This window comes from Amycolatopsis balhimycina FH 1894, assembly GCF_000384295.1.
Lineage (GTDB): Bacteria > Actinomycetota > Actinomycetes > Mycobacteriales > Pseudonocardiaceae > Amycolatopsis > Amycolatopsis balhimycina.
The window spans coordinates 2,352,470-2,467,812 of sequence record NZ_KB913037.1 but is presented as its reverse complement, the minus strand read 5'-3'; the positions used below and the strand labels follow the sequence as shown (position 1 = coordinate 2,467,812).

96 protein-coding genes and 1 pseudogene (2 of these 97 running past the window's edge) are annotated in these 115,343 nt (G+C 69.2%); 61 read left to right on the top strand and 36 right to left on the bottom strand.

All coding sequences use genetic code 11. The features are described 5' to 3' along the window. The 11 genes in view from A3CE_RS0110365 to A3CE_RS0110315 are tightly spaced (at most 51 nt apart) and all read left to right on the top strand, a layout consistent with a single transcriptional unit that may run on beyond the window. Nucleotides 1-155, top strand: the final stretch of a protein-coding gene (locus A3CE_RS0110365) for a type IV secretory system conjugative DNA transfer family protein (protein ID WP_020640017.1). Its footprint begins 1,660 nt before the window's first position; 155 of the gene's 1,815 nt are visible here — the last part of the coding sequence; its start codon lies off the left edge, out of view; its stop codon occupies nucleotides 153-155. A gap of 5 nt (nucleotides 156-160) precedes the next feature. Further along, nucleotides 161-1,021 (top strand): replication-relaxation family protein, encoded by an 861-nt coding sequence (locus tag A3CE_RS0110360; protein WP_020640016.1) that lies wholly within the window; start codon nucleotides 161-163, stop codon nucleotides 1,019-1,021. Next, nucleotides 1,018-2,130 (top strand): ParB/RepB/Spo0J family partition protein, encoded by a 1,113-nt coding sequence (locus A3CE_RS0110355; RefSeq protein ID WP_020640015.1) that lies wholly within the window; start codon nucleotides 1,018-1,020, stop codon nucleotides 2,128-2,130. Before A3CE_RS0110360 ends, A3CE_RS0110355 begins: the two co-directional genes overlap by 4 nt. Continuing rightward, on the top strand, nucleotides 2,127-3,218 hold the full coding sequence (locus A3CE_RS0110350; protein ID WP_026468344.1) for a DUF4417 domain-containing protein: 1,092 nt from the start codon (nucleotides 2,127-2,129) through the stop codon (nucleotides 3,216-3,218). The genes A3CE_RS0110355 and A3CE_RS0110350 overlap by 4 nt, the downstream gene beginning before the upstream one ends. Beyond that, a complete protein-coding gene (locus A3CE_RS0110345) occupies nucleotides 3,218-3,532 on the top strand; it encodes a hypothetical protein (protein WP_020640013.1) in 315 nt (104 codons plus the stop codon). Before A3CE_RS0110350 ends, A3CE_RS0110345 begins: the two co-directional genes overlap by 1 nt. Before the next feature lie 15 nt (nucleotides 3,533-3,547). Next, a complete protein-coding gene (locus A3CE_RS0110340; RefSeq protein ID WP_020640012.1) occupies nucleotides 3,548-5,932 on the top strand; it encodes a hypothetical protein in 2,385 nt (794 codons plus the stop codon). Then, the gene (locus tag A3CE_RS0110335; protein ID WP_020640011.1) at nucleotides 5,932-7,884 is read left to right on the top strand and encodes a hypothetical protein; all 1,953 of its coding nucleotides are present in this window, start codon (nucleotides 5,932-5,934) and stop codon (nucleotides 7,882-7,884) included. The genes A3CE_RS0110340 and A3CE_RS0110335 overlap by 1 nt, the downstream gene beginning before the upstream one ends. Then, nucleotides 7,881-8,336: a hypothetical protein gene (locus A3CE_RS0110330; protein ID WP_020640010.1), complete on the top strand. Its 456-nt coding sequence runs from the start codon at nucleotides 7,881-7,883 to the stop codon at nucleotides 8,334-8,336. The genes A3CE_RS0110335 and A3CE_RS0110330 overlap by 4 nt, the downstream gene beginning before the upstream one ends. 51 nt (nucleotides 8,337-8,387) lie before the next feature. Continuing rightward, nucleotides 8,388-8,738: a hypothetical protein gene (locus A3CE_RS0110325; protein WP_125591859.1), complete on the top strand. Its 351-nt coding sequence runs from the start codon at nucleotides 8,388-8,390 to the stop codon at nucleotides 8,736-8,738. Next, nucleotides 8,722-9,078, top strand: a complete 357-nt coding sequence (locus A3CE_RS0110320; RefSeq protein ID WP_245589480.1) for a hypothetical protein — start codon at nucleotides 8,722-8,724, stop codon at nucleotides 9,076-9,078. The genes A3CE_RS0110325 and A3CE_RS0110320 overlap by 17 nt, the downstream gene beginning before the upstream one ends. Then, nucleotides 9,078-9,524 (top strand): hypothetical protein, encoded by a 447-nt coding sequence (locus A3CE_RS0110315; protein WP_020640007.1) that lies wholly within the window; start codon nucleotides 9,078-9,080, stop codon nucleotides 9,522-9,524. The genes A3CE_RS0110320 and A3CE_RS0110315 overlap by 1 nt, the downstream gene beginning before the upstream one ends. Nucleotides 9,525-9,540: 16 nt before the next feature. Here A3CE_RS0110315 and A3CE_RS0110310 read toward each other — a convergent pair whose 3' ends face one another. After that, a complete protein-coding gene (locus A3CE_RS0110310) occupies nucleotides 9,541-10,596 on the bottom strand; it encodes a hypothetical protein (protein ID WP_020640006.1) in 1,056 nt (351 codons plus the stop codon). A gap of 99 nt (nucleotides 10,597-10,695) precedes the next feature. Between A3CE_RS0110310 and A3CE_RS0110305 the strand changes: the two genes are divergently transcribed. Next, a complete protein-coding gene (locus A3CE_RS0110305) occupies nucleotides 10,696-11,565 on the top strand; it encodes an N-6 DNA methylase (RefSeq protein WP_125591861.1) in 870 nt (289 codons plus the stop codon). A 61-nt stretch (nucleotides 11,566-11,626) separates the two neighbouring features. After that, nucleotides 11,627-11,911 (top strand): hypothetical protein, encoded by a 285-nt coding sequence (locus tag A3CE_RS0110300; RefSeq protein WP_020640004.1) that lies wholly within the window; start codon nucleotides 11,627-11,629, stop codon nucleotides 11,909-11,911. A gap of 318 nt (nucleotides 11,912-12,229) precedes the next feature. Here A3CE_RS0110300 and A3CE_RS50755 read toward each other — a convergent pair whose 3' ends face one another. The 4 genes from A3CE_RS50755 to A3CE_RS50745 are packed head-to-tail and all read right to left on the bottom strand — an operon-like array spanning nucleotide 12,230 to nucleotide 15,421. After that, nucleotides 12,230-12,712 (bottom strand): flavin reductase family protein, encoded by a 483-nt coding sequence (locus tag A3CE_RS50755; protein WP_020640003.1) that lies wholly within the window; start codon nucleotides 12,710-12,712, stop codon nucleotides 12,230-12,232. A gap of 38 nt (nucleotides 12,713-12,750) precedes the next feature. Further along, complete coding sequence (nbaC, locus tag A3CE_RS50750) at nucleotides 12,751-13,377, bottom strand: 3-hydroxyanthranilate 3,4-dioxygenase (RefSeq protein WP_211231842.1); 627 nt, start codon at nucleotides 13,375-13,377, stop codon at nucleotides 12,751-12,753. Next, entirely contained in the window at nucleotides 13,374-13,817 is a 444-nt protein-coding gene (locus A3CE_RS0110285; protein ID WP_020640001.1) for a RidA family protein, read from the bottom strand. The genes nbaC and A3CE_RS0110285 overlap by 4 nt, the downstream gene beginning before the upstream one ends. Then, complete coding sequence (locus A3CE_RS50745; RefSeq protein WP_169523975.1) at nucleotides 13,814-15,421, bottom strand: 4-hydroxyphenylacetate 3-hydroxylase family protein; 1,608 nt, start codon at nucleotides 15,419-15,421, stop codon at nucleotides 13,814-13,816. Before A3CE_RS50745 ends, A3CE_RS0110285 begins: the two co-directional genes overlap by 4 nt. 205 nt (nucleotides 15,422-15,626) lie before the next feature. On the opposite strand from A3CE_RS50745, the gene A3CE_RS50740 reads away from it, so the two are divergent. Together A3CE_RS50740 and A3CE_RS59265 are read left to right on the top strand one after the other, a co-directional pair. Further along, nucleotides 15,627-16,412 (top strand): IclR family transcriptional regulator, encoded by a 786-nt coding sequence (locus tag A3CE_RS50740; RefSeq protein WP_051183760.1) that lies wholly within the window; start codon nucleotides 15,627-15,629, stop codon nucleotides 16,410-16,412. A 566-nt stretch (nucleotides 16,413-16,978) separates the two neighbouring features. Beyond that, a complete protein-coding gene (locus A3CE_RS59265; protein ID WP_281170593.1) occupies nucleotides 16,979-17,104 on the top strand; it encodes a hypothetical protein in 126 nt (41 codons plus the stop codon). 101 nt (nucleotides 17,105-17,205) lie between these two features. Here the strand turns inward: A3CE_RS59265 and A3CE_RS0110260 are convergent, their stop codons facing one another. Then, on the bottom strand, nucleotides 17,206-18,840 hold the full coding sequence (locus tag A3CE_RS0110260) for an amidohydrolase (RefSeq protein WP_026468340.1): 1,635 nt from the start codon (nucleotides 18,838-18,840) through the stop codon (nucleotides 17,206-17,208). Between the two features lie 130 nt (nucleotides 18,841-18,970). Here A3CE_RS0110260 and A3CE_RS0110255 point away from each other — a divergent pair, with 130 nt between their 5' ends. The 3 genes from A3CE_RS0110255 to A3CE_RS53420 all read left to right on the top strand — a co-directional run bounded on the left by A3CE_RS0110255 (nucleotide 18,971) and on the right by A3CE_RS53420 (nucleotide 20,631). Next, nucleotides 18,971-19,939: an Lrp/AsnC family transcriptional regulator gene (locus A3CE_RS0110255; RefSeq protein WP_245589478.1), complete on the top strand. Its 969-nt coding sequence runs from the start codon at nucleotides 18,971-18,973 to the stop codon at nucleotides 19,937-19,939. Nucleotides 19,940-20,084: 145 nt separating this feature from the next. Then, nucleotides 20,085-20,273: a hypothetical protein gene (locus tag A3CE_RS54990; RefSeq protein WP_084641466.1), complete on the top strand. Its 189-nt coding sequence runs from the start codon at nucleotides 20,085-20,087 to the stop codon at nucleotides 20,271-20,273. Between the two features lie 151 nt (nucleotides 20,274-20,424). Then, nucleotides 20,425-20,631, top strand: a complete 207-nt coding sequence (locus A3CE_RS53420; protein ID WP_020639993.1) for a hypothetical protein — start codon at nucleotides 20,425-20,427, stop codon at nucleotides 20,629-20,631. Nucleotides 20,632-20,928: 297 nt separating this feature from the next. Here A3CE_RS53420 and A3CE_RS0110240 read toward each other — a convergent pair whose 3' ends face one another. Together A3CE_RS0110240 and A3CE_RS0110235 are read right to left on the bottom strand one after the other, a co-directional pair. Beyond that, nucleotides 20,929-22,533: a carboxylesterase/lipase family protein gene (locus tag A3CE_RS0110240; RefSeq protein WP_020639992.1), complete on the bottom strand. Its 1,605-nt coding sequence runs from the start codon at nucleotides 22,531-22,533 to the stop codon at nucleotides 20,929-20,931. 141 nt (nucleotides 22,534-22,674) lie between these two features. After that, nucleotides 22,675-23,295 (bottom strand): TetR/AcrR family transcriptional regulator, encoded by a 621-nt coding sequence (locus tag A3CE_RS0110235; protein ID WP_063714201.1) that lies wholly within the window; start codon nucleotides 23,293-23,295, stop codon nucleotides 22,675-22,677. A 452-nt stretch (nucleotides 23,296-23,747) separates the two neighbouring features. Between A3CE_RS0110235 and A3CE_RS0110230 the strand changes: the two genes are divergently transcribed. The 13 genes from A3CE_RS0110230 to A3CE_RS0110170 all read left to right on the top strand — a co-directional run bounded on the left by A3CE_RS0110230 (nucleotide 23,748) and on the right by A3CE_RS0110170 (nucleotide 41,938). Beyond that, on the top strand, nucleotides 23,748-24,431 hold the full coding sequence (locus A3CE_RS0110230; protein ID WP_020639990.1) for an SDR family NAD(P)-dependent oxidoreductase: 684 nt from the start codon (nucleotides 23,748-23,750) through the stop codon (nucleotides 24,429-24,431). A gap of 154 nt (nucleotides 24,432-24,585) precedes the next feature. Next, complete coding sequence (locus tag A3CE_RS0110225) at nucleotides 24,586-25,527, top strand: carbohydrate ABC transporter permease (RefSeq protein ID WP_020639989.1); 942 nt, start codon at nucleotides 24,586-24,588, stop codon at nucleotides 25,525-25,527. After that, on the top strand, nucleotides 25,524-26,348 hold the full coding sequence (locus A3CE_RS0110220) for a carbohydrate ABC transporter permease (RefSeq protein WP_051183759.1): 825 nt from the start codon (nucleotides 25,524-25,526) through the stop codon (nucleotides 26,346-26,348). The genes A3CE_RS0110225 and A3CE_RS0110220 overlap by 4 nt, the downstream gene beginning before the upstream one ends. Nucleotides 26,349-26,398: 50 nt before the next feature. Then, a complete protein-coding gene (locus tag A3CE_RS0110215; RefSeq protein WP_020639987.1) occupies nucleotides 26,399-27,667 on the top strand; it encodes an ABC transporter substrate-binding protein in 1,269 nt (422 codons plus the stop codon). 74 nt (nucleotides 27,668-27,741) lie between these two features. Then, complete coding sequence (locus tag A3CE_RS0110210; protein ID WP_020639986.1) at nucleotides 27,742-30,144, top strand: glycoside hydrolase family 3 N-terminal domain-containing protein; 2,403 nt, start codon at nucleotides 27,742-27,744, stop codon at nucleotides 30,142-30,144. Between the two features lie 12 nt (nucleotides 30,145-30,156). Continuing rightward, complete coding sequence (locus tag A3CE_RS0110205) at nucleotides 30,157-31,488, top strand: GH1 family beta-glucosidase (protein WP_020639985.1); 1,332 nt, start codon at nucleotides 30,157-30,159, stop codon at nucleotides 31,486-31,488. Then, nucleotides 31,485-32,999, top strand: coding sequence for a glycoside hydrolase family 43 protein (locus A3CE_RS0110200; RefSeq protein WP_020639984.1), 1,515 nt, complete (start codon nucleotides 31,485-31,487; stop codon nucleotides 32,997-32,999). The genes A3CE_RS0110205 and A3CE_RS0110200 overlap by 4 nt, the downstream gene beginning before the upstream one ends. Then, nucleotides 32,996-35,626 (top strand): family 78 glycoside hydrolase catalytic domain, encoded by a 2,631-nt coding sequence (locus A3CE_RS0110195; protein ID WP_026468338.1) that lies wholly within the window; start codon nucleotides 32,996-32,998, stop codon nucleotides 35,624-35,626. Before A3CE_RS0110200 ends, A3CE_RS0110195 begins: the two co-directional genes overlap by 4 nt. A 28-nt stretch (nucleotides 35,627-35,654) precedes the next feature. Continuing rightward, the gene (locus A3CE_RS0110190; RefSeq protein WP_020639982.1) at nucleotides 35,655-38,048 is read left to right on the top strand and encodes a glycoside hydrolase family 3 N-terminal domain-containing protein; all 2,394 of its coding nucleotides are present in this window, start codon (nucleotides 35,655-35,657) and stop codon (nucleotides 38,046-38,048) included. A gap of 33 nt (nucleotides 38,049-38,081) precedes the next feature. Beyond that, entirely contained in the window at nucleotides 38,082-39,119 is a 1,038-nt protein-coding gene (locus A3CE_RS0110185) for a family 43 glycosylhydrolase (RefSeq protein ID WP_020639981.1), read from the top strand. Between the two features lie 59 nt (nucleotides 39,120-39,178). After that, entirely contained in the window at nucleotides 39,179-39,997 is an 819-nt protein-coding gene (locus A3CE_RS0110180; RefSeq protein ID WP_211231841.1) for an IclR family transcriptional regulator, read from the top strand. A 49-nt stretch (nucleotides 39,998-40,046) separates the two neighbouring features. Then, nucleotides 40,047-40,907 carry a fumarylacetoacetate hydrolase family protein gene (locus A3CE_RS0110175; protein ID WP_020639979.1) on the top strand — a complete coding sequence of 287 codons (861 nt, stop codon included), beginning with the start codon at nucleotides 40,047-40,049 and terminating at the stop codon, nucleotides 40,905-40,907. An 11-nt stretch (nucleotides 40,908-40,918) separates the two neighbouring features. Then, entirely contained in the window at nucleotides 40,919-41,938 is a 1,020-nt protein-coding gene (locus A3CE_RS0110170; protein WP_043792109.1) for a zinc-dependent alcohol dehydrogenase, read from the top strand. Nucleotides 41,939-41,968: 30 nt separating this feature from the next. Here the strand turns inward: A3CE_RS0110170 and A3CE_RS0110165 are convergent, their stop codons facing one another. Genes A3CE_RS0110165 through A3CE_RS0110150 form a run of 4 tightly spaced genes read right to left on the bottom strand, consistent with a single transcriptional unit; the run spans nucleotide 41,969 to nucleotide 48,634 of the window. After that, complete coding sequence (locus A3CE_RS0110165) at nucleotides 41,969-45,004, bottom strand: glycoside hydrolase family 2 TIM barrel-domain containing protein (protein WP_020639977.1); 3,036 nt, start codon at nucleotides 45,002-45,004, stop codon at nucleotides 41,969-41,971. A gap of 1 nt (nucleotide 45,005) precedes the next feature. Next, nucleotides 45,006-46,187 carry a glycoside hydrolase family 1 protein gene (locus A3CE_RS0110160; protein ID WP_020639976.1) on the bottom strand — a complete coding sequence of 394 codons (1,182 nt, stop codon included), beginning with the start codon at nucleotides 46,185-46,187 and terminating at the stop codon, nucleotides 45,006-45,008. A gap of 4 nt (nucleotides 46,188-46,191) precedes the next feature. Then, nucleotides 46,192-47,535 carry an MFS transporter gene (locus A3CE_RS0110155; RefSeq protein WP_020639975.1) on the bottom strand — a complete coding sequence of 448 codons (1,344 nt, stop codon included), beginning with the start codon at nucleotides 47,533-47,535 and terminating at the stop codon, nucleotides 46,192-46,194. A 55-nt stretch (nucleotides 47,536-47,590) separates the two neighbouring features. Continuing rightward, complete coding sequence (locus A3CE_RS0110150; RefSeq protein ID WP_211231840.1) at nucleotides 47,591-48,634, bottom strand: Gfo/Idh/MocA family protein; 1,044 nt, start codon at nucleotides 48,632-48,634, stop codon at nucleotides 47,591-47,593. Nucleotides 48,635-48,751: 117 nt separating this feature from the next. Between A3CE_RS0110150 and uidA the strand changes: the two genes are divergently transcribed. The 3 genes from uidA (at nucleotide 48,752) to A3CE_RS0110135 (ending at nucleotide 53,704) form a co-directional block, all read left to right on the top strand. Beyond that, nucleotides 48,752-50,572 (top strand): beta-glucuronidase, encoded by a 1,821-nt coding sequence (gene uidA / locus A3CE_RS0110145; RefSeq protein WP_026468336.1) that lies wholly within the window; start codon nucleotides 48,752-48,754, stop codon nucleotides 50,570-50,572. A 52-nt stretch (nucleotides 50,573-50,624) separates the two neighbouring features. After that, nucleotides 50,625-51,560: an alpha/beta hydrolase gene (locus A3CE_RS50730; protein ID WP_043790782.1), complete on the top strand. Its 936-nt coding sequence runs from the start codon at nucleotides 50,625-50,627 to the stop codon at nucleotides 51,558-51,560. Nucleotides 51,561-51,880: 320 nt separating this feature from the next. Further along, entirely contained in the window at nucleotides 51,881-53,704 is a 1,824-nt protein-coding gene (locus tag A3CE_RS0110135; RefSeq protein ID WP_211231839.1) for a PKD domain-containing protein, read from the top strand. Nucleotides 53,705-53,771: 67 nt separating this feature from the next. Here A3CE_RS0110135 and A3CE_RS0110130 read toward each other — a convergent pair whose 3' ends face one another. Both A3CE_RS0110130 and A3CE_RS0110125 read right to left on the bottom strand, forming a co-directional pair. Further along, nucleotides 53,772-55,889, bottom strand: coding sequence for a beta-galactosidase (locus tag A3CE_RS0110130; RefSeq protein WP_211231838.1), 2,118 nt, complete (start codon nucleotides 55,887-55,889; stop codon nucleotides 53,772-53,774). Continuing rightward, nucleotides 55,886-56,827 carry an SMP-30/gluconolactonase/LRE family protein gene (locus A3CE_RS0110125; protein ID WP_020639969.1) on the bottom strand — a complete coding sequence of 314 codons (942 nt, stop codon included), beginning with the start codon at nucleotides 56,825-56,827 and terminating at the stop codon, nucleotides 55,886-55,888. Before A3CE_RS0110125 ends, A3CE_RS0110130 begins: the two co-directional genes overlap by 4 nt. A gap of 50 nt (nucleotides 56,828-56,877) precedes the next feature. Between A3CE_RS0110125 and A3CE_RS0110120 the strand changes: the two genes are divergently transcribed. Beyond that, nucleotides 56,878-58,590, top strand: coding sequence for an IlvD/Edd family dehydratase (locus A3CE_RS0110120; RefSeq protein WP_020639968.1), 1,713 nt, complete (start codon nucleotides 56,878-56,880; stop codon nucleotides 58,588-58,590). Between the two features lie 676 nt (nucleotides 58,591-59,266). On the opposite strand, the gene A3CE_RS0110110 is transcribed toward A3CE_RS0110120, so the two are convergent. Next, a complete protein-coding gene (locus A3CE_RS0110110; RefSeq protein ID WP_020639966.1) occupies nucleotides 59,267-60,283 on the bottom strand; it encodes a LacI family DNA-binding transcriptional regulator in 1,017 nt (338 codons plus the stop codon). Nucleotides 60,284-60,431: 148 nt separating this feature from the next. Here A3CE_RS0110110 and iolC point away from each other — a divergent pair, with 148 nt between their 5' ends. The 10 genes from iolC (at nucleotide 60,432) to A3CE_RS0110060 (ending at nucleotide 71,144) form a co-directional block, all read left to right on the top strand. Continuing rightward, nucleotides 60,432-61,385, top strand: coding sequence for a 5-dehydro-2-deoxygluconokinase (gene iolC / locus A3CE_RS0110105; protein ID WP_020639965.1), 954 nt, complete (start codon nucleotides 60,432-60,434; stop codon nucleotides 61,383-61,385). Continuing rightward, the gene (locus A3CE_RS0110100; RefSeq protein WP_020639964.1) at nucleotides 61,378-62,247 is read left to right on the top strand and encodes a Cgl0159 family (beta/alpha)8-fold protein; all 870 of its coding nucleotides are present in this window, start codon (nucleotides 61,378-61,380) and stop codon (nucleotides 62,245-62,247) included. Before iolC ends, A3CE_RS0110100 begins: the two co-directional genes overlap by 8 nt. Continuing rightward, a complete protein-coding gene (gene iolB / locus A3CE_RS0110095) occupies nucleotides 62,244-63,065 on the top strand; it encodes a 5-deoxy-glucuronate isomerase (protein WP_020639963.1) in 822 nt (273 codons plus the stop codon). Before A3CE_RS0110100 ends, iolB begins: the two co-directional genes overlap by 4 nt. Beyond that, nucleotides 63,062-64,921: a 3D-(3,5/4)-trihydroxycyclohexane-1,2-dione acylhydrolase (decyclizing) gene (gene iolD / locus A3CE_RS0110090; protein ID WP_020639962.1), complete on the top strand. Its 1,860-nt coding sequence runs from the start codon at nucleotides 63,062-63,064 to the stop codon at nucleotides 64,919-64,921. Before iolB ends, iolD begins: the two co-directional genes overlap by 4 nt. Nucleotides 64,922-64,931: 10 nt before the next feature. Beyond that, complete coding sequence (locus tag A3CE_RS0110085) at nucleotides 64,932-66,416, top strand: CoA-acylating methylmalonate-semialdehyde dehydrogenase (RefSeq protein WP_020639961.1); 1,485 nt, start codon at nucleotides 64,932-64,934, stop codon at nucleotides 66,414-66,416. A 15-nt stretch (nucleotides 66,417-66,431) separates the two neighbouring features. Next, nucleotides 66,432-67,373, top strand: a complete 942-nt coding sequence (locus A3CE_RS0110080; RefSeq protein WP_020639960.1) for a TIM barrel protein — start codon at nucleotides 66,432-66,434, stop codon at nucleotides 67,371-67,373. Nucleotides 67,374-67,461: 88 nt separating this feature from the next. After that, on the top strand, nucleotides 67,462-68,907 hold the full coding sequence (locus A3CE_RS0110075) for a sugar porter family MFS transporter (protein WP_020639959.1): 1,446 nt from the start codon (nucleotides 67,462-67,464) through the stop codon (nucleotides 68,905-68,907). Nucleotides 68,908-68,909: 2 nt separating this feature from the next. Next, the gene (locus tag A3CE_RS0110070; RefSeq protein WP_020639958.1) at nucleotides 68,910-69,251 is read left to right on the top strand and encodes a universal stress protein; all 342 of its coding nucleotides are present in this window, start codon (nucleotides 68,910-68,912) and stop codon (nucleotides 69,249-69,251) included. 16 nt (nucleotides 69,252-69,267) lie between these two features. Beyond that, on the top strand, nucleotides 69,268-70,284 hold the full coding sequence (locus A3CE_RS0110065) for a Gfo/Idh/MocA family oxidoreductase (RefSeq protein WP_026468335.1): 1,017 nt from the start codon (nucleotides 69,268-69,270) through the stop codon (nucleotides 70,282-70,284). Further along, entirely contained in the window at nucleotides 70,281-71,144 is an 864-nt protein-coding gene (locus A3CE_RS0110060) for a sugar phosphate isomerase/epimerase family protein (protein WP_020639956.1), read from the top strand. Before A3CE_RS0110065 ends, A3CE_RS0110060 begins: the two co-directional genes overlap by 4 nt. A 43-nt stretch (nucleotides 71,145-71,187) precedes the next feature. Here A3CE_RS0110060 and A3CE_RS0110055 read toward each other — a convergent pair whose 3' ends face one another. From A3CE_RS0110055 to A3CE_RS0110045, 3 genes are read right to left on the bottom strand one after another with little or no spacing between them, the layout of a single operon-like run. Next, nucleotides 71,188-72,810 (bottom strand): CocE/NonD family hydrolase, encoded by a 1,623-nt coding sequence (locus A3CE_RS0110055; RefSeq protein WP_020639955.1) that lies wholly within the window; start codon nucleotides 72,808-72,810, stop codon nucleotides 71,188-71,190. Continuing rightward, the gene (locus A3CE_RS50725; RefSeq protein WP_043790778.1) at nucleotides 72,807-73,412 is read right to left on the bottom strand and encodes a TetR/AcrR family transcriptional regulator; all 606 of its coding nucleotides are present in this window, start codon (nucleotides 73,410-73,412) and stop codon (nucleotides 72,807-72,809) included. Before A3CE_RS50725 ends, A3CE_RS0110055 begins: the two co-directional genes overlap by 4 nt. A 58-nt stretch (nucleotides 73,413-73,470) precedes the next feature. Beyond that, entirely contained in the window at nucleotides 73,471-73,899 is a 429-nt protein-coding gene (locus A3CE_RS0110045) for a MerR family transcriptional regulator (protein WP_020639953.1), read from the bottom strand. A gap of 78 nt (nucleotides 73,900-73,977) precedes the next feature. Between A3CE_RS0110045 and A3CE_RS0110040 the strand changes: the two genes are divergently transcribed. Further along, nucleotides 73,978-75,561 carry an FAD-dependent oxidoreductase gene (locus A3CE_RS0110040; RefSeq protein ID WP_020639952.1) on the top strand — a complete coding sequence of 528 codons (1,584 nt, stop codon included), beginning with the start codon at nucleotides 73,978-73,980 and terminating at the stop codon, nucleotides 75,559-75,561. Between the two features lie 7 nt (nucleotides 75,562-75,568). On the opposite strand, the gene A3CE_RS0110035 is transcribed toward A3CE_RS0110040, so the two are convergent. Then, complete coding sequence (locus A3CE_RS0110035; protein WP_020639951.1) at nucleotides 75,569-76,408, bottom strand: helix-turn-helix transcriptional regulator; 840 nt, start codon at nucleotides 76,406-76,408, stop codon at nucleotides 75,569-75,571. Nucleotides 76,409-76,509: 101 nt separating this feature from the next. On the opposite strand from A3CE_RS0110035, the pseudogene A3CE_RS59260 reads away from it, so the two are divergent. The 3 genes and pseudogenes from A3CE_RS59260 to A3CE_RS0110020 all read left to right on the top strand — a co-directional run. After that, nucleotides 76,510-76,866: pseudogene (locus A3CE_RS59260) on the top strand (SDR family NAD(P)-dependent oxidoreductase); the annotation flags it as partial. 148 nt (nucleotides 76,867-77,014) lie between these two features. Then, nucleotides 77,015-77,218 carry a Rossmann-fold NAD(P)-binding domain-containing protein gene (locus A3CE_RS59255; protein WP_020639949.1) on the top strand — a complete coding sequence of 68 codons (204 nt, stop codon included), beginning with the start codon at nucleotides 77,015-77,017 and terminating at the stop codon, nucleotides 77,216-77,218. Between the two features lie 24 nt (nucleotides 77,219-77,242). Next, a complete protein-coding gene (locus tag A3CE_RS0110020) occupies nucleotides 77,243-77,980 on the top strand; it encodes an alpha/beta fold hydrolase (protein ID WP_084641458.1) in 738 nt (245 codons plus the stop codon). Here A3CE_RS0110020 and A3CE_RS0110015 read toward each other — a convergent pair. From A3CE_RS0110015 to A3CE_RS0109935, 17 genes are all read right to left on the bottom strand, one after another. Beyond that, nucleotides 77,955-80,906 (bottom strand): glycosyl hydrolase 115 family protein, encoded by a 2,952-nt coding sequence (locus A3CE_RS0110015; RefSeq protein ID WP_020639947.1) that lies wholly within the window; start codon nucleotides 80,904-80,906, stop codon nucleotides 77,955-77,957. The two genes, A3CE_RS0110020 and A3CE_RS0110015, sit on opposite strands and share 26 nt — an antisense overlap. Before the next feature lie 631 nt (nucleotides 80,907-81,537). Beyond that, entirely contained in the window at nucleotides 81,538-82,986 is a 1,449-nt protein-coding gene (locus tag A3CE_RS0110010; protein ID WP_020639946.1) for a ricin-type beta-trefoil lectin domain protein, read from the bottom strand. A gap of 11 nt (nucleotides 82,987-82,997) precedes the next feature. After that, the gene (locus tag A3CE_RS0110005) at nucleotides 82,998-84,521 is read right to left on the bottom strand and encodes a cellulase family glycosylhydrolase (RefSeq protein WP_043790775.1); all 1,524 of its coding nucleotides are present in this window, start codon (nucleotides 84,519-84,521) and stop codon (nucleotides 82,998-83,000) included. Then, nucleotides 84,521-85,405 carry an alpha/beta hydrolase family protein gene (locus A3CE_RS0110000; protein WP_020639944.1) on the bottom strand — a complete coding sequence of 295 codons (885 nt, stop codon included), beginning with the start codon at nucleotides 85,403-85,405 and terminating at the stop codon, nucleotides 84,521-84,523. The genes A3CE_RS0110005 and A3CE_RS0110000 overlap by 1 nt, the downstream gene beginning before the upstream one ends. A gap of 34 nt (nucleotides 85,406-85,439) precedes the next feature. After that, complete coding sequence (locus A3CE_RS54985) at nucleotides 85,440-88,076, bottom strand: RICIN domain-containing protein (protein WP_084641455.1); 2,637 nt, start codon at nucleotides 88,074-88,076, stop codon at nucleotides 85,440-85,442. A gap of 29 nt (nucleotides 88,077-88,105) precedes the next feature. Further along, nucleotides 88,106-89,437, bottom strand: a complete 1,332-nt coding sequence (locus A3CE_RS0109990) for a glycosyl hydrolase (protein ID WP_020639942.1) — start codon at nucleotides 89,435-89,437, stop codon at nucleotides 88,106-88,108. Between the two features lie 360 nt (nucleotides 89,438-89,797). Further along, the gene (locus tag A3CE_RS50715) at nucleotides 89,798-90,853 is read right to left on the bottom strand and encodes a LacI family DNA-binding transcriptional regulator (protein ID WP_020639941.1); all 1,056 of its coding nucleotides are present in this window, start codon (nucleotides 90,851-90,853) and stop codon (nucleotides 89,798-89,800) included. A 66-nt stretch (nucleotides 90,854-90,919) separates the two neighbouring features. After that, the gene (locus A3CE_RS0109980; protein ID WP_020639940.1) at nucleotides 90,920-91,921 is read right to left on the bottom strand and encodes a rhamnogalacturonan acetylesterase; all 1,002 of its coding nucleotides are present in this window, start codon (nucleotides 91,919-91,921) and stop codon (nucleotides 90,920-90,922) included. Beyond that, a complete protein-coding gene (locus tag A3CE_RS0109975) occupies nucleotides 91,918-93,993 on the bottom strand; it encodes an alpha-L-rhamnosidase-related protein (protein ID WP_169523973.1) in 2,076 nt (691 codons plus the stop codon). The genes A3CE_RS0109980 and A3CE_RS0109975 overlap by 4 nt, the downstream gene beginning before the upstream one ends. 316 nt (nucleotides 93,994-94,309) lie before the next feature. Next, nucleotides 94,310-94,996 (bottom strand): polysaccharide deacetylase family protein, encoded by a 687-nt coding sequence (locus tag A3CE_RS0109970; protein ID WP_020639938.1) that lies wholly within the window; start codon nucleotides 94,994-94,996, stop codon nucleotides 94,310-94,312. 292 nt (nucleotides 94,997-95,288) lie between these two features. Continuing rightward, a complete protein-coding gene (locus tag A3CE_RS50710) occupies nucleotides 95,289-96,080 on the bottom strand; it encodes an SGNH/GDSL hydrolase family protein (RefSeq protein WP_026468332.1) in 792 nt (263 codons plus the stop codon). 78 nt (nucleotides 96,081-96,158) lie between these two features. Beyond that, nucleotides 96,159-97,283: a 2,5-dihydroxypyridine 5,6-dioxygenase NicX family protein gene (locus tag A3CE_RS0109960; RefSeq protein WP_020639935.1), complete on the bottom strand. Its 1,125-nt coding sequence runs from the start codon at nucleotides 97,281-97,283 to the stop codon at nucleotides 96,159-96,161. A gap of 5 nt (nucleotides 97,284-97,288) precedes the next feature. Further along, a complete protein-coding gene (locus tag A3CE_RS50705; RefSeq protein WP_211231836.1) occupies nucleotides 97,289-98,536 on the bottom strand; it encodes a CynX/NimT family MFS transporter in 1,248 nt (415 codons plus the stop codon). Beyond that, nucleotides 98,523-99,272 carry a FadR/GntR family transcriptional regulator gene (locus A3CE_RS50700; protein WP_043790773.1) on the bottom strand — a complete coding sequence of 250 codons (750 nt, stop codon included), beginning with the start codon at nucleotides 99,270-99,272 and terminating at the stop codon, nucleotides 98,523-98,525. Before A3CE_RS50700 ends, A3CE_RS50705 begins: the two co-directional genes overlap by 14 nt. 44 nt (nucleotides 99,273-99,316) lie before the next feature. After that, entirely contained in the window at nucleotides 99,317-100,780 is a 1,464-nt protein-coding gene (locus A3CE_RS0109945) for an amidase (RefSeq protein ID WP_020639932.1), read from the bottom strand. A gap of 25 nt (nucleotides 100,781-100,805) precedes the next feature. Then, nucleotides 100,806-101,774, bottom strand: a complete 969-nt coding sequence (locus A3CE_RS0109940) for an amidohydrolase family protein (protein WP_020639931.1) — start codon at nucleotides 101,772-101,774, stop codon at nucleotides 100,806-100,808. Between the two features lie 320 nt (nucleotides 101,775-102,094). Continuing rightward, nucleotides 102,095-102,670: a PadR family transcriptional regulator gene (locus tag A3CE_RS0109935; RefSeq protein ID WP_020639930.1), complete on the bottom strand. Its 576-nt coding sequence runs from the start codon at nucleotides 102,668-102,670 to the stop codon at nucleotides 102,095-102,097. Nucleotides 102,671-102,837: 167 nt separating this feature from the next. On the opposite strand from A3CE_RS0109935, the gene A3CE_RS0109930 reads away from it, so the two are divergent. From A3CE_RS0109930 to A3CE_RS0109875, 12 genes are all read left to right on the top strand, one after another. Beyond that, entirely contained in the window at nucleotides 102,838-103,194 is a 357-nt protein-coding gene (locus tag A3CE_RS0109930; RefSeq protein ID WP_020639929.1) for a nuclear transport factor 2 family protein, read from the top strand. Nucleotides 103,195-103,196: 2 nt separating this feature from the next. Further along, nucleotides 103,197-104,051, top strand: coding sequence for a hypothetical protein (locus tag A3CE_RS0109925; RefSeq protein WP_020639928.1), 855 nt, complete (start codon nucleotides 103,197-103,199; stop codon nucleotides 104,049-104,051). A gap of 99 nt (nucleotides 104,052-104,150) precedes the next feature. Beyond that, nucleotides 104,151-105,113, top strand: a complete 963-nt coding sequence (locus tag A3CE_RS0109920) for an arabinan endo-1,5-alpha-L-arabinosidase (RefSeq protein WP_026468330.1) — start codon at nucleotides 104,151-104,153, stop codon at nucleotides 105,111-105,113. A 493-nt stretch (nucleotides 105,114-105,606) separates the two neighbouring features. Beyond that, complete coding sequence (locus tag A3CE_RS0109915) at nucleotides 105,607-106,500, top strand: poly(ethylene terephthalate) hydrolase family protein (RefSeq protein WP_020639926.1); 894 nt, start codon at nucleotides 105,607-105,609, stop codon at nucleotides 106,498-106,500. A gap of 50 nt (nucleotides 106,501-106,550) precedes the next feature. After that, a complete protein-coding gene (locus tag A3CE_RS0109910; RefSeq protein WP_020639925.1) occupies nucleotides 106,551-107,468 on the top strand; it encodes an extracellular catalytic domain type 1 short-chain-length polyhydroxyalkanoate depolymerase in 918 nt (305 codons plus the stop codon). A gap of 33 nt (nucleotides 107,469-107,501) precedes the next feature. Then, nucleotides 107,502-108,554: a rhamnogalacturonan acetylesterase gene (locus tag A3CE_RS0109905; protein WP_020639924.1), complete on the top strand. Its 1,053-nt coding sequence runs from the start codon at nucleotides 107,502-107,504 to the stop codon at nucleotides 108,552-108,554. A gap of 19 nt (nucleotides 108,555-108,573) precedes the next feature. Further along, nucleotides 108,574-109,587 (top strand): SGNH/GDSL hydrolase family protein, encoded by a 1,014-nt coding sequence (locus A3CE_RS0109900; protein WP_020639923.1) that lies wholly within the window; start codon nucleotides 108,574-108,576, stop codon nucleotides 109,585-109,587. 53 nt (nucleotides 109,588-109,640) lie between these two features. Then, entirely contained in the window at nucleotides 109,641-110,918 is a 1,278-nt protein-coding gene (locus A3CE_RS0109895; protein ID WP_020639922.1) for a poly(ethylene terephthalate) hydrolase family protein, read from the top strand. 67 nt (nucleotides 110,919-110,985) lie between these two features. Further along, complete coding sequence (locus A3CE_RS0109890; RefSeq protein WP_020639921.1) at nucleotides 110,986-112,296, top strand: right-handed parallel beta-helix repeat-containing protein; 1,311 nt, start codon at nucleotides 110,986-110,988, stop codon at nucleotides 112,294-112,296. A 31-nt stretch (nucleotides 112,297-112,327) separates the two neighbouring features. Continuing rightward, entirely contained in the window at nucleotides 112,328-113,833 is a 1,506-nt protein-coding gene (locus A3CE_RS0109885) for a family 43 glycosylhydrolase (protein WP_020639920.1), read from the top strand. A gap of 31 nt (nucleotides 113,834-113,864) precedes the next feature. Then, nucleotides 113,865-114,884 carry a LacI family DNA-binding transcriptional regulator gene (locus A3CE_RS0109880; RefSeq protein WP_020639919.1) on the top strand — a complete coding sequence of 340 codons (1,020 nt, stop codon included), beginning with the start codon at nucleotides 113,865-113,867 and terminating at the stop codon, nucleotides 114,882-114,884. 125 nt (nucleotides 114,885-115,009) lie between these two features. Next, on the top strand, nucleotides 115,010-115,343 hold the 5' portion of the coding sequence (locus A3CE_RS0109875; RefSeq protein ID WP_026468329.1) for an AGE family epimerase/isomerase. 911 nt of this gene lie beyond the right edge of the window; only the first 334 of its 1,245 coding nucleotides appear in the window; its start codon is at nucleotides 115,010-115,012; the stop codon falls past the right edge of the window.

Genomic DNA, 115,343 nt, shown 5'->3' with positions numbered 1-115,343 from the left:
GCCCGATCGGCGAGGTGCTCGACGAGCTCGAGGACCTGGACGACCGCATCCTCGCCGCCCTGCGGGCCGAGCAGCGGGCGCCGCAGTCGCGACGCGGGCGTCCGCCGACGCGGGGCAGTGGCGCCGCGATCGACCTGACTTCGAGCGTGGAGTGACCGGCATGGACCTCGACGTCGTTCAGCGCGATGCTCTAACCGTCCTGTACTGGCACCGGCTGGTGTCGACTGAGCAAGTCCGGCGGCTGGTTGCCCCGATGTTGTCCGCGGTCAGCGTCCGCGCGAAGCTGGCCGGGCTGCGCCGTGCAGGGCTGGCCGACCGGATCACCCGGGAGCACCGGCCCCGCACGTGGCATGTCACCCCGGCCGGAGCTGAGGCCGTCGAGGCGGCCGGGACGGTCGATGCCCGTGCCTACCGGCTGCCGGGCACCGCGGTCGCGCACCTGCTGCAGGAGCACACCCTCGACGTCGTCGAGACCGGTCTCGCCTTCGTCGAGACAGCTCGAGAGCACGGTCACGAGTGCGGGCCGCTGTCCTGGACGCCGGAGGTCGCCCACCGGTTCCGTGACCGGATCGGAGACCGGCGCGGGGTCGTGATCGCCGACGCCGTCCTGCACTACGTGCTCGAGGAAGATGGCCGTCGCACTCAGCGGACGCTGTTCGTCGAGCTGGACCGCGCGACGATGCCGGTCGCTCGCCTGGCCCCCAAGGTGGTCGGCTACATCCGCTACCACGACCACGCACCAGCAGGGACTGGCCAGCGGTGGGCTTGGCGGGAGCGGTATCCCCGGTTCCCGCGGGTCGTGATCGTCCTGTCCGGCGCCGAGCCTCCGGTGCTCGAGCGCCGGCTCGCCGACCTGCGGGCCCACGCTCAGGCCATGCCTCTGGTGAGCACGGCCGCGGGGCGGGTCGACATGGTCGCGACGACCTTGCCCCGGCTCGTAGATGACGGCCCGTTGAAGCCGGTGGCGATGCCGTTGCTCGGCGATCCGCGGTGGGTGGGCGTGTTCGGCAGGCTGTCGTGACCGAGGCGCCGACCGAGGTCGTGGCGCAGTTCGGGCTGTCGCCGCGGCTGCGGCAACGCCGGTTCGCGCTGCTGCCGCTGCGAGGTGAGGGCACGCCGTTCACCGAGCTGCAGGGTCGGCTGCCGGGCGATGCGACCACGCCGGCGGACCTCGCGGACCTGATCTCCTCGATTGCCAGCGTCGGGGTTCTGCAGCCGGTGCTGGTCGAGGAGATCGACCCGGGCGACGGAACGCATCCGGCGATGAAGCTGGCCGCGGGGGAGCGGCGGCTGCGCGCATGCCGATGGGGTGCGGTCAACCGGCCGGACAACCTGCACTTCGCCGCGCTGCCCGCCGTGGTCTGCCCGGGGCCGCTGTCGGATGAGGAACGGCGGATCTGGCAGCTGGTCGAGAACCTCGCCCGGGAGAGCCTGCGGCCGGGCGAGCTCGCCGCCGCCTTGGTGCTCGACCGCTGTGCCGTCCTGCTGGGCAAGCTGCTGGCCGGCGGCCACGCCGTGCCGGCCGAGGTCTATGCGATCGACGACCCGATCGCGCGCTTCACCGCGATGGAACGCATCCGCGGCAACGACAAGCGCAGCGCCGCGCCATGGGCCGAAGTCCTGACCCGGCTCGGCCTGCAGCTGAGCCCACGCAAGGCCCGCGAGCTGGTGCGCGCGTTCGCCGAGATGCCCCGCGAGGTAGCCGAGGAGATGGACGAGGCCAAGGTGTCGCTGCACACCCGCATCCGGTTCGTTGAGCTGCGTCGCGGCCGGGAGCAAGCCGCCGCCGACATCTGGGCCGCGGTGAAGAACACGGGCCGCACCCGGCTGCTGCCCTCCGCCCTCGCCGCCGCCACTACCAACGAGGAGCTGAGCGCGGAGCAAGCTCTCATCGAGGCCGAGCGCGTCCAGGAGCAAGCCGACGCCGCTCGCGCCGACAAGCTCCGCACCAAGCCCGACGCGCAGGTCGTCAGGGTGGACGCCCGGCTCGTCGAGCGCGCTCTCGCCGCGCTGCGTCAGCTGCTTCTTCTCCTGGTGCAGGGCGCCGAGTTGGGCGAGCACGATCGCGGATCCCTCGCGCTGCTGCTGGATCAGCTCGGTGATGTCCTCCATAAGGGAGCAGCTGCATGAGCACCTTCCTTGGCATGCCCACCGCGCCGGCCGCGCGCTGCGACTGCCGCCGTTGCCCCTGGTACGTCGATGCCGAGCCTGCGGTCGCCATTGCGCCGCTGTGCTCTGGCTGCAACTCCGATTGCGCCTACTGCGGCTGCGCCCGCACCGACTGCCGGGCGTGCCCGATTCGCTGCGGTTCCCGCACCGACATCGACGCCTGGATGCGCGACGTCGGTGGCACCCTGGAATTCGACGACCTCACCGGCACCGCGCCGCTACCGGCCACGGTGCCGTCGTTCGTCCCGCAGGTCGACGGCTCGAGCGTCGCCGAGCTCGACGCGGGAGTGCGGTGGCCGGCGTACGCGGTCGGGTTGCGGCGGGTCTTTTCTCCTCGCACCCACACGCTCTACCCGCGTTGGACCGACGGCCGGACCGCGACCGAGATCCTGGAGGTGCCGGACACCACGCTGACCGTCCTCAGTGGATACGGCGAGGACCCGCTCGTCGAAGCGTTCTGGACCGCGCGGCACCGCGATGAACTCATCACCCGGATCGCGGCCATGCGGTTCGGGCTGGTGCTGGCGCCGAACTACTCGATCTACGGCAACTGGCCCCGCGCCGAGCATCTGATCAACATGCGTCGCTCGCTGATCATCGCCGCCGAGTTCGCCGCGGCGGGAATCCCGACTGTGCCGAACCTGTACTGGTATCGGCTCGAAGACCTGCGCCGCCTGACCGATTGGGTCGTCGAGACCGGGCCGGCGGCGGTCGCGGTCAACGTCCAGACCGTGCGGGAGAACGCGAACTGGCAAAGCTGGACGTTGCCGGGCCTGCATTGGCTGGCCGAGAACCTCCCGCCGACGCTGGTCGTGTTCTTGACCGGGTTGTCGCGGCGGGACCGGATCGAGACCGCGCTCGAGCTGTTCGGCGACCGTCTCGTCGTGATCAGCCAGAACCCCGCGCAGTACGCCCTGCACGGCGCCGTGATGACCGCCGACGGCCGTCAGGACGTCCATGCGCGCATCCCGGACGCTTTTGTCCGCTCGGTTCGCTACATGGCGTCGTTGTTTCCGCACGAGTTCGTCGCCACCGGGGGAGGCAGCTGATGCGCCTGTGGGTCCTGCTGGGCTGGTCACCGGAGTATGGCGCCGCGGTCATCGCGGTCGGAGTCCTCGGCTTCGAGACCGGCGGCGAGATCACCGAGAGCTTTGTCGAGTGGGTCCCGCGCGAGTATGAAGCCGGCCGGATTTGGCGGGAACGCCTCGTCGGCACGAGCCCGCAGGAGGTCGTCGAGCGGATGGCGTTCTGGGCCGAGTCGCTCGTTGCATCCGCTGCGGAGGTCGAGCCGATCGTGCCAGGCGCGACGCTCGAGGCTGCGGTGCGGGCGCAGGTCGACGACGTCCTCGGATCGGCACGCTAGCCGCCGGGCGCTGCGATGGGGACCAACGCGAAGACCGACCACGCCGCTTATGCCGTCGCTCCGGCCGGCCCGAAGGCTTACGCGCCGATCGCCGGCGATGACGCGCTTCTGCAGCACTTCGCGGCGATCTGCGCGCATACCGAGGAGCCCGCGGACACCGCGGAGGAGAACCTCAAGTTCGTCGCCGGCATCGTGCAGGGCGGCATCGACCCGGACGGACTCCCGGCCATCGACGTCCCCGACAACCCGGTCGAGGGTTACGGCTTGTTCTCTGCCGCGGTCGGCGCCGCGCTCGCTGCCGAAAGCCAGGTTTCCGACACTGCCGCCGGGCCCTACCACCAGCAGCTGCAGGTCCTCACGGCCGAGTACCTGGCCGGCCTGTCCCCTGAGGAGCTCGCTGAGATCGCCGCGGCGGCGGGGTTCGATCATCCAGAACTCGTCGGGATCGCCGGGCAGGCACCGCATCCGCTGGCAGTGTGGCTGGACCCGTCTACACCGGTTGGCAGTGAAGCCAAGAAGAAGATCCAAGCTCTCGCCCACGCCCGGCACGCCGCGCTGTGTGCGGGCGAGACGGTTAACGGCAAGACGCTGACCGAATGGAACATCCCGGCGACAGCCGCGGCGCTACCGCTCGGGTTTGAAGGCTGGCCGGCCACCGAGGCTGACCTCGCCGCGGTGCAGGCGGACTTCGACACCTTCGCCGCGGTTGTCGCCAAGCAATGTCAGTCAGTGACGCCGGACAAGATCGCGACGCTGCTGCACTGGGAAAACCAGATCGCCACCGCGCAGAATCCCGCCCTGGCCGGCGACTTCAGCGCCGCGACCGCGGCGGCTCGCCACCAGGTCGACCAGTTGTTGGGGTCCGTCACCGCAGCTCAGTTGAGCACCGCGGTGGCGACCGCGAAGCTCGGCGGGAAGATCGACGAGGACCAGCTGCAGACGCTGGGCGTCCATCAGGTGCTGCAGCTGCTGCGGGCGTCGACGCCTGTAGCAGAGCGGGACGAGATCAGCGGTGTCGTCGCCGAGCGGTCGGCGATGCTGGCCAACTCGAAGGCCTGCGCGGGAGAAGTCTCCGCTGTCCTCGCCGGACCTCTCGATCAGGGGACGGCCGGTGCTCTGGTCCTGCAGGTGCGTGCGATCGCCGAAGTCCATGCGGCCGCTACGACCTGGGACACCGTCGAACCCGCGCCGGTCCACCAGGCTGTGCTGCAAGCCGGGCAATCGAAGGTGCTCGCCTGGGCGGACGAGCAGAAGGTCGCCGATCTCCGGAAATTCGTCGTCGGCAGCGGCGTCGCGACCGCCGCGGAAGCCAGCGTCGCGACCAAGGCGACGCTCGGGAAGCTCCTGCAGGGGCACCTGAGCGCCTCGGCGTCCGACGTCACCACGATCAAGGGCACGCTGAAGGCGACGCCCACGCAGCCGAAACCGGTGGCCGCCTCGCCGGTGATGGGCAAGCCGCGGAGCCGGTTCGGGCTGCAGCACGCGCAGCTCGTCGCCGCCCTGCAGCACGCTCAAGCCGCACACACCGCCGTCCCCAAGCCACTCGATCCCGCGGCCGTGGCGGCCTGGGACTTCGGGACGGGGCAGCCCGCGAACCTCGGCGGCACCCATCCCAAGACACTCCACACCGGACCTGATGGCACGACCTGGATCGCCAAGCGCGAGAGCAAACCCCATGCCGGCGCCATCACCCAAGCCGAAGCCGCCGCCTCGCGGCTGGCGGCGCGGGCCGGTCTTCCGGCTGTGCCGGTCTACGCGACCAAGGTCGGTGGCAACCCGGTCAGCGTGCAGCCGCTGCTGCCCGGGGCGAAGCCGATGTCGGGGACGCCGGCGACTTGGTCGCAGGCCGATGTCGACGAGGTGGTCCGGCTGCACGTCACCAGTTGGGCGTTGGGCAATCACGACGCCCATCACGGCAACGTCCTGCGCACCCCCGCCGGCGGGTTGGTGCCGATCGATCAGGGCCAGGCGTTCAAGAACTTCGGCCGCGACAAGCTCGCCCTCGGCTACCGGCCGAGCACCACGGCGGTCTATCACGAGATCTACGACGCGCACCTGGCCGGCAAGTTGGGCAAGGGTGTGCAGGTCAACCCGGCCGTCGCGCACTCGGTCATCCGCCGGCTCGAGTCCGTTCCCGACGCGGAGTGGCGTGCCACCCTGCACACCACCGCCTACGCCGGCGCGAGCCAGGACGTGACGTGGGTGGCGCCGATGCGCACCCGGGCGGCGAAGACGCACGGCATCGCCGAATCCGCGGTCACCTCGAGCCAGATCGCCGAGTCCTTTCTGGACTACGCCGTCGAGCGCAAGAAGAACCTGCGCCGCGACTTCGTGAAGTTCTTCACCGAGGAGGTCAAGATTTCCTCGGCTGCGGCCCTGCAGCACCTCGGCAAGACGTGATGGGCACCAACGCCAAAACCACCCACACTCCCTACGCCATCGCGCCAGCTGAGCCCACGACCGAGACGCAGCCCGCCCCGGCCGACGACGCACCGGAACTCGTACCCGTCGCCGATGAACCACTCGAGGTCGAGCCGGGACAACTGCCGGTCACCCCGATCCCGCTCACCCCCGACGTCGGCCACGCCTACGGGGAGCCGGTCCTGGTCGGTGGTGCCGACCTGCTCGCCTCCACCGCCACGCTCGTCAGCTACGAGAGCACGGACGGTGCGCGGATCGTGCTGCACGCGCGAGTGGATGAGGACGCGGAGGCCAAGTTGCTGGACGCGCTCAACATCAGCCCCGAGATGGTTCCGACGCAGGTCGAGCAGCAGGTCACCGGCCGGCTGCCGGTCGACGAGCAGCACGCTCTCGCCGAGAAGATCATCGCCGCGGCCAAGAGCGTGAACCACCACATCACCAACGGCAGCCTCGACGCGCAGACGTCGCCGCCGGCGACGACCGCGAAGAAGATCGCCGCCGCCGAGTCCGCGATCGAAGGGCTCGCGGCAGACCTCGGCGACGCGGCGTCCCCGGTGGAGCACGCCATGTTGGACTACTACGTCGGCCGGTTGGAGGCCGTGCAGTGCGCCGCCGCGACCGGTACTCCGATCGACCATGTCGCGCCGTTCCTGCATGAGGGCACCGCGCTGGTCACGGTGATGGTGCCCGCCCTGCCGCCCGAAGCGTCCAGCGAGGCCGCGGTCGCGGTGCTGCGGGACGCCACCAGGATCAAGCCGACGCTGGACACCACCACCGGGCAGGCCAGCTGGGACGGTGCCCGCGCGACGAACGTCCTGGGCAAGGAGTACGCCATCGACCTCGGCGACGGGTTCCAGGCCGTCTACCGCCCCTACAGTGTCAATGACCCGGCGAAGTCGGAGTACTCGCTGCGCGGTCGGCTCGAGGTCATCGCACCCGCAGGCGAGGGCCACGGCCCCGAACTCGTCCGCCGCCTCGGACAACTCAACCTGGCCAACCGCCCCATGACCCGTGACGAAGGCGAGTACAGCTACCTCACCGCCAACGTCACTGCCCAGAGCCTGGGCACGTACGCCGAGGTGGCCGCTGCGCGGGTGACGGGGGAGCACCTGGAGGAGATGGTCCGGCAGGAGATCTTCTACGAACGCGCGCACGAAGCCGTCGGCATGACCGATACCCAGCTGGCCGGCTTCGCCAAGGGCATTCAGCTCGAAGCCCACACCCGTGCTCTGCCGGCGAAGGTGCAGGTTCTGCGGGACGCGGTCGCCAAGGCGACCGGCTTCGCTGACGGCGCGGCGTTGGCCGGCAGTCCCGGCTATGACCCGGCGCCGCAGCGGTCGGCCGGCTGGCTGACGTGGAGCCGCTTCGACGTCGGCAACTCACTCCCTAAGCTCAGCGGCGCCGTCGTGGGTCGGTCGCTGGTGCACAAGACGTCGGCTGCCGGGCTGAAGGCGATGTTGACCACGGGGGTGCTGGCCTCGACCGAGCGCCGCACGACGATGGGCACGCACCAGGGCGTCGGCATGAGCGAAGGGGCGGACAAGCTCAGCGGCGGGGCGAGTTCGGTGTTCCTGCGCGTCCGTAAGACCTCGTCGCTCGGCTCGGAGCCGAGTCTGGTGTGGGATCAGCCTGAGCGGCTGCTCGCTCGCGCGGACTACTACGGCGCCAACGCGGACACCTACGGCGCGGTCAACCCGGCCGGAAACCACTCGGTATCGAAGGCCACTCGCGACCCGTTCAAGATTGCGAAATTCACCAGCGCGAGCAACGAGGTCATGTTCGCCGATGGCATCGACCTGCTCGGTCCTCAAGGCCCCAGCCGGATCCTTTGCGGTAGCACGGCCCAACGGGACGAGATCCGCATGATGCTGCTGGCCAAGGGCGTCACCACGATCGCCGGCAAACCCATCGAGAAGGTCGTGACCGTATGACTTACAGCAGACCGCTCTCCCCGGCACAGCTCATCGCCTGCTTGGACGATCTGCTCACCGGACGCGGCGACGATGCCGGGGACGACCTGCCCGGCGCGGAGCTTGTCGTGTTCGACGAGGACCGGGAAGTGTTCCGCGCTGCTCTCGCCCGCCACGTACGCCTGGATGACGAGGACCCTGACGTGATCTGGATCCGCCCGATCGTCACCGCGGCCGGGGCGGGCTCGGGCCTGCCGGTGTTCGACCTGGCGATCGTCCGCCGTCGTGCCCTGCACGTCGCCACAGCTCGGCGCGTCGGGCGGCGCGTCGGTCTCCACCTCGTCACCGGGCAGCGAGCCTATGTCCAGCCCGCGCGCGGCCCTCGGCTGGCGGTGCTGCAGGACTTCGACACCTGGATGACCACCCTGACCGCGGCACAGCGCGCTGAGATCGACGCACTCGATCAAGACTGAATCCACAGCCCTGGAGCCATGTCTTCAGCGACGGCGAGGCGGGTGGTGGGGATGCAGAACGTCAGCGGGCCGGTCCCGCAGCTGGAAATGGTGGAGTGGGTCGTCGACCACCAGGAGGCACACGGCCACCTACTCATCCACGGCACGACGCTCGGCGAGATCGTCGGCCGGGCAAGGGCAGCGCTCACCCGGTGGGCCGCCGGCACGCCCGGCGGCGTCCGGCTGAAGATTCTTCATGCCGGTTGGTGGCAGGCCGAGCCGTGCCGGTGCCGCCGGTCGCTGGCCAGCTCGAACCATCCCGGCTGGCACTACCACCGTGCTACCGCGGGCGACGTTGGTGCGTGGCGAGGTGCCGAAGTCCGTCTCGTGCTCAACCCGTGTCGCCATGGCGGTGATCGATGAGCCTGCTGCTGCAGCTGATCGCAGCGGGCACGCCGGCCTCGCCGTGCATCAACGCCCCATGACCGAGGACATGTCTCCGGTAAAGCAGCCGGCGATCGGAGACGACATGGACGACTACGCCGAGAACGACCTCGACTATGCCGCGACCTCCGCGGCGCAGCGTTTCGACCTGGACCAGGCCCAGGCCCGCGAACTGGTCGACCTGGTCGCAGACGCCTTTACCGAAGGTGGCGACGCCGTCGAGGACGCCGCGTGGGACGTGCAGGACCGCGAGCCCGGCGTGGCCGGCGAGGATTTCGTCGACGACGTCGCCGAGAACCTCGGCTACGACCTGCCCTGATGACCGCCGCACCTGACGATGGCGCCGCGCGCTACCTCGTGCTGCAGCGCAAAGGCACGCTATTTCCCGCGATCGCCGCCGCGGCCTACCAGCTCGTTCACTCGCCCGTGTGGCGCGGGCGGCACCCGGTCGATCCTTCACCGCTGCTGGCGACGCTGGAGGCCGCTGCCGTGCAGGTCGCGTTCTTCAGCAACCAGGAGCTCAACGCCACGTTGGAACGACTCGTCACCGCGGGGCACCAGTTCGCGGCCGGGACTCAGGCGATCCAGGCCCGCAGCAGGCCGAGCTTCGGCGGCGCAGTCGAAGAACCGGCCCGAGCAGAAGACGACGCCGCACGCCGCGCACTCGACCGGGCGATCACTGCATTCGTCGAAACAGCACGGGCGGACTTGGGTATCGCGGAGCCGTGGCTGCCGATCCATCCGACATCAGACCTGCATTCCTGACCACGCCCCAGATCCATCATGAAGCCGGACGGCGATCGACGGGCGTGTCAACGAGGTTCACCGTCTTGGAGATTCGTACGGGGGCATCGGCTGGTCCGCGCCAGTGGCCTGCGATCGGCGTCAAGCGGCGAAACTGTCTTCCCGGGCCGTAGGCCTGGTTGCGGATAAACGGTGCGACCGGGAACCGGACGCTGACGGTGCGACCGCTCGGCTCTCCCGGCCTTGCGGAGCTGCGAACGCGTTTGCGGCTGACGGAGACGACGCGGACCGGCGTGGCGTTGTGACCGGCGCGCTCCGCGCGGATGCGTTGCGTGCGGGGAAGGTGTTCCTCGGACGTCTCGGTGAGTGTGTTGGGAGTACAGAAGATCCATGCTGCGTGGACGGTTTGCAGCCAGCCCAGAGTTGTCTTCGCGGCGGCGGTCCGCCGGGGGTCGACCGCGCGCACTCCGTCTCCGGGATCCGGCACTTCCGGACGCCCGGCACCCCACGGCATGTAGACCTCGTTGTCCCAGGTGAGTTCCGCGGCTTGCGACCGGGCCATGACGTCGGCCTCGCGCGGGTTCGCCCCGGCGGCGCGTGCGAGACGGCGGAGGGCGGTGAAGTCCGTGGCGCTCCAGAACGTGACCCACAGCCCGCCGGTCGAGCTGGAAAGCAAGTCGGTCTCGCCCCACGACACCGCCACGATGTCGATGCGCACGCCGTCTTCGCGGACGTACTCGGCCATCGGGTCTGCGAACAGCATGAACCCGGTCTGCGCCGGGATGTCGTGCGGCTGAATGCCCCACTCATCCTTGAGGCTGGGCGCTGCCTGCCGGATCAGTGTCGTGATGTCGGCGGTTACGTAGAAGAGCTGTGCGTGGCGCAGCCGTTGGTGCTCGTCCTCGAGCAGGAGAGCGGCGCCAAGTTCAGGGCTGGTGTCAGGGCGGATCGTTCCGCGGCCCGCCTTCAACGCCGCCATCGTGAACAGGTACGCCGGCTCGGACCGCAGGTGGCCAGCCAGGTGCTCGCGCAGCGTCGGCAGCTGGCGGGGAAGAGGTGGTTCCCAGACAGGTGAATCGGCTGGCTGACTCATCGGGCGACCTCCAGAAACCTTGTGTACTAAGTTCTCGTGGTTTACCGTAAGCAAACGTTGAGTACGAAGTCAACAAGGTTTGCTTTGAAGGAGGACGCCGTGAACGATCCGAAGCACCGAACAGGCAAGTCGGGCGCCAGCTCACCCATCGACGCGGAATGCCACGCCCTGAAAATCGCGGTGGACGTCGCCGAGGCCTGGCACAAAGGCAGCGGCCCGGCACGGCCCGCGGTGCCGTTGGGGGTCGTGGCCACCATCGCGGTGGCCGGGATGAACGCGCAGCATGGCCCGGGACTTGCGCAGATACTGCGCAAGCAGTCGCCCGAGGAGTTCATCACCATCGCCCGCTACACCTGGGCGGTGACGCTCCACCTGCGACCGGACCTGACAGCCTGGGCCTATCCACTCCTGGGCTGGCTGTTCGAGAACAACGACCAGCAACTGCGGGCCCGGATCAAGCGGACAGCGGACGCGGCCCTGGACGCCCGCCAGCTCGAACTGACCGCCACCGACCGCCGCTACGCCGCCGACCTGCTCGGCCCGGTCCTCGGCGCACTACGGGCACCGGCCAACGCGAAGGTCAACGCCCAGATGTACACCCCCGGCGACGTCGCTCGCGCCCTGACCGCGCTCACCCTCGACGACATCAAGCCCGGCCAGTCGTTCTGCGACGACACCGTCGGCACCGGAGGTCTCTTCCGGGTGGCCGTCGAGACGATCCGCAGCCGCGGCCTGAACCCTGCGGACATGGTCTGGGTGGGCGCCGACATCGACGAACTCGCCGTCGCCGCCACCGCGGTCAACAGCGTGATCTGGCAGCTCGGACCCCGGATCGTCCTCTACGTCGGCGACATCCTGACCCAGCCGGACTGGCCCGCCGAAGCCCAGCGGCGACGCGCCCAGTTCCTCGAACAGGCCGACGGGCTGTTCGCTGCCGTGAACGTACTGGACTTCCTCAAGCGGCTGTGACCTGACACGCCAGGAGCGTCGAAGATCGAGGGTGGCCGCCGCGACCTGCTAATTTCGCTCGGTGGATCCCGTCGAGCACACGGTCGAGGACGGCCCGCCCGCCGAGGCGGGCACGACCTACCGCTACGTCGACATGGTCGAGATCGGCGCCTGGTTCGGCATCGGCCACCGCGCCGTCGCCAACTGGCGCACCCGCTACGCCGACACCCACCCCTTCCCCGAACCGGACGTCATCATCGGCCGCACACCCGGCTGGTCCCGCGACCGCAAAGGCGAGATCGAGCTGTGGGCAGCCGGCAGGGCCGGCCCCGGAGCGGGCGGAGGACGCCCGCGTAAAGAACGATGAGCACGGTTCGTCACCGCCTTCGACGTCGAATTCCAAAGAGTGGGTCGACACAGTCGCGGTGGGGGGAGTCCACCGGCCCCTGGGTATGCTCACCAGGCTCCGCCGCCAGATCATCGCCGCCCGATTTCTTCCGTCATCCTGTCCGGACCAGTCACGTCTGAGGAAATCCTGGAGGTCCAGGTGGCCCAGGCACAAGCGGCCGCATGAGTGCGAAAGTCGAGCTGGTCGAAGACGAGGTGAACACGAACCTCGAAGGGTGTGCGGTGTGGTGCGGCCTCGGAGTCCGCTGTGGCGCGTTGCGGCCGACCTGGCCTTTGACTACCAGCCGAAGCGTTCGAGGAAAAAATCATCGGCGAACTCAGTGCCGCCGTCGTGCATCTCCTTGAAGCGGCCGGAGTGAAACACGAGCGGTGGCTTCGGGTGACCACGGAACTCCTCGACATGACCCAGTACCAGCTGATGGTCTCCGGCCTGCACCGTCTCCGCCACCGAGCAGTGCAGGTTGGCGACGGAGCCGGGCACCCAGAACCGGGCGCCGTCGCGGGTGACGAGGTCCTCGCGGAAGTCCGCGCCCGCTCGGGCAAATGCCACTGCGATGTCGCGTTGGTCGGCCGCCAGTACCGACACTGAGAACGTTCCGGATTCCGCGACGGCGATGCCGGTCCGAGTGCCGTCAGCGAAGGCAACCGCAATCAGTAGCGGCTCCAGCGACACCGAGGTGAAGCTGTTCAGCGTCATGCCGGCCGGATCGGACGCCCCCGCACTCGCCACCACGCACACGCCGGTCGGAAAACTGCCCACACAGCGCCGGAATTGTCTACTGGTGGAAGCAACGGTCCTCACCACGACCGTCCACGGATCGCGGTGAGCGGATCCTCGGAGTAGGGATTGTCCTCTTCGAGTAGTGCGACCTCGTCCGACCAGCCCTCGGGCTGCTCGGTTACGTGCCTGCAGGCGCTGCAGGTGCGGTTCTCCAGCGAGTTGTAGAATGCGCGCTGGACAAGCGGCAGCTGCTTGATGATGTCCTCGAGCACGAAGTACTGCTCGAACAGCTTCGCGTTGCAGGCGTTGCAGAAGTAGAGGAAACCGTCGCGCTCGGTCGGCACCCGATGCTTCTCGATCACAATGCCCATCGTGTTCGCCGGACGCCGCGGCTGATGCGGTTGACGGGCTGGGACGAGGAACATCTCGCCCTCTTTGACTTCCTGTATGGTGATCTTGCCGTCAATGTAGAGGCCGACCTCAATGTCGCCGCTAAGCTGGATAAACAGCTCCTCGCTCTCGTTGTAATGAAAGTCTTTGCGGTTGTTCGGGCCGCCGACGGCCATGACGATGAACGTATCGTTACCCTTATAGATTGTTTGGTTGGTGATCGGCAGGAGCATGTTGGTTCGGTTGAGGTCGAGCCACGCCTGGAGTGAGAACGACTCCAGGGGCCGCATGACATCTCGGGGTTCGGTTGTCATCTCTGCTCCTCTCCAGGTTTTGGTGCTACGGCAACTGCGCGAATCTCGATGAAGTTCCGGCCGGGCAGTCCGGCGACGCCGATCGTGGTGCGGACGGGCTGTACGTCCGGGAAGACCTCCGCGAACACCTCGTTCATCGCGGCGAAGTCGTTCATGTCGACGAGGTAGACGTTGACCTCGACGACATCGTCGAGCCCGGCCCCGGCGGAGGCGAGAACACTGGAGAGGTTACGGAAGCAGCCCCGGGCCTGCACGCGAATGTCGTAGCCGACTATCGTGCCATCCTCATCCAGGTCGAGGCCGGCCTCAACCCAGGTATCCGGGTCTTTGCTGCCCTGTCCGGCGCAGAAGATCAGACCGTTCGCGACGATCGCGTGCGAGTAGCGGCCGGATGGGGCCGGCGCGTTGGTGACCTTGGTGATGCGCGCAATCTGATTCACGAGCGCATCATCGGCGGACGCCGGTCGATCTTCGCGGAGACGGGCGTGGCGCCTGAGACGATTCCGGGACCCTCGGCTGCTCCCACTCGCAGGATGCGCTTCCCGAAGGGGAGCACCATAGCGGCGGTCTCGTCGAGCGCGTCGTCCAGCGAGTACGACTCGAGCGCGGCGTCCACCAGCGATTCGAAGACGCCGGGTTGACCCTCGTTGAGCAGTGTGGGCAGAAATGCGTATGGCGCACCCAGGTAGAAGCGCTCGTACTGCTCGTGCCGGGAGCCGAACTCCGAGCCCAACACGTCCCAGGCCAGCTTCATCAGCTGCACCCGGCGGCGAGAGCCCTCGCCCGGTGCGGTGATGTATCGCTCGATAAGCGCACCCTCCTCAGGATCGAGCAGGTCGCGGTAGGAGCTGGGGAGTTGGATCAGTGCACTCCCGCACAGCTCCTTGATCGCGCTGACGAACGACACGTACAACGAAGGACCCAGGGCGCGCCCGGACAGGGTGATCGATCGATTTGGCTGGACTACGCCGGTTAGCTCGTTGTGAACCTCGTAGTCGGCCTCGGCCGCCAAAACCATCGAGCGGAAGCCGTGCACCTGCGCTATCAGCTGGCCGAGGGCCATGCGCACCGTCGGTACGGCGAAGCTGCCGTTCAGCTTCGCGATCTTGAGCGCCAAGCCTGCCAGGAACTCAAGCTTCGTCCAGAGTCGGATTGCCGATTGGTTGCACATGTAGACGAAGCCCGGGGTGTCCCACCACTGCAGGTAGGCGGTCGGCACGTCCCGGTAGACGAACACCTTCTCCCACGGAATATGCACGTCCTGGAAGACGACGGTCGCGTCGTTCTCATCGAAGCAGGTCGAGAACGGCTGGTCGAACAAGCTCTCCGCGCTGCGCTCGTAGGACCGCCGGGCGATCATCCGTAGCCCGGACGCGTTCAGCGGGACGGTGAAGGCCAGAGCGTTGTCCCGGTCGTCGAAACTGAGCGGCTCGATGGTGCCGATCTGGATCTCGTCGCTGAGGATCGCGCCGGTGGCTACGGTCTTCGCGCCACTCACCACGATGCCCGAGTCCGTCTCCCGAACCACCCCCAGCACAATCGACGGGTCCACCTGATCCCGGACCGGCTTGCGCTTGTCCACCATCGGGTTGGCGATCGAGTGCGCCTGGAAGACGTCTCCGTCGCGCAGCCGCTCGTATTGGGCGATGACGTGCGCAGGGTAGTCACGGGTGCTGTCCGAGGTGAAAACGTGAGGAGCTGAGGCGAAGCCGGCCCACATCGACGCTTTGTAGTCAGGGGTGCGACCCATGTAGCCGAAGGTCGCCTCCGACCACAGCTTGATCGCCTTCCGACGGGCAACGAGGTCCTCGTACGATCGGGGGATCTGGAACGCCCGGTGAGCGGTTCGCCCCGTGTCGTCGACGGTGTAGGTGAGTACGTCACGGTAGGCGGGGTCGTGCTGCATGTCGTACAGTCGAGCGATGGAGCGGGCGCTGTGGCGAAACGCGGGGTGATCGGCGACCTGAGTGATGCGCTTACCGTCGAGCCACACCTCGCGGCCGTCTTCCAGCCCTTTTCGGTACTCCTCGCCGGTTCTGGCCACGATCGCCCTCCAAGTATTGCGCGGTGGCCGGGAACGTTCCGGCCGATCGATAGAGGACAGGCTGCCGGCCCGGTGGCGAATCGGACAGCGACTTCTCACGTCGCGAGAGACTGACCGCTTGCAGCGTGGCTCCACATGGGAAACTAGCTGGCCAGGACACAGGTTTGATGGCGGCTTGCAGTCGCCGCGGAGCGAGGTGGTCGGTGTGGCGGGCGGCATTCCGGGAGACTCGTTCCTTGCGCGCGTGGTACGCGTCCTCGAGGCGTTCAAAGCCGGAGAGGGGGCCTTGTCGGTCTCGACCATCGCTCGGCGGACAGGGCTGCACGTGGCCACAGCGTCCCGCATCATCGCGGCACTGGTGGACTGTGAATTGCTGATCCGTGATGCCGATAGCCAGGTGCGGGTCGGGTTGCGCATGTGGGAGATCGGGCTACGGGCGTCTCCGACCCTCGCCCTCCGGGAGGCGGCACTGCCCTACATGGAGGACTTGCACGCGACAGTGGGGCAGCACGTCCAGCTCAGCGTGCGGTACGGCGCGGAGGTGTTGTTCGTCGAGCGGTTGTCGGCGCCGCAGGCTGTGCCGAACCGAAGCCACCTCGCGGGTCGGCTGCCGTTGCACGTGTCGTCATCGGGGCAGGTACTGCTCGCGTTCGGTCCCGCCTCGCTGCAGACGGAAATCATGTCGCAGCCCCTCGCGCGGTACACGGAGCGCACAATCACTCGGCCCGAGGTGCTGCGACCCCGGTTGGCGGAGATCCGGGAGCGAGGATTCGCGTTGTGCGCCGGACATCTGCACCCCGAGGCGCAGAGCATCGCAGTGCCGATCCGGCGGAGTGCATCCTCGGTGGTCGCTGCGTCCCTATCCGTCGTTCTGCCGAACGGCCGCAGTCCCGTGGCCCTGGTGCCCGTTCTCGCCAGCACGGCACACCGTATTTCCCGAGCACTCAGCTCAACGTACGCTTCGTCACAGGACGCTGATATCGAGCTGTAGCGGCAGGGGCGAGCGAAACGTCTGGTCTATTCATACCTTCAGGCGTGATTTCGGACATATGGCCAGGTTCGATTTCAACTGTCCACACCCGTCGAGCCACACTGCGGTTTCTCAGTAGCGTCCGTGGTGTTCGTCGTGGGTGTGGCGAGGGCCTGCTTGGACGATGTGGCCGATGCGGTGGCAGGGGCTGATGTGGTGGAGGGCCCGCCAGCGAACTGGCGCCCGGCCAACGTCCCCCCCTGCGTCGCCCTGCTCGACGGTGTGCTTCCCCGTGTTGTCGTTGATGTCCGTTTTGATGACGCCGACTCGACGGAGTTGATTCGCATCTCAGGGAACGCCTTCGCGTACTGCACGGTGGGCATGTTGACCGCAGTCTTGGACGCCGGGTGGGCGACGTCCGGGTAGAACTGAGTGGGATGCGCGGGGTCGGAGCGGTTGTTCAGCGAGGCCAGGCCGCCGCCGACGTTTGACACGACCGGTGCTTCCGCGTGCTGCAGCAGGGCAGGAACGCGCGGGTGACGCGGACGGTGCCGAAGACGTTCGTCTCTAAGGTGTTAGTCGTCGGGTTGACCGGAAGAGGTGCGAAGGTCACCCCGGGACTGCCGCTGTGGCACCCGGAACCGGGGCTGAGCGACCTGGAGCCGGACGACATCTACGTCGGTGTCGGACGCAAGACCCAAGGCCGTCTTTGAGAAGTCTCCTGGAATACGCCTCGCACGGTCTTCTCCCCGCAGTAGTTCCCGGCGCCACTCTCGACCCGACACAGCCCGGTAGTTCACCCGGAAGCCCGGCGTCAGTCAGTCTGATGGGTGATGCGTCCTTCGATTGCGGTGAGCGCGGGTGCGAGTGCGGTGAGCTGGTCGACCGGGCAGGTGAGGGGGTCGACGGGGTAGGCCACGAGGTCGGCGGGTGCTCCGGGGGTGAGAGGAGTGCCGGAGTGGCGTCCGAGGAAGTGTGCTCCCGCGGTGGTGTACAACCGCAGGGCTTCGGCTCGGGTGATCGCGTGCTCCGCGCCGAGGGTCCCCATGGGAGTGTGGCGGGTCGTCATGTCGTGCACTCCCTGCAGGGGATCCAGGGACACGACGGGGTGGTCGGTGCCCGCGCTGATCCACGCGCCCGCGTCCAGAAGTTCGCGGAAGGGGAACATGGCGGCTGCGCGGTGCGGTCCCCAGGAGGCGATCACGGGGGCGGCGAGGCCGGTGAGCAAGGCCTGCTGGACGGTGATGTGCACCCCGAGGGCGACGGCCTCGGCGATCTGCTCGGGGGTGATGAGGCCGCCGTGCTCGATGACGAGCATTCCGGGCGGGAGGCGACCGTGGCGGTCGGTGACCACGCGGATCGCCTCCAGGAGCAGGGCGATGGCCCGGTCACCCAAGGCGTGCGTGCCCACGGGCCAGCCACGCTTGACGCAGGTGGCCAGTGCCTCGACCAGGTCAGCGCGTTCCCAGAGCAGCCGACCGGTGAAGCCCGGCCGGTCGGCGTAGGGCTCCGAGAGCGCTGCCGCTTCGACACCGCCGTCGAGCACGAACTTCAGGCCCCATACGCGGAGCCTGCCTTGCGCGGGTTTCGGGGTGATGCCTTGTGCTTCGAGGCCGTCGAGGTAGCCGGAGACCGAACCGGCGGCGTCGATGGCCTCGGGCATGGTCCAGATCATCGTGTGGCTGGCGACGGAGAGCCGCCCGGCGGCTTCGGCGCGGCGGTAGGCGTGCCATTCGTGGGGCGTGACGGCGGGGTCGCGAACCGTCCCGATGCCGTGGGCGGCGTAGTGGGCGGACGCTGCCGCGAGGCCATCGGCGAGGGCGGCTTCCGGCGGAGGCGGCACGATCCTCGCGACCGGCTCCAGTGCGGCGTCTTGGAGCCATCCGGTCGGGCGGCCTGCCGCGTCGCGACCGACGAAGCCGCCGGGGACGTCCGGCGTGTCGGGGCCGATCCCCGCCAGGCGCAGCGCGACCGAGTTCAGCACCGCGTTGTGGCCACCGCGCAGCACCAGCACCGGGTGGATGCTCGTTGCCCTGTCCAGTTCGGCGGCGGTGGGCAGCCGTTTCTCGGCGAGCTGGAGCTCGTGCCAGTCGGCGGCAGTGACGATCCATTCGCCCGCGGGGGTGTCGGCCGCGCGCCGGCGGATCAGCTCGACCATGCTCGTGAGGTCGTGTGCCGCGGAGACCGGCACGCCCAAAGTGTTGCGGGCGGCCAGCATCAGGTGGTTGTGGGTGTCCACAAAGGCGGGTAGCACCACCAGCCCCGGATCGTCGACGGTGATGGTTTCGGGGCCGGTCCACTCCCGCAGGAGGTCGCGCTCCTCGCTGGGGCCGGCGACGGCGACCACTGTGCCGCCCCTCGCCGCGAGGGCGGTGATCGGCCGTTCCGGTGTGCCGAGGGTGTGCACAGTGCCGGCGCGCACTACCAGATCCGCATTCCGTCCGTTCATCGCACTCCTTCCGTCGTCTTGACTTCCGGGCCGGCGCGCCGGCCCGGAACGAGTCTGCGGCTCGCTCGGGTGTTCTCGCCATCTTCAGGGTGTTTCGTGCAGACATCACGACACCAAGAAGCCGATAATGATGATCGTGCGCCAATTGCTCGACGAAACCGACCGCCGGATCGCGGCCGCCCTCCTGGCGGTGCCCCTTGCTTCCTGGAGGGAGGTCGCCACCGCGCTGAGCCTGTCCGAACGCACTGTGGTCCGGCGCGCGGGGCCGCTCCTGCACGCCGGCACGATCCGGGTCACCGCCGTCCGCAACCCCCGCTGCTTCCCCGGGCTGGTGCCCCTCGCGCTGCGCATCCGCTGCCGTCCCCGGCAGATCCTCACCGTGGCCGCCGCACTCGCCCGCCGCCCCGACACCGTGTGGGTCGATCTCCTTGGCGGAGGCGACGAGCTCAGCACCGTCCTCTTCCTCGACGGGCCCGAAGCGCGCAACACGTTGCTGCTGCGCGATCTGCCCGCCACCAAGGCCGTCGACTCGTGGACCGCCCACACGCTGTTGCAGGCCTCTCCGGTTCCGTTCGGATGGACGGGCGGCCTGCTGACCGCAGCGGAGGCCGATGCGCTCGGTCGGCGTCCACTCACGGCGATGCCCACCGCACTCGCTCCCGACAGTGTCGACAACGCCCTCATCCAGGCGCTGACCGCGAACGGGCGGGCCAGTTACATCGAGCTGGGCCGGCAGGCCGGCATCACTCCGCTGGTCGCGCGACGGCGGTCGGACAGACTGGTCGGCCACGCCGTCCGGCTGGTGGCCGAGGTCGATCTCGCACTGCTGGGCATCGGCTGCGAGGCGCTGCTGTGGATCCAGGTCGCCCCCGGGGCGCTGCGCCGGACGGCAAGCAAGCTCAGCAATCATCCCCGTGTCCGCTTCGCCGCGGTGACCACCGGGCCGGCCAATCTCCTCGTCGCCGTGGCTGCGGAGGACCTCGATGCGCTGTACGAGCTGCTGACCGACTCTCTCGACGCCGTGAAGTCCGTCTCCGCCATCGAGACCACTCCGATTCTGCGGACCTTCAAACGCGCTGGGCTGCTCCGCCCGGCCTGATCGGCCGGTTTGCCGAGATCTTGGCGCATGAGCTGCATCAGCGGACGTCTGTGCCGATTTGTCTACAACAGTGGCTTTGGTGGAACGGCGAGCCTGCGTAGGAGCAGACCGTGACTGACCACGGTGCCGGTCTGAGCCGTCGGAAATCGTCGGCGCACCCGATCACGCGCACCTCACACCCGGATTTCCGGTCGGCAAGCGTTTCTGCTCGCCCGAGGTGGTGCGCGTCGCCGAGGCCCACCTGGTGCACCTGGGACACCACGCCCGCGCCGACGGCCGCTGGCGCATCTATGCCTTCGCCGACGCCCCGGTCCCGCCGAGGCCACCGAGCTAGGTGGATGGGCCGCCTGAATGATCGACACGGCGTCGCCAGTGCATCGCTTCGGGCAGGAGGAAGGACGTCGGCCTCATCGTCGACAACGCCGGCTTCGGCCAGCACGGCGGCTTCCTCACCGCCGATGGCGCCGGGGAGATCTACTCTCCGGGTGCCCTGCGAGGCGGTCCTGGGCATCACCCGCGCCGCGCACCCGCCCATGCGCGGCCGCGGCGGTGTCGTCAACATCGCTTCGGTGGCCGCGTTCCAGCCGGCCATCGGTTCATTGCCCGCGAAAGAACTCTGGGACGTGCGGTGCAGGGTGCTGGGCATCTCCCGGGACTGCCCCGAGTTTCCGGTCACGCGTTTGCCGTCGTGAAGACGTAGCGTCCGCTTGGCACCGTGTACAGCCGGTAGGTGCCTTCCGATCCTGCTGGGACGGCTCCGGGCGGCGCGACCACTGTCCGGGCGCCGGTTGCTGGGGTTGACCCTGTGTGGTCTGACCGGCTGCGCGGTGGGCCCGTTCGCCTGGAGCCACCACTGGGTTCGCGCCACGAGATGTCACGATCGCGAATCCGGCGTTCGACGTCCACCTGCAGTGCAGCGGAATGCAGTCCGGCCGTACCATCCTGTCAGCGCTGCAGGACGTCGGCGTACTCGTACCCTCGACGTGTAGCTACGGCAACAGCGGCAACGGCGCCAAGTCGTCGCGCTCCCAGAGTTGCCGCGAGCTTTCCTCGGGGTACGCCGTGACCGTGGGTCGTGCGTCGAAGACTTGGGTCAGGCGGTCGTCGGTGTCGAACGCGGGCCAGCCCGGGTCGCCGGTGGTGGCGAAGGAGATCCAGGCCGCGCGCATGCGCGCCGACAGCTCCACCGTCTCAACCGAAGGCGTTGGGCCGCCGAACAACCTCCGAGCAAATTCACTTTCGAAATCGCCGAATACCAACGGCTGGTCCAGCGCGTGGCACGCACCGAGCAGGCCATCCGCGCCCGGCGCGGGCCAGGTCAGCTCGTAGAAGCGGGTTCGCCCACCGCCGCTCGCGTGGGCCTGCGCCAGCCGCAGAGTCGGCATGCGAAACAGCCAGTCGGACTGGACCCATTCCCAGAGTTGTTCGGCCGTGGCGTCCGGGAAGGCAGCGCGATAGGTCTTCTCAGCGTCCGTGCCGGGGCCGAAGACATCGAGCACCCGGGCTGCTTCCTGGTCGTCGATCGCGCCCAGTTTTCCGGACGCGAACAGGAACAGCCGGTACTCGTCGCGGTTGTGCCCGGCGATCAGTTCGACGTCGCGTCCCACGTCGGCGGCCAGGGCCTGGTACGGGGTGGCCGGGAGCACGTCGCCGTCCACGTTCGGGACGAAGAACGTGAGGTGCGCGGCCATCGGCCCCCATCGGTCGAGGTACCGGCCCTGGGTTGCGGCTGTCTCCTCACCGGCCAGCGCAAGGTCATGCGGGTCCAGTGTGGACAGATCGGCGACGGTGGGTCGCCTGCCACGTTGGCCCGCGATGGCGGTGGTGATGTCGGTGGCCAGTTCAGGTGAGAGGAAAGGGCCGCCGAAACTCTGCGCGATGACGCGGCGGAACAGCCCTGCGGCGGCGGGCATCGCCATGAGCGTGCCGACGGAGCTGCCGCCGGCCGACACTCCGAAGATGGTGACCTGGTCCGGGTCGCCGCCGAACGCGGCGATGGTGTCACGCACCCATTCCAGCGCGGCGATCTGGTCGAGCAGGCCGCGGTTGGGCGGGGCGCCCTCGATGGCGGCGAAGCCTTCGATGCCGAGCCGGTAGTTCAGGCTGACCAGCACCAGGTTGCCCTCCTGAGCGATCCGGGCGTTGGCCAGGAGGTCCGCGCCGGAGCCCGTTTTGTACGCCCCGCCGTGGATCCACACCATCACCGGGAGGCGCGCGGAGCGATCCGGGGCCGGTGTCCACACGTTGAGCGTGAGCCAGTCGTCGCCGGTCGATTGCGGGGGAGTGCCCTCGCCGAGACTGAGGTTCCGGAAGCCCGCGAAGTCCTGTGGCGCGGGCGGGCCGAAGGCAACCGCGTCGCGCACCCCGTCCCACGGGGACACGGGCTGAGGCGCGGCGAACCGCGCGGCACCGACCGGGGGTGCGGCGTACGGGATGCCCAGGAAGGCGGCGAGCCGGCCCTCCCAGCGTCCGCGCACCGTTCCGGCGGTGGTGCGGACCTCGGGCTCGGCATTCGACCGTTGCGTCGCATCAGCTGTCATCGTCTGCTCTCTCAGGGCCGTGAGGGTCTGCTGGCTGCCGGCGCGTGCGAGCACTACCGGCGGTGTTTCGGCGGCCCGCCCGAAGGCATGCTCGAACTCATTGGCGCCACAAACGTCAACGAGCTCCGGCCAGCGCTGGTGCCGGTCTCCGCCGGTGTTCCCGTCGACGTGCGCGCCCCTCGACCGCGCTCGAGGCTACCCGTCGAGTGCCGGGACGACGGACGTGAGGAACTTCCTCAGCGTGTGCTCGATGTGCACGGTGTCGCGGTTGAACAGCCACTGCGCCTGAAGACCGTTGATGAGCGAGATGACCATCGTCGCGAGCATGTCGGGCTCGAATGTCGACCGCAGCTCGCCGCGGTCGGCGAGTTCGGCGAAGGTCTCGGTGTAGAACTGCCGCAGATCTCGGTAGCGCTTCGCGTAATACTCGTGCGCGGGATGGTCCGGCGAGGTCGCCTCACCAGACAGCACGCAGTGAAGCTCCATCAGCCCGGGTTTGAGCTCGTCGTCGACGAGCCTGGCGAGCATGCCGCGCAGGGCGTCCAGTGGACCGACGCGCGGGTCCAGGACTTGCGCGGACATGAGGATCTCCTTGCTCCGCTCGTCCCGCAGTTCCAGCAGGGCGGCGAGGAGGTCTTCCTTGGTCGGGAAGTGGTGCCGCAGCCCGGTGTGGCTGATGCCGGCCCGCTGGGCGATGTCCTTGGTCGTCGCACCGTAGAAACCGGTCTGTCCGAACGCGTCGATGCACGCCTCGAGGATCTTGCGGCGCACTTCGGCGGACTTGGCGTAGGGACCTCGACTTGTCGTTGTGGACAACTGCTACTCCCGTCGCGGTGAGGCCGGCGTCGAATATAGCATTGGTGTGCTGGTTTCGTGTAGTGTCCGCTTGCCTTTTCGAGCCAAATCCATGTCGGTCCCGCGGGGCGACGGATCGATCGCGTGATCGCGGTGTCGCTGCACGGTGCGTGGTGGCCCGACTGCTCCCTCGTCGCGCTCCACGAGGTCGGCCGCCCGCTCCGGGAAGTGGATCCCCGTTTCAACGTATGGAAGTTGTTACCGGCTGATGTCTTCCGGGTTGCGGCCGAGGCATGTTAGCGTCCCCCGAGTTCCAACAGATAGATGCAAGGTCCAATTATTGGAATGCGCGATGAAGGGTGATCGCTCACCGCGGTGAGCCGGGCCGACCCGGTGTCCGCTCCAGGACACCCGGCTCCAGATATGACCGGCTGCCGCGCCGGTTTCCCGTGACTCCCACAGGAATGGACAGCATGTTCTCTTCGCGAACCGCGCTCATCACGGGCGGCGCCAGCGGCTTGGGCAAGGCGACCGCCGGCCGGCTGGAACGGGAGGGCGTCAAGGCGATCACCCTCGACATCGCCGAGGGGGCCGACATCTTCTGTGACGTCAGCGACCCGGCGGACGTCCAGGCCGCGGCCGAGCAGGTCGGGCCGGTCGACATCCTGGTCAACTCGGCGGGGATCGTCGGGCCCAACGGTCCTCTTTGGGAGATCCCCGAGGAGGGCTGGCGGCGCACCTTCGAAGTCAACGTGCACGGTGTCTTCCACGCGTGCCAGGCGTTCATCCCCGGGATGCGGGAGCGTGGCTGGGGACGCGTCGTGAACATCGCCAGCATGGCCGGCAAAGACGGCAACCCGAACATCTCCTCGTACTCCGCTGCAAAGGGCGCCGTCATCGCCTTGACCAAGTCACTGGGCAAGGAACTGGCCACCAGCGGGGTATTGGTGAACGCCGTGGCACCGGCCGTGATCGACACCCCCATGAACGCCGCGACCCAACCGGAGACGCTGGCCCACATCACGAGTCTCATCCCGATGGGCAGGGTCGGCCGGCCGGAGGAAGTCGCCGAGCTGATCGTCTGGCTGGCCTCGGAAAAGGTCAGCTTCTCCACCGGCGCGGTCTACGACATCAGCGGTGGCCGCGCCACCTACTGAGCCAGCCCATCTCTCTCTCCAGGAAGTCCCGCGAAAGGCGGTCCACCATGTGTCCGGCCCGGACTGATCGACATCGACGTCACGGACTCCGGCAGGCAGTTCCCGCTGTGCTCGCCGGATCCCACGCGTACTACGTGCCACGAGGAGTGGACCGATGACGACGGCCACCCTCAAACCCGTGACGCGTCGCCAGGCGACCGAGGTTCGTTCGCCGGGGCGGCGGCGCAGTCTCGGCCGGAACCTGTGGTGGTTCGTCGTCCCCGCGCTCGTGTGCTACCTCTACGTGGTCGTGATTCCCGCCGTGCAGGGCATCTACATGTCCTTCACGGACTGGAGCGCGTACTCCCGAACACGGCACCTGGTGGGCTGGGAGAACTACCGCGGCCTCTTCGACGGGCTGTCGGGAGATGCCCTGGTCCGGACGGTGGTCGTCGCGGCCGTGACCATGGCCGTCCAGAACGTGGTGGGTCTGCTGCTGGCGCTGGCGCTGAACGCGCGTGTGTTCGGGCGGAACGTGCTGCGGACGGTGATCTTCGCGCCCGTGATCGTGTCGCCCCTGGTGTGCGGATACCTCTTCAAGTACATCTTCGCTCCGCCGGGGATCGGCGCCGCGAACGACTTCCTCGAGGCGGTGGGACTGGAGCAGCTCCGGCAGGACTGGCTGGGTCAGCCGGGCACCGCGCTGGCGGTCGTGATCGTGGTGATCTGCTGGCAGTTCGTCGGCGTTTCGATGGTGGTCTACCTCGCGGGGCTTCAGTCGGTGCCGGCGGAACTGCTGGAAGCGGCGGCCCTCGACGGTGCGGGGGCGGGGCGCCGCTTCTGGTACGTGGTCCGCCCCTTGCTAGCCCCCGCCGTCACGATCAACCTGATGCTGAGCCTGATCGGCGGCTTGAAGATCTTCGACCAGATCTACGCCACGACACAGGGCGGCCCCGCCGGGCAAACCGAAACGATCTCCACGTTGATCTACAAGCAGTTCTCGCAGTTCGGCGCTTACGGCGAGTCGGCCGCGCTGGCCGTCGCGCTCGCCGTCGGGGTCGCGATCCTGTCCCTGATCCAGTTCATGGTCCTTCGCCGGCAGGAGCGCAAGTCATGAGGGCCGGCCGGGTGGGTGGTGCCGTCAACCACGTCTTCGCCTACGGCAGCGCGCTGCTGTTCGTGCTGCCGGTCTACATCCTGGTGAACCTCGCGGTCCGGCCCGCCGACGACCTGTCGTCGGCGCTCGTTCCGACGACCCGGCCGACCACCGGAAACTTCACCCAGGCGTGGACCGAGTCGCATCTCGGTGGCGCCCTCGTCAACAGCATGGTCGTCACGACGGTCTCCTGTGTCGCGATCGTCGCGATCTCCACCATGGCGGCCTACCCGCTGGCCCGGTCGGCGGCGAGGCTGTCGAACTTCACCTTCTCCCTGTTCCTCCTCGGAATGCTGCTGCCGTTCCAGGTCGCCTTGCTGCCGCTGTACCTGATGATGCGGGATGCCGGGCTGCTCGGCTCGCTCTGGTCCCTGATCATCTTCTACACCGGCCTGCAGATGCCGTTCTCGATTTTCCTGGTGACCACGTTCCTGCGATCCAGCGTCCCGCTGGAGTTCGAAGAAGCCGCTCGCATCGACGGCTGCGGCGATGTCCGCACGTTCCTCCATGTCGTCGTCCCGCTGCTGCGGCCGGTCCTCGGCACGGTGGTCATCCTGAACGCAGTGGGGATCTGGAACGACTTCTTCACCCCGCTGCTGTACCTGTTCGGCAGCCACCAGGTGACGACTCCGGTCGCGTTGTTCCAGTTCGTGGGCCTGTACACGACCAACTGGCCGCTGATCTTCGCCGGCCTGACCATGTCGATGCTGCCGGTACTGGCTCTCTACCTCATTTTCCAGCGTTACGTGATCCAAGGTTTCGCCGGCGGCCTCAAGGGCTGAGAACCATCGCCGGGTCAATGCTTCAAGAACCGCACACCACTGGAGAAACAATGAAGTTTCCAGCCAAAGCGACGGCCGGGTTGTTCCTCGCCGCCGGGCTTTCCCTCACCGCGTGCTCGACGAGTTCGAGCCCTGACGCAGCTTCCGCCTCGGACGGCCGGGTGGGCGGTACTTTGACCGTCATCTACGACGCGACGTTCAAGTCCGCCCTCCAACCGGTGATCACCGGGTTCGAGCAGAAGTATCCCGGGACGAAGGTCGACGTGAACTATGTCGGCGGTGACGTCGGAAACCTCATTTCCACCCAGATCCAGGCCGGCACGGCACCGGACGTGTTCCTCACGTTCCCGGGGGGTGGCAACGCGATGGGCGTTCAGACCCTCGCGTCTCAGGGCCGGCTGCTCGACCTCTCGGGCTCGCCGTGGGTGCCGCAGATCCCGAAACTCTGGCGGGATAACATGCAGTACCAGGGAAAGACCTACGCCTACCCGGGCACCCTGCAAGGGTTGGGCGGCATCTACAACACGTCCAAGCTGAAGGAACTGGGGCTCGCGATTCCCCGGACATGGTCCCAAGTACTGCAGCTGTGTGGAAGTGCCAAAGCAAAAGGCGTCTACGCCTACGCGCAGGCGCTCAACGACGCCAGCGGGCCGCAGATGCTCTACCTTGCGTTGACGGGCACCCTGGTCTATGGGCCGCACCCCGACTTCGCCAAGCAACTCGCGGGCAAGGAGACCACCATCCCGGCCTCGCCGTGGAAGGCGGCTCTCGAGAAGTACAAGCAGATGAACGACGCCGGATGCTTCGGTGAGGGTGCTCTCGGGCGGTCCGGCCCACAGGCCAACAACGAAGTCGCCGCGGGAAAGGCGCTCAGCGTCGTCAGCGTGGGCGCGGTGATCGCGCCTCTGAAGCAGGCCGCACCGAAGAGCGAGTTCACCATCGCCGCGCTGCCGGCCACCGACAACCCCGGCGACACCTACTTCGACGCGCTGCCCGGATACACGCTCTCCGCCAACGCCAACGCCAAGAACCCGGCCACCGCCAAGGCGTTCCTCGACCTGCTGGCGCAGCCGCAGTACATCAACCAGTACGCGGCGGGCTTCGCGAGTGTGCCCGTGATTCCCGACGCCGGCTTCAAGCCGCCCGCGGTGCTGGAGGAGTTCAACAAGGCGGTCGCCGATGGGAAGATCGCCCTGCTGGCCGACTGGCCGAATCCCCGCGTCAACGACGTGGCGCAGCAGGGCGTGCAGGGGATCGTGCTCGGCAAGGACACCGTCGACGGCGTGCTGAAGAAGATGCAAGAAGCCTACGAAGGCTAGCCGCCTGCTTGCCGACCGGTGATGCCGTCCCGACCCATGCCCTGTCCGTTCACCTTCGGAGGACGTACCGCACCATGCCGACCGAGAGCTACCGTGACATCCGCCTGCCCGCCGCCGAACGCGCCGAGCTGCTGCTGGCGGAGATGACGGTCGACGAGAAATGTGCCCAGATCACCGGGGTCTGGCCCTGGCAGCTGGTTCGCGCGGACGGTACCGACGCCGAGGAGACCGAGGAGGTGCTCCGGCGGGCGCCGGGACACGTCGCCGGGCTGTCCGGTGATGATCCGGCCCGGGTGGCCCGGGTCGCCGGCGCGATCCAGCGCCAGTACGTGACCCGCACCCGGCTGGGCATCCCGGCGCTGATCCACCAGGAAGCGCTCAACGGTTTCGTGACCGGCGGTCACATGGTGTTCCCGACCGCGATCGGGCTCGCCGCCACGTTCAGCCCCGACCTGGTCGAGCAGATGGCGGAGCTGACCCGGTGGCAGATGCGGCGCCTGGGTTACCGGCAGGCGCTCTCGCCGGTGATGGACGTCGCTCTCGACCCGCGCTGGGGCCGGGTGCACGAGTCCTACGGCGAGGATCCCTATCTCTGCGCGGCGTTCGGTGTCGCCTACACCCGGGGTCTTCAGGGCGACGACCTCGCCAAGGGGGTGATCGCCACCGCCAAGCACTTCCTGGGCTACAGCCATCCGGTGGGCGGCCTGAACCTGTCCGCGTACGAAGGCGGTGCACGGCAGATCCGGGATCTGTTCGCCTATCCCTTCGAGGCCGCGATCCGGCTCGCCGGCCTGAAGTCCGTGATGAACTCCTACGCGGACGTCGACGGCGTTCCCGCAGGTGTCTCGCGGGAGGTGCTCACCGGACTGCTGCGCGACACCCTGGGTTTCGACGGGTTCGTTTCCTCGGACTACACGACGCTGGAACACGTGGTCAGCCGCCAGCGGGCCGCCTCCACTCCGGGTGAGGCGGCCCGCCTCGGGATCGCGGCCGGTCTCGACGTCGAGCTGCCCGGCCCGTACGGCTACGGCAGCGCGCTCGTCGAGGAGGTGCGGCGCGGCACCGTGGCCGAGCGGGACGTGGACGTCTGCGTGCGACGCGTCCTGCGGGCGAAGTTCGAGCTGGGGTTGTTCGAGAACCCTTATCCGCACGAGCACATCGACGTCACCGAGGTCGCCGATGAAGGCGGAGAGCTTTCCCGCCGGCTGGCGCGGCGGTCGGTGGTGCTCGTCAAGAACGACGGCGTCCTGCCCGTCGCGCCGCGCGAGCGGACGATCGCGGTCCTCGGACCGCACGCCGATGCCGTCTCGCTCCAGTTTCCCACCTACACCTACCCGGCGTTGCGAGACATGGGCAACGCGATGACGCGCGGCGAGATGGTCAACATGGTCGGGGCCGCCCAGGCCCAGACTGACTGGCACGAAGCCATGGTGTCCACAGTGGACGCGGACACGTTCGCCCGGGAACTGTACGGAGCGCGTTCGCTGCACGAGGAGGTCGCGGAGTTCGCACCCGTGGTGCTGGTGGAGCAGGGGTGCACACTGACTCGCTCGCTGGGACCCGACGTACTTGAGCGCGCTGTGGACGCCGCCCGCCGCTCGGACGTGGTCGTGCTCGCGCTGGGCGGCGCGAGCCTGTGGTTCAACGGGGAACGTACCGAAGGTGAGGGGAGCGACTCGGCGGACATCGCGCTGCCTGCCGCGCAGACCGAGCTGGCCGAGGCGGTCGCGGCCACCGGCAAGCCCCTCGTCGTCGTGCTCGTCCAGGGGCGGGCCTACGCGCTGCCGAGGGTGGTTCGCGATGCGGCGGCGATCGTGGTGGCTTCGTACGGAGGACCGTCCGGCCCGCAGGCGATCGCGGAAGTGTTGTTCGGCGCCGTCAATCCCAGCGGGAAGCTGCCGTACAGCGTTCCCCGCCACGCCGGGCAGATTCCGGTCTACCACCACCAGAAGGCCGGCACCGGCCACCGCAATCCGCTGCCCCCCGGAAGCAGCCGGCTGTACCTGGACATGGCGGCGACGCCGCTGTACCCGTTCGGGCACGGCCTGAGCTACACCGGCTTCTCCCTCCGCGATCTGGACCACGACACACGCATCGGCACCGAGGGCGTCGCCGAGATCGGAGCGACGATCACCAACACGGGCCGGGCCGCCGGCGCGACCGTCGTCCAGCTGTACGTCCGGGTCAACACCTTCGACGGCGTCACGAGGCCCGCGCAGCAGCTGGCCGGGTTCGTCCGGGTCGAGCTGGCTCCCGGGGAGTTCCGGCGCGTCACCTTCCGGCTGGCCGCCGCGCAGCTGGGCTACACCAACGCCGCCCGGGACTTCGCCGTCGAGCCCGGGTGGGTCGGCTTCTTCCTCGGCCTCGACTCCGACGACCGTCGCCTCGAGGGCTCGTTCGAGGTGGTGGGCAAGCAACGCGTGCTCATGAGCGAGGAGCGGTCCTTCTTCTCCGAGACCACGATCACGCGAATCTGAGGGAGAAGAGAAATGACCTTCCCGCCGGACTTCGTCTTCGGCACTGCCACCAGCGCTTTCCAGATCGAGGGCGCGTGGAACACCGACGGTAAGGGCCCGTCGATCTGGGACACCTTCGGCCACACCCCCGGCAAGGTGCACCGGGACATCCCGGGCGACGTCGCGGCGGACCACTACCACCGCTACCGGGAGGACATCGCACTGCTGCGGCAGCTCGGTTGCGGTTCCTACCGGTTCTCGATGAGCTGGCCGCGGATCCTTCCCGAGGGCACGGGCCGGGTCAACCGGGCCGCGCTGGACTTCTACCGCCGGCTCGTCGACGAACTGCTCGATGCCGGCATCTCCCCGCTGGTCACCCTCTACCACTGGGACCTCCCGCAGGCGCTGGAGGACCGTGGCGGCTGGGGCAACCGCGACATCGCGCTCTGGTTCCGTGACTACGCGGCACTGGTGTTCGAGGAGTTCGCGGGGCTGGTGCCGCGCTGGGCCACGCTGAACGAGCCGATCTCGATGTGGGTGGGCTACGGCATGGGCACGTTCGCTCCCGGCCACGCCGACCCGCGCCTGGGCAAGCAGGCGATGCACAACGCGCTGCTGGCTCACGGCGAGGCGGTGCGCGCCTTCCGGGAACAGGGCGACCCCGGTGCGGAGATCGGGATCGTGGTGGACGTCTGGCAGCGGCATCCCGCGACCGGCGATCCGGCCGACCAGGCGCTCGCCGACCGCGACGAGGACGACTCCTTCCGCTTCTTCTTCAATCCTCTGCTGAACGGCACTTACGGCGAGCGGATTGTCGAGCGACTGACCCGCGAGGGCACGCTGCCGGACATCCGGGACGGCGATCTCGGCTTGATCGCTTCCCCGGTCGACTTCCTCGGCGTCAACGTCTACTCCCGCGTCGTCGTCAGCGCCGAGAACTACAACCCGATCTGGTGGGAGAGCGACGGCGGTGGACCGGGCGGGAACTTTCTGGACAACGGCCTGGAGTACTACCCGAAGGCGGCCTACGACGCGATCCGGCTGGTGCGGGACGACTACGGCTGGCAGGGCCCGATGTACATCACCGAGAACGGGACGCCCGACGCCGACGGGGCCGACCCCATCGAAGATCACGAACGCATCCGCTACGTGCGGGGTTTCCTCGAATGGATCGAGCGCGCTGTCGAGGAGGGGGCGGACGTCCGCGGCTACTACCTGTGGTCCCTGCTGGACAACTACGAATGGAACGCCGGGTTCAGCAAGCGCTACGGCATCGTCCACGTCGACCCGGACACTCTCGAACGCACCCCGAAGGCCTCGTTCGACTGGTACCGCGACGTGATCGCCCGGCGGGGTGTGGCATGACCCTGCCCAATCCGCTGATCCCGGGATTCAACCCCGACCCCAGCTGTGTCCTCGTCGACGGAACGTACTACCTGGTCACGTCGTCGTTCGAATACCTGCCCGGGCTGCCGGTCTACCGCAGTACCGACTTCGTCACCTGGGAACACGTCGGCAACGTGGCGGTCCGGGAGGAGCAGGTAGGCGTCGGGCAAGCGCCCGCGGGTGCCGGCGTGTGGGCTCCGACCCTGCGCCACCACGACGGCCTGTTCCACGTGATCGTCTCCGTGACGGCCGGCTCGCGCCGCTGCGTCGTGTTCACCGCCGAGGACCCCGCCGGCCCGTGGAGCGAGGGCACGTCGATCGACGGTGTCGTCGGCATCGACCCCGATCTCGCCTGGGACGAGACCGGCGCGGCCTATGTCACCTACAGCGCACTGGAGCTCGACGGGGTCACGCAGGTGGGGTTCCACGGCATCCGGCAGGCCCGGGTGGATCTCGACGCCGGCAAGGTCCTGGAGGAGCCGCGGTCGCTGTGGTCGGGCACCGGGCTGGTCGCGCCGGAGGCACCGCACCTGTACCGGCGCGATGGCTACTGGTACCTGTTCATTGCGGAAGGTGGGACCGGCAGCGGCCACGCCGTGAGCGTCGCACGCGGTCCCTCCATCGAGGGGCCGTTCGAGGGAGCTCCGAGCAATCCCGTGCTCAGCGCCTCGGGCCGGTACCGTCCGGTCCAGTGCACGGGACACGCCGACCTGGTCCGGGGGCCGGACGGCGACGACGTGCTCGTGCTGCTCGGCACGCGGGCCGCGGGCGCGGCCTCGCCGCTCGGCCGCGAAACGTACGTCACCACGGTCGAGTGGCTCGACGGCTGGCCGTGCCCGGCGCCGGTGGATCTCGCCCCACGCCCGGAACCACTGGACGAGCTCTTCGACTTCGCTGACTGCTCCGCGCCGGCGGACCCCGGCTGGCTCGCTGTCGGCCGGATGCCCGGCGATGTCGCCTCTCTCGGTGAGCGGCCCGGGCATCTGACGATTAGTGCCGGCTCCGGCGGCATCGGCGCGTTCCGGCCGGGCTTCGTGGGCCGCCGTCAGCGCCACCTGATCAGTGGCTTCGAAACGACGGTCGATCCAGCCGACGGCAGCGGCGGTCTCGGCCTGCGCTTCGACGAGGACTTCACCATCGCACTCGTCGCCGAACGAGTCCCGTCCCGCGGGATACGGGTCACGGCGCGGGCCAGCCTGCCGGCGCTCACGCGGGAATGGGTCACCGAACTGGTGGGCGAGCGGGTGGTGCTCCGGCTGGAAACGGACACTCCGCCGCCCGGCAGGGCACCGTGGTCGCCGCTGGGCGACCGGATCAGGCTGATCGCCGCCGACGAAGCCGGCACCGAGACACAGCTCGCCGAACTCGACGGCCGGTTCTGGTCGGTCGAGATGGCGGCCCCGTTCACCGGCCGGGTCGTCGGCATGTTCGCCGAACGCGGCGCCGTACATTTCGCCGGTTTCCGGTATCACGGGGAGGATCCCTCTTGACCGCGTCGAATGCCCCTACTCATCTACGTGTCGAACACCTCGACGACGCTCTGGGGATCGGCCTCGCCCGTCCCCGGCTGTCCTGGCGCCTGCCCTTGGGCGCCGCCGTCCAGACGGCTTACCGGATCCGGACCGACAGCGGCTGGGACAGCGGGCGGACCGAGTCCGCGGAAAGCCTGCTGATCCCGTACGCGGGGCCTGCGCTGCGCTCCGGTGAACGAGTCGGGTGGCAGGTCATGGTCTGGACCGACCGAGGCGAGAGTGACTGGTCGGCACCCGGGACGTTCGAGACGGGACTGCTCGACGCCGGTGACTGGCAGACCGAATGGGTCACTCCCGGGCAGGACCCCGGCGGTTCGCCGGGGGAGCGGCCCGCGTCCCTGCTCCGCTACGAGTTCGATGTGGACCGTCCGGTCGTCTCGGCCCGGTTGTACGCGACAGCGCACGGCGTCTACGAGGGTTTCCTCAACGGCGAGCGGATCGGCGACGCCGAACTCACGCCGGGATTCACCCAGTACCGCACCCGGCTGCAGGTGCAGACCTACGACGTCACTGCGGGCGTGACGCCGGGACGCAACGCACTCGGTGCCATCCTCGCCGACGGCTGGTACCGCGGCCTCATCGGGTACTTCCGCTTCGCCGATCAGTGGGGCGACCGGCCCGCGCTGCTGATGCAGCTGCGCCTGACCCACGACGACGGCACGGTCACCGTCCTGGGCACCGGCCGGGCGTGGCGCGGCACGCAGGGGCACGTCGTGGCCGCGGACCTGATCGCGGGCGAGCGCTGGGACCTGCGATGCCTTCCACGCGGCTGGTCACGGCCGGGGTTCGACGACGCCGGGTGGCTGCCGGTATCGACGGACTCGCGAGGCTTCGACACGCTGGTCGGCTCGCCCGCCCCGCCCGTGCGGCGGGTGCAGGAGCTGACGCCGGTGTCGGTGCGCCGCCTGGACGAGCGCCGGCAGATCGTCGATCTCGGCCAGAACATCAACGGCTGGGTGCGGCTGTCCAAGCTGGGCCCGGCGGGGACGCGCGTCCGGCTCGTGCACGGCGAATGGCTGGACGCTTCCGGGGACGTCATGACCGGCAACCTCGCCCCCGAGGTCCCGGAGCCGAAACCGGCCGGACAGGTCGACGAGGTGACCTCCGCGGGAGTTCCCGGCGACGTCTTCGAACCGAGGCGCACGACGCACGGGTTCTCCCACGTCCGGATCGAGGGCCACCCCGAAGACTTGACCTCCGCGGACGTCACCGGCGTCGTGGTGCACACGGACCTGCGGCGCACCGGCTGGTTCTCGTGCAGCGACGACCGGATCAACCGGCTGCACGAGGCGGCCGTGTGGAGCCTGCGGGGCAACGCGTGCGACATCCCGACCGACTGCCCGCACCGCGAGCGGGCCGGCTGGACCGGCGACTGGCAGCTGTTCGTCCCCACCGCGGCGTTCCTGTTCGACGTGGCGGGCTTCTCCGCGAAATGGCTGCGTGACGTCGCGGCCGACCAGCGCCCCGACGGAACGGTCGTCCACTTCAGCCCCTACGCGCCGGCCGAAGCGGGCAGCATCGTCAACGACCTCAACGGGTCGGCCGGCTGGGGAGACGCGGCCGTGATCGTGCCGTGGGAGGTGTACCGGGCGTACGGCGACACGGGGGTGCTGGCCGAATCCTGGCCGATGATCACCGCCTGGCTGAACCGCGTCGAACGCCTCGCCCGCACCGGGCGGCACCCGGAGCGCGCGGCCGCGCGGCCGACCCCCGCCGCGCACGAGCAGTACCTGTGGGACACCGGCGCCCACTGGGGCGAGTGGCTCGCGCCGGGCGAGGAGGTCCTGGATCTCTTCGCTCACGCCCGCCGGGACCACGGCGACATCGCCACGGCCTACTACGCCCGCAGCACGGACCTGGCCGCCCGGATCGCCGAAATCCTCGGGTACGCGGACGAGGCCGGGCGCTACCGCGCGCTGAACGGCAAGGTCCGCGCGGCATGGCAGGCCGAATACCTCGGGCGCGACGGGCGGCTGACCCCGGACACCCAGGCGAACCACGTGCGCGCACTCGCCTTCGAGCTCGTCCCCGGCGAGCTGCGGCCGGCGGTCGCAGCCCGGCTGGCGGAGCTGGTGCGGGAGGCGGGCACGCACCTCGGCACCGGGTTCCTCGCCACTCCGTCCCTGCTGCCCTCGCTCGCCGACACCGGCCACCTCGACGTCGCCTACGACCTGCTGCGGCAGGACACCGACCCTTCGTGGCTCGCCATGATCGACCGCGGCGCGACCACCGTGTGGGAGAACTGGAACGGCGTCACGGCCGACGGAACGGTCAACGCGTCCTTGAACCACTACTCCAAGGGCGCCGTCGTGTCGTTCCTGCACCGCCACGTGGCCGGCATCGAACTGCTCGACGAGGCACCCGCGTACCGGCGCTTCCGGGTGCGGCCACGCCCCGGCGGCGGACTGACCTGGGCCCAGGCCGCCCACGAGTCGCCCTACGGGCGGATCGAGACCGGCTGGCAGTTCGACGGGATCACCCTGCGCCTCCACCTCGTCGTGCCACCCGGGACGGAGGCGACCGTGGTCCTGCCCAGCGGACGGCACGAGAGCGCCGGACCCGGCACCCACACCTTCGTCGACTGACCTCTCATTCCCCAGCGAGGAACGCACCGTGCCGATTTCCACCGAGACCTACCGCGATACCCACCTGCCCACCGACCACCGAGCGGACCTCCTGCTCCGCGAGATGTCGCTCGAAGAGAAGTGCGGCCAGCTCACCTCCGTCATGCCCTGGTCGGTGATACGCGCCGACGGTTCGGACGCCGAAGGCGTCGACGAGGTCCTGGCCGCGCCGCCGGGCCACGTCGCCCAGCTGATCGCCGACGACCCCGCCGACCTGGCACGCCTGGCCGGCGAGATCCAGCACAGGTTCGTCACCCGCACCAGGCTCGGTATTCCCGTGCTGCTGCACGCCGAAGCCCTGAACGGGTTCCTCGCCGGCGGACACATGGTCTTCCCCACCGCCATCGGGCTCGCGGCCACCTTCAGCCCGGACCTGGTCGAGGAGATGGCCGGACTGATCCGGCGGCAGATGCGCCGCACCGGCTTCCGGCACGCACTGTCGCCGGTCATGGACGTCGCTTTGGACCCGCGCTGGGGCCGCGTGCACGAGACATACGGCGAGGATCCCTACGTGGCCGCGGCGTTCAGCGTCGCCTACACCCGCGGCCTGCAGGGCACGGACCTCGCCGAGGGCGTCATCGCCACGGGCAAGCACTTCCTCGGGTACGCCGTGACCGCGGGCGGGCGCAACCAGTCGGCGTTCGAGGCGGGCTCCCGGCTCACCCGGGACCTCTACGCCTACCCGTTCGAGGCCGCGATCCGGCTCGCCGGGCTGAAGTCGGTGATGAACTCCTACTCCGACGTCGACGGCATCCCGGCAGGCATCTCCCCGGAAGTGCTGACCGATCTGCTGCGCGGCACCCTCGGCTTCGACGGCTTCGTGTCCTCGGACTACGGAACCCTGGATCAAGTGGTCAACCGGCAGCGCGCCGCGTCCACCCCGAGCGAAGCCGGGCGGCTGGCGATCACGGCCGGTCTGGACGTGGAACTGCCGACACAGTTCGGCTACGGCAGCGTACTGGCCGCCGAAGTGGAACAGGGAAATCTCGACGTGCGCGAGGTGGACGCCTGTGTCCGGCGGGTGTTGCGAGCGAAGTTCGAGCTCGGGCTGTTCGAGAACCCCCACCCCCAGGAGCACATCGACGTCGCCGCCGTGGCTCGTGAGGGGGTGGCGCTGTCCCAAGAGCTGGCCCGCAGGTCGGTCGTCCTGGTCAAGAACGACGGTGTCCTCCCGCTGTCCCGTTCCCTCGACGTCGCGGTGATCGGGCCGCACGCCGGCACTGCGCTCCGGCAGTTCCCGGCCTACACCTACCCCGCGTGGCGGGAGACCCTGGCGAACTGGGACCACAGCACCATGGCGGGAGCGGAAGGGGCCGGGGCTTCCTGGCACGAACCGCTGTTCCCGCCCGTGGACGCGGAGACGCTCGTCCGGGAACGCCACGGGGCGCGTCCGCTCGCCGCCGAGGTCGCCGAATTCGCCGGCGCCGTCCGGACCGAACAGGGCTGCTCGTTCACCCAGGCCCCGACGCCGGATGCGGTGGAGCGGGCCGTGGACGCGGCCCGACGGTCCGACGTCGTGGTCCTGGCGCTCGGCGGCGCGAGCCTGTGGTTCACCGGGGAGCGCACCGAGGGGGAGGACAGCGATTCGGCGGACATCGCGCTGCCGGCCGCGCAGATCAAGTTGGCCGAGGCGGTGGCCGCCGTGGGAAGGCCGCTGGTCGTGGTGCTCGTCCAGGGGCGGGCCTACGCGCTGCCCGCGGTGGTGCGGGACGCCGCCGCGATCGTGGTGAGCACCTTCGGCGGGCCGTTCGGGGCCAAGGCGGTGGCCGAGGTGCTCTTCGGTGCCGTCAACCCCGGCGGGAACCTGCCGTACAGCATTCCCCGGCACAGCGGGCAGATCCCCGTCCACCACCACCAGAAGGCGGGGACCGGATACCGAAGCCCGCTGCCCGGCCAGCTCACCCAGCACTACCTCGACATGGACGCCACGCCGTTGTACGCGTTCGGGCACGGCCTGAGCTACACCGGCTTCGGCCTGGGTGACCTGGCGTGTGATCCGGAGGTCGACACCGCCGGCGTGGCACGCATCAGCGCCACGGTCACCAACACCGGGAAGGTCGAAGGCGCCGCGGTGGTCCAGCTCTACGTGCGGGTCAACGCCTCGCGCGTCACACGACCGGCGCAGCAGCTCGCCGGCTTCCTTCGCGTCGAACTCGCGCCGGGAAAGGCCGGCCGCGTGACCTTCCGGGTCGCGGCGGCCCAGCTGGGACACACCAACCTGGCCCGCAGCTTCGCCGTCGAGCCCGCACACGTCGAGTTCTTCCTCGGCTTCGGCTCCGACGACCGCGGGCTCGAGGGAACCTTCGAGCTGAGTGGCAGCCCCCGGAGCCTCAGTGGCGCCGAACGATCGTTCCTGTCCGAAGCGACGGTGGAGAACCTCTGACAAAGCTGCCATTCCCGCACCAGAAAGGCATCCATGTACGACTCGATCCGCCCAGGGCAGGTATGGCTGGACTCCGGCGGTAACCGCATCCACGCCCACGCCGGCTCCATCCTCTTCGAGGACGGCGTTTTCTACTGGTACGGCGAGAACAAGGAACACTCGAAGCCGGGCAGCGGCATCTGGACCTGGGGCATCCGCTGCTACTCGTCCACCGACCTCTACAACTGGGACGACCGCGGGCTGATCATTCCACCCGCCGTCGACGACCCCGGGTCGCCGCTGCACCCATCGCGGCTGATCGATCGCCCGCACATCGTCCGCGACCCGCGCACCGGCACCTACGTCTGCTGGCTCAAGCTCATGGGGGCCGACGCGCAGGAAGCCACGGTCCTCACGGCCGGCTCGCTACTGGGGCCCTACACGGTCGTGCGCACCGGGCTGCGGCCGCTCGGGATGTCCGGCGGCGACTTCGACCTCGTGGTGGATCCCGTGGACGGGAAGGGCTACTACTACTTCGAGCGCGTGCACAGCGAGCTGATCTGCGCGGATCTGACCGACGACTTCACCGACGTCTCCGGCTACTACTCCACGCACTTCCCGCGTCGCCACCCGCCCATGGTTCGCGAAGCCCCGGCGTACTTCCGCCGGAACGGCAAGCACTACCTGATCACCTCGGGAACGACGGGATACTTCCCCAACCGTTCGGAGTCGGCGATCGCCGACACCTACCACGGTCCGTTCACGGTCCTGGGCGACCCGCACCCGTCCGATGCGAGCGGCACCTCGTTCCGTTCGCAGATCAGCTCCGTCTTCCGGCATCCGGCGCGGCGGGACAGCTACATCGCACTTGCGGACCGCTGGGCCCCGCACCTGTCGGAGACGGAGTCGGACCAGACGGAAGCCTTCCACCGCTTCTTCGCTGCGGTGAATGCAGGGGAGAGCCCCACCCCGTTCAGCACCCCCGAGGTCGACACCTCCCTCGCCGACTACGTGTGGCTACCGATCCGGTTCGAAGGGGAGCGGCCGGTGATCGAGTGGCACGGCGAGTGGCGGATCGAGGAGCTCGGCTGATGGGTACACTATTTCACCAATCGGTACCACGATCTGACTTTCGGAATGGGATGAAACAGATGCGGGCGTTCGACGGGCCGACGGCCTCATCCGCCGGGGCCGGCACAGAAGACGCGGACGGCAGCCGTCTCGTGGGTTCCGACCGGGTCCTGGCGGTCCTCAAGGAACTTGCCCGGTACCCCGACGGAGTCAAGCTGGAAGAACTGACGCGCGTGATCGGCAGCCCCAAACCGACCGTGCACCGGGCACTCGGCGCGTTGCGCCGGGCCGGGTTCGCCGACCAGGACGCGCACGGCCGGTACGTCCTGGGCGACGAGTTCCTGCGGATGGCGTTCGCCCACCACGAGGCCCGGCCCGAGCACGTGCGCATCCGCCCGGTGCTCGAGGCCTTGGCCCACCGGTTCGGTGAGGCCGTCCACTACGCGGTCCTCGACGGCCGCGAGGTCGTCTACCGCGCCAAGGTCGATCCGCCCACCGGCGCCGTCCGGCTCACCTCGACGGTCGGCGGTCGCAACCCCGCCCACGCCACCGGTGTCGGGAAGCTGCTGCTGGCCCACCACCTGGACGGGCTCGAGGCCGTCGAGGCCTGGATCGGTGCCACCCCGCTCGTGCGGCGCACGCCGCGGACCCTGTGCACGGCCGAGGACCTCGACCGCGACCTGCAGGCGACCCGGGACCGCGGGTACGCCGTCGACGACCAGGAGAACGAGGACGGCGTCAACTGCGTCGCCCTGGCCGTCTACGCCACCTCACCAGGTGCCCCGTCCGGCGCGGTGAGCATCAGTGCACTCGCGTACCGGACGCCGCTGCGCGTGTTGGTCGAGGCCGTTGGTGAGATCCGGGATCTGCTCGGGCCGCTGGCCGGGCCGCATCGATGAGGGCGTCCTCCCGCAGGCCCCGCCACGCGACCACTGGAAGGTAAGCCCCGTGTACCTCATGCGCCTCGGTGCCGTCGGCGCCGAAAAGCCCGTCGCCCGCGTCGACGAGCAGACCTACGTCGATCTCTCGGATGTGGTCACCGACTTCGACGAGGTGTTCTTCGGGACGGGCGGCGTCGACCGGATCCGCCCGATCGTCGCCGAACGCACGACCGCCGGCCAGGTGTCCCGGTTCGCCGGAGAGCGGATCGGCCCGCCGATCGCGCGCCCGCACCAGATCCTGTGTATCGGGCTCAACTACCGCGACCACGCGGCGGAAACGGGCCAAGCCGTGCCGGACGAGCCGATCCTGTTCTCCAAGTCGCCCAACACGCTCGTCGGCCCGGACGACGACGTACGCATTCCGCGCGGGTCCACCAAGCCCGACTGGGAGGTGGAACTCGGCATCGTGATCGGACGCCGGACCAGCTACCTGAACTCGGTGGACGAGGCCCGCGACGCCATCGCCGGCTATGTCGTCGTCAACGACGTCAGCGAGCGCGCGTTCCAGCTGGAGCGAGGCGGGCAGTGGGTGAAGGGCAAGTCCGCGGAGACCTTCAACCCCGCCGGGCCCTGGCTGGTCACTCCCGACGAGATCGACGACGTTCTCGGCCTGGACATGTGGCTCGACGTCAACGGTGTCCGCCGTCAGGACGGCAACACCAGGACGATGATCTTCGACCCGTACTTCATCGTGCACCACCTCAGCCAGTTCCTCGTCCTGGAGCCGGGCGACCTGATCAACACCGGTACCCCGCCCGGTGTCGGCATGGGTTTCACGCCGCCGGTGTGGCTGCGGCCCGGTGACGTGCTGGAACTCGGCATCCGAGGACTCGGTACGCAACGCCAGCGCGTGGTGGGGCCGCGGTGAGCACCGCGAGCATGCGGGCGTTCGTCCTCACGGCTCCGGGCTGTTACGAGGTGCGGGAGGTTCAGGCGCCGGTACCCGCCGCCGGAGAGGTCGTGGTCGACGTCGAGCGGGCCGGGGTGTGCGGCACCGACATGGAGTTCTTCACCGGCGAGATGGCCTACCTCCACCAGGGCCATTCGTCTTTCCCGATGCGCCTCGGCCACGAATGGTCCGGCCGCGTGGCGGCGGTCGGCGCCGGGGTCGACCCGGCGTGGACCGGCCGCCGGGTCATGGGTGACACGATGCTCGGCTGCGGCACCTGCCGCCGGTGCCGCCGGGGCCACCGGCACGTGTGCCAGCGGCGGCAGGAGGTCGGCGTGCGCGACGGCCGTCCCGGTGCTCTCGCCGAGCAGCTGGCGGTGCCGGTCTCCTCGTTGCACGCCCTGCCTGACACCGTCGACGCCGTCCTCGGTGCGCTGGTGGAGCCCGGCGGCAACGCGCTGCGGGCCGCGCAGGCCGCCGACCCGGCGCCCGGAGACCGGGTGCTGGTCCTCGGGCCGGGAACCATCGGGGTGCTGGTCGCGATGTTCGCCCGCGCCGCCGGTGCCGAAGTCCACCTCATGGGCAACAACGAGGCGTCCCTCGCCTTCTCCGGCGCACTCGGCTTTGCCCACGTGTGGTGCGAGGACACCCTCCCGGAACTGCCGTTCGACGCGGTGATCGACGCTTCGAACGCTGCCCAGCTGCCGTCCCTGGCTCTCGACCTGGTCGAGCCGGGCGGCCGCGTCGTCTACATCGGCCTGGCCGGCGAGCCCAGCCGGATCGACACGCGCACGCTCGCCCTGAAGGACGTGACCGCGGTCGGCATCCTGTCCGCCTCACCCGGTCTGGACGCCACGATCCGCGCCTACGCCGACGGTTCCGTCGACCCCCGGCCCCTGGTCGCCGCGACCGTCGGCCTCGGCCAGGTGGGCGCCGTGCTGGCCGGCCGGCGCCCACCCGGTGCCGGCCCCGGGCCGAAGATCCACATCGACCCGCGCCTCGAGCGGTAGGCGCGGGCCGATGTCGCCCGGGTGCCGTGGCTACTCGGGTGGTGCGGCGCCGGTCAGCCGGAGACGCCACGTCCAGCTGTAGTCCCGCCCGGTCAGCCGGTACCCGGGCAGGGTGTCGGGGCCGAGCGCCCCGGTCCCGACACCGCGGTGGGCGACGTCGAGGTGGACGATCGTGGTGTCGCGATGGGGGAGTTCCCACCAGTGGTCCGCGGTTTCGAGTTCGTCGACACTGTTGCGGGCCACGGTGACGTGCAGCGGTGTGGCGTGTGTGGTGCGCACCGTGCCGGCGGGTCCGGTCAGCCGCAGGTCCGTCACCTCGCCGCGGCCGCCGTTCTCCTGCGGGCGCAGGTAGGGCACGGCGAGGTCGTCGATGGTGCTGTGCCACGCGCCGAGCAAGGCCGACGTCCGGCGGTCGGGATAGTTCTCCCAGGGGCCCAGCCCGGCCCAGCCCGCGTCGGCGATGCCCTCGGCGAGGGTGAACTCCACGCCGACGCGGAGGACGTCCTCGGTGCTCTCGGGCAGGGTGACGTGTTCGGCGAACACGTAGTCACCGTCGGCGAGCGCGGTGATCGTGCGCCGGTGCAGTACCTCCTCCCCGAATGCGGCGGTGTACACAGTGGACACCGTGACCCCGTCGCCGGAGCGGTCGACGTCGACGGTCTTGGTGGTGAGCCGGAAGAGCCCGCTGCGGACGAAGCGCTGGTCCATGGCGACGGACCGGTCGTTGTTGGTGAGCGCGCGCCACAGGCAGAGGCGGGGTGCCTCGCGGAGCAGCGGGTGCGAGATCGCCCCGGTGTCGTCGACCTCGACGATCGTTCCGGCGGCCTCCGGGAGAGGCGGCAGACGTCGGGGCAGGGCGACCTGAAGGACCGAGATCGTCGTGCCCTCCGGCGCCCAGATCGCTGGGTTTCGCGTACGCAAGCTGAGTGTCAGCGCGAGCGGGTCTGCCGTGACGAGCAGTTCACGCAGCGCGGACGGGATCTCGATGGTTTTCTCGCTGCCCGCGGGGACGTGACCGGCTTCGATCGTGATCGCGCCTTGCGGGCCGGTCGCGGTCTCGACGTGGACTTCGAAGGTGTAGGCGGACAGGTCGGCGAACGCCTGCCGGTTGCGGATGGTGAGCCGGCCAGCGAGGACGTCGTCGGCGGTCGAGACGATCCGGGCGGGGCTGAACAGGCCGCGAGCCTCGTACAGCGCGGGTTTCGGGGTGAGGTCGGCGAAGACGAGCCCGTACAGCAGGAAGGGCCCGTCGTTCGGTTCGTCGCCGAAGTCGCCGCCGTAGCGGTACCGGCCGTCGCCGTCGGGGTCGAGTCCGTGGTCCTTGAAACCCCAGATGAACCCGCCCTGCAGCGTCGGCAGCGACTCGAACAGCTCCCAGTAGCGGGCGAGCCCACCCGTCGAGTTGCCCAGCGTGAAGGCGTACTCGCACAGGATGACGGGACGGTCCGCGCGTGGGTCGGTGGCGAATGCTTCCAGGGCTTGGAAGGACGGGTACATCGGGCACACGACGTCGGTCGCGGTGTGCCCGGCGTGCCAGTCGGTGGAGATCGCGCCTTCGTAGTGGAGCGGACGGGTGGGGTCGAACCGGCGCAGCCAGCCGGCCGCGGCGTCGTGGTTGGCACCGTGGCCGGTCTCGTTGCCCAGCGACCACAGGATCACCGACGGGTGGTTGCGGTCCCGCAGCACCATGCGGGACACGCGGTCCAGGAAGGCGGTCAAGTACCGCGGGTCGTCGCACAGCGTGGGGGCGAAGGCGTGGCCTTCGATGTCGGCCTCGTCGACGACGTAGAACCCGATCTCGTCGCAGAGGTCGAGGAAGGCGGGGTCGTTGGGGTAGTGGGAGGTGCGGATCGCGTTGACGTTGAACCGCTTCAGCAGGGACAGTTCAGCGAGCATGGTCTCCCGGGACAGCACCCGGCCGGTCCGCGGCTCGACATCGTGCCGGTTGACGCCCTGGATCATGATGCGCTTGCCGTTGACCAGCAGGTCCCGGCCCTCGATGCGCACCCGCCGGAAGCCGATGCTGATGCGTGCCTCGTCGGCCACGGTGCCGTCGGGTGCGATGAGCTGAACGGCGAGGTCTTCCAGGTGCGGCCGCTCCGCAGACCACGGATCGACTTCGAGGTCGTCCAGCGTGATCCGGACCGTCCCGGCACACGGTGCCGGGGTCATGGCCTCTTCGAGCCGCGCGGCCTGGCCCGTCAGGTGAGCGGGTACGGGTGCGTCGGCGGCGTTGACGCTGATCAAGTCGAGGTAGTCGGCCGGCAGCCGGGGTTCCGGCCGCGCCGACCGGTCGTCGGGCAGCCGAGGCAGGGCGGGAGCGGGGCGGCGCGGCGTCACCGGCACCGTCAGCTCGCGGCCCAGGACTTCGGCGCGCAGCTGCCAGCCGAGGTCGAACAGGTGGTCCAGCCCGGCCGTGGTGATCACGGCCCGCAGGCTGCCCCGCCGCGTTTCCGGATCGAAGTCGGCCACCACGGACAGGTCGGCCAGCCGGACCTCCGGCACCGTGTAGAGGTGGACGGAGCGGCTGATGCCCGACTGCCACCAATGGTCCTGGTCCTCCAGATAGGACACTGACGACCACTTCGACACCACCAGCTCCACCGTGTTCTCGTCGGCGGTGCAGGCGTCGGTGATGTCGAACTCCGCGGCCAGGTGGGAGTCGGTGCTCACGCCGACCGGTGTGCCGTTGACGAACCCGCGCAGCAGCCCCTCCGCGGCACCGACGTGCAGGATCACCCGGCGGCCCGCGGCGGGGGAGAGGTCGAACGAGCGGCGGTAGACCCCGGTGGGGTTGCGCGCCGGGATCGTCGGCGGCACCTCGTCGAACGGCATCGGCACATTGGTGTAGTGCGGCCGGTCCTCGGTCTCGCGCATAGTCCACAGGCTCGGGACCGGGACGACTTTCCACTCCTCGCCGACCGGGTGGTGCGGGCCCGGGAGCAGCTGGAAGTCCCAGTCGCCGTCCAGCACGACCTCCGGCGCCCGCGGGATCGAGTGCATCGGCAGCCGCCCGACGGGGTGGAATCCGGAACCGTCGGCGGGCATCTCGGTGATGTCGGTCATCTCAGTCCTCAAGTGTCCCTTTCCGGGCGCGTTCCCCCAGCCAGGCCAGGCTCGGTTTCGGGGTGCGGGCGAAGGTCTCCCGGTCGACCGCGATCAGGCCGAAGGTGGGCTTCCAGTCACCCCATTCGTAGTTGTCCAACGCGGACCAATGCAGGTAGCCGCGCACGTCGACGCCGTCGTCGATCGCCGCGAACAGGTGCCGCAGTGCCTCCGAGGTGTAGGCGATGCGACGGCTGTCGTCGGCGGTCGCGATCCCGTTCTCGGTGACCAGGACCGGGACGCCGCCGGTGACCTGCCACGCGTGCCGCACCGCGATGCCGAGTGCGTCGGGACGGTACGCCCACCCGGTCAGCGTGTCGTCGGGGCTCGGCGAGTGCGGGACGATGCCACGGGCGTCGACCTCACGGCTCCGGTACGCCTGCACCCCGATGAAGTCGTCGTCGCGCGAGGCCTCGAGATACAGGTCCTCGTAGACGTACCGCACCTCGGCCAGCTTCGCCTCGTTCTCCGGTACGGCTGTGAACGCCTGGCAGGCGACCGCCCACCCGACAGCGGCTCGAGTGCGGTCCTTCAGGATCTCGCGCGCCGCGTGATGCGCTGCGACGAGGCGCCGCCCGATCTCGGGGTCCGGCGACGGCAGCACCCGCGGTCGTTCCCGGTCGACGGTGGGGCTGTGCGCGTACTGCGCGGCGAGCCCCACGATGACGGCGAGCATGTTCGGCTCGTTCACCGTGCACACCCAGTTCACGTCGTCCAAAATGGACGACACGGCCTCGACGTACCGGCGGAAGCGGTCGATCGCGTTCGGGCCCATCCACCCGCCGTCCTCGGCGAACCAGCGGGGATGGGTGAAATGGTGCAGCGTCACCACCGGCGTCAGTCCCAGCTCCAGCGCGGTGGTGATCATGCGCCGGTAGTGGGTCAGCTCCGCGCGTGAGATGTGGCCCTCCGCCGGCTCGATGCGTGCCCATTCGACGCTGAACCGGTAGGCGGTCAAGCCCACCTCGGCAAGCAGCCGCATGTCCTCGGCGTACCGGTGGTAGCTGTCGCAGGCGTCCCCGCTGCGGTCCAGCTGCGGGATCCGCTGCTCCCGCACCCACCAGTCGCTGTTGACGTTGTTGCCTTCGATCTGGTGCGCCGCCGTCGACGCGCCCCACAGGAATCCGGCCGGCAGTTCGGTCACGCTGTCACCGGCTTCCCTTGACCTTGACCATGACGATGAGTCCTCCGATCAGAGTGAGCGCCCCACCGGCGAGGTAGAGCACGCTGTAGTTCTTCTCGTCCCCGGCCGCGCCGATGCCGAGCAGCACGGAGGCGGCGAGTGGGGCGACGGCGTGCGGGATCTGCTGTGCGTAGTTGACGATGCCGATGAACCGGCCGGCCTCGGCGCGGCTGGGCAGCACGTCCAGGACCACGGCTTGGTCCACGGCGGAGAACATGCCCAGCGCCAGGCTCGTCAACGCCGAACCGGCGACGAGAACGGCGAAGCTGGGTGAGCTCACCATGAGGAGAGCGCCGACGCAGAAGAGGAGACCCGACAACAGGACGAACAGGCGCCGCCGCCGGAGCCGGTCCGACAGTATGCCGCCGGCGAGCGCGCCGAGCATCGTGGCCAGTACGCCCGCACCCGAGATGGCCGTGATGGTGCCACCGATGCGCTCCACGGAGACACCGAGTCGTTGCGCCAGGAAGAAGGCCAGATAGGTGGTGTTGAAGGTCATGCCGATGTAGAAGACGAACCGGCCGAGCCAGTTCCATGCGAAGTCGCGGTGCCGTCGCGGGTCGAACAGGTACTTGGCGAACAGCAGCCGGATGCCGATCTTGTCTTCGGGCAGCGTGATCGTCCGGCCGTCGGGGTCCTGGGGCCGGACCGCCAGCGGCAGGACCAGCAGCAGTCCGATCAGCCCCGGCACCAGCAGCAGAAGAAGATTGTTGCCCACCAGCGTGGTCGCGACGGCGACTCCCAGTGCCGATGCCACCATCTGCGCGAGCCCGGTGATTCCGGAGACCTTGCCGCGCTGGTGCTCGGGTAGTTTGTCGGCCTGGAGCGTGGTGATCGCGGCCATGACGGTCTGCCAGCCGATCACCGCCAGCACCCAGCCGGCGCCGAGCAGGGCCACGTTCGGGGCGACGGCCAGCACCAGCAGCGCCGCGAGGCCGGCAAGCGTGCCCGCGATGAGATAGGGACGCCGCCGTCCGAGCCTCGATCGAGTGCGGTCGGACAGCACGCCGACGAACGGATTGAGCACGAGCGATACCACACCGCCGATACCGGTGAGGTAGCCGAGGTACTCGGCATGCCCCGGCGCGATCTGGTGGAGCCTGATCGTGAGCGAGTAGGACATCGGGGCGACGTAGGCCATCCAAGTGCCGAGGCTCGCGAGCACCAGCAGGAAGACGTATCGCGGGCTGACCTTCGGCAGGTCCGCGTCGGCCGTGCCGGGTGAAGAGCCGAGCCAGGGCCGCTCCTTCGCCTCTGTGGGCGGCGGGAGGGCGGCGGGGATCGGGCTGGTGGGCTCCGGGTGCGGCATCGGTGATCCTCCTTGATCAGTCAGCGCCGGCGCGGGAACAGGCCGTCGTTCGTCCTCAGGTGGCCGAAGGATTCTCCGGATTCAGCGGTTCCCTGGGCTGCATGCCGGCCGCGCGGTAGATCGCGTCGATGACATGCATTCTTGCGGTGGCTTCGCGCGCGTCCGTGACGACGGGCGCGCCGTCACGGACGGCATCGCGGAACCTCTCCAGCTGGAAGCTGTAGGTGGTGCGCGGGTTGCCCGGCTCGGTGAGCACTTCTTCCTCGGTGGTAAGGGTGATCAGGCCGTGGAAGTGCGGGTGGTACGGCATCCGCACGTGCAGCACCCCCGCGGATCCGGTGACCCGGAGTTCCGCCCCGCGGGCGTCCTCGGCCCACATGCTCGCCTCGACGTGACCGGACACGGAGCCAGGGAAGGCGAGTTCTGCTTTCATCGACGCGTCGACACCATCGATGTCGCGTGCTCGTGCCGCGGTGACCCGCGGTTCGCCGAACAGGAAACGAAGCAGGTGCACGGGATAGCACCCGAGATCCAGCAACGCGCCGCCGCCCAGCTCCCGTTGCCACTGGATGGCCCCGGCATCGAGGTGTGTCACACAGAACCGGGCACTGGCCTCGTGGATCTCCCCGAGCGCACCGGAGCCGACGATCTCGGTCAGCCGGGTCCACATCGGATGGTGCCGGGAGTGGAACGCCTCCATGACGACGAGACCGGTGTCCTCGGCCAGCTCCGCGATCTCAGCCGACTCTCCGGCGTTGGCAGTGAACGGTTTTTCGCACAGGACGTGTTTGCCGGCGTCGAGCGCGCGGCGCATCCAGTACCCGTGCAGCGCGCTCGGGGCCGGCAGGTAGACGGCGTCGATGCCGGGATCGTCGAGCACGTGTTCATAGGAAGGCAGCACCCGGGCAATGCCGTGCTCTGCGGCGTAAGCCTCGGCGCGGCCGACGTTCCTGGCCGCGATCGCGTCGACCTCGACACCGTCGACAATGGCCGCGGGAGCCAGCAGTGCCTCCTTGACGATCTTCGCGGCGCCCAGGACGCCGATGGTGAAGCCCGGCGCTTGGTCGCCGGGACGCGGCATTCTCCGTGGTATCGCCATCCGGACCTCCCGTCGCGGCCAATCTAGCATCGTGTTGCTATTTTCGGCTAGGCTCGAAAAGTAGCACTTCGCGGAGAGGGCCGGCGCTGCTGCCGGGCCCGGGGTAAGGGAGAGATGATGCTGAAGGCCAAGGCCACCGCGACCCGTGAGCTGCTCTCGCTTGACGGGCTGTGGCGGTTCGCCCTCGATGGCGCCGCCGGCGACGAACCGTGGCGTGCCACGCTCGACAGCACGTTGGAGGCGGCCGTACCGGCCAGCTTCAATGATCTGTTCGTCGATCCGGCGGTGCGCGATCACGTCGGCTGGGTGTGGTATCAGCGGTCGGTGCGGGTGCCGCGAGGGTGGGCGGGCGACCGCATCTTCGTGCGCGTGGACGCCGCGACGCACGCCGGCCGGGTCTACGTCGGGGACGAGCTGGTGGCCGAGCACGCGGGTGGCTACACACCGTTCGAGGCCGACATCACCGAGGTGGTCACCGCCGGCGGCGAGTTCCGGCTGACGATCGCGGTGAGCAACGAACTGACCGGCACCACGATCCCGCCTGGCTCGATCACGGTGACCGAAGACGGCCGCCGGCAGCAGAAGTACCTGCACGACTTCTACAACTACGGCGGACTAGCGCGTTCGGTGTGGCTGTACAGTGCCCCCTCGGTACGGGTCACGGACGTCACCGTCGTGACCGACGTGGACGGTTCCACCGGAGTCGTCGGCTACACGGTGGCGACGAGCGCGCCCGCCGAGCTGCGCGTCCGGCTGCTCGACGCCGCCCTGGCCGAGGTGGCGAGCGCCTCGGGCACGCGAGGTGTGCTGCGCGTGCCCGACGTCCGGTTGTGGCAGCCGGGGGCGGCTTACCTGTACGAGCTGATCGTCGAGGTGGTCGATGGTGACACCGTGGCCGACACGTATCCGGTGGCGGTCGGCGTGCGTACCGTCGAGGTGCGGGGAAGCGAGTTCCTCATCAACGGCGCGCCGTTCTACTTCACCGGCTTCGGCAAGCACGAGGACACCGCGGTGCGGGGCAAGGGCCACGACAGTGCCTACCTCGTGCACGATTTCCAGTTGCTGGAGTGGATCGGCGCCAACTCGTTCCGCACCTCGCACTACCCGTACGCGGAGGAGGTGCTCGAGTTCGCCGACCGGCACGGCGTCGTCGTCATCGACGAGACGGCGGCGGTCGGGCTCAACCTCGCCGTCGAGGGGGGCTTGGCCAACGGACCGAAACGGCCCACGTTCTCGCCGGAGACGATGAACGACAAGACCCGCAACGCGCACGCGCAAGCGATCCGCGAGCTGATCGCCCGGGACAAGAACCACCCCAGTGTGGTGATGTGGTGCATAGCCAACGAGCCGTCGTCGCACGAGGACGGTGCGCGTGAGTACTTCGAACCGCTCGTGCGGCTGACCCGCGAACTCGACCCGACGCGGCCGGTGACCTATGCGAACGTCATGTTGGCGAGTTACCGCGACGATCGCATCGCCGACCTGTTCGACGTCGTCTGCCTCAACCGCTACCACGGCTGGTACGTCGCCAACGGCGACCTCGTGACCGCCGAGCGGTACCTCGAGGGCGATCTCACCGGCTGGGCGGGCAAGTTCGGCAAGCCGATCATCATGAGCGAATACGGCGCCGATACCCTGCCCGGCCTGCACTCGGTGTGGGACATCCCGTGGACGGAGGAATACCAGGTGGCGTTCTTCGAGATGCACCACCGGGTCTTCGACCGGGTCGAGGGTGTGGTCGGTGAGCACGTGTGGAACTTCGCCGACTTCCGCACCACGAACGGCATCCACCGGGTCGACGGAAACAAGAAGGGCGTCTTCACGCGAACGCGGGAGCCCAAGGCGGCCGCCCACGTCCTCCGAGCTCGTTGGACTCGCGTCGGGAGCCGTAAACCGGCGGCGCAGGATTCTACGGGGCAGATTGATTCCAATAATTGAAACTTTGATCCGAAGTATGGACTATATCCTGTTCGGTGTCTAGCATCGCTGCATGTCTCTCGATCCCTATGTGGCACACCGTCTCGCGACGGTGCCGGACGTGTCGATCGAGGAACTGCTCAAGGATCCGTTGCAGCGAAAGCGGATTCTCGAGGGGTCGCTGGACGATCGTGACTACGCGCCCCCGGCGGTCACCGTGACCGAGGAGGACGTGCACGGCCCTCACGGCCCGGTGCGCGTGCGCCTGTACCGGCCCCGCGTCGGAGTGCGGGGGCCGGGACTGGTCTGGGCGCACGGCGGCGGCTTCCTCGGTGGCAGCCTGGACATGAACGAGGGCGACCTGGTGTGCCGTGAGCTGTGCCATCGCGCCGGCGCCCTGGTGGTTTCGGTCGACTACCACCTCGCGGACGGGAACACGACGACGTACCCGATCCCGCATCAGGACGTCCTTGCTGCGTACGAGTGGGTTCGCGCGCGGAGCCGGCGGTGGGGCGCCGACCCGGCGCGGCTCGCCCTGGGCGGCGCTTCGGCGGGCGGGAGCCTGGCCGTGTCGGCTACGCTCGAGTTGATCGACCGCGGTGTCGCACCGCCGGCGCGGCTGCTGCTCGTCTATCCCGCGTTGCACGACCGTCTTCCCGAGTCGCCCGAGGTGCTGGCGAAGACCCGTACCCTGCCTCGTGGCGCCCGGATCCAGAGCAGCACCATGGGTTACTTCTTCGGCGTCTACCGCGGAAAGCGGACGGACACGCCGTACCTTTCGGTCGACCATCGCGATCTGGGCTCCCTGCCGCCGGGTCTGCTGGTCGTCAACGAGTACGACGACCTTCGTGCGTCGGGTGAAGCATTCGCGGCGCGGGCGCGCGCGTGCGGAGCCGAACTCGAGGTATATCTCGCGCGAGGAATGGTCCATGGCCACCTGGGCATGACCCCGCTCGTACCCGAGGTACACGCCACGTTGACCGAGTTGGCCCAGTACATAGCCGCCTGAGGCCGCGATCGGCGTCCACGACAGAAATTCACTTCGAGTATTTCAATTGTTGTCACAGGAAAATGAGGCGATCAATGGTGACTGCCACCCTTTTGGGACGATATGTACCACCACCAAGGACGAGTCGTCGTCGCGTCCGGCTCGGAACGGTAGTGGCGGGCGTGACCATCGTGCTCGGCGGGTCACTGAGTTCGGGCACCGCTGCGGCGGCGCAGCCGCCACCGGAGTGTGCACCATCACAGCCGGGTGGGCCGATACAGGTAACCGCCGACTGCGTCGATCAGCAGTACGGCAAGCCGGTCGTCGACAGCGAGCAAGACGTGACCAGCCCGGTTCCCCATCACAAGGTTTCCGGGCACTTCGACGGGACCGGTTCCCGGTTCACCTTCTACCTGCCGCCCAAGGCACGCTGGGACGGCCGGTTCTTCCAAGTGGTCTATCCGTTGCAGAACGAGAACGCGACCGACGACGACATCGCGTTTGCTGCGGACAGCGGCGCCTACCGGGTACAGACGAACGGCAGCACCGGGTACCGGGTCGACGCGGCCGCAGCCAAGTTCTCGAAGCAGGTCGCGGCGCGCTACTACGGGACGTCGCGGCGGATCTTCGGTTACCTCTACGGCGGCAGCGGCGGGTCGTACCAGGCGATCGGCGCGATCGAAAACACCACCGGGGTCTGGGACGGCGCGGTGCCGTTCATTCCCGGGACGCCCGAGGCCATTCCGAACAACTTCTTCGTGCGCGCCTTCGCCCGGCTGGTACTGGGCACGAAGGCGCCGCGGATCGCGGACGCGGTGAAGCCCGGTGGATCGGGGAACCCCGGTGCCGGTCTGTCCGGAGTGGAACGGGCGGTGCTCACCGAGGTGACGAAGATGGGAATCCCGCTTCGGGCTTGGGCGAACTACCGGTACGTTCTCGGCATGGACGACCCCCAGGGGCTGCTCGGATTCGCGAGCACCGTGCGTGCCCTGGATCCGGCGTACGCGGACGACTTCTGGGGCAAGGCGGGCTATCTCGGCACCGAGCGGTCGCCGCTGGGTGATCTGTTCCGCTCCGCGCGGATCGACTATCCGGCCACCGTCACCAAGGTCAACCGGGACCCGCAGAGCCGGCCGACAAGTCTGGTCCTCGACGGCGTCCCGGCGAACCCGGCCAACCTTCTCCTCGACTTCACCGTCTACCGGCCGGATGGTACGACGAAGGCCGGGACGCTCACCGGCACCCTGGACCCGGCGACGAAGGTGTTCACCATCGGCGGCGGCAATCCGCCCGACGTGCTCGACGCGCTGGCCGAAGGCGCCAAGCTGCGCATGGACAACCGGTGGTCCCTCGCGCTGCTGGCTTACCACCGCTACCAGGTTCCGACGCGGCCGGGTTTTCACGCCTGGGACCAGTTCCGCGATGCCGCGGGGCAGCCGATCTACCCGCAGCGTCCGGTCGAAGTGGGTCCGATGATCTCGCGCAACGTCAGCGGCGGCGGCACGTTCACCGGCAAGATCACCGCGAAGGTCATCGTGGTCGCCAACCTGCTGGACACCGATGCCTACCCGTGGGACGCCGACTGGTACGCGAGCCAGGCGAAGCAGGCCCTCGGCAACCGTTACGACAGCATGTTCCGCGTCTGGTTCAACGACCACGCCGACCACATCGGGGCGCACTTGCCCGGCCTGGTCGGCTACGGAGGCATCCTGGAGCAGGCGCTGCGTGATGTGAGCGCCTGGGCGGAACGGGGTGTGGTGCCGGCACGATCGACGCAGTACACCATGGCGGACAGCCAGATCCGGGTGCCGGCGACCGCCCAGGAGCGCCGGGGTATCCAGCCGGTGGTCGATCTCACGGCGGGCGGTGGCACCAGGATCGACGTCACCGCGGGCCGGCCCGTCGCGTTCAAGGCGCTGGCCCAGGTGCCGCCGGGGGCAGGCAAGGTGGTGTCGGCCGAATGGGACTTCACCGGTGACGGCGTGTTCGAGCGTCGGCCATCGGGCCCGCCGCGGGATTGTGTGGAGCTTTCAGCGACGCACACCTACACCGCACCCGGCACCTACATCGTGGCGCTGCGGGTGACCGCGAACCGTGCCGGAAACCCGGCCGCGCCGTTCGCCGATGTTCAGAACCTGGGACAGGTCCGCGTGGTGGTCCATTAGCCACAGCCGACGACGAGGCCTCCGGGCGGCCAGGACGGCGACCCGGAGCCTCGTTGCCGGGGTGTTGTCACGTCTCGACGGCGACGACGACGTCCCAAGCGCCCAGTTCGATGGTGCTGCCGGAGCTGACCTTTGAGCCCGCAAGCACGTTCTCGAGGTCGATGGGCGCTTCGACGGTTTGTGCTTCCCAGGACCAGTTGTGGATGATGTGCACCCGCCGGCCGTCCCGGCTGGTCGCGCTGGTGACGGTCACCGTGGCCGGTAGCCGAGTCCAGGCTGATGTCCGGGGGCGTGCCCACTCGAACAGCGCTCGCGCGAATGCGGAGCCGGGGACGGTGCCCACGCAGGTGATGCGGCCGTTGCCGTGCGGGCGGGTGGTCGCGGCAGCCCACCGCCCGAAGTGCGGGTGGTCGTAGGTGGCGAGGACGCTGGCATCGGTGGCCACCAGGAGGTCGGCCCAGGCTGTCGCTTCGGCGTCGGGGCCCAGCCGCAGTTCGCTGTCCGGAGTGCTCACCAGCGGGACGTTCGTGGTGAGGTTGCTGTATTCGCCGTAGGACACTCCGGCGTATTCGGTCAGCTTCGCGGGGGCGATTTCGGCGCGGGCACGGCCTTCGGTGTCGGCGTAGCCGGTGCGCGGGCCGAGGATGAGGTGTCCACCTGCATCGGCGTACGCGGCGAGCCAGCCGAGCAGGCGCTCGTCGGCCAGGTAGCAGCCCGCGACGACGAGCAGCGGCTGCCGCGTGGCGAACTCGGCCGCGTCCACTGGCTGTCCGTCGGGCGTGCCGTCGATCACCTGCGGGACGTGGACGATCCGGGTGGACAGGCGGGCGTCGAAGGCGCCCTTGTAGAACGCGTCGAAGATCCGGTGGTAGGCGCCGGGGTGCGGGCCGCCGTCCGCGGTGGCCAGTGGTGGATGCTTTTCCATCAGCCACTTGCTGGGTGTCGAGTACAGCATCGCCACGTCGGTGCCGGGCGTGAGGTCGGCGACGAGGTCGCCCGCGGACGCGAACTCGGCACCGAGCTTTGCGATCTCGTGGTACACGCGGCCGGGCACGTTGCTGTGCGGCAGGACGCCACCCCAGTACGTCTCGGTGCCGAACTGGAGGGTGTGCCAGTGCCAGTACTCGACCATCCTGGCGCCGCGTGCGACCAGCGCCCAGGCCGCTTGCCGCCACTGCCCGTCGTAGCCGGGTTTGTTGTGCCAGGTGGCGCCGATGGAGGAGGCGTTGGTCTCGGTCACCAGGAACGGTGCTTGACGCGACGCGTACATGCGGTCGGCGATGAGATAAAGCGCCCACACGCCTGACGGAGGCCACGTCTGTGCAGTCTGCTCTTCTTGTGGCAGCAGCAGTCCGTCCTGCATGTCGTAGTAGGCGTTGCCCGAAGTGATGTCCAGTCCCCGGGACACCTGTTCGTCGTCCATCGCCGGCCGGCCGTAGTCGATGCAGGTGGTGACGAACTGGCCCGGATGGGCGTAGCCGCGCGCGATTCCGGCCTGCCAGTCGATGAACTCGGTCGTCAGCTCGCCTTGGAAGCGGCGCCAGGCGAGGTCGTACTGCGGCTGGATGCTGCCGTCAGGTACCCACAGGTCGGACCAGTCGGACAGCCGATGGGACCAGTAGACGAGGCCCCAGGCCTCGTTGAGCGTCGCCACGTCGCCGTAGTGCTGGCGTAGGTGCTCGACGAAACGTTGGAACACTCCGTGGTTGTGGAGCAGGTGCAGGCCGGGTTCGTTGTCGACCTGGAAGCCGATCACCGCGGGGTGATCGGCGTAGCGGCCGAGGATGGCGCGGACGACCCGCTCGGCGTGGAACCGGAAGGCGGCGTGGGTGAAGTCGACCTCCTGCCGTCCACCCCAGCCGATCCGTTGCCCGGTCGCGGTTTCACCGGCGATCTCGGGGTACCGGCGCGCGAGCCACGGTGGGACCGCGTAGGTCGGGGTGCCGAGGATGACGGAGATGCCGTGTTCGTGGGCGAGGTCGAGGATCGGCTGCAGCCAGTCGAGTTCGAACCGGCCGTCTTCGGGCTCCCAGGTCGACCACACCGACTCGCCGACGCGGATGACGGTGAACCCGGCCGCGGCCATCAGTGCGAAATCGTCGGCCAGACGGTCACCGCGCTGGTACTCGGCGTAGTACGCGGCCCCGAACAAGACACGGCGGGGTAAGCGCGAAGGGATCGTCACGGAAACTCCTGATCTGGGCGGAGGGTGGCGAAGCGCGCAGCTCGCCCTGGAGTGGTGGGTGGTACCCAGGCGGGAACGGGCAGACCGGGGGTGTCGACGCGCATGGTGAACAGCCGCCCGGAGTCCGGATGGGCTCGGCGCTGCCGGTCGCTCAGTCCGTTGGTGGCGGTGGTGATGACGAGGGTGCGCAGGTCATCGCCGGCGAAGGCGACGCAGGAGGTGTGCGGCGCGGGAACGGCGAGGCGTTCTGCCACGGTGCCGTCGGGGGAGTACCGGCGGACTTCGCCGGCTCCCCACACCGCCACCCACAAGTGGTCGGCGGCATCGAGGGCGATCCCGTCGGGGGAGCCGTCGTCGAGCCGCAGGTGTACCTGCCGCCGGCCGACCGCGCCGGTCCGCGGGTCGTAGCCGCGGACGAACACGGTGCCGCGCAGCGTGTCGACGCTGTACATCCGGGTGCCGTCAGCTGACCAGGCGAGGCCGTTGGACAGGGTCAGGTCGGCGTCGAGCTCGGTGAGGCGGCCGTCGTGCTCCCAGCGGACCAGCACCTCGCTTTCGGACGCCCCGGCCAAGGCCAGGGTGCCGACGAGGAAGCGCCCGGCGGGGTCGGTGCCGCCGTCGTTGAGCCGGCGCGACTCGCCCGCGGGAACGATGCGTGGCCCGGATTCGCGGGTCCGGTCGGGGTGGATGAGGACGAAGTTTTCCTGCGCGGCCACGAGGAGCGTGCCGTCTTCGGCCACGGCCACCGCGCCGACCATCTCGTCGAAGGCGTGCCGGGTGGTGACCTCGATGCGGCCGTCGTCGAGGGTGCCTTCGAGCACGGCGCCGCCGAGGATGTCCACCCACAGCAGCCGGTGTCGGATCGGGTCCCAGACGGGGCCTTCGGCGAGCTGGTAGGCCGAGCCTGTCGCCGCGGCGAGGGTGCGCCTATTCTTCATGATGTTCCGGATGTTAGACCAATGATTCGATTATCGGAAGGCGGTCGCTCATGGGGCTTCGCAGCGCGCAGTGGTACGAAGGGCAAGGCCGCAACGCCTACATCCACCGGGCGTGGATGCGCCGCGGCGTGCCCGGTGACGCGTTCACCGGTCGTCCGCAGATCGCCATCGCCAACACCGCTTCGGACCTGACCCCGTGCAACGCGCACCTGAACGAGATCGCGCAGTCGGTGAAGAACGGCGTCTACGAGGCGGGGGGCATCCCGCTGGAGCTGCCGGTGGTGTCGCTGGGCGAGACGCAGGTGCGGCCGACCGCGATGCTGTGGCGCAACATGGCCGCGATGGCGACCGAGGAGATGCTGCGGGCCAACCCCGTCGACGGAGTGGTGCTGCTGGGCGGCTGTGACAAGACGATTCCGTCGCTGCTCATGGCCGCTGCCTCGGTCGACCTGCCCGCGGTGGTCGTTCCGGGCGGCCCGATGCTCACCGGCACTTTCCGCGGCAAGCCGCTGGGCTGTGGTACCGATGTGTGGCGGTTGTCGGAGGAGGTGCGGGCCGGCGTTCTCTCGGCGGCCGACTTCACCCGCTCCGAGTCGGCGATGATCCGCAGCCGCGGCCACTGCAACACCATGGGCACCGCCTCCACCATGGCGCTCGTCGCCGAAGCCCTCGGCACCGTGGTGCCCGGCGTCGCCGGCACGCCCGCCCCGGACAGCCGTCTGCTGGAGGCGGCCCACGGCACCGGACGCCTGGCCGTCGAGATGGTCGCCGCCGACCGCCGGCCGAGCACGTTCTTGACGAGCGGCTCGTTCCGAAACGCCATCGTCGCGCTGGCCGCCATCGGCGGGTCCACCAACGCCGTGGTCCACCTGCTGGCGATCGCCGGGCGCCTCGGCATCGAGCTGACGCTGGCGGATTTCGACCGCATCGGCTCACGGGTGCCCGTGCTGGCCGACCTGCTGCCCGCCGGCCGGTTCCTCATGGACGACTTCCACCGCGCCGGCGGCCTGCGCGCCGTGCTGCGCGAGGTCGCCGACCTGCTCGACCCCGAGGCGCTGACCGTCACCGGCAAGCCGCTGGTCTCCTTCCTCGACGACGCCCCGATCTGGGACACCGAAGTCATCCGCACCCGTGCGAAGCCACTCGTCGAGCACGGCGGCATCGCCGTGCTGCGCGGCAACCTCGCCCCGGACGGCGCCCTGATCAAGCCGGCCGCCGCGTCACCGCACCTGCTGCAGCACCGCGGCCCGGCCGTGGTCTTCGACTCCATCGAGGACTTCCACGCCCGCATCGACGACCCCGGCCTGGACGTGGACGCCGACTCGGTGCTGGTGCTGCGTGGCTGCGGCCCCAAGGGCTACCCCGGCATGCCCGAAGTCGCCAACCTGCCACTGCCCAAGAAACTGCTGGAACAGGGTGTCCGGGACATGGTCCGGGTTTGCGACGGCCGCATGAGCGGCACCGCCTACGGCACCGTGGTCCTGCATGTCGCCCCCGAAGCCGCCGCGGGTGGCCCACTCGCGCTGATCCGGACCGGCGACATCATCAGCCTCGACGTCAAGGCCAGGCGAATCGACGTCGACCTTCCGGACAGTGAGCTGGCCGCCCGCACCCCAGCCGAGGCCGCGGTGGCCGGTTTCGCTACTCCACAGCGCGGCTGGGAAAGGCTCTACGTCGAGCACGTGCTGCAGGCTGACACGGGAGCGGATCTGGACTTCCTGCTCGGCTCCAGTGGCTCGCAGGTGAGCCGCGAATCCCACTGATCCGCGCTGCGGTGCTGAAGCACCAACGCATAACGGCGATACCCAAGTTATGGTCAGCAGTTGAAGCGCGGCGGCAGGACTCGGTCGCGACCTGCAAATTGGTCGATTTGCGGCGAGGGGCGACCGTTGAGGCGCGTGGTGGTCGCCGTCGCCGTGGTGCTCGGTGGATCAGACCGCAGCGGTGGCCGTGCTCAGCTGTCGTTCTCACCTTCGAGTGTCCAACCACGGAGGCTGCCGCAGTACGCCGCCACGAGGCGGTGGCTGATCTGCGCCTCCGTGAGGCCGATGGTGTCTTTGAGGTCGAAGATCTCAAGGGGGTCGAACAGGATGTTCCAGAGGAAGTGGCCTTCGTCAGCAGCGGCACCGGCGGGACGTCGGCGGCGCCGCGGAGTTTGATCGGCTCACCGTTGATCCACAGTCCCCGGAGGGGGCGACAGTGAGGCTGCGGATGCCGAACGGTGTCGAGGTCGCGGCCGACCTCGGTCGATACGACGACGGTGGCGAGCTCGTGGTCGACATCGGGTGGTCACCCGCAGGCCGGTTGGCGTGACATGGAAGGTCACCTCGCGTGAGGCGTGCGAACGAACGGCCGGCGGGACCCTCTGCGACCGCACTTTCGACATTGCTGTCACTCGCCGTACGGAGTTCGACCTCGGCGAAGCGATGACCACCGCGCTCAGCGGGCCGGTGGGCCGGTTGTTCCGCGGACGACGAGTTTCGGGTCCAGGACGATCTCCGCGGGGGCTCGGGATTCGTTTTCGAGCCGGTCGGTGACGGCGTGGACCGCGGCTTGGGCGAGGCCGGCGGCGTCCTGGTGGACGGTGGTGAGGTCGATGTGCGACAGGTGCGACAGGTGGTTGTCGTCGAACCCGACGATCGAGATGTCGCGGGGGAACTCCAGCCCCGCTCGGCCGAGGGTGTGCATGAGCCCGATCGCACAGCGGTCGTTACCGGCGAGGACTGCGGTCGGCAGGGTGTCTTCGGTGAGCAGTAGCCGGGCCGCGGCCATGCCCGCTTCTTCGTCATGCGCGCCGGGCAGAACGCGGTCGGGCAGCCCGTGCCGCCGCACGGCCGCGCGGTAGGCCCGGCGGCGGTCGGCGGAACCCGGTTCCTTGCCGCCGTCGACGTGCACGATGTGGCGGTGCCCGAGCTCCACCAGGTGGTCGACAGCCTGCCGGATCCCCTTGGTGTCGGCGGTGTGCACGCTGTCCACCAGCGCGCCCGGTAGCCGGCGCCCCACCACGGCGGTGACGGCGCGCCGGCCCAGTGCGTCGAGGGCCGCGCGGTCGGCGTTCGGGCCGAGCAGGATCAGGGCTTCGCACCGGTGGCTCAGCAGTGCTTCGACGGCTTTGGCCTCGTCGCGGCTCGGCGCGGTCGCCGACAGCAGCACGTCGTAGCCGAGCCGCTCGGCCTCGGGGTAGATGCCTTCGACCAGGTCGGCCTGAAACGACTGGTGCACGGTGACCATCACGCCCAGTGTCCGGCTGCGCCCGCGGGCAAGCAGCCGGGCGGCGTTGTCGGGGCGGTATCCGAGCTCTTCGGCGGCGGCGAACACGCGGTCCCGGGTTTCCTGGCTGGCGCCGGGCTGGCCGCGGAACACCAGCGAGACGAGCGCTCGGGAGACACCGACTTTCGCGGCGACGTCGGCCATCGTCGGCTTCGCCGACCTGCTCGTGGGTTCGCCGTCGTGCACGTCCGCTCCGCCTCTGCTCCGTTGGCCGGATCTGCCGGGCCGATTCTTCCAGGCCCTTGACATCCGGCGGCCGAGGACAGCATAGTTCCTGCCACTAGAGCGCGCTAGTAGAGCGCGACAGTGACCGCGGTGCGGCGGAGGTGCGCAGGTGGAACGGCAGTTCGAGGTGCTGACCATGGGCCGGGTGGGGGTGGACGTCTACCCGCGGCAGATCGGTGTCGGGCTGGAGGACGTCACGTTGTTCGGCAAGTTCCTGGGCGGCAGCGCGACCAACGTGGCGGTCGCCGCGGCGCGCCACGGCCGCCGGTCGGCCGTGATCACCAAGGTCGGCGCCGACCCCTTCGGCCGGTTCGTCCGCAAGGCCCTGACCGGCTACGGCGTTTCGGACCGCTTCCTCGGTGAGTCGGCGGACCTGCCCACCCCGGTGACGTTCTGCGAGATCTTCCCGCCGGACGACTTCCCGCTCTATTTCTACCGCGCCCCCAAGGCGCCGGACCTCGACCTGACGCCGGGCGAGTTGGACTTCGACGCCATCCGGGCCGCGGACGTCTTCTGGGTGACCGTCACCGGGCTGAGCCAGGAACCCAGCCGCACCGCGACCCTCGCCGCGCTGGAGGCCCGCGGCCGCCGCGGCGTCACCGTGCTCGACCTCGACTACCGGCCGATGTTCTGGATCTCGCGCGATGAGGCCCGGTACTGGGTCGGCGAAGCGCTCGGCCAGGTCACCGTCACGGCCGGGAACCTCGACGAGTGTGAGACCGCGGTCGGTCTGCGCGACCCCCGCGAGGCCGCGAAAGCCTTGCGCGGCAAGGGAGTCTCGCTCGCGGTGGTGAAGCAGGGCCCGCGCGGCGTCCTGGCCGTCGACGACGACGGCGCCGTCGAGGTCCCGCCCGTGCCGGTCGAGGTGGTCAACGGTCTCGGCGCCGGGGACGCCTTCGGTGGCGCGCTCTGCCACGGCCTGCTCTCCGGTTGGGACACCCGCCGCGCGATCGAGTTCGCCAACGCCGCCGGCGCGCACGTCGCCGGTGAGCTGTCCTGCGCCGATGCCATGCCCACCGAAGCCCAGGTGCTCGCCAAGCTCGCGGAGGCCACCCGTGTCTGAGCGTGTCCGCCGGATCGTCACCGCTCGCGTCCAGGACCCGGGCGCGATCACCGAGGCCGCGGCCAAGCGGGTCAGGGCGAAGTCCGTGCTCGGCGACCACGGCCGGGCCATGATCATCGCCGCCGACCACCCGGCCCGCGGCGTGAACGCCGTCGGCGGCGACCCGGCCGCGATGGCCGACCGCGGTGAGCTGCTCGACCGTCTGTGCCTCGCGCTCGAACGGCCCGGCGTCACCGGGGTGCTCGGCACCGCCGACATCCTCGAGGACCTGCTGCTGCGCGGCGTCCTCGACGGCAAGAGCGTGTTCGGCTCGATGAACCGGGGCGGCCTGGCCGGCTCGGCGTTCGAGATCGACGACCGTTTCACCGGTTACGACGCCGAGACGATCGCCTCGCTCGGTTTCGACGGCGGCAAGATGCTCACCCGCATCGCGCTGGAGGACCCGGCGACCGCGGCGGCGCTGGAGAACTCGGCCCACGCGATCGACGGGCTGAACGACCGCGCCCTGATCGCGATGGTCGAGCCGTTCCTGTCCCGCTGGGACAACGGCCGGGTCCGCAACGACCTCACCCCGGATGCGGTGATCAAGTCGATCACCATCGCTTCCGGTCTCGGCAGGCGCACCGCCTATACCTGGCTCAAACTGCCGGTGGTGGATGACATGCCGCGAGTGCTGGCCTCCTCGACGCTGCCGGTGCTGCTGCTCGGTGGCGAGGTCGCCGACGCCGAAGCCGCCTTCACCGCCTGGCGGGAAGCGCTGGCCCAGCCGACCGTGCAGGGGCTGGTCGTCGGCCGTTCGCTGCTCTACCCGGCCTCCGGCGACGTCGCCGGCGCGGTCGACCGGGCGGTGAGCCTGCTGTGAACAAGCACCACCTGCCCGCGCTGTCCACGAGCGACGGTCCTTTCCCGACCGTCGTCACGCCGGAGTCCGCCGGCTGGGGCTTCTCCGGCTTGCGGATCCTCGATCTGCCTTCCGGCGGGTCGGCGACGATCGCGACCGGCGACGCCGAACACCTCGTGCTCCCGCTGTCCGGCAGCGCCCGGGTGAGCTGCGACGGCGAGACGTTCGAGCTGACCGGCCGCACCGGCGTCTTCGACGGCGTCACCGACTTCGCCTACCTCCCGCGGGACGCCCGCGCGACGATCACCAGCGACGAAGGCGGCCGCTTCGCGCTGCCATCCGCGCGGTGCGAGAAGCGGCTTCCCGCGCGGTACGGCCCGGCAACGAACGTCCCCCGCGAAGCCCGGGGCGTCGGAACCTGCGCCCGTGAGGTGCACAACTACTGCCTGCCGGCCACGTTCGACGCCGACCGGCTCCTGGTCTGCGAAGTGCTCACCCCCGGTGGCCACTGGTCGTCCTACCCACCGCACAAGCACGACGAACACGGCGACCACGAACGCGAGCTAGAGGAGATCTACTACTTCGAGGTCGACGGCGGCGGCATGGGCTACCAGCGCGTGTACGGCACCGACGACCGGCCCATCGACGTGCTCGCCGAGGTCCGCTCCGGCGACGTGGTGCTCGTGCCGCACGGCTGGCACGGCCCGTCGATGGCCGCGCCGGGTTACGACCTCTACTACCTCAACGTCATGGCCGGCCCCGGACCGGACCGGGCGTGGCTGATCACCGACGACCCGGCGCACGCTTGGGTCCGCGAGAGCTGGGGGAGCGCCCGATGAGGCTGACCACTGCCCAGGCACTCGTCCGGTTCCTGGCCGTCCAGTACAGCGAGCGCGACGGCGTCGAACACCGCCTGATCCCCGGCTGCTTCGGCATCTTCGGCCACGGCAACGTCGCCGGGATCGGCCAGGCACTGCTGCAAGCCGCCGAAACCGGCGAAGCCGACCTGCCATACTACCTGGCGCGCAACGAGCAGGGCATGGTCCACGCTGCCGCCGCGTACACCAAGACGCGCGACCGGCTGGCGACCTTCGCCTGCACCGCGTCCACCGGCCCCGGCTCCACCAACATGATCACCGGCGCCGCGCTGGCCACCACCAACCGCCTGCCGGTGCTGCTGCTGCCCAGCGACATGTTCGCCCGCCGCGGCCCAGATCCGGTGCTCCAGCAGCTGGAGGACCCGCGCGCCGGAGACGTCACCGTCAACGACGCGTTCCGCCCGGTGTCGAAGTACTTCGACCGGATCACCCGGCCCGAGCAGCTCATCCCCGCCGCGCTCGCGGCGATGCGGGTGCTCACCGACCCGGCCGAGACCGGCGCCGTAACGCTCTGCCTGCCTCAGGACGTCCAGGCCGAGGCTTTCGACTGGCCGGAGGAGTTCTTCCGCCGCCGCGTCTGGCACATCGGGCGTCCGCTTCCCGAGCCGGACGTGCTCGCCCGCGCCGCCGAGGCACTGCGGAACGCCCGGAAACCGCTGATCGTCGCCGGGGGAGGGGTCGTCTACTCGCAGGCCACCGAGCAGCTGCGCGCGTTCGCCGCGGCCACCGGCATCCCGGTTGCCGACACCCATGCGGGCAAGGGCGCGGTGCCGTGGGATCACCCGTGCGCGGTCGGCGGGATCGGCTCGACCGGCACCGCGTCCGCGAACGCCCTTGCCGCCGAAGCCGACGTCGTGCTCGGCATCGGCACCCGCTATAGCGACTTCACCACCGCGAGCCACACCGCGTTCGGCGACCCGGTGTTCGTCAACCTCAACGTCACGCGCCTCGACGCGGTCAAGCATTCGGCGATCCCCGTGCAGGCCGACGCCCGCCTCGGCATCGAAGGCCTGCACGCCGCCCTCGACGGCTGGCAGGTCGACAACGGCTACCGCACCCGGGTCCGACTGCTGGCGGACGACTGGCGCCGCACCACCGACGCTTGTTTCTCTCTCGGCCACCAGCCCCTGCCCGCGCAGACGGAGATCCTCGGCGCGCTCCACGACGTCCTGGACGACCTCGACGTCGTGATCAATGCGGCCGGTTCACTCCCCGGCGACCTCCAGATGCTCTGGCGCGCCCGCGACCCCAAAGCGTATAACGTCGAATACGCCTACTCCTGTATGGGCTACGAGGTCGCGGCCGGGCTCGGGGTCAAGCTGGCGGCACCGGACCGCGAGGTCGTCGTCCTCGTCGGAGACGGCTCCTACCTCATGATGGCCCAGGAGCTGGTCACCATGGTGTCCGAGGGGCTCAAGGTGATCGTCGTGGTCGTCCAGAACCACGGGTTCGCCTCGATCGGCGCGCTATCGGAGTCCCTGGGGTCACAACGGTTCGGCACGCAGTACCGCTACCGCGGCGACACCGGCCGGCTCGACGGCGGTGTGCTCCCCGTCGACCTGGCGGCCAACGCCGCCAGCCTCGGCGCGAACGTGCTGAGCGCGTCCACAGTGGATGAATTCCGGACCGCAATGACCCGGGCCAAGGCGGGCCGCGAGACCACCGTCGTGCACGTGGAAACCGACCTCTACGGCCCGAATCCGCCGGGATCCGGCTGGTGGGACGTCCCGGTGAGCGAGGTGTCCGAACTGGACACCACCCGCAAGGCCCGCGAAGACTACGCCGCCGCCAAGCGCGGCCAGCGGCACTACCTCTAGGAGAATCAGCGTGAAGACCATCGAACACCGGATCAACGGAACCGCCGCCGGTTCCGGCCGGGCGGCGCCGGTGTACGACCCGGCGACCGGACTCCAGCAGGCCGAGGTCCTGCTGGCCGGACGGTCCGAAGTGGACAGCGCTGTCGCCGCGGCGGGCAAGGCGTTCGAGTCGTGGGCTACTTCGTCACTTTCCCAGCGCACCCGGATCCTGTTCACCTTCCGTGAGCTGCTGGTGAAGCACGAGACCGACCTGGCGAAGATCATCTCGGCCGAGCACGGCAAGGTGATCGACGACGCCCGTGGCGAGATCGTCCGCGGCCGCGAAGTCGTCGAATACGCGTGCGGCATTGCCGACGCGCTCAAGGGCGGCTTCTCCGACCAGGTCTCCCGCGACGTCGACGTGCTCAGCTTCCGCCAGCCCCTGGGCGTGTGCGCCGGGATCACGCCGTTCAACTTCCCGGTGATGGTGCCGTTCTGGATGCACCCGATGGCCATCGCCACCGGCAACACCTTCGTGCTCAAGCCGAGCGAGCGCGTCCCGTCGGCGTCGAACCTTGTCGCCGAGCTCTACGCCGAAGCCGGCCTGCCCGACGGCGTCTTCAACGTCGTGCACGGCGACAAGGCCGCCGTCGACGCGATCCTTGGCCACCCGGACATCGCGGCGGTCTCCTTCGTCGGCTCGACGCCGATCGCGAAGTACGTCCACGAGCGAGCCACCGCCACCGGCAAGCGCGTCCAGGCACTGGGCGGTGCGAAGAACCACGCGGTCGTGCTACCCGACGCCGACCTCGAATTCGCCGCCGGCCACCTCATCGCCGCCGCGTTCGGCTCGGCCGGGCAGCGGTGCATGGCGATCTCGGTCGCCGTCGCGGTCGGCGAGGCGGCGGACGCGCTGGTCGCGACGTTGGCCCGCAAGGCCCGCGAGATCAAGGTCGGCCCCGGTGACGACCCGGCCAGCGAGATGGGCCCGGTCATCACGGCCGCGGCCAAGGACCGCGTCGAGAACGCCATCGCCACCGCCGCCGCACAGGGCGCCATCGTGGTCGTCGACGGCCGCGACCTGCCCGTCGAGGGGGACGGCTTCTTCACCGGGCCGTCGCTAATCGACCACGTCCGCCCGTCGATGGACGTCTACCGCGACGAGGTCTTCGGCCCGGTGCTCGCGGTCGTGCGCGCCGAGTCCCTCGACGACGCGATCGCCCTGATCAACGCCAACCCGTACGGCAACGGGACCGCGCTGTTCACCTCCAGCGGTGAGGCCGCGCGCCGGTTCCAGCGCGAGGTGCGCGTCGGGATGATCGGCGTCAACGTGCCGATCCCGGTCCCGATGTCCTACTACTCCTTCGGCGGCTGGAAGGACTCCCTCATCGGCGACAGCCCGATCCACGGCCCCGAAGGCGTCCGCTTCTACACCCGCCCCAAGGTCGTCACGACCCGGTGGCCGCGCGTCACCCAGTCCGTCGAAGCCGCCTTCCACTTCCCGACCTCGTCCTAGAAGGGACCCCTCCCCGTGACAACGACGTCCGCACGCACCGTCGCCGGCAACCTCTGCCTCGGCTCCGCGCCCGACTCCTGGGGCGTCTGGTTCCCCGAAGACGACCACCAGGTGCCCTACACCCGCTTCCTCGACGAGCTCGTCACCGCCGGTTACACCTGGCTGGAGCTCGGCCCCTACGGCTACCTGCCGACCGAGCCCCGCGAACTGGCCGATGCGCTGTCCGTCCGCGGCCTGCAGGTCTCCGGAGGCACCACCTTCGGCGCGTTGCACCGCCCGGAAGCGTGGGAGACGATGCTCGCCGAGACCCGCCGCGTCGCCGAGCTGACCGCCGCGGCCGGCGCGCACCACCTGGTGTTCATCCCGCCGATGTACCGCGATGAGAAGACCGGCGAATACACCGAAGGCCCGCAGCTGTCCGCCGAGCAGTGGAACTCCCTGGGCGGCCGGGCGAACGAGCTGGGCCGGATCCTGCTGGAGGAGTACGACGTCCGGCTGTGCCTGCACCCGCACGCCGACAGTCACATCCAGACCCAGCCGGAGATCGAGCGGTTCCTCAACGAGACCGACTCCCGCTACGCGAACCTGTGCCTCGACACCGGGCACGTCGCCTACGGCGGAGGCGACAACCTCGACCTGATCCGCCGCTTCGGCAAGCGCGTCGGGTACGTCCACATCAAGCAGATGGACCCGGCGGTCCTCGACCAGGTCGCCGCCGAGAACCTGTCGTTCGGGGAAGCGGTGAAGCGCGGCGTCTGCGTCGAGCCACCCGCCGGCGTGCCCGATCCCGCGTCGATCGTCGACGCACTGTCCACACTGGACGCGGAACTGTTCGTCATCGTCGAGCAGGACCTCTACCCCTGTGCCGCCGAGGTGCCGCTGCCGATCGCCGTGCGCACCCGCGAGTACCTGGCCGGGTGCGGCCTCTCCGGCCGCAAACGGCCCGCCGCCCGCTGAAGCACCCGACGCACCAGGGATCCACAGGGACACACACAGATACGCGCCGGTGGGGACCGGCGCACCCCTCCTGCACCAGGAGAAAACCATGGCACACGTCCACGCAACGACGCCGGTGACGGTTCCACTCGACACGAAAGGCCCGCACGGGCGCCGGCTCCGGCTGGTCACGATCATCGCCACCTTCGGTGGCCTGCTCTTCGGCTACGACACCGGCGTGATCAACGGCGCCCTGCCCTACATGGCCACCGACCTCGGGCTCACCCCGTTCACCGAGGGCCTGGTCACCAGTTCGCTGCTGCTCGGCGCCGCGCTCGGCGCGGTCGTCGGCGGGCGGCTGTCCGACCGGCGCGGCCGGCGCAAGAACATCCTCATGCTGGCCGTGATCTTCCTGCTCGGCACGCTGGCCTGTACCCTCGCCCCGACGACCGCGGTGATGGTGCTGGGCCGGTTCGTCCTCGGCCTGGCCGTCGGCGGCGCGTCGGTCACCGTGCCGACCTACCTCGCCGAGATCTCACCCACCGAACGGCGGGGACGGCTGGTCACCCAGAACGAGCTGATGATCGTCACCGGTCAGCTGCTCGCCTTCACGTTCAACGCGATCATCGGCAACGCCTTCGGCGAGTCCGGCGGCGTCTGGCGCTGGATGCTCGTCATCGCGACCCTGCCGGCGGTCGTGCTGTGGTTCGGCATGCTGGCGATGCCGGAGAGCCCGCGCTGGCTCGCGTCGAAAGACCGCTTCGCCGACGCGCTGGCGGTGCTGCAGCAGGTCCGCTCGGCGCAGCGGGCGCAGGCCGAGCTGGCGGAGGTCGAGCAGCTAGCGCTGGAGGACAAGAAGTCCCAGACCGGCGGCCTGCGCGATCTGGCGACCCCGTGGATCCGGCGGCTGGTGTTCGTCGGCATCGGGATCGCGATCGTCCAGCAGATCACCGGCGTCAACTCGATCATGTACTACGGCACGCAGATCCTGAAGGACGCCGGCTTCTCCGCCAATGGCGCACTGACGGCCAACATCGCCAACGGCGTCATCTCGGTGCTGGCCACGTTCGTCGGGATCTACCTGCTGGGCAAGGTCAACCGGCGGCCGATGCTGATCGTCGGGCAGATCGGCACGACCACGGCGTTGCTGCTGATCGGCGTGTTCTCCCTGCTGCTGCCCGCAGGTGAGGGCCGCGCGTTCGTCGTGCTGGCGCTGACCGTGACGTTCCTGGCGTTCCAGCAAGGCGCCATTTCGCCGGTCACCTGGCTGATGCTGTCGGAGATCTTCCCGCTCAAGCTGCGCGGGTTCGGGTTCGGCATCTGCGGGCTGGTTCTCTGGCTGACCAACTTCGCGATCGGCCTGACGTTCCCGGTGCTGGTCGACGCGCTGCACATCTCGAACACGTTCTTCATCTTCGTCGTCCTCGGTGTCGGCGCGATCACCTTCGTCGCGAAGGTCGTCCCGGAAACCCGGGGCCGATCGCTGGAAAACCTGGAAACCGAGCTGCACACGCGGTTCACCCGAGAGCCTGCCATCGCTGGAAAGGGAGCCTGACCGTGGCGATCCTCGTGGCTGTCACCGATTCCGAAGAAGGCGACCTCGCCCTGACCCGCGCGGTCGAGGAAGCCGAGTTGCGCCGCACCCCGTTGCTGGTCGCGAACCTGCGGCTGAGCCCGCTCGAAGCACCCGCCGACGCGAAGGTGCTCGAACGGCCGCCGAACACCGACGTCGCCGACTACGTCCTGGCCCTGCTCGACCAGCACGCCGGGGAGGTGGACCTGCTGGTCATCGGTATGAAACGCCGCTCACCGGTGGGCAAAGCCCTCCTCGGCAGCGTCGCCCAGCACCTGCTGCTGTCGGCGAACGTGCCCGTCCTGGCCGTCAAGACGGCCGACTGAGAAGGGAGAAACGCTCGTGACCGTACGAGTGGGTGTGATCGGGGCCGGTATGATCGGCCGGGACCACGTCCGGCGCCTGACCGACGTCGTCACCGGCGCCGAGGTCGTCGCCGTGACCGACCTCGACGCCGCCCGCGCCGGCGAGGTCGCGGCCACGGCGGGGGCCCGCGTCGTGCCGACCGCGGCCGACCTCATCGGACAGTCCGATGTGGACGCAGTGCTGGTCGCTTCGTGGGGCCCGACGCACGCCGAACACGTCCTGGCCGCCGTCGCCGCCGGGAAACCCGTGTTCTGCGAGAAGCCCCTGGCGACCGATGCCGAGGACTGCTTGCGGATCGTCGAAGCCGAGATCGCGGCCGGGCGCCGGCTCGTGCAAGTCGGGTTCATGCGCCGCTACGACAGCGGCTATCGCGAACTCAAGAAGATTCTTGATGCCGGGGAGATCGGCGCGCCGCTGATGGTGCACTGCGCGCACCGCAACGCCTCGGTGCCCGAGTCCTACCATTCCGGCATGGCGGCGCAGGACACCGCCGTGCACGAGATCGACGTCCTGCGCTGGCTGCTCGACGACGAGATCGTCGGCGTCCAGGTGCTGACCCCGCGACGCACGCGCCATGCGCACGCGGCGCTGCGCGATCCGCAGATCATGCTGTTCGAGACCGCATCGGGGATCCGGATCGACCTCGAAGTGTTCGTCAACTGCCGGTACGGCTACGACATCCAGTGCGAAGCGGTCGGCGAGAAGGGGCTGGCGCGGCTACCCGAGCCGGCCCGCGCCGCGGTCCGGACCGCGGGCGTGACGCGCACCGGCGTCCCGCAGGACTGGCGGGAACGGTTCGTCACCGCCTTCGACGTCGAATTCCAGGAGTGGGTCGACGCGGTCGCGGTGGGGGAGCCCCCCGGCCCGTCCGCCTGGGACGGGTACGCCGCCACCGTGATCACCGACGCCACGGTGGAGGCCTTGGAGTCGGGCCGGATCGTGAGCGTGGGCATGAAGGACCGGCCGGCCTTCTACGCCGGAGGTGCCCGGTGAAGATCGCCCTTGACCCGTACATGCTGAGGCACCTGCCGATGGCCGAGATGGTCCGGACCGTCGCCGACATCGGCTACGAGTACATCGAGCTGTCGCCCCGCGAGGAGTTCATGCCGTTCTTCCTGCACCCGCGCGCCGACGACGAGACGGTCGCGGAGCTGAAGAAGGTACTTCGCGAAACCGGCGTGTCGCTGTCCAGTGTGCTGCCGCTGTACAAGTGGTCCAGCCCGGACGAGGCCGAGCGGCAGGCGGCGGTCCGGTACTGGACGCGGATGATCGAGGTGACTGCCGAGCTCGGCTGTGACCTGATGAACTCCGAGTTCAACGGGCGCCCCGAGCTGGCGGCGGAAAGCGAAGCCGCGTTCTGGCGGTCGCTGGAGGAGCTGCTGCCGATCTTCGAACGCGAGGGTATTGCCCTGAACCTCGAAGCCCACCCGGACGACTTCTGCGAGGTCAACGACCCGGCCGTCGACCTCGTCCGGGCGATCAACAAGCCGTGGGTGAACTACTTGTACTGCGCGCCGCACACGTTCCACCTCTCGGGAGCCGACCCGGGCGCTGACGTCGGCCGGATGCTGCGCTACGCCGGTCCGAAGCTGGCACACCTGCATATCGCGGACTCGTTCAACCACAAGGGATCCTCAGGACTGCGCTACATCCTGAACCCGCCCGGCACGCCGGCGCGGATCCACCAGCACCTCGACATCGGCCAGGGCGAAGTCGACTGGGACGCCTTCTTCGGCACCCTGCGCGACCTGGAGTTCGACGGGGTCGCCACGGTGTGTGTCTTCGCCTGGGAGGAGCGGGCGGTCGAGTCGTCGAAGTTCATGCTCGACCGGGTCACGAAGGAGCTGGGATAGACGTTGTGAACACCGGCTGATCACCCGCGGCCGGCGAGCCGCTTCACCTGACCTGCAGGACGGGCAGGACGATCGCGGAGGGGTGCTGCGGGGTGTGGAACACCTGCTGGTCGGCTGTGCGGAGGGTGTGCGCGGTCGCGCGCGGTTCTCCTGTCCCGGGATTGCGGTTGTATCGGGGGAACGCGCCGCTGGAGACCTGGACCCGGATCCGGTGACCGCGCTTGAACCGGTGCGCGGTGGGCCACAGTTCGACGGTTGCGCAGTGGGTTCGATCGGCGTCGGCGAGTGCGGTGAGGCCATCGCAGACGTTGAAGGATCGTCCGCGTTCGTCCACATCGCACAACCGGACGAACACGTCCGCCGACGGCAGGCTGGACCGGAACCAGATCTCGGCACTGATTTCGCCGATCACCTCGACATCCTGTTCGAGGACGGCGGTGGTGTAGGTCAGTACGTCCGGTCGCGCCTCCAGTGCCGTGTTGTCGACGCGGCCGGCCCGCTGCGTCACCGTGATGCGCGCGCCACCGGCCGCCGGGGTGGGGTCGGCCGGGTCGTACCGGTAGCGGTCCGGAGTGGACTCGCCGGGTGCCTCGGCCGAGAGCAAGCCGTCGGTGTGGAGGTGGAACCGCTGTGGCGCGTAGCCGGGGGGCGGCCAGGAGCCGAAGTCCCGCCAGGTGTTTTCGCCCATGACGTACAGCCGCACCGCCGCCCGCTCCGGCGGGTGCTCGTCGCGGGCGTGGGCGAGCCCGAATTCCAGGGCTTCGCGCACCATCAGCCCACCCAGGGCGAGGGAGAAGTGCGGCCAGGGGCCGATGGTGAGCCGGGCGGGGCGCCCGGCTTCCTGCAGGGTCCGGAAGTCGCGGAGCTGACCGGGGAGGAAGAAGTCGTACCAGCCGCCGATCAGGCTGGCCGGCACGGTGATGTCGGCGACCCGCTCGCGGTGGTCCAGGGGCGCCCAGAACGGGTCGTCGGCGTCGTGGGTGAGGACGTTCTGGATGTAGTCGACGTGCGTTCCCAGCACCGCGGTGTCGGCTTGGTTCAGCGGAAGGGTGCGCATCGCCTGGAGTTTCTTCCGCTCGCCCAGCAGGTTGCGCAGCGTCGCGTGCGTGCGTTCCTGCTCGGCGACCTGGGTGCCCCAGAGGAACGGGATTTCCAGGGTGAAGCCGGATGGGGGGAGCCAGTCCAGGGTGAGCCCCGATTCGGACACCGCCGGGACGATGGCCTTGACCTGAGGTGGTAGCCGGTCGGCGACCGACCAGACGGTGTAGCCGAGGTAGCTGCCGCCGACCAGGATCATGGATTCGCCGAACCAGTCCTGCTTCACCACCCAGTCGAGGGTGTCCAGCCCGTCCTCGCGCTCGCACCGGAACGGGTCGAACACCCCGCCCGAGCCGAAGGTCCCGCGCGAACTGACGATCACCACCTGGAAACCCCGCTCCGCCAGCGGCCTGGCCAGCTGATCCGCGTTTGCGCCGGTCCGGCCGTAGGCGCTGCGCACCAAGGCCGTCGGCAACCCGGCACCGCCCGTTCGGGGGAACCAGCGATCGGCGAGCAGGGTGACGCCGTCGCGAACGGGTACCGGCAGATCGTGCTCGACGATCAGGGCGCGGGTCGTGGGCGCGGGGAGGTGCTGCAGGTGCTGGGTGAGCCGGCTGGTGAGGTTCATGGGCGGTGTTCTCCTGGTGGTTCGGGGGATGGGGGCATGAGGACCGAGGCGACGCGCAGGAGCCGGTCGGCCAGGTCTTCCGGCCGGAGCGGGTCCGCGTCGTCGACGAGCCATTCGCTGAGCAGCCGGCTCGCCCCTCCGATGAAGAAAGCGGCGAGGTCGCGCACGGTCGGCTCGTCCAGGCCCGCGTACTGCTCCCGTACGAAGATCCGGTTGAGGGAGCCGAACAGGTCGTCGAGCGTCCTGCTCATCGCGAAGGCGCACGAGCCGGTGAGCATGGCGCGGTAGAACACGCGGTGTCCGGCGAAGTGGTGAGCGAGGACCAGTACCTGCGCCCGCAGGTCATCGACCGGCTCGTCGACCTGCGGGAGAAGTTCCCGCTCCACCAAGTCGGCCGCGGCTGCCACGAGCAGTCCGTCCCGGTCCGCGAAGTGCAGATACAGGACCTTGCGGCTGACGTCGGCCGCGTCGGTGAGGTCGGTGACCGCGATGTCCGTGGTCTCCCGCTCCACCACCAGCCGCACGGCGGCGGCCAGCAAGGCGGAACGCGAACGCTGAACCCGGCGGTCCTGCACGGGCTGGGGCGATCCGTGACGCTGCATGCAGCACTATTACACACGTGTCACCAAAGGTACAAGTGTGTAATAGGGTGGCCCGCCGCTACGACCAGTCTTCCGGTTGGTCGATCGCGGCGTCGACGGTGTGCTCCAGTTGTGCCCGCAGGACAGGGCAGTCTCGAATGGGGTCGTTGCGGGGGCAGGTGAGCAGGTGCTCGAGTACTTGTTCCGCTTCACGGAGTTGCTGTACCTGCCGTTGCACGACGCGGATGGACTCGGCGATGACCAGCCTGGCGGCGGTCTGGTCGCCGGGCGGGTTTCCGGAGATGGCGGCGGCTGTGTCCGCCAGGCTCATCATGCCGTCGTGGTGGAGCAATCGGATGAGTGCGAGCCGGAGTAGCTCGTCACGGCCGTACGTGCGGACGGTCCCGCGTCGACCGGCCGGCCGGAGCAGGCCGATCTGGTCGTAGTAGCGCAGCGCGGACACGGCGGTGCCGAAGTATCGCGCCACCTCGCTGATCAAGTAACGCACGTCACCATGATCGCAGGGTGCGCTCAAGTCGACTTGAGCGGGCACGGTGGAGGCAGGTGATCAACGAAGGAGGACACCGTGGAGCGGTACGAGGTGATTGTGGTCGGCGCCGGACCGGTGGGGCTGTCGACCGCGTTGTTCCTGGCGGATCGGGGAGTCCGGGTACTGGTGGTGGACAAGCGCGACCCGCTCGACGGCCCGCCGCGCGCCAGCGCGAACGTGCGGACGTTGGAGCTGTTCCGGGCGATCGGGCTGGGGCCGGCACTGGATCGCGTTGGCTGGGACGGCCCGGCCGCGCTGCGCTCGGTGGTCAAAGACAGTGCGGTGGGTGCCGTGCGACATCGAGCGGGCCTGCCGGCCCGCCACGCGGATCGGTTGACCACGTGCAGCCCGATCGATGCCCGCCGCACGATGACGCAGTACGAGGTGCAGCGGATCGCGTTGGAGCAGTTGCGACGCCGTGGCGGACAGGTCCGGTTCGGTGTCGAGGTCGTCGGCTTCACCGTCGATGCCGAAACGGTGCACACCCAGCTGATCGATGCCGTCAGCGACCGCGAGCACCAGGTGGTCAGCAGCTACCTGATCGGGGCAGACGGCGCCCACAGCCGGGTGCGGAACCTGGCCGGAATCGACGTGCCCGACCGGCAGGTCGCCGGCCGGCTCAACACTGCGTTCTTCCGCGCCGACCTGCGTCGCCTGCTGCCGGAGTCCGCCACGCACTCGTGTTTCATTCGCAACGAACAGGTCCACTGCACCTTGTTCGCGAAAGGTGCGGCAGGGGACCGCTGGTCCTCGCACATCATGGATTACTCCGGCAAACCCGCCGAGCTCGCCCAGTTGTCACCGGAGCAGACCCTGCGGCTGCTGCACGCCGCGATCGGCGACGACACGGTGCCGATCGACCTGATCGAGTGCAATGCGTGGGAGGCGGCTTTCGGCATCGCCTCGGCGCTGCGTCACGGCCGGGTCTTCCTGGCCGGTGACGCCGCCCATGTGCAAAGCTCTGCCGGCGGGCTGGGCATGAACACCGGCATCCAGGACGGGCACAACCTCGCCTGGAAACTCGCCGCGGTACTGCGCGGGCAAGCCGGCGAGACTCTTCTCGACAGCTACGAGCCCGAACGCCGCGCCGCCGCAGAGGCGTCGCTGGCCGTGTCCCACGGTTTGCACGACGGACGCCAGGCCCAGGACACCGACCAGCTGTACGCGCAACTGGCCGACGACTACCTGCGCGGGATGATGTTCTACAGCTACGACTCCGGGGCCGTGCTCACCGATACCGCCGCAGAGATCGACGTCCTTGACGACCAAGCCGTACCCGGCCGCCGCCTGCCGCATCGATGGCTCACCGACGATGGCCACCGATTGTCCACACTCGACATCGTCGGTACACAGTGGACTTTACTGACCGGGCCGGCCGGTTCCGGCTGGCTCACCGCAGCCACCGACGGCCTCGACCTGCAAGTACGGCAGATCACCGCGGCCATGGTCGACGATGATCCCGCCGTGTTCGCCGAGATGGCCGGCACCGAGGCGGACGGCGCGCTACTGGTTCGTCCCGACGGGTTCGTGGCATGGCGGTCGGACAGCCTGCCCGCCGATCCGCACGACGCAGTCCGCTCCGCCGTGCACAAGGCACTCGGACACGAGGCAACCCGATAGCGGCCGGCTACTCGGCCAGGTTCTGGGTGCCGATCACCGAGAGCAGCTCCAGCTTCTCGGCGGCCTCGGTGCCCGGCCCGGCTGAGCAAAGGAGGATGTACAGGCCGCTCTCCGCCACCCGGAGCAGGTCGCAGTCCAGCGTCAGCAGGCCCACCTGCGGATGCTCGATCGTCTTGGGCCAGGCATCGAACCGTCCCACGACACCCGCGTCCCACAGCTCGGCGAACCGCTCACTGTGGGTACGCAATTCCGCGATCAGGCTCCGCAGCCGGCGGTCCGCCGGATACCGGTAGGCGGTCGTCCGCAGTTCGGAGACCATGCCGGCCTCGCAGGAACGCCGTTCCTCGGGCGTATACCGTGCGCGGGTCGGCACGCCCATGAAGGTGCGCCACACGTCGTTGCGTTCCCAGCCGCGCAAGCCGGACGGGTCGCCCATCAGCGCCGCGTACATCGAGTTGGCCAGCAGCAGCGTCATGGCCGCGTCGGAGACGACGACGGGTACGTCGACGAGCCGGTCCAGCAGCCGCTGGACGCTGGGCGTGAGGTACCCGGGCACCACGTCGGGACCGGGCGGAACCAGTCCCGCCAGCCCGAACAGGTATGTCCGCTCCTCCGCCGACAGCCGCAGCGCACGGGCCAGCGCCTCGACGACCTGTCCGGACGGGTTGGCCGCCCGGCCCTGTTCGAGGCGCGTGACGTAGTCGACCGAGATCCCGGCCAGCAGCGCCAGCTCCTCCCGCCGCAGACCGGCCGCGCGCCGGTGTCCACCGGAGGGCAGCCCCGCCGCGTGCGGGGGAACCCGGTCGCGCCAGCGCCGCAGCGCCAGTCCGAGTTCAGTCACGGTCATGCGCCCAGTGAACACCGCAGGCCGCGTACGCGCCTGGTACTCGCAGTCCCAGGAAGAAGGGTCTTCTGGCTGATCGCGCTGCCGCGCCGGAGTCTGGACGCATGACGACGACCCTGATCACCGGAGCCAACAAGGGCATCGGCTACGAGACCGCCCGACAGCTCATTGCCGCAGGCCACACGGTTTACGTCGGTGCCCGCGACGCCGAGCGCGGACGCCGGGCCGCCGAGCGGCTGGGAGCCCGGTTCGTCCTCCTCGACGTCACCGACGACGTCGCGGTCGAGGCCGCGGCCAAGACCGTCGAGGCGGACGGCGGCCTCGACGTGCTGATCAACAACGCCGGAATCGCGAGCAGGGCCGACGCCCACAGTGTGCCCACCGCCGCGACCTTGACGGCCGACCAGGCGCGGGACACGTTCGAGACGAACGTCTTCGGCGTCGTCCGCGTCACCCACGCCTTCCTGCCCCTGCTGCAGCGCTCGGCCGCACCGGTCGTGGTCAACGTCAGCGGCGGCCTGGCCTCGCTGACCCAACCTCTCCGACCCCGAACATCCCACGCACTTCTACCCGGGTATCGCCTACCCGGCGTCCAAGGCCGCCGTCAACATGCTCACCGTCCAGTACGCGAAGGCGTTCCCGGAGATGCGGATCAACTCCGTGGAGCCCGGCTTCATCAAGACGGACCTCAACGACAACACCGGCACGCAGACCGTCGAGCAGGGCGCCGAGATCGTCGTCCGCCTGGCGCAGATCGGTCCCGATGGCCCCACGGGGGGCTACTTCGACGCCAACGGTCCACTGCCCTGGTGAGTCACAGCCTGAGAAAGGGTCTCGATGACAATGTCGCCCACCCGCAGCGACCCGGCAGCTTCACCGGATCTGCTCCTCGTGCACGGTGCCTGGCACGGCCCGTGGGCTTGGGACCTGCTGCTTCCGAAACTTCCCGGCACCGTGCGCACAGTGGCCCTTCCCTCGTCCGGGACCGACCCCAGGGCCCTGGGCGGCTTCGCCGACGACGTCGAAGCGATCAGAACGGCTTTGGCGAAGAGCGCCGACCGGCCCACCGTCGTCGTGACCCACTCGGGGAGTGGTCCCGCAACGACCCAGGCGGTGTGCGGGCAGCCGCACGTCGTCGGTGTCGTGTACGTGGCCGCATTCGTGGCCGATGTCGGCCAGCGCATGTCCGACCTGTTCAGCGGCCCACCGCCGGCCTGGTGGGACCTGCATCCCGAAGAGGAGTACGTCGACGTGCTCACTCCATTGTCCGTCTTCTACAACGACGTGCCCACGGACATCGCGGAGTCCTGCGCCGCTCGGCTGACCCACCAGTCCCTCTCCGGAGGGCAGGCGCCGCTGACCGACGCCGCGTGGCGCCACATGCCGACGACTTACATCGTCTGCGACGAGGACCGCACCATCCCACCGTCCGTCCAGGAGCAGATGGCGGAACACGCGGTCCGGGTCCACCACCTGCCGAGCGGGCACTCGCCGTTCCTGTCGATGCCCGGCGAACTCGCCGCGGTGATCAGCCGCGAGAGTGACGAGTTCATGCGCGCCCGGGGTTCGGATTGAAGACCGGGTGGAAGCTTTCCGGCGGGGCGAGGTAGCTCGCCGGCAGCCCGCCGGTGTCGATGACGATCTGGTCGACGGCGTTGGCCGGGTCGACCATCCACAGCTTGAGGACGTGCTCGCCCGGCCGGTCCACGGTGATGCTCGTGGCCAGTTTCTCGATGCCCTCGACCACGTTGCGCGACCACGCGGCGGCGGACGTGACTCCCGTTCCCTTGAGGAGGATCGGGGTGCCGGAGTCGAGGCCGACGGCGAGCCGGCGGGTGCCGCGTTCGTCCAGTGAGGGCAGCCGGTACACCGTGACCGGGAAGGTGCCGGCCGTGGCGAAGCGGACGTTGTACTGGAGCTCGGGCGCCACGGTGCGGCTGTCGCCGTCGAGGCGCGCCGCGTCGAACGGCGCACCGATGACGGCGGCACCGGAGCGGCCGAGGCCGGGAACCGACTGCCAGGTCGCACCGGACCGCGGCACCAGGCGGTCGTAGTGCTCGGCCTCGATCGACACGTAGCCGTGTGCCTCGACGAACCCGATCGCCGTGGCCCGCCCCTGCTCGCCGTCGTTGGCGACCTGCAGCGGCACGGTCAGCGTCGTCCCCGCGCCGGTGATGCGCACCTGTGGGCTGACGGCACCGAGCGGGGCTGCGGCCCAGTCGACGCTGACCCAGATCCGCGCCTGGTCCGGGGTGGTCCCTGCTCTGGTGCTGACCTGCACCCAGGGGTGGCTGGGGGACGCCTGCCAGGACAGCGGGGCGAACCCGGTGTTGAAGACGTCGATGAACCGCCGGTTCCGGGTGTAGGAGGAGAACGTCAGGGGCCGGGCGACGCCGGTTTCGTTGCCCTCGGCGGCCACGCCGAGACCCACGGCACTGGTCCGGGTCCGTCTCGTCACGGCGGGCACCCGCGGTGCCTTGGGGACGTTGGCCGGGTACGGGTTGATGATCTCTTTCCACTTGCCCCCGGCGATCGCGGTGTTGTAGCGGCGGGTCAGCGCCTCCTCGTCGGCCTGGGCCCGCTCGGCGAGGTCGGCGAAGACGTTCACCCCGGCACCGCGGCCCTGCTTGACCGCGAGCGCGTTGCGGTCGGCGCACACGAACTTCAGGTTCATCAGGTACGCACCGGTCAGCGGATACAGCAGCAGCTCGAAGAAAGCGTCCTGATAGGACGATGGCAGCTGCCGGCCCACCGCCTCGGCGCGGCTGATCAGGCTCTGGTACGCCGCCATCCGCCGCTCGGCCTCGTCGCCGTGGTGGACGAGGGAGAAGACGCCGCTCTGGATGAACTCGGGGCGCAGCGCCGCGGCCAGCTCGTAGTAACCTTGCCGGATCTCGGCGATCTCCCGGGCGTACGCGGCGCCGAACTGGCGACCGGCCCACTCGGCCAGCCGGGGTTGCACGTCCTCCGCGCGCCACCGGTCAATGTCCCAGGCGAGCTCCATCGCGAGCGACAGCCCGGTTTCCTGCGACTTCAGGTCGCCGACGTTGACGATCCAGGTGTGGCGGACCCCGTTGTCGTAGGCCCGGCGCAGCTCCTGCCAGATCTTGGCGGGCGCGGTGGTGTCCAGCCACAGGTAGCTCTTCGGCGATCCCCAGTAGGAGATGTGGTAGTACAGGCCGTTGCCGCCGGGCCGCTGCCGCTCGGCCGCCGTGGGCAGCTGCCGCATGTTCCCGTGGTTGTCGTCCGGCCAGATCAGCGTCACGTCGTCGGGCACCCGGACCCCGGCGTTGTAGAGGTCGAGCACTTCCTTGTACGGGATGAAGATCTGCGGCGCGGCCCCGACCTCTTCCGCCAGGATCCGGCGCTGCTGGGTGATGATGTCGTTCATCACCGCGACCCGCTCGGCCGTGGTCTTGGCGTTCTTGGTGACCAGGCCCGAATCGTGGATGCCGCGCATGCCGACGGTCCAGACGTTTTCGTACCGGGCGTTGGCTTTCGCCCGGGCCCGCCAGTAGTCCAGGATCGTCTTCGGGTTGACCGTGTAGTCGTACTCCGGGAGGCTGCCGTCCGGGTTGCGGTGCGCCTGCGCCCACGGCTGCCACTCGAACACGTTGTTGCGCAGCAACGCCTCCGGGTGGCTGGAGCCGACGACGATGCCGTACTCGTCGGCCAGGCGCGGGTTGTCGGGGTACTTGTTGAAGTGGTCCGATTCGGGGTGCATGGCCGGCCACAGGTAGTTCGCCTTGAGCCGCAACATCAGTTCGAAGATCCGGGTGTAGGTGACCGGCCCGATGTGCTTGCCGGGCTCCGCCGTCCGATACGCCCACTGCGACAGGTTGTCCTCGTCGTTGAGGAAGATGCCGCGGTACCGGATCGCCGGCTCGCGCCGCTTCTCCGTGGCCGTCGGCAGGGTCACCGTGTCGCGGCGCGGCACCGGCACGTCGGCCCACCAGTACCACGGGGAGACGCCGATGCGCTCGGACAGGTCGTAGACGCCGTAGATGGTGCCGCGCCGGTCGCTGCCGGCGATGACCAGCGCGCGGTCGACCCCGGCGAGCGGCGCGTCGACGACCTGGGTCACCGAGGCCTCCCAGCGCCCGGCGACTTCGGAGACGTCGAGGCGGCCGGACGCGACGAGTTTGTCGATGACCGGGCTGTGGCCGATCGTGCCGATCAGCACCGCCGTGCGGGACAGCCCGGCGGTGCGGTTGGTCAGGATGGGCAGCACCCCGCTGACCCGCTCGATGTCGGCCTGCAGGTCGCCCGCCACGCGGCGGACGGCCACGTCGTCGGCCGCGTCCACGAACACATCGGCGGCGACGCCGCCCGCGACCAGGGAAAAACCGTCCCCCGCGGCGGAGGCCGACCCGGCTGCGAGCAAGCCCACCGCGGCCGGGGTCAGCGGTAGCGCCCCTGCCGCGGCCAGCCCGCGCAGGAACGACCGGCGGGACGGCGCGGCTGCGTGGCCACCCGGATGGCCCGACGGCGTTGCGATCACGGGCGTATTCCCTTCGGTATGGCTGCTTGGCGGCGCCGCGGCTGGAAATGCTGATCACATCTTCTTTGTTTCCGCGGCCCGGGCATCCGGTCTTCTGTCAAATGGTCAATCCGTGCCGACGAGGCTACCTTGAATTTAAGAACCGCGCAGGTCAGATGTCAACAGTTTCGCTGAATTCGACGATCGATTCGCCCGGGTGTCACGGTGCCCTGCTGAACGCCCTTGCGCCATCCATGGGAAAGCGAGCCGCCACTCGGCGGCGCCTGACGCGACGCGGGCAGCGTCGCGCTGGTAAAGCATGGGGTAGAGGTAAAGTCGGAATGGTTCAGAGGGGCCCGGGATCGGTTCGGCGCAACTCTGTGTCGTCGTTCGAAGAATCTTTGGGCATGCGCAGATATTTCCGCCGACGTCGGACACGTAGCGATGACATCGCACGGCGCGCCCGCGTGGCGGGGAAAATTGTCACTGGAACGACTTGGACACCATCAAACCGGAATCGTCGGACTCAATCGGAGCCGGTGGTGAGTACGTCTCGAGCGGCACAGGACCGCGATGCCGGCCGGGGGAGTGCGGCGGGCCGGGTGCCGGATCAGCGCCACCCGGCCCTGTCGCGTGGGCCGGTCAGGTGGGGTCACTTCCGGATCCACTTCTGGTTGCCGGCGCCGCTGCACGTCCACAGCTGCACTCGGGTCCCGTTCGCGGTGCCTGCGCCGGTGACGTCCAGGCAGAGCCCGGATGGGCGGCCGACGATGGTCCCGTCGGCGGTGAGGTTCCACTGCTGGTTGGCGCCGCCGGTGCAGTCCCAGATCCGGACCGCCGTGCCCGGAGCCGGGGCTTGACCGGGCACGTCGAGGCACTTGTTGCCGTAGACCTGCAACGCGCCGTCGGACAGCTGGGTCCACTGCTGGTTGGTGCGGCCGGTGCAGTCCCAGATGTTCAGGAGGGTGCCGTTGGCAGTGGCCGCTCCGGGCACGTCCAGGCACCGGTTGGACCCGGCGCCGCGCAGCACCCCGGCGGTGCCGTCGCCGTTGTCGTTCAGTCCCCAGCCGTAGCGGAGCCGGTCGAGCCCGGAGCGGTTGGTGACGGTCAGCGAGAGGTTGGTGCCCGTGCCGGTGAGGGAGGTGATCGCACAGGAGGCGTTGAAGCACGGGCCCGGGCCGGCGGTCTGGTCGGCTCGTTTGACTCCCGTCCACAGCAACGATCCCATGCCCAGGCTGCGCACGGTGTCGGTGAGTGCGTAATAGTAGGAGACGTTGTTGTTGCCGTCGCGGGGGCCGTTGTAGTTGACGCCGGTGGTCATGGGCACGCCGAACTCGGTGAGCACGGCGCGGTCGGCATAGCCGCACAGGCGGCCCTTGAAGCTGGCGATCCACGCGGCCTCGGTGGGGTGGGTCTCCCCGCCCAGGGTGTACATGTGGATCGACAGCAGGGTGCCCTTCAATCGTGAGTCGGCGCCCACCGCGCACAGGTCGATGTCCGACCACAGGCCGGGAATGACCATCCGGCCACGGGGCACGGCGGGATAGCGCGCCAGCCAGGCGGCGGCGAGGTCGGTCAGTTCGGTGGCGCTGTACCCCCAGGGTTCGTTGAGGAGGTCGAAGGAGAACCGGCTGTTGCCGCCGTACTTGGCGATGACGGTGTCCCACATCGCGTAGAAGGCGTTCATGTTCGTGATCCGGCCGCTGCCCGGCTGTGTCCAGGGGGCGATCATGACGTTCATACCGAGCGCGGCGGCCGCGTCGTAGGCCGCTACGAGGCTGTTCCACCAGGACGACGACGTGGTCTGCGGGTTGATGCCGAACCGGATCGTGTTGGCGCCCAGGTTCTGGAAGCCCTTGAGGATCGGGGTGGCCTTCGCGTAGGTGGTCGCATAGCTGTCCGATGTGGACAATCCGATGGGGACGTTCGGGTCGGTCAGGTAGTTGTCCCGGTAATCGGCCCAGTTCACCCCGTGGAACTGGTTGGTGGCGGCCTGCGCCGGCGGACCGGTGCCGGCCTGGATGCCGAGGCAGCCCAGCACCAGGGCGAGGACCAGCCCGATCGAGGCGGTACACCGCGGCCGGTGTCCGGTTGATCTCATCTTTCCTCCAGTTACGGGGTTCCGCCGGGGTTTTGGCCGAGCAGGTGGGCCTTGAAGCCCTCGCCGACGCCGGGCTCGGGTGTGCCGTTCCAGTCCTTGATGAGCACGGCACCGGTGCTGCAGCCCCACGGGTTCCAGGTCCACGCGAGGTAGCTCACGGAGTGCGTGTCGGCCCAGTCCGCCAACCGCCGCATGTAGTCGAAGCCGCAGTTGTCCTGGCCGAACTCGCCGAGCACGACCGGGACTTGCCGGGCGAGCGGGGCGACCTGGCTGTCCCAGCAGGATTCGGTGGCGCAGGCGTTGAAGCTGTAGGCGTGCCAGGACGCCGCGATGTTGTTCAACGGGTCGATCGGCTTGTGGGTCAGCCACTCCCGCATGTCGTTGGCCCACTCCAGGCCGCCCAGCATGAGGACGTTGGTCGCGCCGGTGCCCCGCACCGCGTCGACCAGGTCCTGCATTCCGGCGGTTTCGTAGGGAAGGCCGGTGCAGGTGCCCCCATCCCGCCAGCACTGCCAGCCCAGGGTCTTGTTCCAGTCGCCGGCGATCTCCGGGTACGGCTCGTTGAACAGGTCGAAGACGACGGCGTTGTTGCCCTTGAACGCGGTGGCGACGCCGGTCCAGAACTGCGGAGAGTACCGTGCGTCCGGCATCGGTTTCTGGCACGTCGCGTGCTCGTCCTTGCAGTGCCAGTCCGGCCCGTTCGCGTAGGCGCCCCAGGTCCAGTGCAGGTCGAGGATCACATTGATGCCGTTCGCCGTCAGCCGATCCACGTAGTCCTTGACGTTTTGCTGGTAGGTGGCGCCCCCGGGTGAGCCGTTGACGCCCAGCCAGCACTCCTCGTTCAACGGGATTCGTACCGTGTGGATGTTCCAGGTCTTCATCGCGTTCACCGACGCCTGGTCCACCGGACCGTCCCACATGCCCTTGCCCTGCACGCAGGCGAACTCGCCGCTGGAGCGGCTCACGCCCAGCAGCCGGTACGGCTCGCCTTTCGCGGTGACGATCTTGTTGCCGGAGACGCGCAGCGCCGGTGCGGCACCGACCGGCGGAGTGGTCGTGGTGGTGGTTGGCGTGGTGGTCGTCGTCGGGGTGGTGCCGGTGCACGCGGCGCCGTTGACGGCGAAGTCCGCCGGCTTGGCGTTGGTGCCGCTGTAGGTGAAGTTCGCTCCCGCGCTGACGCTGCCGCCCGCCGGGACGGTGCCGTTCCAGCTAAGGTTGGTCACGGTGACCCGCTTGCCCGCCTGGGACCAATTGCCGCTCCAGCCGTTCTGCAGGGTCTGGTTGCCGGCGTAGGTGTAGGTGAGCGTCCAGCCGTTGACCGCCGACGAACCGAGGTTGGCAACGGTCACCTTGGCACCGAACCCGCTGCCCCAGTCGTTGGCCGTGTAGTCGACCCGGCACGCGAAAGCGCCCGCCGCGCTCGCGTCACTCGCCCACGACCCGCCCGCTACCGCCATCAGTGTCGTGCACGCGATGGACCCCACGGCGGCCAACGCGGCGAGCGCGGGGCGGCGGTTTCTGACTCTTCCCGGCATCAGAGCTCTGCCTCCCAGGTGGTGCCGCTCGAGGAGGCATCGGTGCGGAGGCGGTCACGGGCGACGGTGTCGGCGTACAGGCCCCAGCGCATCCAGTCCACGAAGGTGTTGCGGGAGCGGGTGTCCCGGAAGTAGCTGCTGTGGTCCGCGCCACGCATGGTGAGGAACGCCTTGGGCCGCGACAGTTCCCGGTAGGCCTGGCGGGCGGAGGAGTAGGGACAGAGCTGGTCCCGGTCCCCGTGGATGAACAGGACCTTGGCCTTGACCGAGGCGGCCGGGTTCCCCATGTCCACACAGGACATCGCGACCGCCGCGGTGATCCGCGGGTCGGGCGCAACGGTGAGCAGGCTGTGCGTGGTCATACCGCCCATCGAGTAGCCGTACACGCCCACGCCCGTCGTGGTGTTGATGTGGCCCTTCAACGGGTCGTTGGCCGTGTTGAGCGCCAAGGTCCGGGTGATGGCCTCGGAGACGTCCCGGCCCAGGTTGCCGTTGTAGGTGTCGCCGATGTTCGCGTTGCGGAAGTACGGTGCCGGCACGATGAAGCCCGCCGCGGCCAGCGGCTGGATGTGCGACAGGGAACCCTGCGGGCTGCCGCCGCTGCCGTGGGTGTATTCGCAGACGGGGAACACGCCGTCGGCGACCGGCGCGTTGGTGACAGGTCCGCTGCCGGGCGTGCCCTTGGCCGGGTAGTAAACGTAGATGGTGATCGGGCGGTTGCCACGCATCCAGTTGTACTGGCGGACGCCCACCGCGAACGTCGTGGTCGGCGCGCCCAGCGGGGTGACGGTGGCGAGTGCCTGTCCCGCGCCGAGCAGGCCCAGGCCGAGGCCTGCCGCTCCGGCCGCGCCGACACGCAGGAAGGTACGTCGTTGCATGGTCATGGACGACTCCGTGGGTGGGGGTGGTGGTGGATTGTCACGCCGGGATCAGCTGCCACTGCTGGTTGGCGCCGCCGGTGGCGGTCCACTGCACGACCGCGGCACCGTCGGCGGTCGAATTGCCGTACACGTCGGCCGCCAGCCCGCTTTCGTAGCCGACGATGGTGTAGTACCCGTCGCCCGTCGGCCTCAGGTACCACTGCTGGTTGGTGGCGCCGGTGGGGGTCCACTGCTGCAACTGCACCCCGGTTGCCGTGGAGTGTCCGTTGACGTCGAGCACCTTGCCGGTCGGGGTGTAGCGCAGGGTGTAGGTGCCGCCCTGGACGGTGCTGATGGTCCAGGGCGCGGTTCCGGACTGCTGGACGGCCTTGGCACCGTCGGCGGTGGAGCCGGCGGCGATGGCCAGTGGCTTGCCGCTGTGGCGGGCGACGATGCGGTAGTTGCCCGGTGCCGGGCCGGCACTGCCGAGGCCGAAGTACTCCACCGAGTCGCGGAAGGTGGTGATCCCGGACTTGGTGGTCGACAGGACGAGGTACACCCGTGAGCCGCCGGCCGGAGCCTTGAACGACACGTTGTGCGCCGTCCGGGAGCCCAGGGGGATGGTGAGGGTCGTGCTCCCGGACGCGACCTCCGTCCCGGTAGGACTGTCGAGCCGCGCGCTCCAGTCGAGTCCCACCGCGGTGCCGCTGAAATCGTCGTTGAACACGGTGATGGTGCGGCTGATCGTGCTGCCGGCGGAGTAGGTGCCCACCGCTTGCGGGAGCGGGAAGGTGGCGTTCGAGTCCGACGCGCCGGAGGCCGACCAGAAGGGCAGGTCGATCGCGGCGACCGGGTTGAACGCCGCCTGGACCCGCTGGACCACCGAGTTGCTCCACGGGTCAGGCAGGTTGTCCGCCCCGTAGACCGGGTTGCGGTCTTCCTCGGTGCGGAAATCGGTGGTCCGCACCCCCGGAACGACACCGGCCCAGGCGGACAGCAGGGTGTACGGGCGCAGGTCGTCGGCGTCCTTGCCGCGCTTGGCGACGGTTGTCGTGCCGAACCACAGGAAGCCCTGTTTGGTGCTGCACGCCGGCCAGAGGTACTCACCCTCGCCGTCGGGCCTTCCGGCCACCGGACGCACGGCCTCTCCGTATTTGCTGTTTCCGTCGAGGTAGTGCGGGAAAATGGCGAAGTTGGGGTAGTTCATGTTCGGGTACCGGCTGGGCGCATCGCCGCCGGGGGAGGCGTCGATGCTGATCGGCCTGGTGCCGTCGTTGCCGTTCATCGCCGCATAGAGGGCCTGCTCGAAGCTCTCGGAGTCATCGGTGAAGTTCGGTTCGTTGATTTGGCTCCACCGGACGACGGCCGGGTGGTTGCGGTCGCGCAGGACGAGGTCGCGGGCGTGGTTCACGTTGTACTGGCGGCCGGCCGCCAGGTCCTGTGCCCAGCCGCGGATCGCGGTCTCGTCGATGATCATCAGACCCAGCTCGTCGGCCACGTCCAGCATGTACGGGCTGGCCGGCTCCTGGTGGATCCGCACGACGTTGTAGTTGAGCCGCTGGTAGTTGTCGACCGCCTGGGGCCAGCCGCCGTTGGTGCCGGACGGCGGGAGGAAGCCGGGCAGCGTGTCGTAGGCGTCGCCCTTACCGCCGTTGTTGATCCGGTCGTAGTCGGCACCCTGCAGGCTGTCGCCGCGATAGTTCACCCGCACGCCGTTGAGGTAGTAGTGCTCGCCGTTCTGGGTGCTTTCCCGGAAGCCGAATCGGTAGCTCGCGTCACTGGTGCGGCCGTCGTCCGTCGCCGCGTGCACCGACAGGGTGTGCAGCTGGGCGCGGTACCCGGCGCGGTAGGGCACGTTGGGCCACCAGTACGAGGCGGCACCGAGGTCCCACGCCACCGGCCCGACCGTCACCTTGGCGGTCGAGCGGGCGGCCACGGTGACCGTGCGGCTGGGCAGCGCCGGGTAGCTGAACGACGCACCGGCGTCCGAGGCGAGCGATCCGGTCAGGGTCACGGTCCTGCTGGCGGCCGAGGTGTTCGTGACGGACACGTCGTAAGCGAGAGTCCGGTCGGCGACGGAAGTGCGGACGAACGCGTCGCTGACGTACACGGCCGGATACACCCGCAGGACCGCCGAGCGGAAAATACCCTGCGGAACCGCCTCCGACCACTCGGCGGCCTGGGGGACGAGGTACTTGCCCGCCGCCGTCTTCAACGCACCCCGCCCCTTGACGGCCACGCTGATCGTGTGGGTCGTGCCGGGGGCGGCATAGGCGCTGATGTCGAAGTGGGACGGCGTGAACGAGGTGGTCTGGGTGGCGACGACCCGGCCGTCCACCGACAGGGTCGCCTGGTGGTTGACGGCACCGAACTCGATCCAGGTGGACTGCGGTTGGCCCGCGTCCGGCACGGTGACGGTGCGGGAGTACACCGCCTCGTTCACGTCGGTGAAGCCCTGCTTGTACCAGCCTCCACCGGGCACCGTGATCGAAGTCGTCGCCCGGCCTGCCGGCGTGAAGCTCCACCTCCCGGCGAGGTCGACCGAAGTGATCGCCGCGTTGCCCGCGGTGACCCCGTTGACGTCGGCTGGGGCCACCGGCTCGGCGCTTGCCGGTGCCGCCGAAGCCTGCAGGCCCCCGCTCCCCGCGCCGAGCACGACCGCGAGCAGTGACACGAGTGCGAAACGCGCTCTCATCTTTCCTCCATGGCGGGTGCGGAGTTCGGTTACCTGAGGTTGGGCACTTCGTCGCGGGTGACGACGTAGGGGCTGGTGAAGGTGGTCCTGAGGTAACCGGGGTCCTGGCCGGTGATCCAGGTGCCGTTCCAGGTCATGAACAGGACCCAGCGGGTGCTGGTGGACTGGAGCCGGGCCGGGTCGGGGATGGCGCCGTTCTCGTGCAGGGCGATCGGGATCGTCGTGCCGACGACGCCGCGGGTGGAGTTGAACAGCGATGTCAGCGGACCGCGGTCGTTGACGTAGGTGTCGGCGCCGCCGACGTCCACATAGGACTTTCCGGGGTAGAACGAGGAGTTCGGTTCGCCGTTGGACGGCCACAGCCACACCAGGTTGTGAATGCCCTTGACGTTGACGAAGTAGTTGAACTGGAACTTCCACAGCCGCTGGTACTGCGCGCCGCCCTCTTTGCTCCACCAGAACCAGGTGCCACCGGCCTCGTGGTACGGCCGCCACAGGACGGCGACATTCTGGGATTGCAGGCGCAGCAGCTGGCTCGCCGCTTCGTCCAGTTCGGCGGTGTAGGAGGCGTATTCACGGGTGCCGGGGGTGAGGGTGTTGTTGATCGACGCGGTCCCGCCGTAGTTGCAGCGGCTGGTGGCCGGCGCGCCGACGTGCCACCCGATCATCGGGATGCCCCCGGCGTTCCACCAGGCGGCTGCGCGGTCGACGGCGCCGGGGCGGTCGCACATGTCCAGCCCGCGGATCGCTGGGGCCTTGCCCGTGTTGTTGTAGAGGAAATTGAACTCGTTCTCGCTGCCGTTGGTTTCCTGCTGGCCCGAGACGATGTGATTGCCGTACTGGCTGTAGAGGTAGCACAGCAGGCGGCGGGCCTGCGCCGTGGCGTTCGGATCGACGGTTGCGACGTTGCAATCGGGACCACTGTTCCCGCCGCCGAACGTCCACTTCTGGTTGCTCTGCCCGTTGCAGGTCCACAGCGCCACGGCCGCACCGTTGGCCGTCGCGGAACCCGACACGTCCAGGCACAGCCCGGACTGCAGGCCGGTGATCGTGGTGTCGGCGTTGAGTCGCCACTTCTGGTTCTGCCCGCCGGTGCAGGTGGCGATCTCCGCCTTCGTGCCGGCAGTCGTCTGGTTGTCGTGTGCTGCCAGGCACATCGTCCCGTTGTAGACGCGGAGTTCCCCGGCCGGCGTGGTCGCCCAGTTCTGGTTGACGCCGCCGTGGCAGTCCCAGAGCTCCACCGCGGTTCCGGCGGCCTGGCTCGCTCCGGTCACGTCCAGGCAGCGGCCGGAACCGGCGCCGACGAGCGTGCCGCTGGTCGCCGCCGACGCGGCGGGGGCGCCGAGCAGGGACGCGCCCACCAGGGCGGTGGCCGACAGTGCACCGAGCCATCGGCTTCGACGTCTCCGTGGGGCGGTGGGAACAGGATTCATCGTCTCCTCCAAGCACTGCGTTGTGCGGAGCACTGTCTTCGCGGGCTCGTGGATGCCCGGGCCCACCAGTCGGGTGGGAGGCGACTTGCGACGTTACAATTGATCTTCGCCGGAGAGCCGGTTTCGGAAACGGCCGGTGTCATGACCGTACCGCCGAAAAACACCGCCCGGCAATACCCCTCTGCTGTTTACTTCGGACGGGCAGCGACGGGAAGGACTGGACGGCGCAACGGAAACAACGGCATCGGAACCAGGCAGCAGAGCCGAATGCGCGAAGAGCGTGCCCGGTCAGCCGCCGATGGCGGGGGGCGCGGTGGAGGCACGCACGACCAGTTCCGGGGTGAACCGGATTTCCTGGTGCTGGTGGCCGGGCCGGTCCTCGGCCAGGAGCAGCTCGGCGGCGGCGCGGCCGAGCTGGTACTTGGGCTGGCGGACGGTCGTCAGCGCGGGGGAGAGCTGCTCCGCGAACTGGACGTCGTCGTACCCGACCACCGACATCTGCCCGGGCACCGGAATGCCGTGCCGGCGTAAACCGCGCAGCATTCCCAAAGCGACGACGTCGTTGAAGCAGATGACCGCGGTCGGGCGCGGCGAGACCGCGAGCACCTGATCGACGACCGAGTCGGCCACATCGACCGTGCACGGCTCGGGCACCGGAATTTCGACCAGTGTCGACGACACGTCCAATCCGGCCTTCCTCATCGACCGGCGTATTCCCTCCCCTCGGTCTCGCAGCGACCGGATGCCCGCCTGGCTGCCCAGGAAGGCGATCCGCCGGTGTCCGAGCGCGAGGAGGTGGTCGGCGGCCAGGCCGCCGCCGTGCACGTCGTCGACGGCGACCGCGCAGAGGTCGGCACCCGCCCGGGGGTGGTCGACCAGGACCACCGGTGTGCCGCGCCCGCTGAGGCGCACCAGCCGGTCCAGCCGCGAACCGGACGGGTTGACGAGGATGCCGCGAACACCCAGTTCCTCCATCATGCGCAGGTAGTTGTTCTCCTGGGCGGCGCGCACGTCGGTGCTGCCGACGATGAGCAGGCAGCCGGCCTCGGTGAGCCGGTCCTCGATGCCCCGGGAGACCTCGGCGAAGAACGGGTTGGCGGTGTCCAGCAGCAGGCAGCCGGCGATCGTGCTCGGCGCGCCGCGCAGCTGGCGGGCCGCGCCGTTGCGGACGTAGCCCACCTCGGCCATGGCGTCCTCCACCCGGCGCCGGGTGCTCGTGGCCACGACGTCCGGGTTGTTCAGCACGTTGCTCACGGTGGAGGTGGACACGCGCGCGGCGGCGGCGACCTGCCGGATACTCGCCCGGCGTGCCCGTTGCGGGCTGCCGCCCTCGTCCTGCCCCATTCATCCACCTTATTACCCGGCGATCGATCGGGGAGGAGGTGGCGTGCCGGCTCATGCTTGCTCCCGTCACCGTTGCCTGGGCGAGCCCGCGGCGGGCAGGTGGGCGTCGGTCATGCCCGAGGTGACGAGACCGGCCATGACGGTTCCGCCGTATTCGGAGAAGTGCGCGTAGTCCTGAACGCCGTCGTGCTGGACGGTCAGGTACAGGGGCCAGGACGCGGTTTCACCCAGCTGCTCCAGCAGCGCCTGGCTGCGCGCGGTGAGGTCGATCAGCGGCACGTGCAGCTTGCCGGCGACGTCGCGGATCACCGCTGGGAGGTCGACGCCGAGGTTGTTGACGATCAGGCCGGTCGGGGTGAGCTTCCCGTTCGGGCCGAACTGGTGCCGCACCGGCGGGGTGACCAGGACCGGCACCCCGCCACGCTGGCGGACGCCGTCGACGAGCTTCCCCAGATTGGCCCGGAACGTGCTCTCCGGTGTGGTCTTGTCGTTGTGCGCCAGCTGGATCAGCACTTCGTCGCCGGGCTGGATCAACGGCTTCACGGTGGCGAACAGCCGGGGATTGCTCAACCAGCTCCCGGTGCTCTCACCCGAGTCGGCGTAGTTGGCGACCACGATCCCCGGTCGCAGCAGCTGGGGCAGTTCCTGCGCCCAGCCCCGTTTCGGACCCTTGAGCCAGTCCGACGCCGTGGAGTCGCTCACCACGAACAGCCGCGGCCGGCGCACGGGTGCCACGGAGACGTTCACCGCTGCCGGGTGGCTCCCGGTGAGGTGGACCTGCAGGCCGGGTGTCCCCGTCCCTTCTTCGCCGGTGGGCATGCTTTCCGGGCTGCGCACGTTCACCGCCAGTACCTCCCGGCGGAACTCGCCGGCGCGGGTGTTCACGGGTGCGAGCATGGTGCGGCGGGCCTCCACCTGGACACCGGTCTGCGCGGGCTGGGTCGCACTGCCCAAGGTCAAAGTGACCTCGTAGTCACCGGGCGGAACGTTGAAGGAGTAGTTGACGGCGTCCGCCGTGCCGGGGAGCACGGACAGGGCGACCAGTGCGCCGATGACGGGGATGATCATCGGGCGACCACGCGGTAGGTGCCCGAGGCGCTGACGGACAGGTAGACATAGGACCCGTCGCTGCGTGCGCTGGTGACTCCGGCACCGGCGGTGAAGGTTCCGTGGTCCCAGACGCTCGTTCCGTTCACGGTGATCGCCGTGTTCGCGCCGGAGGCCGGGACGGCGATGGTGCCGCTGGTCCCGTCCGGGGCGGTGACGTCCATGTCGAACTCGCCGCCACTCGCGCGGCCCCACTTGACCGCCAGCGGCCCGTGCGGGGTGGGTACCTGCCCCACGGTCCAGCTCAGCGATCCGGGCTGCGGCTGGACGATCCAGGTGGCGTACCCGGCGCTGACCGGGCGGGCGCCGAGCACGTAGCCGGTCAGCGCCGAGGTGGGGGCGGACGCCCAGCCGTGTGCCAGGCTCGTGCTGCCCTTCGGGATGGTGCCGTCGGGGTTCAGGTTCTCCCACAGGGCGCCGGTGTAGTTGGGGCCGGGCCGGACCATCTGGCCCCAGACGTCGGCCAGCAGCTGCATCGCGCCGGTGGTGTCCCCGGCGGCCAGCCGGGCGCGCAGCTCGAAACCGGAGACGAACGGGCTGACCAGCTTGGAGTAGCCGGTGTCGGCGGAGAAGGGCTGCGGGCCGTGGGCGCCCCACAGCGCGGACTTCAGCTTGGCCAGGATACCGGGGACGGCGCCGGCCGGCGCGACGCCGAAGGTGACCGCGGCGGCGTTGGCGTCCTGGGTGACGGTGCCGCGCTTCTTGTCGCTGAGGTCGTAGACGCCGGTGCGGGAGTTGAAGAGGTTGGTGTTGATCGCGGTGCGCAGGGCGGCGGCCTTGGCGGTGTACTGCGTCGCGAGATCGGGCTGGCCCGTCTCCCGCGCCAGGTACGCGGCCTCGGTCAGGTTCAGGTAATACAGCATGTTGTACATGCTCACCGCGCCGGTTTTGTTGCCGTCGTACCAGTCCCAGTCCAGGCCGTCGCTGGTGTCGGTGACCAGCAGACCCAGCGAGTTGAGCCGGGAGGCGTTCCAGCCGAGCTGCCGCTGCACGATCGGGAACTGCTGCCGGGCGAAGGCGAGGTCGCCGGTGGCGCGGTAGTAGTCGGCCAGGTCGGGAGCGAAGTACAGGGAGTAGCTCGTCGAGTAGCACCCGGTCGTGCCCGGAATGGGCGGGCCGGTGTGCACCGGTGTCTGCGGCGCCAGGCACCCGGTGACGAAGCCGCTGCTGAGCTGGTGGCTGCCGAGCAGCCGGATGGACTGCTTGAGGTACTCGTTGCCGTTGCTGCCCAGGCTGACGTAGTTCGTCGGGCCTTCCGCGTAGATGTCACCGATCCAGACGTTGCGATCCCGCTTGGCCCCGTCCAGGATCAGTGGCAGCTGGCTGACGCCCCCCATCCCTGGGGGCAGCATGCTGAGCTGGTTGGTGTAGGCGCCGGCGTACCAGATCTTGTTCAGCTCGTCCGAGCTGGACATGAAGTACCCCTGGTACTCGTTCGCCGTCGCGCGGTAGGCGCTGAACCGGATGCCGACCGCGCTGAGCGTGACGGAACCGGGGGAGGTCAGCGTGATTTCCTGGAAGCGCTCGCCGCCCTGCATCAAGCTGTGGGTGATCGTTCCGGCCGCGCGGACGGTGTAGCTGTTGGCTCTGGACTTGTCGCCCGCGTTGAACGCGCCTCCGCCGTCCCCCTTGGCGCTCATGAACTGCCTGCCCTCGCTGTAGGCGGCGCGCAGCACCGGGTTGCCGCTCGCTGCCGTCACCGTGAAGGAGGGAAAGCCGCCGACGTCTTTGCCGTAGTCGAGGAGGATCCTGGGTGCGGGCCCGCCGGACGCCATGGTCAGCTTGGCGCTGCCGCTCCCACCTGCGACCAGCGCGGCCGCGTTGGTGACGGTTCCCGATGTGCTGACCACGGCGACCGGGGTCACGTTCGGTGTGGCCGGTCCCGGGACGTACTGCTGCCAGCCGGGGTTCGCCGGCCAGGGCGCAGCGTCCGCGGCGGCGGCCTGACCACCGCTCGACATCGCATTGGTCAGCGCCACCACCGCGAGTACGGCGAGCCCGGCGCTCCGATGGCGACTCGATTGCCTGCTCATCGTCGGTCCTCTCATGGTCAGTGTCTCCGGGGAGATCGCGCGAGCCGCGCAGTGCCTTTGCGAGAACTGAAAGCGCTTACTTCGTTCAGCGAGCGGGAAGCGCAGGAGCCGGATCGGCAGCGTACACAAGCGACTACGTGCGGTTCTGGTGACGATGGAACCGCAAGTCAGTGATAGCCGCAAGGCTTGCCGCGGGAATTTCTGTGATCGTGCACAGCCGCGGATTTGTTCAGCGAGGTCAACCGCAAAATGTCGAACGGTTCGAATGTGACAGGAGCCGGGTTTCCCCCGGTTCCGCTCTCATGAGGCCCTGGGCTCAGCTCGGTGCCACGGCGCGGCCGGTCTGCGGCGAGATCATGCCCGCGCACAGGCCACGGCCGGCCAGTCCCCGCGCGATGCGCGGGATCGCGGCGATCGTGTTGGCGGGTCCGTCGTGCATGAGGATGATCTGGCCGTCGGTGAGGTTGGCGTTGGCCTGCACGATCCTGTCGACGCTGACGCCGCTCGAGTCGCCGGAGCTGATGTCCCAGATGATCTCTCGCAGCCCGTACTTGGCCTCGACCGACTTCACCGTCGAGTTGGTGCCGCCGAACGGCGGGCGGAACAGCTTGGGCGTGCCGCCTCCGGCCGCGGCGATGGCCTGCTGGGTCCGGGTGATTTCGCTGTCGACCTGCGCTTTGCTCAGCTGGACCAGATGCGGGTGCGTGTAGCTGTGGTTGCCGATCCACATGTCGGCGTCGACCTCGGCCTTGACCTGGGCCGGGTAGGCGGCGGCGTACCGGCCTTCGTTGAACAGCGTGGCCCGGAGCCCGTTCTGCTTGAGGGCGTTGAGCAGCCGAGGGGTGTTCGTGGGGGAGGGCCCGTCGTCGAACGTGAGCCCGACGTAACCCCTGCAGGCGGCCGCTTCGGCCGCGCCCGCGTCGATGATGCTCGCCGCGGCGACCACGGCGGCGGTCAGTCCGATGACGAGGGCTCGCTTCGATTGACTTGTGCTGGTGTGCATGGGTCTCGTCCCTTCGATCTTCGGCCGTGGCCGGTGTGGTGAGCGCGCGCTCGTGCAGCGGTTCGAACTGCCCACCTGGGTGGCGACGAAAGGCGACGGCTGCGAAAGATGAGCTGGGGCGTACCCGGCGGCACGCCTGGACCGGAACCGGCGCACCGTCACCGTCGCGATGAGCCGATTCAAGCCAGCCTGTTCAGTGGTTGTCAACCTCCGCGACCCGATCAGTCCAGTCGTGAAGTAAGCGCTTTCTTGCCGATTTCGATGGCCGATCGGCGTGTTGCCGATCGGAGGGTCAGCGGCCCAGGTGGTCGATCACCGCGTCGGCGACCGCGGTCATCCCCGTGAGAGTGGGGTGGAACGACGCTGTCGGCTGCTTGGCCATGAACCCGTTCACCCACGGGTGCGCACTGGTGAGTCCGTGTCCCTCGCTGAGCCGGCTCATCGCCACCAGGTCAGCGCCGGAGAGCTTCGCCGCGTCCGCGAAGGCGTCGGCCAACGCCCCGGCGACCGCGCGCAGCGAGTCGCGGGTCGCGGCGGGAAACGGCGCGTCCGGGCCGGTCGGGGTATCGGCGTCGAGCACGGTGAGGTAATCGACGAGCACTACGCGGGCACCCGGTGCCTGCTTGGTGATCGCGGCCACGATCGCCACGAGGTGCGAAGTGGTCTGGTCGAGCATGCTCTCGGTGAGGGCCGGGACACCGTGCCGAGCGAGGAGCGGTGCGAAGGTTCGGGTCGTCCGGCGTTGCGAGAGCCAGGCGCGATACGACAGCGCGATCATGCTGCTGATGTAGCCCAGGTCGTTGCCACCCGCGGTCACGGTCACGAGGTCGGCTTCCCGGGGAAGCCGGGAGAGCTGAGCCGGGAACTTGCGCCACAGCATGCGTTGCGGGCGCTCCAGGATGGTGGCGGTGGTGGCTCCGGCGACGGTGAGGTCGGTCAGATCGCTGCCGAGCCGCTCGGCCAGCAGGTGGGCGTAGTTGCGGCCCGAGCGCCAGGCCCTCTTGTCCGCGTAGGGCTCGATGCCGGGTCCTGAGGCGAAGGAACTGCCCAAAGCAGCGAGGTGGCGGACCGTCGGTGGGGGCATGAGCGGGTCCTCTTTCTGGAGAGCGATTCCGGACATCGAACCCCGGGCAGGCCCGCCGGGGCCTGCCCGGGGTCGTGGTCAGCGGCTGTAGCGGGGCGGCAGGACGAGGCGAGGGTTGGGGTCGAGCAGGATGTCGGCAGGCCCGAACTTCCCGGCCAGCTCGCGGATTTCGGGGTCGTCGAGGAGCAGGAGGTTGCCGTTGTCGACGAAGGGCCGGCCGTCGAGGGTGATGGTGGGCCGGTCGAACTGGCAGTCGCAGTGGGCGTGGCCGGGGGCCGCGCGGTCGACCGTTCCCTGCGGGGTCAGGCCGTCGATGCCGAAGTAGAAGGCGCCGGCGTGCTTCTCGCGTTCGAACTGGGTGCCGCCTGCCGAGCGGACCTTGGGGTTGAGCCCGATGAGCGCGTGGCGCATGTAGTAGCCGTCCGGTGCGTACCGCCTCAGGTCGGCGGCCGCGCCGCCGTGGATGGCGGTGACGCGGTTGTCTTTCAGCTCCAGGGTGGTCCGTTCGGCGGGGACACCGGTGACCGTGGATTCCTCGATGACGACCACGCCGTCGGTCTGGTCGGGGGAGAAGTTGGCGCCTCCGTACGGGAAGGGCCGCCACATGCCGGCGGTGACCGGGGCGCTGGTGTGGCCGCTCACCGGTGATCCCGTGGTGAAGTCGCGGAAGGTCACGTCGGTGCCGAGCGCGGTCGTGACCCTGATTTCCTCGGCCGCGGAGATCTGGGCGTAGGTCTTGGCTTCCAGGGCGAGGTACAGCTCGAGCGGGAACCGGGCGCCGGTGGACAGGGCCGCGGCGGTGGCGGTCTGGTGGAGCGAGACGAACCGGGCCCGTTGCTTGGCGACCTCGTTGAAGAACAGCGGGGCGGTGTGCACTTCGCTCCACCAGGTCAGCGAGAGCACCGCGTCGGCGGCGGCGTGGGCGGCGGACAGCAGCGGTGAGGGTGTTGCGCGGTCCCATCCGCCGGCGCTGAACGGCGGTGTGGACAGGACGTGCACCTCGGCGTTGCGGTAGGCGGCCGCCGCGGCGATGGCCTGGATGACCACCGGATCGGTGCCGTGCTCGGCCAGGATAAGCACCTGCTCTCCCGCCGTGACCGCGGCGTACTCCAGGAGGTTGTAGGCACCGGACATCAGCTCGGTGATCGACAGCGGCGCCGCGGTCGGCGTGTCCAGGTAGCTGAAGGGTGCGGTCGTGGTCATGGCGGTCAGTCTCCGATCGGGGTGGGAACGAGGGATGGGGAGTTCAGGTGCCGGTCGCGGCCGGCGCGGGCGCCGACGGCGGCCTGGGTGAGCGTCAGGGCGACCAGCAGCAGGAGGGGGAGTGTCCAGCCACCGGTGAGGTCGTGCAGCGCGCCGAGCAGGAGCGGTCCGACGGCGGCCACCAGGTAGCCGACGGACTGGGCCATCGAGGCCAGCGCGGCCGCCTGCGAGGCGTCGGCCGCCCGTTGTCCTTGGAAGCTCAGGGCGAGGACCAGGCACGCTCCGCCGCCCAGGCCGGTGAGCACACTGGACACGACGGCCAGCTGCGGGGCCACGGCCAGCAGCGCGAAGCCCCCCGCGACGATCGCCGAGCCGGCCGCGGCCAGGAGCCGCTGGTCCAGCCCCCTGCGGACCAGGATGGGAAGGACGCTGCTGGAGACCAGGCCGATGATCTGGAAGAGGAACAACTGCCACCCGGCGGCGGCCTCGCCCACTCCGTGGTCGTGCACGATGCCGGGCAGCCACGCGATCGTGGTGTAGAAGCCGAGGGACTGCAGCCCCATGAACACGCTGACCTGCCAGGCCAGGGGGGAACGCCAGGGGATGCGCTCCCGCGTGGCAGGTGTCGCCGCCACGCGGCGGGGGCGCCGATACTGCGGAATCCAGACCCCGATGGCCAGGACAGCGAGGACGGCCCAGCCCCCCAGTGCGGTGCGCCAGCCTCCCGGCACGTGCTCGGCCAGTGGCACCGAAATCCCGGAAGAGAGGGCGGCGAGCAGGCCCATCGCGGTGACGTAGAGGCCGGTCACCTGCGCGATCCGGTCTTCCGGCACGGTGCTCTTGACGACCGACGGCAGCAGCACGTTGCCGTAGGCGATCGCGGCCGCGACCACCACAGTGCCCGCGAACAAGAAGAACACCCCAGGCAGCGAGCGCACGAGCAGCCCGGCCACCAGCACGGCCAGCGAGAAGAACAGGGTGCGGGGCGCGCCGTGGCGATGTGCGGTCCGGCCGACCAGCGGCGAGGTGACGGCGAAGGTGAGCAGCGGCAGGGTGCTGAGCAGCCCGATCCCGGTGCCGGACAGGCCGGTCGACGCCGCGATCCCGGGGAGCAGCGGCCCGACCCCGGTCAGGGCGGCACGCAGGTTCGCCGCGACCAGCACGATGCCGACGAGCAGCCACACGCCGGACCGCGGGCCCGGCACGGCGTTCCCCGCCTGAGCAGCGGAGCCGCGCAAGTCATTCCCCCGCACGACGACCGGTCCTGCCCGCGCCACCTTGCTCGGCGGTGGCAGCTGTGCTCAACCGCCCGGTCACCTGCACCAGCATGGACGCCGCGTACCGGGCGGCGACCGGGTCGCCGGCGCCGATCGCGTCGACGAGCGCACCGTGCCAGTGATCGTGCTCGGCAGCGACGTCGCCGTCCCACGGCAGTGCGGTCAGCAGCGCTGACAGCGCGCTGCCCAGGTATTCGTAGAGTTCTCCCAGTAGCTCGTTGCCGCCGGCCCGCACGACGGCGAGGTGAAAAGCGCCGTCCGCCGCGGCGATCCGCGCCATCGATCCGGGGTGGTTGCTCTCGCGAGCCGCCGCGAGGAGCGCACGCAGCTGCGCCATATCGGCCGCCGAGCGCCGCTCGGCGGCCAGGCCCGCGGCGTGTTCCTCCAGCACCGCCCGCAGCTCCAAGACGTCCGCCGGTCGCGTGGTGGCCGTTCGCCGCAGCAGGACGGCCTCCAGTTCGCTGGTCACCCGGACGTAGGTGCCGTCGCCGACTCGCGCCTCGAGCAGGCCGAGGTGCACCAACGCCCGCAACGCCTCGCGGATGGTGTTCCGGCTGACCTGAAGCATCTCGGCCAGCTCCTGCTCGCCCGGGATGCGCGTGCCCACCGGCCATCGCCCGGACACCAGCTGCTCCCGCAACTGGTCGGAAACCTGCGCGGCCAGGGTCGACGCCCGGCGCGGTTGCTGCAATCCCTCCACCAAAACCTCCATGTTTTGCACATCTGCACAGTGATTGTCGAACACGCGAGTGGCGGTCAGGCGCGGAAGCCGGGCGGTGCCTCGAAGCCGGGCACGTGCTGGGCGACGTGGCGCGCGAACTCGATCACCGTTCGGTCCTCCAGGTACGGACCGATGATCTGCAGGCCGACCGGCAGTCCGTCGCCGCGCGTGCGGCCGATCGGCACGGACGCGGCGGGCAGGCCGAGCAGGTTGGCGATGCCGGCCCACGTCACGAGGTCCCAGTACGGTCGCGTGACGCCGTTGACCTCGATCACCCGCGCGTCCAAGTCCGGCGACTGGTCGTGCGGGATCGCCGGCAGCGTCCACACCGGACACACCAGCACGTCGTAGTCCTGGAAGAAGCCGGCCCATTGGCGGCGCATCTGCCAGCGCTCCTCGTCGGCACCCAGCCAGTCGCGATGACGCTGGACGAGGCCACGCCGGTGGCGTGCGCCGAGGTCGCCGGCAGCAGGGGGAAGCTGCGCCAGCCCGGCGTCGATCCCGGCCACCGCCTCGTCGGCCAGTCCGGTCGAGAGGGCTCCCATCAGCAGGTGCCGGTAGAGGCGGTCCGACGTCTCCAGCGCGACCGGGCCGGGCCGCCGTTCCACGCGCGCGCCCGCACGCTCGAGTGCGCTGACTGCGTCCTGGAGCAGCTCGAGCACCGTGGCGTCAACCGGAGCCCACGGGTCGTCCAGCCACGCGGCGACCCGGAAATCCGCGAGCTCCCGGCTGCGTGGCGGCGGCAGCTCGAGCCGCCAGGCCGTGCGGTCCTCCTCGATCGGTCCGGCGAGCACGTCGAGCGCCAGCTCGAGGTCGTCGGCGCTGCGCGCGAGCGGACCGGGGAGCACCAGATCCCTCGGCGCAAGCGCCCCCGGCCGTGTCTTCAGGATGCCGCGCTGCGAGACGACGCCCCGGGACGGCTTCAGGCCGTAGACGCCGCACGTGTGGGCGGGGTTGCGGATCGAGCCGGCGATGTCGCTGCCGAGCTCGAGCCCGGTCAGGCCTGCGGCCAGCGCGGCGGCCGAACCGCCCGACGAGCCGCCCGGCCCGCGCGACAGGTCCCAGGGGTTGCTCGTCGTGCCGTAGACCTCGTTGAACGCTTGGCCCTCGCGGCACCAGATCGGCAGGTTCGTCTTGCCGAACACGACGGCGCCCGCTGCGCGCAGCCGCGCGACTGCGTCGGCATCGTGACTCGAAACGTTGTCGGCGAAGGCAGGGGCGCCGCAGGTCGTGCGCATGCCGGCCGCATCGAAGCACTCCTTGACGGTCATCGGGAGCCCGTGCAGGGGGCCGAGCGAGCGGCCGGCCGCGATCGCCTCGTCGGCGGCGCGGGCCGCTTCGCGCGCTCGCTCCTCGTCCAGCACCACGACGGCGTTGATCGTGAGGTTCAGGCGTGCGACGCGCTCCAGGTAGTAGTCGAGCAGTTCGGTGCTCGACAGCTCCTTGCGGGCCAGCGCCGCGACGAGGCGCGTCGCCGACGCGAACGCGAGGTCACTCATGGTGCTCTCCTGATGGTGGTGGGTGTCAAAGCCTCTTGAGCAGTGCTTCGGCGTTGCCGTGGGCGATCTTTTCCTTGTCCGCGGGGCTGATGGGGGCGTTCTGCAGGAATTCGACGGTGGTCGCGGAATTTCCGAACGGATAGTCCACCGCAAAGAGAATCCGGTCGGCACCCATCACCTGCAGTGCGCAGAGAAGCGGAGCGGCCGTCGTATAAGCCGAGATGGTGATGTGGACGTGCTCGAGGATCTGGTCGGCGACCGATCCCGACAATCCCTTGATCCGCGGCGTCAGCCATTCGTCGGCGCGGGCCAGCGAGAAAGGCAGGTTCTCGCCCATGTGGCCGACCACGATCTGCAGGGTGGGAAAGCGTTCGAACACGAGTCCGGCGACCATGCGCAGGATGTGCATGCCGGTCTCGGCGTGCCAGCCCCAGCCGCCGGTGGACAGCATCTTGGCCACAGTCTCGTCGAGACCCGAGTAGTACGCTTTGTAGACTTCCGGCGGCGGGAAGCCCGGATGCAGGTAGATCGGAATCCCGAGCCGTTCGACTTCGGCGAGGATGGGACGCATCGACGGGTCGTCGAGGAAAACCCCGTTCGTCTGCCCGTGGATCATGGTGCCCACGGCTCCGAGTTCCTCGACACCGCGGTTCAATTCGGCCACCGCGGCGGCAGGGTCGGTGGTCGGCAACGTGACGAAGAACCGGAAGCGGTCGGGGTGCTTGTCCACCACCGATGCCATCGTGTCGTTGAGCCGGCGGGACAGGTCGGTGGCCGGCCCGGGCGGCAGACACTGGACCAAGTGTGCGGCCGCCGACAGCACTTGGACATCGATGGTGGCGTCGTCCATCACCTGCAGACGCGCGTCTCCGCCGTCGGCGAGGTCGTTCAGGCCCGCCAGGTACGGCGCGTCCATCATGGCCAGGCCGTCCACTCCGGCGGCTTGGATGATCTCCGCCGGCATCATGTGTTCCTCGAGTCCGATGAACTTCACGGGGATTCCTCTTATGTCGTGAAAAGGCGATAAGACGCGCCTTGGGTGGTGTCTGCCCGAGGACCGAGTGGTCACCGAAGGCAGGGAGTCGCCGAGCCCCGGCTGGGGGCGGGCCCGCGATCAAACCTCCAAATGTTGGACATCTGCACATCTGGAGTTGAGCATGGAAATGGCCGGTGATGCCAGCTCGGTGTGGGGTACGCCACAGGCTCTGCGTCGTCCTGACGGCGCTCCCGCCGGACGTGCGCCGGGACTCGACCCTGGACCTCGCGTCCAAGGATCAGGGCTGTTTCCGCTGATCCCGACGATCCGGCCTGATCTCAGTCGTCGGCGTGGAGGGCGTCCGTGCGCTGGCTGAGCCTGCGCAGTGCCACGTCTCCCCACTGGAGATTTTCGCGTTCGAAGGCCATGCCGCGCAGCAAGGTGAGGTACGGGCCGATGCGCTCGGCCTCCGCGAAGTACGCCTCCTCCGAGCGCCCGTCCAGGAGACGTTGTCGCAGCTTTTCGTAACGGGCCAGCTTGGTTGTCGCCCACTCCATGCGTTCGGTGATGGCCGATCGGACCGCCTGGACGTCGCCGACGTCCGCGCACTGCACCTTGACCAGCAACTCGTCCCGGATCACCGCCGGCTTGCCCCGGGATTCCGCGGTGTACGCGCGGACAGCCTCCCGGCCGGCTTCCGTCAACGAGAACAGCCGCTTGTTGGGCCGGCGCTCCTGTTCGATGACGCGGGCCGTGACCAGTCCTTCGGCCTCCATGCGTTCCAGCTCCCGGTAGAGCTGCTGAGGCGTCGTCATCCAGAAGTTGGCGACCGTCGCGTCGAACCCCTTCGCGAGGTCGTAGCCGGACGCTTCGCCCTCCAGCAGCGCGGCCATCACCGCGTTCCGCAACGCCATGGGGCAACAGTAGCAGTTGGAGTGATTAGTCAAAAAAGTTAGTACTGAACGCCTGGACAGCCTGATCAATCGCCAGCTACTCTTCGTGGTACATACTCAACTTGTTTACTATAAGAGGCGGGCTTGTGTACTCCTTCCGAGCAGCCTGCAGAAACGAGGTTGTGACCATGGACAAGAACGCTGTGATCGAACTGGTCGGAAACTACATCGCCATGTGGAACGAAACGGACGGCCGGGTTCGGCGGACCATGGTCGAAGACCTCTTCACCCCGAACGGCACGTACACCGATCCGACTGTCGCCGCCGACGGCACCGCGGCCATCGACGAATACATCGCCACCTCGCAAAAGAACTTGACCGGGATGCTCTTCACTCACGGCACGGTGCTGACCCACCACGACGCCGTCCACTTCTCGTGGCAGATCGGTCCCGCGGGCGGCGAGCCCGCGGTGACCGGCTTCGACGTCGCGTGGATCGAGGACGGCCGCATCCGCCGGCTGTACGGCTTCTTCAACGGCCTCTGACCATGCCCTCTGCTGCCGATTTCGCCGCCGAGCAGGTCGCCGCGGTGCGTGACGAGCCGGCCGGCCGGCTCGCGCTGCTCGAATCGCTCTACCAGGCTCCACCCGGTCGTCCCGAGTTGCACTTGCCTTACCGACGTGCGGCCATGGCGTTCATGGGCTGGCAGTTGCGTCGTCGGCTGCTCAACGCCGTGGACGGCGACCAGCCGGGCAGCGCCTGGTGGCGGGCGGTCAACGAGCGGCTCCTGCGCGACACCGCCGAAGCGCGCGCCCACGTGCTCGGTCTCGGTGGCGAGGTGTCCTCTCCGAGCGTGGCGTTGTCGGTGTCGTTCATCCGCCGTCCCTCGGCGCGGGTGTGGTATCTCGCGCACAATGCGGCCATCGCGGCCGCGTACCTCGAACACCGCGCCCTCGCCGATGCGGAGTCGCGCGTCGAGCGCTTCTTCATCAACCTGGTGCTGGCCCGGGTTCTCTACGCGCACGCCTTGGTGGCCGCGCCCCGCCTCGCGCTGAGCTGGTTGTCACCCATCGCGCCACTGTTGAGTGACCCGCGCCTGGGGATGACCGGCATCTTCCTGTCGCTGTCCCGGGTGCTGCCTGCCCGATACCCCCTGCGGGACGACCTCCAGTGGTACATCAGCGAAGAACGGGGTCTCTGCCGGCTCCTGGACCTCGGTGTGATCCAGCCCCGATTCGACGCGCTTTACGCCTGGTCCGCGGCTGAACTCTCCATGCCCGGAATCGGTGACCTGATCCGGGACGGTGTGCCCGCCTACGCCTGGGACACCGCGGACGCCGAGCCGTGGAATCCGGCACCGCCGATCGTGGTCCGAGCGGTCCGGCGCGTGCTTCCGCGCTGACCTTGTCGGCATCGTCAGGATTCGGCTAATCTCCGCAGAGAGCGCTTCCAGCAGTGAGTCCGTCAGCGTCACCATCAACGGATTGCCAATGGAGGCACCATGTCTGCCGCTCGATCAAGGTTTGTCGCAGTCATCCTGTTCGCGACCGCGCTCCTCGTCACACCGGCCGCCGCTGCGGCCGCGTATCCGAATCCCGCACGCGTCACCGGAGACATCGGCGTACACGACCCGAGTGTGGTCAAACGCCCGGACGGCAGCTACCTGGTGGCGTACACGGGGGACAACATCGCGTTGAAGACCTCCGCTGATCGCGTCGCCTTCCGCAATGCCGGTTCGGTGTTCCCGGGCGGTGCACCGTGGACCACGGCTTACACCGGGGGAGGGCGCAGTCTGTGGGCGCCGGACATCTCCTACCACAATGGCCAGTACTTCCTGTATTACTCGGCGTCGACGTTCGGTTCCAACCGGTCGGCGATCTTCCTGGCCACCAGCCCGACCGGCAACTCCGGCACCTGGACCAACCGGGGCCTGGTCATCGAATCCCGGAGCAGCGACAACTTCAACGCCATCGACCCGAACCTGATCGTGGACGAGGCGGGCCGGTGGTGGCTGGACTTCGGCTCGTTCTGGTCGGGCATCAAGCTGATCCAGCTGAACCCCGCGACAGGGCTGCGTCAGGGCAGCGGCCTGACCGCCATCGCCGGGCGCGGCGGCGGCGCGATCGAGGCGCCCTTCATCGTCAAGCGCGGCCAGTACTACTACCAGTACGTGTCGTTCGACCTGTGCTGCCGCGGCGCGTCGAGCACCTACCGGGTGATGGTCGGCCGGTCCACCAGCGTCACCGGACCCTACGCCGACCGCAACGGCATTGCGATGACTTCCGGCGGCGGGACCGAAATCCTGGCCGGCCACGGCAGCATCCACGGGCCGGGCCACCAGGCCGTGCTCCCCGGCAGCGACGGCGACCTGCTCTTCTACCACTACTACGCCAACAATGGCGCGTCGCTCTTGGGCATCAACCGCCTGACCTACGACGCGGCGGGCTGGCCGAGCGTCGCCTGAACTCGTGTCGCCGGGTCGTCGTCAGCCGAGGGGTTGGCGGCGACCCGGAATCCGGCTCCCGGCACACGCGGCCTCGTGCTTAGCGTTCAGTTGCAGTTGGAAATTTGTCACCGCTTCTGCCTGCGTTCACGAAATTCGACGGTGAGCGGTCTTGCCTCCGGTCTCAGACGTGCGGTTCCATGCTTACCGGAAGTAGCGGACTGCGTACTTGCACCGTCCACTTTCCCGCGGACTGTCGCGTCGTCGATCAAGGGAGATCGGATGACCGTGTGCCACACCGGCCGCACCCCGGCGGCTGCAGTGTTCCGAGCGAGCCCCGCGCACGTGGGCGGCTGAACGGATTTCCCCATCCTCGGCGTGATCGTCGACTTCGTTCGGGTCGACTGTCCTGGAGAAAGCGCTTTCTCGTGCAAATCGACTGAGCCTGGCGGCACGTCGGCAAGCCGCCATTCTCGGCTGAGCCGGGCATTCCAGTGAAGGCAAGGAGTCCTCGATGACCGTTCCACGCCGCAGGTTTCTCGCCCTCGGTGCGGCCGGAGCCGCCGGCGTCGGCCTGTCCCTGCTCGGTGCCGGGCAGACGCCGGCCGCTGCCGGAACTCGCGGCACGGCGCCGACGACACGGTTCGCCATCGGCGTCCGCCAGTACAACTGGACCCGCGGCTCCCGCAAGCTGACCACCTACGTGTACTACCCGGCCAAGGGTGCGCCCGGCGGCACCCCCGTCACCAACGCGCCCGTCGCCGACGGCGTGTTCCCTGCCTGCGAGTACACGCACGGCTACGGCGCCAACCCGCAGGGGGCCGCCCAATCCTTCATCCGCCCCATGGCTGCGGCCGGGTTCATCGTCCCGGCCCCCTACTTCGCGAATCCCAACATCGGGGACGCCTACAACGGCAACCTCCCCAAGGACGTCTCCGAGATCCTCACGAAGATCGCCGCGCTGAACACCGCCACCGGTGATCCGCTCGCCGGTCACGTCAACACTGCCGCCGGCTTCGGCGTTTCCGGCCACTCGATGGGCGGTATGACCACCCACGGCCTGCTGACCGCCTGGCCGGACGCCCGGATCACCGCCGCCATCCCCATGTCCACGGTGGACATGGGGAATCCCGGCGGCACGGTCCACGCCAAGGTCCTGTTCCTGCACGGCGACAAGGACCCCACCTGCCCGATCTCATCCGCCCGGCAGGCCTACCGGGAACTGTCCTCTCCCAAGGCTTTCCTCACCTTCCGCGGCGCCAACCACGGCGGCTACCTCACCGACGCCCGCGCTGCCACCACGTTCGTCGACTGGATGCGCTGGGGCCTCTACGGCGACATTGCGGCCCGCGACCGGCTCCGCGGTGACGCCTCTTCCGGCACCACCACCTGGGAGGCCGCCCTGTGAAGGGGATCCGACGCTGTCATCGCACTGGACCGCACCGAAGGAGGAACACCATGGTCAACGGAAAGCTCTTCCGCTGTCTGCTCGCGGTGCCGCTGATCGCCGCGGCCCTGCTCGCCGGGGCGCCCTCGGCGTCCGCTGCTTCGCTGACCCGGATCCCGAACTTCGGGGCGAACCCGTCGAACCTCCAGATGCACCTGTACGTGCCGAACACCGTGAAGCCCCGGCCCGCGGTCCTCGTGGCGGTGCACTACTGCACCGGTTCCGGCCCGGACTTCTACACCAACACCGAGTTCGCCCGGCTGGCCGACCGCTACGGGTTCATCGTGATCTACCCGTCGGTGACGCGGGCGAGCAAGTGCTTCGACGTGGCCTCTCCGCAGGCTTTGCGGCACGACGGCGGGAGCGACCCCGTGGGGATCGTGTCCATGGTCAGGTACGTCCTGCAGCGCTACAACGCCGATGCCGGCCGGGTGTACGCCACGGGCCACTCGTCGGGCGGGATGATGACGAACGTCCTGCTCGGCGACTACCCGGACGTGTTCAGGGCGGGGGCCGCGTTCGCGGGCGTCCCCTTCGGCTGCTTCGCCACGACCAACGGGTCCGAGTGGAACAGCCAGTGTGCCAACGGCCAGATCATCAAGAGCCCGCAGCAGTGGGGCAACCTCGTCCGCGGGGCGTACCCCGGCTACACCGGGCCGAAGCCCCGGATGCAGCTGTGGCACGGCACCAACGACGACGTCCTGCGGTACCCCAACTTCGGCGAAGAGATCAAGCAGTGGACGAATGTGGCGGGCATCGGCCAGACACCGGCGACGACCGACCGCCCGCAGCCGAACTGGATCCGCACTCGCTACACCGTCGGCGGCACCGTCCAGGTCGAGGGCATCAGTGTCCAGGGCGGCCCGCACAACGTGCTGGTCAACGGTATGGCCCAGTACGCCATCGACTTCTTCGGACTGTCCCGTTAGGACGAACACTCGGCTCGAACAGGAGAGAACCCCATGTCCCTCAAGTGCCACGCGATCGTCTTGGCCGGGATGGCAGCGGTCGCACTGGTTCCGGTGCCGTCGGTGGCGGCGGCGCCACTGGCCTTGCCCCCGCAGTGTTCGGGGACCGCGTGGATCAAGTGCCACTTCGCCGTCTCGCCGGGCAACTACGACGTGACCGTCGGGCTCGGCAGCTCCTCGAAGGCGGCGAACACGTCGATGTCGGTCGAGGCGCGCAGGCAGATCCTGACGGCCGTCTCGACGAATGCGGGCCAGGTCGTCCCCACCACGGTCACGGTCAACGTGCGCAACCCCGAGGGCCAGCCCACCGGTCAGGGCGGCACCGGTACGTCGGGCCTGGACATCACCTTCGCCGGCAGCGCTCCCGCGATCACGTCGCTGACCGTGACCGCGGCTCAGGCGCCGTTGGTGGCGTACCTGGCGGGTGACTCGACCGTGTGCGACCAGCCCGTCGCGCCCTACACGGGCTGGGGTCAGATGCTGCCCACGAGCGTGCGGGGCGGCGCGGTGGTCGCGAACTACGGGGACTCCGGGGAAAGCTCGGGCAGCTTCCTGTCCAACAGTGCGTTGTTCCCGCGGATGAAGCCGCTGATCAAGAGCAAGGACCTGGTGCTCATCCAGTTCGGGCACAACGACAAGCAGACGACGGCGACGGCGTTCCGCGACAACCTCACCAAAATGGTCAACGGGGTGCGTGAGCGCGGCGGCATCCCGGTGCTGGTGACCCCGCCGGTGCGGCGGCTGTTCAACGGCATCAAGCTGACTTCGACCGCGCTGCACGTCAACGGCGTGGGTGTTGACCTGCCCGCGGTGATCCGGGCGCTCGGCAAGAGCGCGAACGTGCCGGTGATCGACCTGACGGCCAAGAGCAAGGCCCTGGTGGAGTCTCTCGGCCCGTCGGCGTCGCAGAAGATCTACCTCACCAAGGCGAGTGACGGCGTCACCGACAACACGCACTTCTCGGCGTACGGCGCGACGCAGCTCGCGAACCTGGTCGTCCAGGGGGTCCGCGAGCAGAACCTCCCGCTCGTCGCCTTCCTCCGCTGAACGGAAACGGGAGAAAGTCATGTCGATCGGTACGAAGTCGCGGGCAGTCACGTTCGCGGTGGCGCTCGTGGCCGCGGCAACCACGGTGGTGCACCCGGCCTCGGCCGCCACGGGTGACGGCTCGCCGTCAGACTCGAACATCAGGTACTTCGGCCGGTGGGACACCCGGTCGCCGGGCGCCTATGTGCCCGGGTGGACCGGCGCCTACGCGGTGGTGGGCTTCACCGGTACCACGGTGAAACTGCGTCAGCGCAGCAGTGTCGACCTGTACGCCACCGTCGACGGCGGCCCCTGGGCGTCGTACCGGAACGTGAGCGGAACGGTGAACCTGACGCCGTCCCGGCTGCCGTCGGGCACGCACACACTGCGGGTGGCCTACCGGCAGGACGCCGGTTCCTACCGCGGTGACGAGGTGTTCCAGGGCGTGAGCCTGGACTTCGGCGCCCACACCGTGGCGGTGAGCGTGCCGTCCCGGATCATCGAGTTCGTCGGCGACTCGATCACGGCGGGCTACAAGTCGTCCCAGGAGGCGCTGACCGCGTATGGCTGGCTGACCGCGGAGAAGGTGGGGGCCGCGCACACCGAGATCGCCCGCCCCAGTGTCTGTCTGTACCCGGCCTCCGGGTGCATCGGCATGCGGGACCGGTACTTCAAGACCGGCTTGGACACCAGTACGCCGGACTGGGACTTCTCCCGTTACCAGGTCAGCGACGTGGTGATCAATCTCGGCACCAACGACCGCGGGCACAACGTGTCCGGCGCCCAGTTCCAGAGCGCGTACGTCACCCTGCTGCAGCGCATTCGCGCGAAGTACCCGAACGCCACCATCCACGCGATGGAGATCTTCAAGCAGTGGTACGTCACCGAGACCAAGTCCGCGGTCGCCGCCCGGAACGGCGCCGGCGACGGCAACGTCCGGTACGTCTCCACCGAAGGCTGGATGAACCCGGCCACCGACACCGCGGACGGCACTCACCCGAACGACGCGGGTCACCGGAAGATCGCGGCCCGGCTCGCCGCGGTCATCGGGTGACGGCGAAGTGAGCTGATCGCTCGTGTTGCACTTCGAGGAAGGGATACGTTCGCATGTTCCGCAAACTGAGATGGGCGCTGGTCGCCGCCGCGGTGGCCCTCGGATTCGTCGTACCCGCGGCGGGTGCGTCCGCCGCAGACAACCCGTACCAGCGGGGTCCGGACCCGACCACCGCGAGCGTCGCGGCCACCCGAGGGACCTTCGCGACCGCGGAGCAGACCGTGGGCGGCGGGAACGGCTTCGCCGCGGGAAAGATCTACTACCCGATCGACACCAGCCAGGGCACGTTCGGGGCGATCGCGATCGTGCCCGGCTACACCGCCACCTGGGCGGCCGAAGGCGCCTGGATGGGGCCCTGGCTGGCTTCGTTCGGGTTCGTCGTCATCGGGATCGACACCAACAGCCGCAACGACTACGACACCGCCCGTGGCACCCAACTGCTGGCGGCACTGGACTACCTGACCCAGCGCAGCCCGGTCAGCGGCCGGGTCGACGCCAAGCGCCTTTCGGTGATGGGGCACTCGATGGGCGGCGGCGGAGCCGTGTACGCGGCCATCCACCGGCCGTCGTTGTGGGCCGCGGTCGGGCTGGCGCCGTTCAGCCCGTCACAGAACCTGACCACCGACAAGGTGCCCGCGCTGCTGCTGGCCGGGCAGAACGACGGGACGGTCAGCCCATCGAGCGTCCAGAGCCTCTACAACGGCATTCCGGCCGGAGTGGAAAAGGGCTACCTCGAACTGGCCGGTGCGGGTCACGGCTTCCCGACATCGTCGAACTCGGTGATGATGCGGCGGGTCATTCCCTGGCTGAAGATCTTCGTCGACCACGACTCCCGCTACAGCAAGTTCCTGTGCCCGTCACTGGCGGATTCGACCGGCATTTCGGGCTACCGCAGCACCTGCCCGCTCGACGTCCCGGGCGGCGGCGACCCCGGACCGGGTGACCAGGCCGTCAGCCTGGTCGGGGCCGGCTCCGGCAAGTGCATTGACGTGCCCAACCAGTCCCAGGCGAACGGCACCGCCCTGGTCGTCTGGACCTGCAACGGCGGGACCAACCAGCGCTGGACCCCGACCTCGGCCGGCGAGCTGCGGGTCTACAACGGCACGAAGTGCATGGACGCGGGAAGCGGCCAGCCGGGGACGGCGGTGACGATCAACGCGTGCGGCGGCGGCAACAGTCAGAAGTGGACGGTCAACGCCACCGGCACGATCACCAACGCCCAGGCCGGTGCCTGTCTCGACGTGTCCGGTGGCGGCACCGCCGACAACACGCCGGTCATCGTGTGGAACTGCACAGGCGCCGCCAACCAGGTCTGGACCCGCCAGATGTGAGGGGGGCGGGGAGGCGGCCACGCCGCCGTCTCCCCGGTCCCAGCAGAGGAAGGAACGGAGTGAACAGATGACTCGTGTCCTCACGATCGCAGCGGTCGCGGTGGCCTTGGCCGGAGGCGGGGTGGCGGCTGCGGGCCCCGCGGCCGCGAGCGTCTACTACGTCGCCCCGGCGGGCAGCGACAGCGCCGCCGGGACGCAGGCCGCGCCCTGGGCGTCGATCGCCCACGCGCAGGCGGTTGCCCGGCCGGGTGACACGGTCTACCTGCGGGGTGGCACCTACGCGTATTCCCGTGCGAACAAAAGCTGCGCGAGCCAGACCGACCGGGTGGACGCGATCACCCTCAACAAGAGCGGGAGCTCGGGCGCCCCGATCCGCTACTGGGCGTATCCGGGGGAGAGGCCGGTCTTCGACTTCTCCCGCGTGAGCGACAACTGCCGGATCAAGGGCTTCGACGTCACCGGCAGCTGGATCCACGTCAAGGGCCTGGAAGTCAAGGGCGTGCCCCAGAACAACAATCTCAACCACGAGTCGTGGGGCATCTGGATCTCCGGGAGCGACAACACCTTCGAACTGCTCGACCTGCACAACAACATGGGACCCGGCCTGTTCATCCAGGAGGGCGGCGGCAACCTCGTGCTGAACTCCGATTCGCACGACAACTACGACCCGCGCACCTCCAACGGGGCGGGCGAAAGCGCCGACGGGTTCGGCGCGCACATCTCCGCCGGCCACCAGGGCAACGTGTTCCGCGGCTGCCGCGCGTGGTGGAACTCCGACGACGGGTTCGACCTCATCAACGCGTTCTCGTCGGTGACCATCGAGAACTCGTGGGCATGGCGCAACGGCTACCTGCCGCAGACGACCACGTCGTCCGGCAACGGAAACGGCTTCAAGATGGGCGGCTACGGCGGCAAGTACGTTACCAACGGCGCCAAGCACACGGTTCGCGGCTCGGTGGCCTTCACCAACCGCGCCTCGGGTTTTTACACGAACCACCACACGCTGGCCAACGACTACTTCGACAACACCAGCTACGGCAACCACCCGGACTACAACATGCTGGGCATCAGTTCGAGCAGTGCGGCGATCGGCCTGGGCAACCTGCGCAACAACCTCGCTTACACGGGGACCCTGCTGTCGAACATGACCGGCACGAACGCCGCGTACAACTCCTGGAACCTGAACATTTCGCTGTCGGATTCGCAGTTCCGGAGCGTGTCGACGACCGGCTGGGACGCGCCCCGGCAGGCGGACGGCAGCCTGCCCGTGCTTCCGAACCTTCGTCCGGCCTCGAATAGCACGCTGATCGACAAGGGCACCAACGTCGGCCTGCTCTACAACGGGACGGCGCCGGACATCGGCGCTTTCGAATCCTGAACCGGGAAGACCATCCGAACGGAGGACATGAATGCTGAAGAGAACGATCGTCTCGGTTCTGCTTCCCCTTGCGGTGGCGCTGACACCGGTCGGCTCCACCAGTGTCGGCGCGGCTGCTTCGGAGCCGCAGGCTGCCGTGGGTGCCACGATCAAGAATGACGTGTTCTGGAAGGACACCTCGGGCAACCCGATCTACTCCCAGGGCGGCGGGGTGCTGAAGGTCGGCAGTACGTACTACTGGTACGGAGTGAAGTACGGCGGAGCGGTCAGCTATTACAACAACCCCGGCGGCGGCAAGAACAACAACGTTTCCTTCAGTGCGATCACGATCTATTCGTCCACCGATCTGGCGAACTGGAAGTTCGAAGGCAACGCGATGACGCCCTCGGACCTGGGCGGCGGGGGCTGGGTCGGCCGGGTGGGTGTCGCGCGCAACCCCAGCACGGGCAAGTACGTGCTGGTCTCCCAGGGCAACGGCGGGCTGGTGTTCGGCACGAGCAGCACACCGAACGGCCACTTCACCTACGCGGGTACCCAGTCCAACATCGGAGGTGTCTCCACCGGCATGTCCGGTGACCAGTCGGTCTTCACCGACGACGACGGCAAGGCGTACCTGGTGTTCAGCAACAAGAGCGGCAGGTCCCGCCTGTACGTCTCTCCGCTCCGCTCATCGGACTTCCTGCAGGCCGAAGCCGCCAAGAACGTCTACAACAGCTCGTCGGGTGGGCGAGAAGGCAACATCATGTTCAAGCAGAACGGGTCCTATTACTTCTGTTCCTCCGATCTGCACGGCTGGAACGCGTCCCACACGTACTGCATCACGTCCAAGAACATCATGGGCCCGTACTCCGCGGAGTTCGTGCTGCAGGGTACGGACGCCGACTTCTCACACGTCACCCAGACCGGGCTGGCGTTCACGGTGACCGGTTCTTCGGGCTCGTTCGTCATGTTCGGCGGCGACCGCTGGAGCGACTTCGCGGGTAACGGCATCGGCTACAACGACTGGGTGCCGATCACCTTCGACGGGACGAAGCCGGTCTTCCATTCGCTGAGCCAGTGGACGGTCGACGCCACCGCGGGCACCTGGGCGGTGGGCAGCGGCAACAACTACGTCCTGAACCCGGGTGCCGAAGCCGACCGGGTCGCGCAGAACGCGCTCGCCGGGTGGACCACCACCGGCGGCAACGTCAACAGCAACAAGCAGGGCGGGCACACCGGGCGCTGGGCGATCGCGCAGAGTTCGTCGTCGGCTTACACCGCGAGCAGGTACCAGAACATCGCGCTGCCGAACGGGACGTACACGCTGTCGGCCTGGGTGAAGAGCAGCGGTGGCCAGAAAAAGGCGACCATCTTCGCCAAGAACTTCGGCGGGAGTGAGCTGAACGCTTCGATCAGCCAGTCGATCGGCAGCTGGACGAAGGTCACCGTCCCCGGCATCACCGTGACCAACGGCTCGATCCAGGTGGGCGTGTTCTCCGATGCGAACGCCGGGAACTGGGTGAACGTCGACGACTTCAGCCTGACGCAAGGCGGCTGATCACAGCAGGGAAGAGTCCGACGGAGGCCGGGTGAAGCGACCGACGATCCTCGACATCGCCCGCGCGGCGGGTGTGTCGAAGGGCGCGGTGTCCTTCGCGCTCAACGGACGGCCCGGGGTCTCGGAGCAGACCCGGGCCCGGATCAAGGCCGTCGCGGAACAGCTCGGCTGGGAGGCCGACGGCGGCGCCAGGGCGTTTTCCGACGGGCGTGCCGGTGCGGTCGGCCTCGTCGTCGACCGCCACCCCGACGTCCTGGACGCCGAGCCGTTCTTCATGACGCTGATCGCCGGCATCCAGCGGGAACTGGGTACCGGTCCGGCTTCGCTGCTCCTGCGAGTGGCGCCGGATCGAGCAAACGAGCCGGCGATCTACCGGCAGTGGTACGCCGAGCGCCGGGTCGACGGTGTCCTGCTCGTCGACCTGCTGACCGGCGACCCTCGCCCGGACGTGCTCGCCGAGCTGGGGTTGCCGGCCGTCGTGCTCGGCGGCCCGCTCGGCCGGCCAGAGCTGCCGTCGGTGTGGATCGACGACAGCGCCGTGATCGGCGCGGTGCTCGAACACTTCGCCGCGCTCGGCCACCGGCGGGTGCTGCGGGTTGCCGGCCCCGAGCGGTTCGCCCACACCCAGGTCCGTTCGGCGGCGTTCGCGGAAGCCGCGGCCCGGGCCGGCATCCGCGCTGCCCGGATCGTCCACGCCGACTACACCGACGTCGGCGGGGCGACGATGGCACGGCGAGCCCTGACGTGGCGGCGGCCACCGACGGCGATGCTGTTCGACAACGACGTGATGGCGGTGGCAGCGCTGGACGCGGCCCGTGCGCTCGGGGTTTCCGTGCCGGCGGAGCTGTCCGTCGTCGCCTGGGACGACTCGATGCTCTGCCGGCTGGCCCGTCCCGCGCTGACGGCGGTTCGCCGGCCGATCGGGGAGTACGGCGCCTTGGCCGTCTCCGTGCTGAGGAGGCTGATCGACGGCCGGGAGGTCGCGGCCGACACGCGCACGTCGGCCGCGGTGCAGCTGGTGCACCGGGCCAGCACCGCGCCGCCCCGCTAGTGTCGCGCGGCTGCGGATGGTGAAGGAGCTGCTGGAGCCATGGTCAGTCGGGTCGAAGCATTGCTTCGATAGGTTAATGAAGTAAGATGGCGCAACTTGTGATCGCTTGTAATCAAGGAGGCCAGGTGCCTGTGAGCCGTCTGCCCGCCGCCGAGGTGGTGCCGGTCTGGTTGGTCGCCGAACCGGAGCGGCTGCTGGAGTTCGCCCGAGCTTCCCGGCTCTCCGAAGGCGGCTTCGCCTGGCTGGACGAGCAAGGCCGTCCGGTCCACGAGCGACCGGTCGAAACCTGGATCACCTGCCGGATGACGCACGTCTTCGCCCTTGCCGTGGCCGAGGGGCGAAGCGAGGACACCGAGCTGGTGGAGCACGGGCTCGCCGCGTTGACCGGCCTGTTGCACGACGGCGAGCACGGTGGCTGGTTCGCGTCGGCCATCCCGACCGGCCCGGCTGTCGACGAGA

Excerpts from the sequence above, each read along its gene's own strand:
- A3CE_RS0110360 (WP_020640016.1), top strand. The coding sequence starts at position 161 with ATGGACCTCGACGTCGTTCAGCGCGATGCTCTAACCGTCCTGTACTGG.
- A3CE_RS0110350 (WP_026468344.1), top strand. The coding sequence starts at position 2,127 with ATGAGCACCTTCCTTGGCATGCCCACCGCGCCGGCCGCGCGCTGCGAC.
- A3CE_RS0110345 (WP_020640013.1), top strand. The coding sequence starts at position 3,218 with ATGCGCCTGTGGGTCCTGCTGGGCTGGTCACCGGAGTATGGCGCCGCG.
- A3CE_RS0110340 (WP_020640012.1), top strand. The coding sequence starts at position 3,548 with ATGGGGACCAACGCGAAGACCGACCACGCCGCTTATGCCGTCGCTCCG.
- A3CE_RS0110335 (WP_020640011.1), top strand. The coding sequence starts at position 5,932 with ATGGGCACCAACGCCAAAACCACCCACACTCCCTACGCCATCGCGCCA.
- A3CE_RS0110330 (WP_020640010.1), top strand. The coding sequence starts at position 7,881 with ATGACTTACAGCAGACCGCTCTCCCCGGCACAGCTCATCGCCTGCTTG.
- A3CE_RS0110325 (WP_125591859.1), top strand. The coding sequence starts at position 8,388 with ATGCAGAACGTCAGCGGGCCGGTCCCGCAGCTGGAAATGGTGGAGTGG.
- A3CE_RS0110320 (WP_245589480.1), top strand. The coding sequence starts at position 8,722 with ATGGCGGTGATCGATGAGCCTGCTGCTGCAGCTGATCGCAGCGGGCAC.
- A3CE_RS0110315 (WP_020640007.1), top strand. The coding sequence starts at position 9,078 with ATGACCGCCGCACCTGACGATGGCGCCGCGCGCTACCTCGTGCTGCAG.
- A3CE_RS0110310 (WP_020640006.1), bottom strand. The coding sequence starts at position 10,596 with ATGAGTCAGCCAGCCGATTCACCTGTCTGGGAACCACCTCTTCCCCGC.
- nbaC (WP_211231842.1), bottom strand. The coding sequence starts at position 13,377 with ATGACAACCGAACCCCGAGATGTCATGCGGCCCCTGGAGTCGTTCTCA.
- A3CE_RS0110260 (WP_026468340.1), bottom strand. The coding sequence starts at position 18,840 with ATGAACGGACGGAATGCGGATCTGGTAGTGCGCGCCGGCACTGTGCAC.
- A3CE_RS0110255 (WP_245589478.1), top strand. The coding sequence starts at position 18,971 with ATGATCGTGCGCCAATTGCTCGACGAAACCGACCGCCGGATCGCGGCC.
- A3CE_RS0110230 (WP_020639990.1), top strand. The coding sequence starts at position 23,748 with ATGTTCTCTTCGCGAACCGCGCTCATCACGGGCGGCGCCAGCGGCTTG.
- A3CE_RS0110225 (WP_020639989.1), top strand. The coding sequence starts at position 24,586 with ATGACGACGGCCACCCTCAAACCCGTGACGCGTCGCCAGGCGACCGAG.
- A3CE_RS0110220 (WP_051183759.1), top strand. The coding sequence starts at position 25,524 with ATGAGGGCCGGCCGGGTGGGTGGTGCCGTCAACCACGTCTTCGCCTAC.
- A3CE_RS0110215 (WP_020639987.1), top strand. The coding sequence starts at position 26,399 with ATGAAGTTTCCAGCCAAAGCGACGGCCGGGTTGTTCCTCGCCGCCGGG.
- A3CE_RS0110210 (WP_020639986.1), top strand. The coding sequence starts at position 27,742 with ATGCCGACCGAGAGCTACCGTGACATCCGCCTGCCCGCCGCCGAACGC.
- A3CE_RS0110205 (WP_020639985.1), top strand. The coding sequence starts at position 30,157 with ATGACCTTCCCGCCGGACTTCGTCTTCGGCACTGCCACCAGCGCTTTC.
- A3CE_RS0110200 (WP_020639984.1), top strand. The coding sequence starts at position 31,485 with ATGACCCTGCCCAATCCGCTGATCCCGGGATTCAACCCCGACCCCAGC.
- A3CE_RS0110185 (WP_020639981.1), top strand. The coding sequence starts at position 38,082 with ATGTACGACTCGATCCGCCCAGGGCAGGTATGGCTGGACTCCGGCGGT.
- A3CE_RS0110180 (WP_211231841.1), top strand. The coding sequence starts at position 39,179 with ATGCGGGCGTTCGACGGGCCGACGGCCTCATCCGCCGGGGCCGGCACA.
- A3CE_RS0110170 (WP_043792109.1), top strand. The coding sequence starts at position 40,919 with ATGCGGGCGTTCGTCCTCACGGCTCCGGGCTGTTACGAGGTGCGGGAG.
- A3CE_RS0110165 (WP_020639977.1), bottom strand. The coding sequence starts at position 45,004 with ATGACCGACATCACCGAGATGCCCGCCGACGGTTCCGGATTCCACCCC.
- A3CE_RS0110155 (WP_020639975.1), bottom strand. The coding sequence starts at position 47,535 with ATGCCGCACCCGGAGCCCACCAGCCCGATCCCCGCCGCCCTCCCGCCG.
- A3CE_RS0110150 (WP_211231840.1), bottom strand. The coding sequence starts at position 48,634 with ATGGCGATACCACGGAGAATGCCGCGTCCCGGCGACCAAGCGCCGGGC.
- uidA (WP_026468336.1), top strand. The coding sequence starts at position 48,752 with ATGCTGAAGGCCAAGGCCACCGCGACCCGTGAGCTGCTCTCGCTTGAC.
- A3CE_RS50730 (WP_043790782.1), top strand. The coding sequence starts at position 50,625 with ATGTCTCTCGATCCCTATGTGGCACACCGTCTCGCGACGGTGCCGGAC.
- A3CE_RS0110125 (WP_020639969.1), bottom strand. The coding sequence starts at position 56,827 with ATGAAGAATAGGCGCACCCTCGCCGCGGCGACAGGCTCGGCCTACCAG.
- A3CE_RS0110120 (WP_020639968.1), top strand. The coding sequence starts at position 56,878 with ATGGGGCTTCGCAGCGCGCAGTGGTACGAAGGGCAAGGCCGCAACGCC.
- iolD (WP_020639962.1), top strand. The coding sequence starts at position 63,062 with ATGAGGCTGACCACTGCCCAGGCACTCGTCCGGTTCCTGGCCGTCCAG.
- A3CE_RS0110075 (WP_020639959.1), top strand. The coding sequence starts at position 67,462 with ATGGCACACGTCCACGCAACGACGCCGGTGACGGTTCCACTCGACACG.
- A3CE_RS0110055 (WP_020639955.1), bottom strand. The coding sequence starts at position 72,810 with ATGAACCTCACCAGCCGGCTCACCCAGCACCTGCAGCACCTCCCCGCG.
- A3CE_RS50725 (WP_043790778.1), bottom strand. The coding sequence starts at position 73,412 with ATGCAGCGTCACGGATCGCCCCAGCCCGTGCAGGACCGCCGGGTTCAG.
- A3CE_RS0110035 (WP_020639951.1), bottom strand. The coding sequence starts at position 76,408 with ATGACCGTGACTGAACTCGGACTGGCGCTGCGGCGCTGGCGCGACCGG.
- A3CE_RS59255 (WP_020639949.1), top strand. The coding sequence starts at position 77,015 with ATGCTCACCGTCCAGTACGCGAAGGCGTTCCCGGAGATGCGGATCAAC.
- A3CE_RS0110020 (WP_084641458.1), top strand. The coding sequence starts at position 77,243 with ATGACAATGTCGCCCACCCGCAGCGACCCGGCAGCTTCACCGGATCTG.
- A3CE_RS0110010 (WP_020639946.1), bottom strand. The coding sequence starts at position 82,986 with ATGAGATCAACCGGACACCGGCCGCGGTGTACCGCCTCGATCGGGCTG.
- A3CE_RS0110005 (WP_043790775.1), bottom strand. The coding sequence starts at position 84,521 with ATGCCGGGAAGAGTCAGAAACCGCCGCCCCGCGCTCGCCGCGTTGGCC.
- A3CE_RS0110000 (WP_020639944.1), bottom strand. The coding sequence starts at position 85,405 with ATGACCATGCAACGACGTACCTTCCTGCGTGTCGGCGCGGCCGGAGCG.
- A3CE_RS54985 (WP_084641455.1), bottom strand. The coding sequence starts at position 88,076 with ATGAGAGCGCGTTTCGCACTCGTGTCACTGCTCGCGGTCGTGCTCGGC.
- A3CE_RS50715 (WP_020639941.1), bottom strand. The coding sequence starts at position 90,853 with ATGGGGCAGGACGAGGGCGGCAGCCCGCAACGGGCACGCCGGGCGAGT.
- A3CE_RS0109980 (WP_020639940.1), bottom strand. The coding sequence starts at position 91,921 with ATGATCATCCCCGTCATCGGCGCACTGGTCGCCCTGTCCGTGCTCCCC.
- A3CE_RS0109975 (WP_169523973.1), bottom strand. The coding sequence starts at position 93,993 with ATGAGCAGGCAATCGAGTCGCCATCGGAGCGCCGGGCTCGCCGTACTC.
- A3CE_RS0109970 (WP_020639938.1), bottom strand. The coding sequence starts at position 94,996 with ATGCACACCAGCACAAGTCAATCGAAGCGAGCCCTCGTCATCGGACTG.
- A3CE_RS50710 (WP_026468332.1), bottom strand. The coding sequence starts at position 96,080 with ATGCCCCCACCGACGGTCCGCCACCTCGCTGCTTTGGGCAGTTCCTTC.
- A3CE_RS0109960 (WP_020639935.1), bottom strand. The coding sequence starts at position 97,283 with ATGACCACGACCGCACCCTTCAGCTACCTGGACACGCCGACCGCGGCG.
- A3CE_RS50700 (WP_043790773.1), bottom strand. The coding sequence starts at position 99,272 with ATGGAGGTTTTGGTGGAGGGATTGCAGCAACCGCGCCGGGCGTCGACC.
- A3CE_RS0109945 (WP_020639932.1), bottom strand. The coding sequence starts at position 100,780 with ATGAGTGACCTCGCGTTCGCGTCGGCGACGCGCCTCGTCGCGGCGCTG.
- A3CE_RS0109935 (WP_020639930.1), bottom strand. The coding sequence starts at position 102,670 with ATGGCGTTGCGGAACGCGGTGATGGCCGCGCTGCTGGAGGGCGAAGCG.
- A3CE_RS0109930 (WP_020639929.1), top strand. The coding sequence starts at position 102,838 with ATGGACAAGAACGCTGTGATCGAACTGGTCGGAAACTACATCGCCATG.
- A3CE_RS0109925 (WP_020639928.1), top strand. The coding sequence starts at position 103,197 with ATGCCCTCTGCTGCCGATTTCGCCGCCGAGCAGGTCGCCGCGGTGCGT.
- A3CE_RS0109920 (WP_026468330.1), top strand. The coding sequence starts at position 104,151 with ATGTCTGCCGCTCGATCAAGGTTTGTCGCAGTCATCCTGTTCGCGACC.
- A3CE_RS0109915 (WP_020639926.1), top strand. The coding sequence starts at position 105,607 with ATGACCGTTCCACGCCGCAGGTTTCTCGCCCTCGGTGCGGCCGGAGCC.
- A3CE_RS0109910 (WP_020639925.1), top strand. The coding sequence starts at position 106,551 with ATGGTCAACGGAAAGCTCTTCCGCTGTCTGCTCGCGGTGCCGCTGATC.
- A3CE_RS0109905 (WP_020639924.1), top strand. The coding sequence starts at position 107,502 with ATGTCCCTCAAGTGCCACGCGATCGTCTTGGCCGGGATGGCAGCGGTC.
- A3CE_RS0109900 (WP_020639923.1), top strand. The coding sequence starts at position 108,574 with ATGTCGATCGGTACGAAGTCGCGGGCAGTCACGTTCGCGGTGGCGCTC.
- A3CE_RS0109895 (WP_020639922.1), top strand. The coding sequence starts at position 109,641 with ATGTTCCGCAAACTGAGATGGGCGCTGGTCGCCGCCGCGGTGGCCCTC.
- A3CE_RS0109890 (WP_020639921.1), top strand. The coding sequence starts at position 110,986 with ATGACTCGTGTCCTCACGATCGCAGCGGTCGCGGTGGCCTTGGCCGGA.
- A3CE_RS0109885 (WP_020639920.1), top strand. The coding sequence starts at position 112,328 with ATGCTGAAGAGAACGATCGTCTCGGTTCTGCTTCCCCTTGCGGTGGCG.